Annotated in this window: 104 protein-coding genes, 4 tRNA genes and 2 pseudogenes (2 of these 110 only partly in view); 43 read left to right on the forward strand and 67 right to left on the reverse strand. The window is 43.7% G+C overall.

Features of this window, described 5'->3' with window-relative positions:
- Positions 1-401: the 5' end (the start) of a GTP 3',8-cyclase MoaA gene (moaA, locus tag AV939_RS08465; protein ID WP_057792837.1), read on the reverse strand. It extends 568 nt beyond the left edge of the window; the window shows 401 of its 969 coding nt (coding positions 1-401); its start codon is at positions 399-401; its stop codon lies beyond the left edge, outside the window.
- A 299-nt stretch (positions 402-700) separates the two neighbouring features.
- On the opposite strand from moaA, the gene AV939_RS08470 reads away from it, so the two are divergent.
- The 3 genes from AV939_RS08470 to AV939_RS08480 all read left to right on the forward strand — a co-directional run bounded on the left by AV939_RS08470 (position 701) and on the right by AV939_RS08480 (position 3,100).
- The gene (locus AV939_RS08470) at positions 701-2,494 is read left to right on the forward strand and encodes an ABCB family ABC transporter ATP-binding protein/permease (RefSeq protein WP_057792839.1); all 1,794 of its coding nucleotides are present in this window, start codon (positions 701-703) and stop codon (positions 2,492-2,494) included.
- A 64-nt stretch (positions 2,495-2,558) separates the two neighbouring features.
- Positions 2,559-2,774, forward strand: a complete 216-nt coding sequence (locus tag AV939_RS08475; protein WP_057792841.1) for a DUF3820 family protein — start codon at positions 2,559-2,561, stop codon at positions 2,772-2,774.
- Positions 2,775-2,776: 2 nt separating this feature from the next.
- Positions 2,777-3,100: a hypothetical protein gene (locus AV939_RS08480; RefSeq protein WP_057792842.1), complete on the forward strand. Its 324-nt coding sequence runs from the start codon at positions 2,777-2,779 to the stop codon at positions 3,098-3,100.
- 98 nt (positions 3,101-3,198) lie between these two features.
- Here AV939_RS08480 and AV939_RS08485 read toward each other — a convergent pair whose 3' ends face one another.
- The 4 genes from AV939_RS08485 to AV939_RS08500 all read right to left on the reverse strand — a co-directional run bounded on the left by AV939_RS08485 (position 3,199) and on the right by AV939_RS08500 (position 6,881).
- On the reverse strand, positions 3,199-4,542 hold the full coding sequence (locus tag AV939_RS08485; protein ID WP_057792846.1) for a class II 3-deoxy-7-phosphoheptulonate synthase: 1,344 nt from the start codon (positions 4,540-4,542) through the stop codon (positions 3,199-3,201).
- A 99-nt stretch (positions 4,543-4,641) separates the two neighbouring features.
- The gene (locus AV939_RS08490) at positions 4,642-5,415 is read right to left on the reverse strand and encodes an ATP-binding cassette domain-containing protein (RefSeq protein ID WP_061997536.1); all 774 of its coding nucleotides are present in this window, start codon (positions 5,413-5,415) and stop codon (positions 4,642-4,644) included.
- Entirely contained in the window at positions 5,412-6,410 is a 999-nt protein-coding gene (locus tag AV939_RS08495; RefSeq protein ID WP_057792850.1) for a FecCD family ABC transporter permease, read from the reverse strand. Before AV939_RS08495 ends, AV939_RS08490 begins: the two co-directional genes overlap by 4 nt.
- A 3-nt stretch (positions 6,411-6,413) precedes the next feature.
- The gene (locus AV939_RS08500) at positions 6,414-6,881 is read right to left on the reverse strand and encodes a low molecular weight protein-tyrosine-phosphatase (protein WP_057792852.1); all 468 of its coding nucleotides are present in this window, start codon (positions 6,879-6,881) and stop codon (positions 6,414-6,416) included.
- Positions 6,882-6,993: 112 nt separating this feature from the next.
- On the opposite strand from AV939_RS08500, the pseudogene pepE reads away from it, so the two are divergent.
- Positions 6,994-7,635 (forward strand): annotated as a pseudogene (gene pepE, locus AV939_RS08505) (dipeptidase PepE); the annotation flags it as partial.
- On the opposite strand, the gene AV939_RS20490 reads toward pepE, so the two are convergent.
- The 5 genes and pseudogenes from AV939_RS20490 to bioB form a co-directional block, all read right to left on the reverse strand.
- Positions 7,584-7,784, reverse strand: a complete 201-nt coding sequence (locus tag AV939_RS20490) for a hypothetical protein (protein ID WP_439711309.1) — start codon at positions 7,782-7,784, stop codon at positions 7,584-7,586. The pseudogene pepE and the gene AV939_RS20490 overlap by 52 nt on opposite strands.
- Positions 7,726-8,340, reverse strand: a pseudogene (bioD, locus tag AV939_RS08510) (dethiobiotin synthase); the annotation flags it as partial. The pseudogene bioD and the gene AV939_RS20490, both read right to left, overlap by 59 nt.
- The gene (locus AV939_RS08515; protein WP_061997542.1) at positions 8,337-9,260 is read right to left on the reverse strand and encodes a methyltransferase domain-containing protein; all 924 of its coding nucleotides are present in this window, start codon (positions 9,258-9,260) and stop codon (positions 8,337-8,339) included. The gene AV939_RS08515 and the pseudogene bioD, both read right to left, overlap by 4 nt.
- Positions 9,257-10,525, reverse strand: coding sequence for an aminotransferase class I/II-fold pyridoxal phosphate-dependent enzyme (locus AV939_RS08520; RefSeq protein WP_061997547.1), 1,269 nt, complete (start codon positions 10,523-10,525; stop codon positions 9,257-9,259). Before AV939_RS08520 ends, AV939_RS08515 begins: the two co-directional genes overlap by 4 nt.
- Entirely contained in the window at positions 10,525-11,643 is a 1,119-nt protein-coding gene (gene bioB, locus AV939_RS08525; RefSeq protein WP_061997549.1) for a biotin synthase BioB, read from the reverse strand. Before bioB ends, AV939_RS08520 begins: the two co-directional genes overlap by 1 nt.
- A 98-nt stretch (positions 11,644-11,741) precedes the next feature.
- Here bioB and bioA point away from each other — a divergent pair, with 98 nt between their 5' ends.
- From bioA to AV939_RS08540, 3 genes are all read left to right on the forward strand, one after another.
- Positions 11,742-13,019 carry an adenosylmethionine--8-amino-7-oxononanoate transaminase gene (bioA, locus tag AV939_RS08530; protein ID WP_061997551.1) on the forward strand — a complete coding sequence of 426 codons (1,278 nt, stop codon included), beginning with the start codon at positions 11,742-11,744 and terminating at the stop codon, positions 13,017-13,019.
- Positions 13,020-13,148: 129 nt separating this feature from the next.
- Positions 13,149-13,670, forward strand: a complete 522-nt coding sequence (locus AV939_RS08535; RefSeq protein WP_061997552.1) for a DUF2937 family protein — start codon at positions 13,149-13,151, stop codon at positions 13,668-13,670.
- Positions 13,671-13,854: 184 nt separating this feature from the next.
- Positions 13,855-14,136 (forward strand): hypothetical protein, encoded by a 282-nt coding sequence (locus tag AV939_RS08540; RefSeq protein ID WP_061997554.1) that lies wholly within the window; start codon positions 13,855-13,857, stop codon positions 14,134-14,136.
- 197 nt (positions 14,137-14,333) lie between these two features.
- On the opposite strand, the gene AV939_RS08545 is transcribed toward AV939_RS08540, so the two are convergent.
- Together AV939_RS08545 and AV939_RS08550 are read right to left on the reverse strand one after the other, a co-directional pair.
- Positions 14,334-15,545, reverse strand: coding sequence for a GNAT family N-acetyltransferase/peptidase C39 family protein (locus AV939_RS08545; RefSeq protein ID WP_061997556.1), 1,212 nt, complete (start codon positions 15,543-15,545; stop codon positions 14,334-14,336).
- A 2-nt stretch (positions 15,546-15,547) separates the two neighbouring features.
- Entirely contained in the window at positions 15,548-17,047 is a 1,500-nt protein-coding gene (locus AV939_RS08550; RefSeq protein ID WP_057792872.1) for a RimK family protein, read from the reverse strand.
- 338 nt (positions 17,048-17,385) lie between these two features.
- Here AV939_RS08550 and AV939_RS08555 point away from each other — a divergent pair, with 338 nt between their 5' ends.
- Entirely contained in the window at positions 17,386-18,354 is a 969-nt protein-coding gene (locus tag AV939_RS08555) for a calcium/sodium antiporter (RefSeq protein ID WP_057792874.1), read from the forward strand.
- Here the strand turns inward: AV939_RS08555 and AV939_RS08560 are convergent.
- A complete protein-coding gene (locus AV939_RS08560) occupies positions 18,347-18,742 on the reverse strand; it encodes a hypothetical protein (protein WP_057792875.1) in 396 nt (131 codons plus the stop codon). The two genes, AV939_RS08555 and AV939_RS08560, sit on opposite strands and share 8 nt — an antisense overlap.
- Positions 18,743-19,035: 293 nt before the next feature.
- Here AV939_RS08560 and asnS point away from each other — a divergent pair, with 293 nt between their 5' ends.
- A complete protein-coding gene (gene asnS / locus AV939_RS08565) occupies positions 19,036-20,433 on the forward strand; it encodes an asparagine--tRNA ligase (RefSeq protein WP_057792877.1) in 1,398 nt (465 codons plus the stop codon).
- Positions 20,434-20,533: 100 nt separating this feature from the next.
- Here the strand turns inward: asnS and AV939_RS08570 are convergent, their stop codons facing one another.
- Positions 20,534-21,676 (reverse strand): hypothetical protein, encoded by a 1,143-nt coding sequence (locus tag AV939_RS08570; RefSeq protein WP_057792879.1) that lies wholly within the window; start codon positions 21,674-21,676, stop codon positions 20,534-20,536.
- 349 nt (positions 21,677-22,025) lie between these two features.
- Here AV939_RS08570 and AV939_RS08575 point away from each other — a divergent pair, with 349 nt between their 5' ends.
- The 6 genes from AV939_RS08575 (at position 22,026) to AV939_RS08600 (ending at position 30,991) form a co-directional block, all read left to right on the forward strand.
- Positions 22,026-23,021, forward strand: coding sequence for a paraquat-inducible protein A (locus AV939_RS08575; RefSeq protein ID WP_231701302.1), 996 nt, complete (start codon positions 22,026-22,028; stop codon positions 23,019-23,021).
- On the forward strand, positions 23,018-24,652 hold the full coding sequence (gene pqiB / locus AV939_RS08580) for an intermembrane transport protein PqiB (protein WP_057792880.1): 1,635 nt from the start codon (positions 23,018-23,020) through the stop codon (positions 24,650-24,652). Before AV939_RS08575 ends, pqiB begins: the two co-directional genes overlap by 4 nt.
- 113 nt (positions 24,653-24,765) lie before the next feature.
- On the forward strand, positions 24,766-25,386 hold the full coding sequence (locus AV939_RS08585; protein WP_061997558.1) for a PqiC family protein: 621 nt from the start codon (positions 24,766-24,768) through the stop codon (positions 25,384-25,386).
- Positions 25,387-25,478: 92 nt separating this feature from the next.
- Positions 25,479-26,501, forward strand: a complete 1,023-nt coding sequence (locus tag AV939_RS08590) for a GGDEF domain-containing protein (protein WP_231701303.1) — start codon at positions 25,479-25,481, stop codon at positions 26,499-26,501.
- 168 nt (positions 26,502-26,669) lie between these two features.
- Positions 26,670-27,824: an efflux RND transporter periplasmic adaptor subunit gene (locus AV939_RS08595; protein WP_061997565.1), complete on the forward strand. Its 1,155-nt coding sequence runs from the start codon at positions 26,670-26,672 to the stop codon at positions 27,822-27,824.
- Positions 27,825-27,835: 11 nt separating this feature from the next.
- A complete protein-coding gene (locus AV939_RS08600) occupies positions 27,836-30,991 on the forward strand; it encodes an efflux RND transporter permease subunit (protein WP_061997567.1) in 3,156 nt (1,051 codons plus the stop codon).
- Between the two features lie 322 nt (positions 30,992-31,313).
- On the opposite strand, the gene AV939_RS08605 is transcribed toward AV939_RS08600, so the two are convergent.
- On the reverse strand, positions 31,314-31,679 hold the full coding sequence (locus tag AV939_RS08605; RefSeq protein WP_057792890.1) for a DoxX family protein: 366 nt from the start codon (positions 31,677-31,679) through the stop codon (positions 31,314-31,316).
- A gap of 128 nt (positions 31,680-31,807) precedes the next feature.
- Between AV939_RS08605 and AV939_RS08610 the strand changes: the two genes are divergently transcribed.
- Positions 31,808-32,710 carry a LysR family transcriptional regulator gene (locus AV939_RS08610; protein WP_057792892.1) on the forward strand — a complete coding sequence of 301 codons (903 nt, stop codon included), beginning with the start codon at positions 31,808-31,810 and terminating at the stop codon, positions 32,708-32,710.
- Between the two features lie 45 nt (positions 32,711-32,755).
- Here the strand turns inward: AV939_RS08610 and AV939_RS08615 are convergent, their stop codons facing one another.
- A complete protein-coding gene (locus AV939_RS08615) occupies positions 32,756-33,385 on the reverse strand; it encodes a TetR/AcrR family transcriptional regulator (protein WP_057792894.1) in 630 nt (209 codons plus the stop codon).
- Between the two features lie 155 nt (positions 33,386-33,540).
- On the opposite strand from AV939_RS08615, the gene AV939_RS08620 reads away from it, so the two are divergent.
- Both AV939_RS08620 and AV939_RS08625 read left to right on the forward strand, forming a co-directional pair.
- Complete coding sequence (locus AV939_RS08620; protein ID WP_171008962.1) at positions 33,541-34,614, forward strand: efflux RND transporter periplasmic adaptor subunit; 1,074 nt, start codon at positions 33,541-33,543, stop codon at positions 34,612-34,614.
- Positions 34,615-34,617: 3 nt separating this feature from the next.
- Positions 34,618-37,662: an efflux RND transporter permease subunit gene (locus AV939_RS08625; protein ID WP_061997569.1), complete on the forward strand. Its 3,045-nt coding sequence runs from the start codon at positions 34,618-34,620 to the stop codon at positions 37,660-37,662.
- Between the two features lie 111 nt (positions 37,663-37,773).
- On the opposite strand, the gene AV939_RS08630 is transcribed toward AV939_RS08625, so the two are convergent.
- From AV939_RS08630 to AV939_RS08640, 3 genes are all read right to left on the reverse strand, one after another.
- Positions 37,774-38,196 carry a CBS domain-containing protein gene (locus AV939_RS08630; RefSeq protein WP_061997571.1) on the reverse strand — a complete coding sequence of 141 codons (423 nt, stop codon included), beginning with the start codon at positions 38,194-38,196 and terminating at the stop codon, positions 37,774-37,776.
- 91 nt (positions 38,197-38,287) lie between these two features.
- Complete coding sequence (locus AV939_RS08635) at positions 38,288-39,298, reverse strand: zinc-dependent alcohol dehydrogenase family protein (RefSeq protein WP_061997573.1); 1,011 nt, start codon at positions 39,296-39,298, stop codon at positions 38,288-38,290.
- Positions 39,299-39,678: 380 nt separating this feature from the next.
- Positions 39,679-40,674, reverse strand: coding sequence for a zinc-dependent alcohol dehydrogenase family protein (locus tag AV939_RS08640; protein WP_057792900.1), 996 nt, complete (start codon positions 40,672-40,674; stop codon positions 39,679-39,681).
- 110 nt (positions 40,675-40,784) lie between these two features.
- On the opposite strand from AV939_RS08640, the gene AV939_RS08645 reads away from it, so the two are divergent.
- On the forward strand, positions 40,785-41,702 hold the full coding sequence (locus AV939_RS08645; protein WP_061997574.1) for a LysR family transcriptional regulator: 918 nt from the start codon (positions 40,785-40,787) through the stop codon (positions 41,700-41,702).
- Between the two features lie 114 nt (positions 41,703-41,816).
- Here the strand turns inward: AV939_RS08645 and AV939_RS08650 are convergent, their stop codons facing one another.
- From AV939_RS08650 to AV939_RS08660, 3 genes are all read right to left on the reverse strand, one after another.
- Entirely contained in the window at positions 41,817-42,377 is a 561-nt protein-coding gene (locus tag AV939_RS08650; RefSeq protein ID WP_061997575.1) for a cytochrome b, read from the reverse strand.
- 228 nt (positions 42,378-42,605) lie between these two features.
- Positions 42,606-43,412 (reverse strand): SDR family NAD(P)-dependent oxidoreductase, encoded by an 807-nt coding sequence (locus AV939_RS08655; RefSeq protein ID WP_061997576.1) that lies wholly within the window; start codon positions 43,410-43,412, stop codon positions 42,606-42,608.
- Positions 43,409-44,425, reverse strand: a complete 1,017-nt coding sequence (locus AV939_RS08660) for an LLM class oxidoreductase (RefSeq protein WP_061997577.1) — start codon at positions 44,423-44,425, stop codon at positions 43,409-43,411. The genes AV939_RS08655 and AV939_RS08660 overlap by 4 nt, the downstream gene beginning before the upstream one ends.
- 292 nt (positions 44,426-44,717) lie before the next feature.
- Here AV939_RS08660 and asd point away from each other — a divergent pair, with 292 nt between their 5' ends.
- Positions 44,718-45,842 carry an aspartate-semialdehyde dehydrogenase gene (asd, locus tag AV939_RS08665; protein WP_061997578.1) on the forward strand — a complete coding sequence of 375 codons (1,125 nt, stop codon included), beginning with the start codon at positions 44,718-44,720 and terminating at the stop codon, positions 45,840-45,842.
- 180 nt (positions 45,843-46,022) lie between these two features.
- Here the strand turns inward: asd and AV939_RS08670 are convergent, their stop codons facing one another.
- Positions 46,023-46,379: a VOC family protein gene (locus tag AV939_RS08670; protein ID WP_057792911.1), complete on the reverse strand. Its 357-nt coding sequence runs from the start codon at positions 46,377-46,379 to the stop codon at positions 46,023-46,025.
- Between the two features lie 124 nt (positions 46,380-46,503).
- On the opposite strand from AV939_RS08670, the gene AV939_RS08675 reads away from it, so the two are divergent.
- Complete coding sequence (locus AV939_RS08675; RefSeq protein ID WP_061997579.1) at positions 46,504-48,276, forward strand: hypothetical protein; 1,773 nt, start codon at positions 46,504-46,506, stop codon at positions 48,274-48,276.
- 49 nt (positions 48,277-48,325) lie between these two features.
- On the forward strand, positions 48,326-49,171 hold the full coding sequence (locus AV939_RS08680) for a DUF6279 family lipoprotein (RefSeq protein WP_057792915.1): 846 nt from the start codon (positions 48,326-48,328) through the stop codon (positions 49,169-49,171).
- Positions 49,172-49,181: 10 nt separating this feature from the next.
- Here AV939_RS08680 and AV939_RS08685 read toward each other — a convergent pair whose 3' ends face one another.
- Together AV939_RS08685 and glpT are read right to left on the reverse strand one after the other, a co-directional pair.
- Positions 49,182-50,237 (reverse strand): 2-dehydropantoate 2-reductase, encoded by a 1,056-nt coding sequence (locus AV939_RS08685; protein ID WP_061997580.1) that lies wholly within the window; start codon positions 50,235-50,237, stop codon positions 49,182-49,184.
- A gap of 69 nt (positions 50,238-50,306) precedes the next feature.
- Positions 50,307-51,665 (reverse strand): glycerol-3-phosphate transporter, encoded by a 1,359-nt coding sequence (glpT, locus tag AV939_RS08690; protein WP_061997581.1) that lies wholly within the window; start codon positions 51,663-51,665, stop codon positions 50,307-50,309.
- Between the two features lie 400 nt (positions 51,666-52,065).
- Between glpT and AV939_RS08695 the strand changes: the two genes are divergently transcribed.
- Complete coding sequence (locus AV939_RS08695; RefSeq protein WP_231751181.1) at positions 52,066-54,594, forward strand: hybrid sensor histidine kinase/response regulator; 2,529 nt, start codon at positions 52,066-52,068, stop codon at positions 54,592-54,594.
- Positions 54,595-54,664: 70 nt separating this feature from the next.
- Here the strand turns inward: AV939_RS08695 and AV939_RS08700 are convergent, their stop codons facing one another.
- Positions 54,665-55,447 carry a CmcJ/NvfI family oxidoreductase gene (locus AV939_RS08700; protein WP_057792921.1) on the reverse strand — a complete coding sequence of 261 codons (783 nt, stop codon included), beginning with the start codon at positions 55,445-55,447 and terminating at the stop codon, positions 54,665-54,667.
- 360 nt (positions 55,448-55,807) lie between these two features.
- On the opposite strand from AV939_RS08700, the gene AV939_RS08705 reads away from it, so the two are divergent.
- From AV939_RS08705 to map, 7 genes are all read left to right on the forward strand, one after another.
- On the forward strand, positions 55,808-57,556 hold the full coding sequence (locus AV939_RS08705; RefSeq protein WP_057792923.1) for a DUF6152 family protein: 1,749 nt from the start codon (positions 55,808-55,810) through the stop codon (positions 57,554-57,556).
- A gap of 11 nt (positions 57,557-57,567) precedes the next feature.
- Positions 57,568-58,086 carry a hypothetical protein gene (locus tag AV939_RS08710; protein WP_057792925.1) on the forward strand — a complete coding sequence of 173 codons (519 nt, stop codon included), beginning with the start codon at positions 57,568-57,570 and terminating at the stop codon, positions 58,084-58,086.
- A 12-nt stretch (positions 58,087-58,098) separates the two neighbouring features.
- Complete coding sequence (locus AV939_RS08715) at positions 58,099-58,785, forward strand: HupE/UreJ family protein (protein WP_057792927.1); 687 nt, start codon at positions 58,099-58,101, stop codon at positions 58,783-58,785.
- 168 nt (positions 58,786-58,953) lie between these two features.
- Positions 58,954-59,631: a hypothetical protein gene (locus AV939_RS08720; RefSeq protein ID WP_057792929.1), complete on the forward strand. Its 678-nt coding sequence runs from the start codon at positions 58,954-58,956 to the stop codon at positions 59,629-59,631.
- A 60-nt stretch (positions 59,632-59,691) separates the two neighbouring features.
- A complete protein-coding gene (locus tag AV939_RS08725) occupies positions 59,692-59,925 on the forward strand; it encodes a hypothetical protein (protein WP_057792931.1) in 234 nt (77 codons plus the stop codon).
- Positions 59,926-60,080: 155 nt separating this feature from the next.
- Complete coding sequence (locus AV939_RS08730; protein WP_057792933.1) at positions 60,081-60,287, forward strand: ParD-like family protein; 207 nt, start codon at positions 60,081-60,083, stop codon at positions 60,285-60,287.
- On the forward strand, positions 60,280-61,047 hold the full coding sequence (gene map, locus AV939_RS08735) for a type I methionyl aminopeptidase (protein WP_057792935.1): 768 nt from the start codon (positions 60,280-60,282) through the stop codon (positions 61,045-61,047). Before AV939_RS08730 ends, map begins: the two co-directional genes overlap by 8 nt.
- Before the next feature lie 7 nt (positions 61,048-61,054).
- On the opposite strand, the gene AV939_RS08740 is transcribed toward map, so the two are convergent.
- The gene (locus AV939_RS08740) at positions 61,055-61,411 is read right to left on the reverse strand and encodes a HopJ type III effector protein (RefSeq protein ID WP_057792937.1); all 357 of its coding nucleotides are present in this window, start codon (positions 61,409-61,411) and stop codon (positions 61,055-61,057) included.
- A 46-nt stretch (positions 61,412-61,457) separates the two neighbouring features.
- Positions 61,458-62,969, reverse strand: coding sequence for a GGDEF domain-containing protein (locus tag AV939_RS08745; RefSeq protein ID WP_057792939.1), 1,512 nt, complete (start codon positions 62,967-62,969; stop codon positions 61,458-61,460).
- A gap of 281 nt (positions 62,970-63,250) precedes the next feature.
- On the opposite strand from AV939_RS08745, the gene AV939_RS08750 reads away from it, so the two are divergent.
- Positions 63,251-64,954 (forward strand): protein adenylyltransferase SelO, encoded by a 1,704-nt coding sequence (locus tag AV939_RS08750; RefSeq protein WP_057792941.1) that lies wholly within the window; start codon positions 63,251-63,253, stop codon positions 64,952-64,954.
- A 60-nt stretch (positions 64,955-65,014) separates the two neighbouring features.
- Here the strand turns inward: AV939_RS08750 and AV939_RS08755 are convergent, their stop codons facing one another.
- The gene (locus tag AV939_RS08755; protein ID WP_057792943.1) at positions 65,015-65,395 is read right to left on the reverse strand and encodes a glutaredoxin domain-containing protein; all 381 of its coding nucleotides are present in this window, start codon (positions 65,393-65,395) and stop codon (positions 65,015-65,017) included.
- A gap of 273 nt (positions 65,396-65,668) precedes the next feature.
- Here AV939_RS08755 and AV939_RS08760 point away from each other — a divergent pair, with 273 nt between their 5' ends.
- Positions 65,669-66,103, forward strand: a complete 435-nt coding sequence (locus tag AV939_RS08760) for a DUF1499 domain-containing protein (RefSeq protein WP_057792945.1) — start codon at positions 65,669-65,671, stop codon at positions 66,101-66,103.
- Positions 66,104-66,242: 139 nt separating this feature from the next.
- On the opposite strand, the gene AV939_RS08765 is transcribed toward AV939_RS08760, so the two are convergent.
- From AV939_RS08765 to aspS, 17 genes are all read right to left on the reverse strand, one after another.
- A tRNA-Ser gene (locus tag AV939_RS08765) sits at positions 66,243-66,332 on the reverse strand.
- A 182-nt stretch (positions 66,333-66,514) separates the two neighbouring features.
- The gene (gene nadA / locus AV939_RS08770) at positions 66,515-67,570 is read right to left on the reverse strand and encodes a quinolinate synthase NadA (protein ID WP_057792947.1); all 1,056 of its coding nucleotides are present in this window, start codon (positions 67,568-67,570) and stop codon (positions 66,515-66,517) included.
- A 376-nt stretch (positions 67,571-67,946) separates the two neighbouring features.
- A tRNA-Lys gene (locus tag AV939_RS08775) sits at positions 67,947-68,022 on the reverse strand.
- A 95-nt stretch (positions 68,023-68,117) separates the two neighbouring features.
- Positions 68,118-68,193: transfer RNA gene (locus AV939_RS08780), tRNA-Lys, on the reverse strand.
- 24 nt (positions 68,194-68,217) lie between these two features.
- Positions 68,218-68,293: transfer RNA gene (locus tag AV939_RS08785), tRNA-Lys, on the reverse strand.
- 335 nt (positions 68,294-68,628) lie between these two features.
- Complete coding sequence (ybgF, locus tag AV939_RS08790) at positions 68,629-69,417, reverse strand: tol-pal system protein YbgF (protein WP_057792949.1); 789 nt, start codon at positions 69,415-69,417, stop codon at positions 68,629-68,631.
- Complete coding sequence (gene pal, locus AV939_RS08795) at positions 69,417-69,983, reverse strand: peptidoglycan-associated lipoprotein Pal (protein ID WP_057792951.1); 567 nt, start codon at positions 69,981-69,983, stop codon at positions 69,417-69,419. Before pal ends, ybgF begins: the two co-directional genes overlap by 1 nt.
- A 40-nt stretch (positions 69,984-70,023) precedes the next feature.
- The gene (tolB, locus tag AV939_RS08800; RefSeq protein WP_057792953.1) at positions 70,024-71,379 is read right to left on the reverse strand and encodes a Tol-Pal system beta propeller repeat protein TolB; all 1,356 of its coding nucleotides are present in this window, start codon (positions 71,377-71,379) and stop codon (positions 70,024-70,026) included.
- 4 nt (positions 71,380-71,383) lie between these two features.
- Positions 71,384-72,163, reverse strand: a complete 780-nt coding sequence (gene tolA / locus AV939_RS08805; protein WP_057792956.1) for a cell envelope integrity protein TolA — start codon at positions 72,161-72,163, stop codon at positions 71,384-71,386.
- Positions 72,164-72,171: 8 nt separating this feature from the next.
- Entirely contained in the window at positions 72,172-72,597 is a 426-nt protein-coding gene (tolR, locus tag AV939_RS08810) for a protein TolR (protein ID WP_057792958.1), read from the reverse strand.
- 48 nt (positions 72,598-72,645) lie between these two features.
- A complete protein-coding gene (gene tolQ / locus AV939_RS08815) occupies positions 72,646-73,338 on the reverse strand; it encodes a protein TolQ (RefSeq protein WP_057792960.1) in 693 nt (230 codons plus the stop codon).
- On the reverse strand, positions 73,328-73,726 hold the full coding sequence (gene ybgC, locus AV939_RS08820; protein ID WP_057792962.1) for a tol-pal system-associated acyl-CoA thioesterase: 399 nt from the start codon (positions 73,724-73,726) through the stop codon (positions 73,328-73,330). Before ybgC ends, tolQ begins: the two co-directional genes overlap by 11 nt.
- A 452-nt stretch (positions 73,727-74,178) precedes the next feature.
- Positions 74,179-75,183, reverse strand: coding sequence for a Holliday junction branch migration DNA helicase RuvB (gene ruvB, locus AV939_RS08825; protein WP_057792964.1), 1,005 nt, complete (start codon positions 75,181-75,183; stop codon positions 74,179-74,181).
- An 86-nt stretch (positions 75,184-75,269) separates the two neighbouring features.
- Complete coding sequence (gene ruvA / locus AV939_RS08830; RefSeq protein WP_057792966.1) at positions 75,270-75,890, reverse strand: Holliday junction branch migration protein RuvA; 621 nt, start codon at positions 75,888-75,890, stop codon at positions 75,270-75,272.
- Positions 75,891-76,019: 129 nt separating this feature from the next.
- A complete protein-coding gene (gene ruvC, locus AV939_RS08835; RefSeq protein WP_013784876.1) occupies positions 76,020-76,538 on the reverse strand; it encodes a crossover junction endodeoxyribonuclease RuvC in 519 nt (172 codons plus the stop codon).
- Complete coding sequence (gene nudB, locus AV939_RS08840; RefSeq protein WP_013784877.1) at positions 76,538-76,978, reverse strand: dihydroneopterin triphosphate diphosphatase; 441 nt, start codon at positions 76,976-76,978, stop codon at positions 76,538-76,540. The genes ruvC and nudB overlap by 1 nt, the downstream gene beginning before the upstream one ends.
- Positions 76,979-76,981: 3 nt before the next feature.
- Positions 76,982-78,742, reverse strand: a complete 1,761-nt coding sequence (gene aspS, locus AV939_RS08845; RefSeq protein WP_057792968.1) for an aspartate--tRNA ligase — start codon at positions 78,740-78,742, stop codon at positions 76,982-76,984.
- 162 nt (positions 78,743-78,904) lie between these two features.
- On the opposite strand from aspS, the gene AV939_RS08850 reads away from it, so the two are divergent.
- Together AV939_RS08850 and AV939_RS08855 are read left to right on the forward strand one after the other, a co-directional pair.
- On the forward strand, positions 78,905-79,828 hold the full coding sequence (locus tag AV939_RS08850) for a DUF72 domain-containing protein (protein WP_063457190.1): 924 nt from the start codon (positions 78,905-78,907) through the stop codon (positions 79,826-79,828).
- Between the two features lie 175 nt (positions 79,829-80,003).
- Complete coding sequence (locus AV939_RS08855; RefSeq protein ID WP_057792970.1) at positions 80,004-80,492, forward strand: GAF domain-containing protein; 489 nt, start codon at positions 80,004-80,006, stop codon at positions 80,490-80,492.
- A gap of 120 nt (positions 80,493-80,612) precedes the next feature.
- Here the strand turns inward: AV939_RS08855 and AV939_RS08860 are convergent, their stop codons facing one another.
- The 8 genes from AV939_RS08860 to AV939_RS08895 all read right to left on the reverse strand — a co-directional run bounded on the left by AV939_RS08860 (position 80,613) and on the right by AV939_RS08895 (position 89,429).
- Entirely contained in the window at positions 80,613-81,953 is a 1,341-nt protein-coding gene (locus tag AV939_RS08860) for a sigma 54-interacting transcriptional regulator (RefSeq protein ID WP_057792972.1), read from the reverse strand.
- A 2-nt stretch (positions 81,954-81,955) separates the two neighbouring features.
- Entirely contained in the window at positions 81,956-82,540 is a 585-nt protein-coding gene (locus tag AV939_RS08865; RefSeq protein ID WP_057792974.1) for a hypothetical protein, read from the reverse strand.
- A 1-nt stretch (position 82,541) separates the two neighbouring features.
- Entirely contained in the window at positions 82,542-83,939 is a 1,398-nt protein-coding gene (locus AV939_RS08870) for a sensor histidine kinase (RefSeq protein ID WP_057792976.1), read from the reverse strand.
- A gap of 103 nt (positions 83,940-84,042) precedes the next feature.
- The gene (locus tag AV939_RS08875; RefSeq protein ID WP_231518523.1) at positions 84,043-84,324 is read right to left on the reverse strand and encodes a calcium-binding protein; all 282 of its coding nucleotides are present in this window, start codon (positions 84,322-84,324) and stop codon (positions 84,043-84,045) included.
- Between the two features lie 286 nt (positions 84,325-84,610).
- Entirely contained in the window at positions 84,611-86,695 is a 2,085-nt protein-coding gene (locus tag AV939_RS08880) for an EAL domain-containing protein (protein ID WP_057792980.1), read from the reverse strand.
- 197 nt (positions 86,696-86,892) lie between these two features.
- A complete protein-coding gene (locus tag AV939_RS08885; protein WP_057792982.1) occupies positions 86,893-87,333 on the reverse strand; it encodes a TerB family tellurite resistance protein in 441 nt (146 codons plus the stop codon).
- A gap of 99 nt (positions 87,334-87,432) precedes the next feature.
- Positions 87,433-89,085: an ATP-binding SpoIIE family protein phosphatase gene (locus tag AV939_RS08890; protein ID WP_057792984.1), complete on the reverse strand. Its 1,653-nt coding sequence runs from the start codon at positions 89,083-89,085 to the stop codon at positions 87,433-87,435.
- Positions 89,086-89,123: 38 nt separating this feature from the next.
- Positions 89,124-89,429 (reverse strand): STAS domain-containing protein, encoded by a 306-nt coding sequence (locus tag AV939_RS08895; protein ID WP_057792986.1) that lies wholly within the window; start codon positions 89,427-89,429, stop codon positions 89,124-89,126.
- A 179-nt stretch (positions 89,430-89,608) separates the two neighbouring features.
- On the opposite strand from AV939_RS08895, the gene yciH reads away from it, so the two are divergent.
- The 3 genes from yciH to pheA all read left to right on the forward strand — a co-directional run bounded on the left by yciH (position 89,609) and on the right by pheA (position 92,299).
- Positions 89,609-89,941, forward strand: a complete 333-nt coding sequence (gene yciH, locus AV939_RS08900) for a stress response translation initiation inhibitor YciH (protein ID WP_057792988.1) — start codon at positions 89,609-89,611, stop codon at positions 89,939-89,941.
- 43 nt (positions 89,942-89,984) lie between these two features.
- Positions 89,985-90,785 carry a response regulator gene (locus tag AV939_RS08905; protein WP_057792990.1) on the forward strand — a complete coding sequence of 267 codons (801 nt, stop codon included), beginning with the start codon at positions 89,985-89,987 and terminating at the stop codon, positions 90,783-90,785.
- A 332-nt stretch (positions 90,786-91,117) separates the two neighbouring features.
- Positions 91,118-92,299, forward strand: coding sequence for a prephenate dehydratase (pheA, locus tag AV939_RS08910; RefSeq protein ID WP_057792992.1), 1,182 nt, complete (start codon positions 91,118-91,120; stop codon positions 92,297-92,299).
- 94 nt (positions 92,300-92,393) lie between these two features.
- Here the strand turns inward: pheA and AV939_RS08915 are convergent, their stop codons facing one another.
- The 4 genes from AV939_RS08915 to AV939_RS08930 all read right to left on the reverse strand — a co-directional run bounded on the left by AV939_RS08915 (position 92,394) and on the right by AV939_RS08930 (position 98,069).
- Positions 92,394-94,718, reverse strand: a complete 2,325-nt coding sequence (locus AV939_RS08915; protein ID WP_057792994.1) for a methyl-accepting chemotaxis protein — start codon at positions 94,716-94,718, stop codon at positions 92,394-92,396.
- Positions 94,719-94,909: 191 nt separating this feature from the next.
- Positions 94,910-96,055: a bifunctional chorismate mutase/prephenate dehydrogenase gene (tyrA, locus tag AV939_RS08920; RefSeq protein WP_057792996.1), complete on the reverse strand. Its 1,146-nt coding sequence runs from the start codon at positions 96,053-96,055 to the stop codon at positions 94,910-94,912.
- Positions 96,056-96,098: 43 nt separating this feature from the next.
- Positions 96,099-97,190, reverse strand: coding sequence for a 3-deoxy-7-phosphoheptulonate synthase (locus AV939_RS08925; RefSeq protein WP_061997582.1), 1,092 nt, complete (start codon positions 97,188-97,190; stop codon positions 96,099-96,101).
- A 249-nt stretch (positions 97,191-97,439) separates the two neighbouring features.
- Positions 97,440-98,069: a trimeric intracellular cation channel family protein gene (locus AV939_RS08930; RefSeq protein WP_057793000.1), complete on the reverse strand. Its 630-nt coding sequence runs from the start codon at positions 98,067-98,069 to the stop codon at positions 97,440-97,442.
- A 118-nt stretch (positions 98,070-98,187) separates the two neighbouring features.
- Between AV939_RS08930 and AV939_RS08935 the strand changes: the two genes are divergently transcribed.
- Entirely contained in the window at positions 98,188-98,868 is a 681-nt protein-coding gene (locus AV939_RS08935; RefSeq protein WP_057793002.1) for an alpha/beta hydrolase, read from the forward strand.
- Positions 98,869-98,890: 22 nt separating this feature from the next.
- On the opposite strand, the gene AV939_RS08940 is transcribed toward AV939_RS08935, so the two are convergent.
- From AV939_RS08940 to AV939_RS08970, 7 genes are all read right to left on the reverse strand, one after another.
- Entirely contained in the window at positions 98,891-99,730 is an 840-nt protein-coding gene (locus AV939_RS08940) for an alpha/beta hydrolase (RefSeq protein WP_057796263.1), read from the reverse strand.
- Positions 99,731-100,325: 595 nt separating this feature from the next.
- Complete coding sequence (gene rplS / locus AV939_RS08945) at positions 100,326-100,685, reverse strand: 50S ribosomal protein L19 (protein WP_013784897.1); 360 nt, start codon at positions 100,683-100,685, stop codon at positions 100,326-100,328.
- 18 nt (positions 100,686-100,703) lie between these two features.
- Positions 100,704-101,465, reverse strand: a complete 762-nt coding sequence (trmD, locus tag AV939_RS08950; RefSeq protein ID WP_082604946.1) for a tRNA (guanosine(37)-N1)-methyltransferase TrmD — start codon at positions 101,463-101,465, stop codon at positions 100,704-100,706.
- Complete coding sequence (gene rimM / locus AV939_RS08955; RefSeq protein WP_013784899.1) at positions 101,466-101,987, reverse strand: ribosome maturation factor RimM; 522 nt, start codon at positions 101,985-101,987, stop codon at positions 101,466-101,468.
- Positions 101,988-102,011: 24 nt separating this feature from the next.
- Positions 102,012-102,263, reverse strand: coding sequence for a 30S ribosomal protein S16 (rpsP, locus tag AV939_RS08960; RefSeq protein WP_013784900.1), 252 nt, complete (start codon positions 102,261-102,263; stop codon positions 102,012-102,014).
- A gap of 201 nt (positions 102,264-102,464) precedes the next feature.
- Positions 102,465-103,775, reverse strand: coding sequence for a M20/M25/M40 family metallo-hydrolase (locus AV939_RS08965; RefSeq protein WP_057793004.1), 1,311 nt, complete (start codon positions 103,773-103,775; stop codon positions 102,465-102,467).
- 208 nt (positions 103,776-103,983) lie between these two features.
- Entirely contained in the window at positions 103,984-104,643 is a 660-nt protein-coding gene (locus tag AV939_RS08970) for a DsbA family protein (RefSeq protein WP_082604947.1), read from the reverse strand.
- Positions 104,644-104,791: 148 nt separating this feature from the next.
- Between AV939_RS08970 and AV939_RS08975 the strand changes: the two genes are divergently transcribed.
- The 5 genes from AV939_RS08975 to nhaD all read left to right on the forward strand — a co-directional run bounded on the left by AV939_RS08975 (position 104,792) and on the right by nhaD (position 114,114).
- Positions 104,792-106,069 carry an O-acetylhomoserine aminocarboxypropyltransferase/cysteine synthase family protein gene (locus AV939_RS08975; RefSeq protein WP_057793006.1) on the forward strand — a complete coding sequence of 426 codons (1,278 nt, stop codon included), beginning with the start codon at positions 104,792-104,794 and terminating at the stop codon, positions 106,067-106,069.
- A gap of 450 nt (positions 106,070-106,519) precedes the next feature.
- Entirely contained in the window at positions 106,520-108,280 is a 1,761-nt protein-coding gene (locus AV939_RS08980; protein WP_057793007.1) for an ABC transporter transmembrane domain-containing protein, read from the forward strand.
- A 131-nt stretch (positions 108,281-108,411) separates the two neighbouring features.
- The gene (locus AV939_RS08985; protein WP_372620357.1) at positions 108,412-109,458 is read left to right on the forward strand and encodes an efflux RND transporter periplasmic adaptor subunit; all 1,047 of its coding nucleotides are present in this window, start codon (positions 108,412-108,414) and stop codon (positions 109,456-109,458) included.
- On the forward strand, positions 109,451-112,570 hold the full coding sequence (locus tag AV939_RS08990) for an efflux RND transporter permease subunit (protein WP_057793009.1): 3,120 nt from the start codon (positions 109,451-109,453) through the stop codon (positions 112,568-112,570). The genes AV939_RS08985 and AV939_RS08990 overlap by 8 nt, the downstream gene beginning before the upstream one ends.
- Positions 112,571-112,869: 299 nt before the next feature.
- Positions 112,870-114,114 (forward strand): sodium:proton antiporter NhaD, encoded by a 1,245-nt coding sequence (gene nhaD, locus AV939_RS08995; protein WP_057793011.1) that lies wholly within the window; start codon positions 112,870-112,872, stop codon positions 114,112-114,114.
- Positions 114,115-114,230: 116 nt separating this feature from the next.
- On the opposite strand, the gene AV939_RS09000 is transcribed toward nhaD, so the two are convergent.
- Both AV939_RS09000 and AV939_RS09005 read right to left on the reverse strand, forming a co-directional pair.
- Positions 114,231-114,650: a TerB family tellurite resistance protein gene (locus tag AV939_RS09000; protein WP_013784908.1), complete on the reverse strand. Its 420-nt coding sequence runs from the start codon at positions 114,648-114,650 to the stop codon at positions 114,231-114,233.
- A 274-nt stretch (positions 114,651-114,924) separates the two neighbouring features.
- Positions 114,925-115,343, reverse strand: partial view of a hypothetical protein gene (locus AV939_RS09005; protein WP_013784909.1) — the 3' portion only. Its footprint extends 802 nt past the window's final position; 419 of the gene's 1,221 nt are visible here — the last part of the coding sequence; the start codon falls outside the window, past its right edge — the gene reads right to left on this strand; its stop codon occupies positions 114,925-114,927.

Here is a 115,343-nt window from a genome sequence, read left to right on the forward strand (position 1 = left end):
TCTTGCCCAGTAATTGCTGCAAACTGCCTTGGATCTAAGCTATCTATGCTGACATTCACTTGGTGTAAACCTGCCTGCTTCCACGATGCAGCATGTTCAGCCATACGACCACCATGAGTGGTCATGGCCACTCGCTTAATTCCGGGAGTATTTGCCGTTGCACTTAAAATATCGAGGAAGTCGCGGCGAAGTGTTGGCTCGCCGCCAGTAAGACGAACTTTGGATGTACCCAATCCTGAAAACGCGCTCAACAGCGTATTGATTTCGCCTAAGGAAAGAAAATGCTCACTAGAAGGACCTTGATAACCGTCAGGCAAACAATACTGACAGCGAAAATTACACGCCTCCGTTACCGATAAACGCAAATAATGGAATTGTCGTCCAAAGCTATCTTCTAACAAATTTTCTCCCTTAATGGGTACGTAAAACAAATAGTGTGATTAAATAGACTATGATGTCTTTGCGCCAGTTTACGCGGCCGCAAATAAGAATGAAATGCTTGATAACGCATAAATTAGAACGTTTTATCGTACCGTTACCCTATTTATCTTAAATAAATATAACGGTTCACCGTAAACGATTTAGTTTAAGGTTCGTTAATCTACCATAATTCATCTTAGTAAAGGAGTTTTCACTCCTACCTTCCGCTAGCGTCATCGCGTTGCAACGTCCCAACCATGCAGTGAGAACATAAGTACACATGCGAAAAAATCGATTTCCGTTAAACGAAAATGAGCCTATTAAATGGCAGGTGCTCAAACAGTTATGGCCATACCTTCTAGAATTTAAAGGTCGGGTGGCATTAGCGTTAATGTGCTTAGTTGCAGCAAAACTTGCCAGCATTGGCCTACCATATGTACTTAAATACACGGTAGATAGTTTAAACGGTGATGTACAAGCGTTGGCCATTGCGGTACCTATCAGCTTAATTATTGCGTACGGTGCACTTAGGCTCACTAATGTTTTACTTGGCGAAGTACGCGACACCTTATTCGGACGTGTTACTGAACGCGCCATGCGCAGGCTGGGTTTAAAGGTATTTAATCACCTACACAATCTAGATTTGGGCTTTCATTTAAACCGAAGAACAGGCGGCTTATCTAGAGATATTGAACGTGGCACAAACGGCGTAAGTTTCTTAATGCGGTTTATGGTGTTCAATATTGTGCCTACCCTCTTAGAGATTGGCTTAGTCGTGATATTGCTATTGATTCAGTTTGGCTGGTCTTTTGCAATGATCATTGTGGTCAGTGTCATCAGCTATGTCTTGTTCTCGATGAAAGCAACCGATTGGCGCACCAGATTTGTACAACAAATGAATGAAGCCGACTCCACGACTAATTCACGTGCGGTAGACAGCTTACTTAACTTTGAAACCGTAAAATACTTCAATAATGAGCGCTTCGAAGCAAGCCGATACGATACAGACTTAGCTGGCTGGGAAAAAGCGAGACGTAAAAATCGGTTATCCCTTTTTGCCTTAAATGGCGGCCAGGCCAGTATTATTGCGCTGGCGATGACAGCCATGATGGCGAATGCAGCTTATGGTGTAATGGAAGGCGAGATGACCATTGGTGACTTCGTGCTAATTAACGCCTTCACTATGCAAATATTTATGCCCCTCAACTTCTTGGGTTTTGTGTATCGGGAAATACGTGGCTCGCTAGCGAACATTCAAAACCTATTTTCCCTACTGGCGCAAAAGCCAGCGATTGAAGATAAACCCAATGCAGCTCATCTCTCAGCAAACCAAGCGAGTATACGTTTTAGTAACGTGCAATTTCACTATCAGCAAGCACGGCCTATTTTAAAAGGTATTAGCTTCGACGTGCCATCAGGCGCCAAAGTTGCTGTAGTTGGCGAAAGTGGTGCTGGTAAATCTACTATCATGAAGTTGCTGTTTCGTTTTTACGAACCCAGCGAGGGTGGTATTTTCATAAACGGGCAGGATATTCGCGACCTTAGCCAGCATAGTTTACGAAGCCATATTGGTATTGTTCCGCAAGATACGGTGTTATTTAATACATCCTTGGTTGAAAATATTCGTTACGGGAATCCAGATGCTAGCGATGATGAGGTTAATCATGCGATTAAACTGGCACATTTAACCCAGTTTGTTGAAAGCTTGCCGGATGGACTAGACACTACAGTAGGCGAACGTGGGCTGAAACTCTCAGGCGGTGAAAAACAGCGTGTTGCCATCGCTCGGGCGCTATTAAAAGGTGCGCCAATTATGATATTTGACGAGGCGACATCTTCGTTAGACAGTCAATCAGAGCAAGCGATATTGGGTGCCCTTCGAGACGCCGCAAAGGGACATACTAGCTTGGTCATTGCCCATAGGCTGTCTACTATTGTGGATGCCGACTCCATCTTAGTGTTAAGCAAGGGCATGATTGCCGAACATGGCACCCATGAAACGCTTCTAGCACAACAAGGTATTTATAATCGACTGTGGGCGACTCAGCAACGAGAATCAAACGATGAAGCATGAAACCAAACCCACGCATTTGCAGTCTCGCTACAACGTAAACGAAATTAAAGAATAGTTGAGTAATATGGATCCAGAAGCAATAAAAAGTGCAATCAACCAAACCATGCCATTTGGTAAGTATGCGGGACGTCGGTTATTCCACCTGCCAGAGCCCTATTTAGTATGGTTTAACACACAAGGCTTTCCCGAAGGAAAGCTGGGGCAGCAACTCGCGCTCATGTACGAAATTAAACTTAACGGGCTCGAGTCAGTAGTAGAACCCCTGCTGCATGACGACTAGCCATGTTCGCTCGTCCCCGCAAGCAAAAGCGTGAGGCTATCGATCAGCGTATATTGCGTCTGCACACAGGCATTGCTAAAAAAATAATAGCACAACCTTCACTCATTAATGACGTTCAAGCAACGTTAGAGGCTCGTTATGAAAGTGGAATGATGCGTTACGGCAGCTATATATTATGGCAAGGGATTGTAGAAACGCTTCATACTCCTGAGGTATTCACAGCACTGTTACTCGCCGAAGATGTACGCACGGCAAGCCTTAGACGGGAAACCATATTTACGGGTATTTTAACCGAAGCTGAGCGAGCAGAAATTCTGGAAGACTAAGTAAACATACGAAACATTAAAAAAGGGTAAATCGATAGTCGATTTACCCTTTTTAGTATGAAGCCTTAGCACAATATCGATAAAGTTTAATTCAACGACTAGGCGTTACGTAAATGGTCTGCTACTAAGAACGCCATTTCAAGTACTTGGTCTGCATTTAAACGCGGATCGCACTGGGTTTTATACGCCTGCGCTAAATCTTCATCACTAATTTCGTACGCACCACCCGTACACTCAGTCACGTGTTGGCCTGTCATTTCAAGGTGAATACCACCTGCATGAGTGCCTTCATCGTTGTGAGCTTGGAAAAACTGTTTAATTTCACGCAAAATAGCATCAAAATTACGGGTTTTGTAACCACTAGATGCTGAGAAGGTGTTGCCGTGCATGGGGTCAGAACTCCATACTACGTGTCTGCCTTCTGCTTTAACGCGGCGTAATAAACGAGGCAAATTGTCAGCCAAGTTATCAGCCCCCATACGTGTAATAAGGGTTAATCTACCAGGGTCGTTATTTGGGTTAAGGGCATCAATCAAACGAATAAGTTCGTCTTCTTCCATGCTAGGCCCAACTTTCACACCAATAGGGTTATGAATGCCGCGGAAGAACTCAATATGAGCATGATCAAGCTGACGGGTACGCTCACCAATCCAAATCATGTGCGCTGAGCAATCGTAAGGCTTACCCGTTAGCGTATCAATTCGAGTTAGGGCTTGTTCGTAGTTCAGCAATAATGCTTCATGCGAGGTAAACAATGAGGTTTCATGCAATGTGGGGCTAGATTGGGAATTAATACCAATCACATCCATGAATGACAAGGTATCTTGAATACGCACAGCCATATCGTGGTAGCGTTCTTTAAGCGGGTTGTTTTCAACAAACGCCATATTCCAACGGTTTACTTCGTGAAGGTCGGCCAAGCCACCTTGGGAAAAAGCGCGAAGTAAATTAAGGGTAGATGCACTGCGGTGATACGCTTCAATTAAACGGTTAGGATCAGGGCGTCGAGCAGCTTCGTTAAACTCGAAACTATTGATGATATCGCCGCGGTAGCTTGGCAATGTAACGCCATTGCGGGTTTCAAAGTTCGATGAACGAGGCTTAGCATACTGGCCAGCCATGCGAGCCACTTTGGTTACTGGGCATCGACCTGCGAAGGTTAAAACAATCGCCATCTGAAGCAATACTTTAAAGGTATCGCGAATTTTTGGCGCATTAAATTCGTCAAACGATTCGGCGCAGTCACCGCCTTGAAGCAGAAAGCCTTTACCTAAACTAACCTCACCAAGTTGACGGCGAAGATCACGGGCTTCAGCGGCAAAAACCAGCGGTGGATATGTACTTAGCGTGTGCTCTACTTGTTTAAGTTGTGCCGCATCATCGTACTCTGGTTGTTGAAGGATAGGTTTTTGCCTCCAACTGTCTACTTGCCAATTACTCAAGGGGTTCTCCTGATTTAAATGTTTTTACGTTTAGGCAAACGTTAATCTCGTTGTGTAAGCGCTTATCTGCATGCGCGCTACGATTTATTGCGCGCTACTTTACCACATTTGATCTAATACAATAGGTGCGCAAACTTGAATATCTAGAAAGTCGTCGCGCTTATTTACTGCAAAATGACAATCGAAGGTCTGTTCTAGGTTTTTGACCGACAATACCGACTCAGTCAAACCGAAACTTACGCTAGTACCCAATTTCATTAGCAGTACTTTATAACTATAGTTTGCGCTTAATGAAATGTCATGACTGCTTAGCACTAAGGTATTCCCTTTAGTGCATAAGGTTTGAAACAGCGCCATTAACGCATACTGATGTCGAATATCTACCCCTTGCAAGGGCTCATCTAACAACAAAAGCGCTTCGCCTCGCTTAATGGCAGGCCAAACTTGCAGCAACGCACGGCAAATTTCAACGCGCTGTCGTTCTCCGCCTGAAAGTCGGTTTAAAGGCGTTTGCAAAAAGCCCGTTACTTCCAATGTGGCTTCTAACAAACTGGGAAGTTCAAACGTAGGCTCACTTGAAAAAAACGAAAGATATTCTTTTACCGATACCGCAAATACGGCCTCACTTTGCTGTGCTAACAAAGTTCTAAATGCTGCTAATGCACTTAAAGGCCATTGTTGAAGAGACTGTTCCAACAGCGAAGCTTCTCCGTGTTCTGTTTCCAACACCCCAGCCATTATCGACAACAAGGTAGACTTTCCAGCGCCGTTAGGGCCAAGAATATGAACGCAATCGCCTTTATTGATATCAAGGGTGATATTGGCTAAACGCTTATTCACACTAATATCCCGCAAAGTTATAACCGAGCTCATCGAAGCTGACCTTTTAATAGCGCCCAAATGAGCAAAGGGCCTCCTAAGGTGGCAGTGATCATAGACACAGGTAGGGTAATCGCACGGGTAAGTTCAGACATCAGCACCACAATAAGCAATAAACTGGCGCCACATAGCGCGCTTGCTGGTAACAGCAACCTATTATCATGACCCAGAATAAGCCGAAGGATGTGAGGCACTAACAGCCCAACAAAGGCAATAGCTCCCGCAATAGACACTGCCGCTCCTACCCCCACGGCGGTAGCAATAAGGCTACGCTCGGTAAGTTGTTGTACATGCACACCACTGCTTAACGCTGCTAAATCACCGGCATACAACCTATTAAACTTGGCAGATTGACCCATTTGATACCATAAACTACCAATAATAAGTGGGCCGCTTACCCACAAAATAGGCCAAGTGGTTTGATACACGCTTCCCATCAGCCAAAACGTTAAATTACGTAGTGATTGAGCATCACTAAACATGTACAACCAAGCAATAACAGCCCCACTCAAAGTAGAGATGGCAATACCCGATAGAATGACAGCAACCGCTGAGCCCAGCAGCTTTCGAGCTAGGCGATAGATAATAAACGTGGTTATTAACGCACCAATAAAGCAGCCCAAAGGAAGTATGTAATGAAGATAAGGCTGTGCCCACAAAGGTGTAAGCAATAACAGGGTTGCAGCCACTAAACTGGCGCCGCTGGTGATACCTATTATACCTGGGTCTGCCAACGGATTACGCAGTACTATTTGAAGCGTGGCGCCACTTACGGCCAATACACTACCTACTAAAATGGCGGTAATGATCAGCGGAATTTGAAGCTGTAATGTGATGTGTTGCTTTAATGCAGTGGGTGAATCGGTTAGCCATACTGTGGCTAAGACTCCTACAATGAGCAGAAAGGTAATACTGCAAAGTAGGAAGATGGCCGCGCTTCCTTTTCCAGCACCGTCCTTGACCGCCGAGCCCCTTGAAACCGTGTGCATAGCTTAGCTCTGTTGAATATGTGCAATCAGCCCATCAGAGGCCTCTTCTATTAAGTCTAACACTAATTCAAAACCCCGTTTTCCGCCATAATATGGGTCTGGAACTTCTTTATCTTCACTGTTAGCGAAGTCTAGAAACAAGTGGATTTTTTCGTGGTGTTCCGGCGCGGACATTTCACGTAGATTGTCTAAATTGCTGTTATCCATTGCCAGAATATAGTCGTACTTTTCGAAATCTTTGTCATCGACTCGTCGGCACTTTAAGCCTTTAAAGCTATAACCTCGCTCTACGCCAACCGCTTGCGAGCGTTTATCTGGTTGTTTACCAATGTGATATCCATGGGTTCCGGCAGAGTCTATGTCTAGTTTTAACCCTGCATCAGCCGCTTTGCGAATAAACACAGCTTCGGCCGTAGGTGAACGGCAAATGTTACCCAAGCACACGAATAACACCGATGTGTTCTGACCCATATAAAAATTCCTTTAAAACCAATAACGGCACTAAGCTAAACTTTATGTTAACTTTTACGTAAATAACGCCGTTTAAAAAAATTGTGGAGCAGTAATGACCGCACATGTATTAATGTTAAGTAGTTCTCGTCAGGGCGACGAAGCGTACCTTGAACATGCGAGAAGCCTTATTCTTGCACACTTAGGTAGCATTCGCGACCTACTATTTATTCCTTACGCAGCAGTGACACAAAGCTACGACAACTATGTGTCGGCAGTCGCTTCAGCCTTGCCAGAATGTAATGTGACAGGGCTTCATACTTTTGATAACCCTATACAGGCTATCAATAATGCAAAGGTAAACAATCAAGCTATAGTAGTAGGCGGCGGAAATACCTTCCATCTGATGCATACTATATACCAACAAAACTTGTTGGTATCACTTCAACACGCTATTTCAGAAGGTACACCCTATATTGGCTGGAGTGCAGGCTCTAACATTTGCGGGCAAAGCATTCGAACAACCAATGATATGCCAATTGTTGAGCCGAAAAGCTTTAATGCGCTGAATGTAGTGCCTTTTCAGTTGAATCCGCACTACAGCGATTATCATCCGCCTGGTCACAATGGCGAAACGCGAGACCAACGACTCGCCGAGTTTACAGTGTTAAATCCCAGCACACCTGTTGTGGCCATTCGTGAAGGAACCGCCCTTTCTTTGTCTCAGCAGAAGTTAACGCTAGTGGGTGAAAAAGGCGGGTTTATCTTTTTAGGTGATGAAAAGCGCCTAATCGCGCCTAATGATGATTTAACAGAGCTTCTGAATAGCAGTTTGTAGTGCTTCTGAACTTGGCGCGCTTGAAAAAGGCACTTCCAGCAATAACGGTGCTGGCATAGCATTTTTAAGCGTAGCCAAATTGTCATCGTATCGAGACATACTACCGGTGATATCGTTAGCTACCCAACCTACAATATTTAGCCCGTCGTTTTGAATAGCTTGCGCGGTGAGCAGTGCATGGTTTAAGCAGCCTAGCTTCATACCCACTACTAAAATAACATCCATTTTTAGCTCGCTCACTACATCTGACAGAAACAGCGTATCGGTTAACGGTAATCGCCAGCCTCCTGCTCCTTCCATTAATAGAAGATCTGGTGTTTCTTGTTGCAGGCGAACCAGTCCTTCAATCACTGCATTACTCGTTAATTCAACCCCCGCCTCTTTTGCGGCTATGTGCGGTGCAATGGGTGGTAAAAAAGCAATAGGATTGATGGTACTGATAGGAAGCTTAATGCTGCTTGCTTGTTGAATTTCTGATGCATCTTCGTTTATCCAGTCGTTGCCCACTTTTTCACAGCCTGCCGAAATAGGTTTGTAACCCAAACTTGTTTTTTCAAAGCTTTCAGCGGCTTTTAGTAGGTGACAGGTAACGTAGGTTTTACCTACTTCGGTATCGGTTCCGGTAATGAAATACTGCTTCATGGTTTCTCTAATCTGAAATGACACACTTTGTAAGTAAGCGGTAGCACGCCATCGACAGCACTAATATTTTTATAGGCTAACGATAACTTCTTAATATCACTACGTGACAGCGATTGCTGCTTAGCTCCTGTAGCTCCTGCCCCTACGTTTTTGATTGAACGAAGCAAGGAAAGTACATCTTGGTGCTCATCAACATAATCTCTATTGATAAGGCGGCTAACCCGCAGCCCTGCCCCAAGGAACGAATTAAGCCACAACTGTGCTTCGGGCAAACTTGTTACCGCAGCAGGTAATTGAGCAATACTTCTCGCTTTATGAAGTTCAGCAAAAGAACCACTAACCATTATGGCAATTTCTGCCATACCTGAAGGCTTAAGTACGCGGTAAATTTCGCTGGCTACTGTTTGTGGGCTGTTACACCACTGCAATGCCATAGAAGAAAAAACAGAACTGAAGCTACTACTTTCGAACGGTAACGACTGTGCTGAACCTTGTTTGAAATCAACATCAGGGAAGCGAGCTTGTGCTATATGCACCATACCTGGCGCAATATCTAACCCCATAACGTTTGCGCCACGTTGCTGTAACGTGTGGCTATGAGTTCCCGTAGCACAGCCAATATCAAGTAGTTCGCCGTGCAGGGCGTTAGGTAAATTGTTTAACCCTGCCTGCGCAATTTCGCGCTGAATATGTGCTTCGTTATCGTACTTATTTGCGGCTTTTGAAAATTGCTTCGCAACAACCGCTTCACTTATTCCGCTTTCTGATTGAAGGGCTAATTCAAGATTGGAATGGGCATCTAAATGGACTGCAACAGCGCCTTGGTGGCAAAGCTGCTGTGTTAGCTCTTGAATGGGCTCTTGCATGAGCTCTTGGGAAAGCTGCTTAGGCACTTGTTTAGCGAAAAATTGCGGACTCATGCTATCGACTCCATCGCAAGGGCAATAGCATCAACAAGTACATCTATGTCTTGCTGGGTATGGGTAGCGCTTAGGGTAATACGCAATCGGTCCTCCCCTTTCGGTACTGTAGGATAGCGAATAGCAGGTATCCATATGCCACGCGCTTTAAGGGCATCACTTAATGCTAACGCGCGTTTAGGGCTGCCTACAATAATGGGCTGTATTGCGCTATTTGAATTCGCAAGTTGTAAATCGCCATTTCGATCATCCCCAATTTGGGCGCTAAAGCGTTCGCGAAAATACGCAACATTGTAATTCAACGCGTCTGTCCGACTGCTATCTGCAGCAATGTGCGTCAGTGAATACAAGGTTGCTACTGCCTGGGCTGGCGGCATGGCCGTGGAGTACACGTAATGCTTGGCAAAATTTACTAGGTAATCAATTAGCGCTTGGCTTCCAGCAATAAACGCGCCTGCGGTTCCTACGGCTTTACCAAAGGTGCCCATCACTATGGGTGCATCTGATTGAGATAACGCTTGCGCTTCAATGCTACCTAATCCGTTTTCACCTAATACGCCCATGCCGTGTGCATCGTCTACCATCAGCCATGCGTTGTGTTGCTTCGCTATACCCGCCATATCACGAAGGGGGGCGCTGTCGCCGTCCATACTGAATACCCCCTCAGTGACGACCAACTTGTCACTGTTACTGTTGGTATCAACCTTTTCTAATAAATTGGATAGGTGAGCTAAATCGTTGTGCCTAAAGCGACGCAGCTTGGCTTTGGTTGCCATAGCACCTTCAAGGAAGGAGGCATGCATAAGCCGGTCTGCAAAAATTTCACCGGAATGTTTAATGCTGGCCGCGGCACTTGGGGGTTGATTACTAGCACTTTGATTATTAGCGCCTTGATTATGAGCACCACTAAATAGCGCCATGCATAATGCCTGGTTAGCCGCGAACCCCGAATTAAACAACAATGCGGCTTCTCGGTTTAGACCGTCGGCAATGTAAGCCTCTAGCGCTAAATGCGCTTGGGTATGACCGGTGACCAAGGGCGAGGCGCCGCTGCCACCACCAAATTGTGCCAAGCCTTCTACCCAGCTTTGCAATACGCCTTCATGGTGACGCATACCAAGGTAATCATTACTGGCAAAATTTAAATAGTGCTCACCATCAATGCAGATGATGTTGTCTTTTTCGTACTGCTGACATACTCGCTGTCGCAAGTATCCTTGCTGAGCCCGCTCGGCTAAGCGGGCTTCAAGCCAATCGAAGGCCATTATGCCTCCGCGGGCTGCTGTTTTTGTTTACGCGGCGCGCTAGCATCGTAAAATAAATCGCTAGCATCAGAACCTTGTTCTTGTTGCTGCGCAATTTCTTCTTCTAATACTTGCTGATGCGCTTCATCAGAAAAATCGCGAGTACGTTCTGTGTTTATGCCTAACTTTTTAAACAGTATGACGTCTTCGTGGGTATCAGGGTTAGACGTAGTAAGCAGTTTACAACCGTAGAAAATTGAGTTCGCACCGGCCATAAAGCATAGTGCTTGCATCTGTTCATTCATGGCTTCGCGACCTGCCGATAAACGCACGTGAGATTTAGGCATCATGATACGGGCTACCGCAATAGTGCGAATAAACTCGAAGTAATCTAAATCTTCTAAACTGGCTAGAGGCGTACCTTTAACTTTAACCAACATGTTAATAGGTACACTTTGCGGCTGCTCAGGCAAGCTTGCTAATTGGATTAGCAAGCTGGCTCTGTCGCCTGCGGTTTCGCCCATACCTACAATACCGCCAGAACACACATTCATGCCCGCTGCACGTACATTTTCAAGGGTATTTAGTCTGTCTTGATAGGTACGAGTGGTAATAATATCGCCATAGTATTCAGGCGAGGTATCAAGGTTATGGTTGTAATAATCTAGACCAGCCTGCTTGAGGGCTACCGCTTGATCGCGGGTTAACATACCAAGGGTCATGCAGGTTTCAAGGCCAAGTTGTTTAACCTCTTCCACCATTTTTACAATATAAGGCATGTCTCTGTCACGTGGGTTACGCCATGCGGCCCCCATACAAAAACGGGTAGAGCCCACTTGCTTGGCTTCTTTGGCACGCTCAATCACTTTTTCGATTTCAAGCAAACGCTCTTTTTCTAAGCCCGTGTCGTAACGCGCACTTTGTGGACAGTATTTACAGTCTTCCGGGCATGCACCGGTTTTAATCGACAACAAGGTGCTTACTTGTACTTCGTTTGGATTGAAGTGTTGTCTGTGAACCACTTGTGCTTGAAACAGCAAGTCGTTAAATGGCAAGGCATAAAGCGCCTCTACTTCGGCTTGTGACCAATCGTGACGAATTGTATTATTTTGCGCGTCAGGCGCGAAAGCCAGAGTCATTGACTGTCCTTTACTAATTAAGAATGCTGGCTTAGTCTATGCTCCAAACACGAGTTGTCAACTCTGACCATTTCAAAAGCTTTACTAACGGTTGAATTTTGAACAATATAGATTTTGATAAAAAACACATTTGGCACCCCTACACCTCAGCAACGAACCCACTGCCTTGCTATGAAGTGGTTGGCGCTAAAGGGGTTGAGCTTACCCTATCAACCGGCGAGGTATTGGTTGATGGCATGTCAAGCTGGTGGGCGGCTATTCATGGTTACAGCCACCCTGTATTAAACCAAGCGGCGCACAGCCAAATTGACGCTTTTTCTCACGTTATGTTTGGCGGTATTACCCACCAGCCAGCTGTAGATTTATGCCGCACACTATTAGAAATGGTACCTGACGGTCTTGAACGGGTGTTTTTAGCCGACTCTGGTTCGGTTTCAGTAGAAGTGGCGATTAAGATGGCCATTCAGTATTGGGCTTGCCAAGGCCGCCCCGAAAAATCGCGCATTGTAGCGCCTCGCAATGGCTATCATGGCGATACTTTTGCGGCTATGTCGGTTTGTGATCCAGTAAACGGTATGCACAGCTTGTTTGAAAGTGTACTTAGCAAACAGCTTTTTGCCCCTGCTCCGCAAACCCGTTTCGGCCAGACGTTCAGTGAAGACGACATTTTACCTTTAGCCGAACTGTTCGAAAAACATCACCAAGAAATGGCGGCGCTGATACTAGAGCCCGTTGTTCAAGGTGCGGGTGGTATGCGCATTTATCACCCTGAATATTTAAAACGCTGCCGCCAACTTTGCGATAACTACGATGTACTGCTAATTTGCGACGAAATTGCGACTGGATTTGGACGAACGGGCAAGCTATTCGCCTGTGAGCATGCGGGCATTTCACCCGATATCATGTGTTTAGGTAAAGCCATTACCGGCGGATATATGACCTTAGCGGCCACCTTATGTACTGAAGACGTGGCGTTAGGTGTCTGCCAAGGCTCGCCCGGTGTATTCATGCACGGCCCAACGTATATGGGTAACCCTCTAGCTTGTGCTGTGGCTAATGCCAGTTTGTCATTAATAAACGAAAATCACTGGCAGCAACAAATCCCTGCCATTGAGAAACAATTACACACTGAGCTGTCAAAATGTGCCAGTTTACCGACTGTAGCCGATGTTAGAGTGCTAGGTGCAATAGGTGTGGTTGAAACTGTACACCCTGTGAACGTGGCCGATATTCAGCGTCATTTTGTTAAACAAGGCGTGTGGATAAGGCCTTTTGGTAAGCTGGTATATATTATGCCTCCGTACATTATTAGCCCAGACCAGCTGAGCAAACTCACCCACGCTATTTATACCTATCTTAGCCAGGCTTTAAGGTAAGGAAACAAGGTATAAGGGCAAGGCGAAAAACGAGATATAAATGTAGGGTAAAAAGGTATGTTTTGACTGGTCTAACGTAATTTCTACGCCGCTTAATCGCTGAAAAATAACTCTAGGTCAGTCATTTATATGTTTACACGCATTTTTGATAAAGTCGTTTTCGCAACCCTATTTGTTGCAGCACTACAGGTTCCTATTTTAGCCGACCACTATCGCCAGTATTTGAGCGGCTATTACGATGCCACCCGCGAAGAGGTTTCTGCCATGTCGGCGTTAGCAGCGCAACATGGCTACGCATCGGTAGGCGCTATGTTAAATGCGTTAAAGCAAAATAGTGAAGCTGTAGTACGCGCAGATGCAGAACGTAAATCAACGCTTTTCACCAAGCTTAGCCATATAGAACAAGGGATCAAGACTCTTGAGCACGGCCATTATTATGAAAAAGCTTGGTATATGGTTACTCCATCAAATGCGCCTACGCTGCAGAAGGTATTAGGCAATTTCAGCCCTTCGGTGCCACTTACCCCATCATCAATTATTTTCAGCTTTATTACTGCTTTACTGATTAATTTATTATTGTGGAGCCCTTATCTTTGCTATTGCCAAGTTAGGCACTTGAAGCACAAGCCTCAGCACGCTAGCTATCGCTAATGTGCTTGGCTTGTAGCCTGCCCCCTTCCCAGCCCAAAATGCGCTTTGAATAACTTCTATGCAAATTTGGCACTTTCCATGCAATAACCTTAATACGAGTTTTCTTTATTTAGCGTAAAAATATCGCGCCAATTACAAAAAAACGTAAATATTATAGTTAGTTAAATAGTAAGGAAGAATAATCATGCCTACTGACGCACAATTACTTATTGGGAAAGTGTTGCAAATAAAAGACAAAATTAGTGCAAAACGTCATTGCATTCCCACTGAGCTTCAGACCGAGTGGGACGCACTTGACAAGAAAACAGCCTGCTTCGAAAGCACAGCCATTTTTAAATCTGCGGTAAAAGGCCAACATACCAGCAAGCACCTCGCCTACTCTGGTTCAGTTAAAGAACTATCAGGTTTAGTTAGCCGCTTGAACGCGTTGAATGAAGAAGTAACGATTGCACAGGTAAGGCACTAATAAAGGCGCTTCGTTTTCCTAACTCAAGGCTTTTAAACTTAGGCTTTTTAAGTCGACCTTAAGTTTGCGTTCCTTGGCTTTATGAAAAAACCGCGCCTTTTATTGTTAGTACAATCTTGGCTACTCAGTTACTCCTGTATAGTTACAGAGGCTTTAGAAATAAGTTTTCAAGCAGCGATTCTTTAACGAGCAGTTCTCTAGATAGCAGCTTTTGTAGACAGCAGCACCAGTGTGCGGACTTTACGTGTACCGTAACTGGCTAAACGAACAAAGTCGTCTCGTGCCACCGGAATGTGTTGAAATTCAACACGCTGACTCTCGTTTTGACTATCGCCATCGTCAGCATCCGGATCGTGCAAATAAAAACATTGCTCATCGTAACTGGTAATAGCCACCCAATGTGGTGCTTTTTTCTTATCAAATGCATAAGTGCTTATTAGGCACACCACCGCTTTGCCAGCATCTAGCGCTTGCTCAATGGTATCTACTCGCCACTCTTCGGTAGTAATAGCCATTTTACTTTTTTGCGCCTGATGCAAAAAGTCTGCTTCTACTTGCCCAACAATATGTTTTTTATGCTCACTTCTTACGCCATCTACAAATAACGGCAAAGGCTGGTTTATTAACACCTCTGCGGTAAACCCTTCGATTTGCGCCGCCAACGCCAACCCAATAGGGTGGCAGCCACCATGGCCTGACGTCATAAATATTGTGGTCGCTGTACGCCAAATCGCCAATTCTTTTTGCTGGTTCATTTCGCATTTTTTTTGCAATGAACACATGGCCATCATTAATGCCGATGGCCCGCAAGTAAATTCAGTCGTTTGCTGATACCAAGGGTATATAGCATGAGACATGGCTTTCGATGACACCAATACCTTCTGCATACGTAACGCGTTTGAGTGGTCGTCGTAATAATCAACGTACATACCAAACTGTTTAAAACCTAGCCGTTGGTAAAGTGAAATAGCGCCCTTATTGTCCGCAGACACTTCTAGGCGCATAAAGCGCTTTCCCTTGGCTAACGCCTGCTCCCCTAATATTGTTATTAACTTTTCAGCTATTCCCAAACCACGGGCTTCTGGTAACACCGCAATTGAATACAGCCGGGTGAGTTGCGTGCCTCTACGAAGTAACAATAATCCATAACCCGCTAGGGTAATTCCTTGTGCGGTGTGGTGCTCGGCAATATAAAATTCAGCATGTTTAGCCGTAACGTAAAATCGAAAGCGACGAACATTCAGCTTATCGCTTTTAAAACACGTGTTTTCGATGTGCTGTATTTGTTTCACATCCTCTAACGTGGCTTTTCTCAACTGAATGGTTTTAGCTGTATTCATTTCAGCCTCACGATCACCTTTATATTCAGGCGCCAGCCCACTGCTTTCAAACGCAAGTGCACCTTTCATGCTTATCGACCTCGTCGCTCTAGTCTGTCAGCAAACTCCTGCATAATTAACTCATACAAGGCTTTGCCCAAATATTTGTCTTCCACCCCAGCATCGATACTTGGATTATCGTTAACTTCAATCACGTATACCTGATTGCCAGAATGCTTGATGTCTACGCCGTATAAGCCATCACCCACTACTTTTGCTGCTTTAATTGCTGCCTGTAGCACTGGCTTTGGTACTTCAAAGGTTGGCATTGTTGTAAAGCCACCGGATGAAAAACGCTCACCTTGATGGTGATATATTTGCCAATGGTTACGCGCCATAAAATACTGACAGGCATAAATCGGCTTACCGCCTAACATACCAATACGCCAATCAAACTCGGTAAAGATGTATTCTTGAACCAGCACTAAGGCTGATTCAGCCAACATTTCAACCAAGCGTGCTTTTAACACATCACGGTTTTCTGCTTTGTGCACACCACGAGAAAACGAGCTTTCCGGTAACTTCAGTACCAAAGGTAAGCCAAACTCCTCTATAAGCTTATCGCAGGTTTCATCATCAGAATTCGACACAAACATAGCTTTCGGTGCCGGTACTTTTTGATACGTAAAAGCATCTTGTAAAAACACTTTGTTGCAACAGCGCAATATAGACTGGGTATCATCCATCACTATCACCCCTTCTCGCTCAGCCGCTCTGGCTAAACGATAGGTGTGATGGTCTATTGCCGTAGTTTCACGAATAAATAACGCGTCATAGTGTCCCAAATCTTCAGGCGATAAACGTGAAACCACATTGGCTCTAAATCCCACCTTTTCAGCCGCTTTTACAAAGTGGCGAATCGCTTTTTCGTCGCTAGGTGGCGTCGACTCATCAGGATTAACTAAAATAGCCATATCCCAACGAGTGCGTTTACTTGCTTTAGAGGCACGCCATTGTTTCGTGGTGTAGCTTTCTAACTGAGCAATACACAACTGCTGTTGTTTGCTATCTAGCGCAGTAAAAGGCTTAGCCGCAATATCAGCAAAGCCAACTACGTTGTGTTTGCCACTTACTTTTTTACTGATCTTCTTGTTCGCATGGGAATCAGTCGCTGTCAGGGTAAGTAGTAAAATCGGACATGGATACTTTTCAAACGCTTGACGGGCAACTCGCTTAAAACGCTGATCTTTAACTTCACCAAAAAGTACCAATAAAGGCGAAGCAGGAATATCAACTTCATCAACGGGTAACGACAACGCAAAAGGTAGTCTATCTACACTACGTGCTTCTGCTAGTCGAAGGTCGTTAATGGTATTTACGCCGGGTAATACCAAATGATTACGCGCCTGCGCCAACAATGAACAGTAATACCCTTGGCTTAAATAGCGGGTAGTGTCACACAGGTTTATTACCCGTATTTTCGGTTCATTAAGTTTCGGAAACTCCGCCAAGTAATCTTGAAAGGTAAGTACCGTTAACGCTGTTTCGCTAAATGGCGTAACATCGTCAGCCACAATCAACGTATTGTGCATGTAATTCGCTTCTAAATAATATTAAGTAAGTTACAATTCGAGAAGTGCGGCATTAAGAATAATGCTCACCACTACTCAAGTAAGAATGGCGCTAAGTTTACGCCGAAAGTGAAAATTGCAAAGTGAATTGAGCACGGCTTTTTTTCATCGTTAAGACAACGAAAACTAATCTATCTCGCAGGGTTATTTATGGCGAAGCGCAGTCGCTCGCTAAAAGCGCTAGACGGTGATTGAAGCTCAGCTAAAACAAGGAAACAGCCTAAGAATACTGTTGTTTTTACTTAACTTTTTATAATTTATACTGCGAGTAGATTTCAGAGAAACAAGTAGGAGATTGTATGTTATTAGCCAGTTTAGCCATTCTTATTGGGCTGCCGGTTTTGCTATGGAGTGCAGGGAAATTTGTGGGTGGCGCGGCATCCGTTGCCAATCACTTTGGCGTGTCCCCGCTTCTTATTGGTATGCTGATTATTGGTTTTGGAACATCAGCCCCTGAAATCATTGTCTCTATCTTCGCTGCCATTCAAGGTAATTCAGGTATTGCTTTAGGTAATGCCTACGGCTCGAACATTGCTAACATACTGCTTATTTTAGGATTAACCGCACTTATCAGCCCTATAGCGGTTAAATCGAACATTATTAAAAAGGAAATTCCTGTATTACTGGGTATTACCTTTTTCGCTTCTTGGCAGGTGCTAGACCAATCGGTATCAAAGGATGATGCTTTCTCATTACTTGGCCTGTTTGTACTGCTTATTTCATGGAGTATTTGGCATGGGATGCAAGGCAGTAAAGACAAACTAGCCGATGAATACAGTGAGGAAATAAATGCATCTGAAGGTACAATCAAAACCCATATAGTATGGCTTCTTACGGGCCTACTCTTGCTAGTAGCCAGCTCTCGTATGTTAGTGTGGGGTGCTGTTGAAGTAGCCACCTTCTTTGGCGTTAGCGATACTATTATTGGCTTAACGGTTATTGCAATTGGTACGTCGTTGCCTGAACTTGCTTCATCGCTTATCGCAGTGAAAAAAGGTGAGCACGATTTGGCCTTGGGAAATGTTATTGGCTCGAATATGTTCAACACCCTCGCCGTGGTAGGTATTGCAGGTACTATTCAGCCTATGTCGGTAAGTGCTGACTTCTTATATCGCGATGTTGTCGTAATGTTGGCAGCTACAATAGCACTGTTTGTATTTTGCATTGGCTACAAGCGTCAAGGGCGCTTAAACCGAGTAGAAGGAGGGGCATTTGTGGCAGCTTACGCCATTTACACTTATTGGCTCATTAGCATCGCCTTTATGTAGCGGCTCCCATGGTAGTGGCCAGCGTAATAAGGCTAATAACAGCTATGCTGGCCAATACGAATAAATTAAAACCAAACTGATCGCCCTGCCGCCTGCTGCGGCGGGCGCGCATTACAATACTAACCAAACTTACCAACAAACATACTTGCAGCATGATTTGCATGGCTTTTACATATTCAGCCGACCACCCTGTGTCGCCTTCAATGCCCCAGTATTCTTGAACACCGCTGATAAAGTCGGGGCGAGCAAAATGAAATAGAACCAAGGTTACTACTAGTGCCAACCAACCTATTACATTGAGAGCCAGCATCACGCGAAAGAAATTTGTTTCGGTTCTAGGCCTTGAACGTCGCTCTTCAACACCGTACGGATTATATTTATTTCCCATTTGTCACTCTGTTCTCTGGCATCCCGCTTTAGGTTGAGTATACTAGCGTGCTATTGGATTATGCGTGATTAGCGGTATTTATTTTTAGTCTTTTTGTAAACGCCATTCTCGCGTTTTTGAAATGACTAGGTGCTATCTCGCTTTTTCAGGATGAAAATTCTAAAACATGCTGAATTATCGGCAGAAAATCCAAAAGATTGACGTAAAAACCATTATTAGTGCAAATGCACATTGTTGTTGCTTGTGGAACAATGACACAAAACAGCATAAATCAGTGAGACGGAGAAATTAACATGACGCATGCGCCCGTTGTCGACGTACTTAAAGGTAAGTACGCAGTTGGCGAATCGGTAACCGTTAAAGGTTGGGTAAGAACACGCCGCGACTCTAAGGCTGGGTTATCTTTTATAGCACTACACGATGGTAGTTGCTTTGACCCTATTCAAGTGGTAGCACTGAGTTCTCTGTCAAATTACGCTGACGTACAGCGTTTAACAGCAAGCTGCTCACTATCGGTAACTGGTGTAGTAAAAGCCTCTCAGGGCCAAGGCCAATCGGTAGAAATTGAAGCAACTGAGGTTGAGGTATTAGGCTGGGTAGAAAATCCAGATACTTACCCAATGTCAGCGAAGCGACACAGTATCGAGTACTTAAGAGAATACGCTCACCTGCGCCCTCGTACTAATGTAATTGGTGCGGTAACGCGTGTGCGTAACTGTCTATCACAAGCCATTCATCGCTTCTTCCATGAGCGCGGCCATTTTTGGGTATCTACCCCAATTTTAACGGCAAGTGACACAGAAGGCGCTGGTGAAATGTTCCGCGTATCTACATTAGATATGATGAACCTGCCATTAGACGACAAAGGTAACGTTGATTACTCAGAAGATTTCTTCGGTAAAGAAACCTACCTTACCGTTTCGGGTCAGTTAAACGTTGAAACCTATTGTACAGCCATGTCTAAGGTTTATACCTTTGGGCCTACTTTCCGCGCAGAAAACTCAAACACCTCTCGCCACTTGGCTGAGTTCTGGATGATTGAGCCGGAAGTTGCCTTTGCTGATTTGAGCGATATTGCTCAGTTAGCTGAAGACATGCTGAAATATGTGTGTAAAGCCGTGCTTGATGAACTGCCAGATGACATGAACTTCTTTGCTCAACGTATTAAAAAAGATGCTGTTGAACGCTTAGAAAAGTTAGTGAGTTCTGACTTTGTTCGCATGGACTACACAGACGCAATCGACATTTTACAAAACTGCGGCAAAACCTTTGAATTTCCTGTTGAGTGGGGAATTGATTTGTCTTCAGAGCATGAGCGCTATTTAGCCGAAGAACACGTTGGTGCACCTATCATTATGCAAAACTATCCTAAGGATATTAAAGCATTCTATATGCGTATTAACGACGACGGCAAAACCGTTGCCGCTATGGACGTACTTGCACCAGGTATTGGTGAGATTATTGGTGGTTCGCAGCGTGAAGAACGCCTTGATGTTTTTGACGCCCGTTTGGAAGAAATGGAATTGTCGAAAGAAGACTATGCATGGTATCGCGACCTTCGCCGTTATGGCACCGTACCGCACTCTGGCTTCGGACTAGGTTTCGAGCGCTTAGTCGCTTATGTTACTGGTATGCAAAACGTGCGTGATGTTATTCCATTCCCACGCACACCAGGTAACGCTAGCTTCTAAATTGCGGTTAATCTTGTGTATGTAAAGCCAGCACCTTGTGCTGGCTTTTTTGTTACCTTCATTTAGCGTTTCTTACTGCGCATTGTTTCAAGCTAATCTATTATGGCGTAACGTCATTACCAATGGCCGCTGAGCGGCATGGTATTACGGTATAGGTGTAGCCAATATCATCGTTTTTCAAAGGACGAATTGTTAAAATTTCATAATCGTTCAATTCCACTACCCGCGTACCTTCGGGGTTAGCACAGCGAGAAAATTCATCAGCTTCATAATTAAAGATAAACTCAGCGAGCAACTGCTTTTGCATAAGTCGAAACGCTGCTCCTTGGGCTGAAAGGTCAAAGCCAACCACTCGCTCTTCTTCGGTTGTGGTTTCAGAAGCGTTTCCCGATAGGGATTCTGGTAAAGTGTTTAAATCGGCTTCAAGCGCAGTAGCAGGTTTAAATTCATCTTCTAACTCCGCCTTTATCTGTGCTTTTATACTGTTAGCAGCCTCTGCCAACGTTACTGGCTTTGTTGGGTTACCGATTTGAGCAGCAATCACCCCCTTATCCTTTACTTTTGAACTAGTTGATACGAGCTTTGAAGGGGTATCTGAGAAAAAACTAACAATACCAGACTCCATCGACACCTCTACCACTTTAACCAATACCAATAGCATCCATCCATAACGAATCAAAGCGGTGGTAAACACGAATCTATATTCTGGCGCATGCCACAATCCATGAACGCCAAAAGGCTTGAGCAAAAGTAGTACGAGCAAATACAGTGGCATGAGTAATTGGACTAGAACCAGAGCTAACAGAGTGGTTATAAAAAACCAACTTGGAAGCATCAGGATAATGGCAAAATTATGACTGTAGGGCAGAGACGCGGCACTTACACCCGAAACACTATTCACTAACCCACTTGCCGAAGCCAATGCAAAATTAGCAATTACGGCATAAATAAACAGGATAAAGGCTCTACCTGGTAAGCTATTCCAGACCAGCATGAACCTAGGCCAGAATTCGTAAAGTATGGCAATAGTGACCAATACACCTATTACGACTTTATAAAAGCTACCTTGAAGGCCGAAGAACAGTGCGCTAAAAAACACCAAGGTTGCGGCAGCATAACAACGCTGTGCTAAATTTAGGCTTTGCCAAAACCTGACTACCCCTGATGTTCGTCTCAGCAATCTTCGACTAACTATACGCTTGAACACCCCTAGGCGGCGCTGGATTTGAATTATTATGCTCATGTAATGTCTTATATTGTGATTATTTTTAGTTGTACTTATCAGCGAAGCTTCCCGCTAACCGTGGAATACGCTATTCTGTTAACAATTACATTTCAACGGTTTAACCGTCGTTTTTATAGTTTGGGTTTACAATCCGGCGCTAAAGCTTGGTTCTACAGTTCAATGTTTCCATTTAGAATAAGGCGTTTGTTTTTTTACTCCTATGGCTGAAGGTACTAGGTTAACCCTCGTTTGCGAACAATGCCATCATCGCGTTGTTTTGCCAGAGTTAAATCATCGGGAACGAGCAATATGTCCTCGATGTCATCATACCTTGCTCACATTCAAGAGAAATGCGAGCGAGCGGCTTTTGGCATTTTCAATAAGTGCGTTTGTTTTTCTAGCCCTATCCCTACCTTTTAACTTTTTGACTTTTAAATCAAGTGGTCAGAAGCACAGTATCGATCTTCCCGGTGGTCTTTCCGTGTTAATGGAAAACGACTATTTATCCTTGGCTATTATTACCGGCTTAGCGACATTAATTTTACCCGGCATGGTGCTTTTAGGTTTTATTACCCTTGGGTTAGCACATTTAAACAATGCGAGAACGCCGTTTATTAAGCGGATGTTTTATTGGGTGAGAGCCCTGCTACCGTGGAGTATGGCCGAAATATTCTTAGTGGGAACATTAGTAAGCTTAATAAAAGTCACCGAACTAGCCGATGTGGCTATTGGTATGTCTTTTTATGCGTTTATTGGCTTTACCGCATTTATGGCCCTATCAATGTCGAACTTCGACAGTACAGGGTTTGCATTGTGGCTACACGAAGGCGAGTTACCACCGCCAAAACCTTTAGAAGAAAAACAAGCCAGTAGCAGTATACAACGCACTTGGGCGCTGCTGCTTACCGCAACTATTTTGTATATCCCCGCGAACGTATTGCCCATTATGCGAACTGAGTTTTTTGGTCAAGAAACCCCAAATACCATTATTGGTGGCGTGATTACTCTGTGGGAGGGGGGCTCATACCCCATCGCCATTATTATTTTAGTGGCAAGCGTAGTAGTGCCAGTAGCCAAAATTATCATTCTTTGTTGGTTGAATTTAAGTGTTCAACTTGGCAGAACGGGCTCTACACAATTACGCATTCGCTATTACCGCATAACAGAAGCTATTGGTCGTTGGTCAATGATTGACGTTTTTGTGGTCGCGGTATTAGTTGCACTAATTCAGATGGGTAATACACTTTCTATTTTTCCTGGCCCCGCAGCGCTTGCGTTTTGTGCGGTGGTCTTCACTACGATGATAGCCGCTATGACATTTGATTCACGGCTTATTTGGCAGCACTGGAAACAACTACCATGACAGAAGAGGCAAAAATCACGTCTACAAAATCAATCTCTCGCATATGGATTATTCCCATATTGGTGGTAGTGGTTGGTGGCTGGATGGTTTATCAGCAATGGAAAAATCAGGGGCCTCTCATTACCATTGAGTTACAATCTGCTACCGGTATTGAAGTTAACAAAACCCCTATCAAAGTGCGGGATTTGGATGTGGGCCAAGTAAAAAAAATCACGCTTAAGCCCGACTTAGATGGTGTATTAGTGACTGCGCGTATAGATGCTAATGCCTCACATCTCCTTACCGATAAAAGTGATTTTTGGGTGGTCGCCCCGCGGATCAGTTTTTCAGAAGTATCAGGCCTAAACACCTTACTTTCTGGCAGCTATATCGCCATGGCAGCGAATGACAGTGGCAAAGAACAGCTTAATTTTATCGCCCTAGAGCGCCCTCCGGTAACACCAGCCGGCACGCCGGGGTTGCACGTAATCTTGCAAAGCGATGATGAGTTTGCTTATAAACCGGGTGATCCCATCATTTATAAGGGCTTCAAAGTGGGTGAGTTTGAAGATGCGGTGTTTAATATTGAAGAGCGTGTGGTCTACTACGATGCATTTATTGAAGCGCCGTATCATAAACTTATTACCGAGAACACCCGATTTTGGGATGTGAGCGGCGTTAAGCTTAAGCTTGAATCTAGCGGTGTAAAAATGGAAACCGGCAGTTTAGAAACCCTATTAGCCAACGGTATTACCTTCGGTGTTCCTGAAGGTGTTCAGATTGGTGAACGTGTTGTTGAAAATGCCTCTTTTACTATTTACGGCGATGTTACTACTGCGTCAAATGCCCGCTACAAACTTGCCGCTGAATATGTGCTTTTAGTTGATGAAAGTGTACGTGGACTTACCGTAGGCGCCCCCGTTGAATATCGAGGAATAGAGATTGGTAACGTGATGGCTATTAACTCGTTTCCCGCCGTAGAAGGCAATATCCTTGAACGGGACTACCCCATCCCCGTCATTATTAACATCTACCCAGGAAAAGTTAGACAACCAGATACGGAAGAAGGTCTCAATGCCATCAAGCAAACCATGCGCAATTGGCTTCGAAAAGATTTAAGGGCTACCCTTCGAATGGGTAATGTACTCACAGGCGGCCTTTTTGTAGACTTACAACACGTTTCAAAGCCCGATGATAGTAACGAAATAGCGATGCTGAACGGTTACGAAGTTATTCCAACCGTGTCTAACGAGTTTACGCAGATTACCCAAAAAGCAGATGCTATTTTAGACAAGATTAATCAATTGCCATTGGGTGATATGGTATCGAATGTGCTGTTGGCCGTAGAAGACATGAAACTGGCGGCTCAATCCGTTGAAACGGCAAGTGATGACTTTGATGTGCTGATTGCAAATGTAGATACGGAGCTACTCAATACTAACTTAAATCAAGTATTGCTAAGCTTAGACAGCTTGTTAAAAAATTACAGTGAAGGCGGCTTGAGCCAATCTGAAATTAAAGAAACGGTAGATACGATGCAAGATACTATGCGCAATCTTCAGCCTTTGTTATTAAAGCTGAATCAGTCACCGAATAGTTTAATTTTTACTGATAGCAATAGCTCCGGTATTGAACCAAAAGCAAAAAATTAGCGAATTAGAAACTTTACCAACCAAACACGAAAATACGCAAAAGCACTGTGGGTTTCATCAACAAAGGTGTACGCACGAGGGTAAGCTTCTGAGCAAGTAGTAAAAGGATAACAATGAAAATTTTTATTAATTATTGGAACGCACTTGTTTGCAGCATGAGTAAAGCAAGGCTAGGGTTCGCTTTGCTTGCTGGCGCTTCGTTAATAGGCTGCGCATCATCTGGCAGCGCGTTGCAATATTACTTGCTTCATTCAACAACATCGCCTTCTGCGACCCAGTATGCATCTGCCCCACATCGTTTATTAATAAACAAAATTGTCCTACCCGATTATTTAAAACAACGAGGCCTTGTTTATCAGACAAGCTCTACGAGTTTACATATCGCGACAGAGCACCTCTGGGCTGAGCCCCTTGATGAAGGTATCACAAAGTCATTGAAAGCAGCCTTGCGTACACAAGGTGTAATGTTAGTTACCCATAATGTGAATGCTAAAGATATCAATGACTATTTAACCCTACAGATAGATGACTTTATTGCTACATGGCAAGGCGATATCATTCTGCGCGGGCAATACATTATAAAGCATACCAATGACTCACAGTCTGCTAACGATTTTGAGTATATACTTCCTCTCTCAACCGATGGTTTCCCTGCCAGCATTGAAGTTATGCGAGAAGCTATTAATGCCCTAGCAACAGATATAGCTAACAATATTAGTTCGGTACAAAAGTAACACTTATGCTTAACCCGATAAGAAAGTTTATAGAATTTGGAACACATAACTCGTTATCTGATGACGTAAATCGTCGGATCAGAGTAGTAAATATGTTTTCAGCCGTAGGTATGGGGTTAACTTTTTTCTTGGGATTAAGAGCGTTATTTGCACAAGATACTCTGCTCGCTTGTGTGTTGTTGTCGGCCAGTATTCTTTTTGCTATTTCACATAAAATGCAATCGATGATAGGCGCCAAGCAAGGCAGTATTATTTCTGCCATGGTAATTATTGTATGCCTGATGTCTCTGATGCTCATACTTGTTATCACTGGCGGCAATGCGGGTACTGGGCCCCTATGGATTTTTACAGTGCCTCCAGTGACCATGTTTTTTACTGGCTTTCGCCGTGGACTCTTTGCTCTGACGGGGTTTATCACTTTAGTTATTGTTATATTATTCACCCCTGATAACGCGTTGCTAGCTACTGAATACTCTTACGAGTTTAAGACCCGACTCATTTATTCATTTATCACTATCTCTTTTCTGTCTGCTTTTTACGAATACAGCCGCCAACGCAGTTATTCTACCGCATTATATTTGAGCGAACAGTTCGAACGACAAGCCCGTTATGACCCCCTAACAACCATTCTAAATCGACGAGGCGGGCAACAGCAGCTCGAACAAGAAATCAGTAGAATGCAGCGAAATAAAAAGCCTTTTTCTATCGCACTCGCTGATATTGATAGATTTAAATCGATTAATGACACCTTTGGGCATGACGCCGGTGATGAGGTATTAAAACAGGTTGCGGAAGTTTTTAGCCGTCGACTACGAACACAGGATGGGCTCTCACGATGGGGCGGTGAAGAATTTTTATTTATTTTTCCAGAAACTAATGAGAAGGATGCTAAATTAGTTACCGAACAAATAAGAGAAAATCTGAGTGCGAAAGCGATTTCAGTGGATGGGAAACCTCATCGCGTCACATCAAGTTTTGGAGTGTGTGAAATAACGTCGTCAATATCTCTTACAACCGCATTAAATTTAGCCGATCAAGCCTTATATCGAGCAAAACGTGACGGCAGAAATAAAGTATGTGCCGCATCTGAGCTAACCAGTAAAAGCAATCTATAATATACATCGACGCTTGGCGATGCTTCTCATATACACTTTTAATTTCTGATAATACTTGTTCTTGGGCTTTCACTTTGTTGGCTCACGTTTAGTTACAATTGATGAATAAATTAGAAACAGTTTGGCGTTACACTACCCTCAGCTAATTTTTTCAACAAAGACTCGTTTATGAAATGGATGAAATTCATACTTCCTGTTGCTATTCTGGCAATAAGTTATTTTATAATGAAAGGCATTGAGGCATCGGCTTCAGATTCAGCTATAACAGAAGCGGTAGACACTCGTCCCACCGTCACTATCGAGCAGATAGATGCCGAAAGCTCTGTTATTACATTATCTTCTTACGGTGAAGTACAGCCGCTCGAGAGTACTAACCTAGCAGCCCAGGTTTCTGGCGAAGTTGAGTCTTGGAATCCCAAATTTGTGAGTGGCGGTTTAATCCGTCGAGGTGAATTGTTGTTCTCGGTAGAAAAAGATGCCTACGAGGCCGCGTTATTACTCGCGCAAGCTAATCTTTCCAGTGCTCAAGCTCAATTAATACAAGAACAAGCACAAGCAGATGTAGCGGCACAAGAAGCCAAGTCTATGCCTGATGCTAGAGTCACCGACTTGTACCTTAGAAAACCACAGGTCATGAGCGCACAAGCATCAGTTAAATCAGCAGAAGCTCAACTCAAAATTGCTAAGCGCGATTTAGATAACTGCGAAGTGACTGCACCTTATGATGCCCTAATTATTTCTAGAGATATCAGTACTGGTGATTACGTTACCCAAGGGATGACCGCAGCGGTTATCTATAATATTGAACAGGCAGAAATCACCTTCCCTATCGCTGGCTTCGACCGTGCATTCTTAGATGAAAACACCTTAGGTACCAAGGCGATACTTACCCTAGATGATTTAAGCAAAACACAGGTTACCGCCACTATCCATCGCGACACTGGGGTTATCGATAGTGCCACGCGAATGACACATTTTGTTGCAAGAATTGAAGACCCCTACGCCTTAAATCAAAATAAACCTATTGTTAAATTCGGTACATACACCACGATTAGCTTTAAGGGTAAAAGGTTAGAGGATGTATACCGTATTCCTCAGGAATTGGTTACCAACCGTACGCTTTGGACGATTGATGAGAAAAATAAGTTGGTCTCGCAAAAAATTGAGGTTATTCGTGAAGATGGTAGCGACTTTCTTATTCAAGGTGATTTCAATCCTAAAAAAGTGGTGATGTCATTACCTGAGTACCCGCAAAATGGCATGGAAGTAAAGGTCATCGATAATAGCGCTGATTTTGTGGCGAACAGCACCACCGCTAAATAGGAGCGCCGCCAATGAATAAAACGAATTCAGAAACCGGCATCATCGCGTGGTTTGCCAATAATGCAGTGGCCGCTAACCTTTTAATGATATTTATCATTTTGATGGGTTTGGCCAGTTACTTTACTATTCAGCGCCAAATGTTCCCTAACATCGAAATAAACTACATTACGGTGTCGGCACAATATCCTGGTGCTTCTCCTCAAGAAATAGAAGAAAGTATTCTTATTAAAGTAGAGGAATCGTTAAAAGACGTCACCGAAATTAAAAAAACGGTAGCCCGTGCTTTTCGTGATTCAGGAACAGTAACTCTAGAAATTGATACCGATGAAGAACTGACGGATGTTCTTGATAAAGTAAAATTAAGAGTTGACGGTATCGCCACCTTCCCTGCTGGCATGGAACCGGTAAATATCTCTCAAATTGAGTTCCAACAAGACGTTATTGAAATGCCTTTAGTAGGCGACTTACCCCTTCCCGAACTTAAAGTTATTGCCAAAGATATTGAAGACGAGTTACTTCAACTAGGTAATGTTTCCTTAGTAGAAATATCGACACCTGACGATGAAATAGCAATAGAAATAAAACCGGAAATGCTGCGCAAATACAGCCTTAGCATTGCCGATGTTAGCCAAGCGATAAGTAACTATTCAACGAATATATCAGCTGGGCAGCTGCGTACCAACGCCGGAATCATTTCTGTTCGAGTAGAAAACCAGTATTACAGCGGGGCTGAGTTTGCTCAAATCCCGGTGAAAATAGGCGCAGCGGGTGCCAAAGTCACTTTAGGTGACATTGCGACAATAAAAGATGGCTTCACCGAGGGTGAACGCTATTTTAAATATAACGGTAAAAACGCCATTTATATGTCGGTAAGTGCAACTAAATCTCAAAATACAATTCCTGTTGCTAACACCGTAAAAGCCTATATTGAGCAACGAAATAAAACTCTTCCAGATGGGGTGAGCTTAGAAATACTGGTCGATATGACCTACTACTTAAATGCTCGCTTAGACATGATGCTAAAAAACCTGTTTCAAGGCTCAATTCTAGTCGCCTTGATGCTAACCCTCTTTTTGCGCTTTAAACTAGCGTTATGGGTAATGGTAGGCTTACCCGTGTGCTTCTTAGGCGCCGTAATGCTGATGCCTATTTTTGGCATTAGCATTAATATTCTTTCGCTGTTTGCCTTCATAATGGTGCTAGGTATTGTAGTCGATGATGCCATCGTTATAGGGGAAAGTGCCTATACCGAAATAGAAAGTAAAGGTGGAGGTATCGACAACGTAGTACGTGGTGCCAAGCGTGTTGCAACACCAGCTACATTTGGTGTTTTGACGACCATTGCCGTATTCGCGCCCTTTACCTTAAGTAGTGGCCCTGAAGGTGCTTTCTTTTACAATATCGCTATTGTGGTTATATTCTGTTTAGCATTCAGCTTAGTTGAATCAAAGTTGATATTGCCTGCGCATATTGCCCATACCCATTTTACACCCATCAAAAAAGGCAGCTGGCGGGATAAATTTAACACGCGATTCTACGGCTTTGTAAACGGCCCTTATAAGCGCACGGTGGAAAGCGCATTGAAGTGGCGTTGGGCGGTGTTTTTCCTTTTCTTTGGTATTTTGATGATTAGCATTGGGCTAATCAACGCAAACTATGTGCGCATGGTACCTAATCCAAAAGTTCCTCATGACTTTCCTAGCGTTCGCATTGAAATGAATGAAAACGTGTCGGATGCAACCACCATAAACGCGTTAAAGACTATAGAACAAACTATTTTAGATGTTGAAGAACAGGTTATTGACGAGTTTGGCACAGGCATGATCCGAGACAGGCTCGCCTTCAACGATGAACGTACCCAAGGGCAAATTCTGACTCCTTTAGTGCACGAAGACGAACGCCCTATTGATACTTTCGAATTAGCAAGGCGCTGGCGTGAAGCCATACCTGAAATTCCCGGCATGAAGTCATTTACCGTGATTGATGATGTTAATGGTGGTGGCGAAGATGGCGAATTTGGCTATCTTTTATTTGGCTCGGATATCAATACATTGAACGCTGCAGGATTAAAGTTTATTGAAATGCTGCAACAACAAGATGGCCTATTCGATGTTAGTTCAACCATAGATCCAGCCAGCAAAGAAGTGCAATTAGTAATGTTGCCCGTAGCCTATGATTTAGGTTTAACCCTTTCTGACATTGCCTCTCAAGTCGGAGCCAGCTTCTATGGCGGCGAAGCCCAACGGGTTATTCGTAATGGCGAAGAAGTGAAGGTAATGGTGCGCTACCCTGAACTTACCCGGGAACGTTTTGCTGATTTGAAATATACCGTTATCAAAACACCCCAAGGCCGTGATGTATTGCTTGGCGACGTAGTCTTGCTGGAAGAAAAACCAGGCATTAGCTACATTCGCCGTGAAGGTGGTTATCGCAGCGTTTACGTATGGGGCAATATTGATGAAGAGGCGGTAGAGCCAAACGAAGTAGTAGAAGAAATTCGCGAGAAACTACTTCCGCAACTTCAAGAAGAATTCCCATCGGTGATGACTGAATTGGGCGGCGATATTGAAGAACAGCAAGCGCAGCAAAGTGAGCAATTATTGTTTTTCTTAGCCGCAATGATTATGGTTTACATCCTTTTGGCCGTGCCGCTTAAAAGTTATGGTCAACCACTTATCATTATGTCGGTCATTCCCTTTAGCTTCACGGGTGCTATTTGGGGTCATTTCTTGCTCGATCTAGATTTAAGCATGATGTCCACCTTTGGCCTAATAGCCGCAGCGGGTGTGGTGATAAATGATTCATTGGTAATGACGGATTTTGTCAATCAACGCCGAGCCCAAGGTTACAGCGTAAAAGAAGCAGTAACAGAAGCAGGAAGCGCTCGCTTTAGGGCTATTACACTGACCTCGATTACAACCTTTGCGGGTGTACTGCCCATTATGTTTGAAAGTAGCCTACAGGCTGCATTCGTGGTGCCTATGGCGGCCGCTCTTGGTTTTGCCGTGCTGTACGCCACCTTGGTCACGCTTATATTAGTGCCTTGCTTGTACTTAATCTTGCTAGACTTAGCGGTACCGTTTTCGTGGATAAAAAGTCGAATTTTCAGACGGAAACCGTCTTTAGATATTAATGTTAATACTGAAATGGAAATGGAAAATAGATAGTGCTGCCGCTAACTTTGTAGTACGTGGACTGCGCGGTTGATACCTATCAACCGCGCTCGTTAAAGTCGTCAATTCGTCACATGGTAAAAGATTATGGCAGGAATAGTTCAGGAAATTAACGTTCTATTGTAGGACAAGGTCTCTACTTCGGCGCGTGACATCCATACTCTTGCCACAAATAAACCGAAATTCGGGGGTTGAATAGCAACTCCGTAAATATTTTTTGGCTGGCCAATTTTGGCTATAGGCGGTTCCCCAAAAGTGACATAGACCCAGCGCCATGTGGACTATATACCACAGGCATTAAGCCTTCACTGCAGATTTAGCTTTCGCTGGCCTGAGACTCGCCTTTGCGAACCACAAAAATATAACTCATCAGTATCGCTAATACTAAGGCCGGTATTGCATTGGCGACAGCATCATAAACAACATGAAAATAAATAGCGCCAAGCATAATAATAAACAAACCGATACACGCATAAATGCTGGTTCGGCGTAACCATACCCCCACGGCACCGGCAACTTCACATGCCCCAATAAAATAGCCGAACCACGCCGGCAACCCCATTGCCGCAAACGACATGTGCATTTGTTCTACACCCGCTAACTTTGCTAAACCAGCAGCTGCAAACGCCACACTTGCTAAGCCTAAACTCATCCACATTCCTGCTTTCTTTACTTTGCTCATGGTCTTCTCCATTAAAATTCATAGCCAATTACTATTAACTTGCATAAAGTTTAAGCAAACAAAACAATAAAAAATATTGAATGTATTTTAATAACTAATAAACTTAAAGTTTATATCTTGGAGTCAGTATGAAACTTGAGCAATTAATTATGTTTCAATCTGTAGCTGAACTAGGCTCGCTGAGTAAAGCCAGTACCAGACTAAATAAAACACAGCCAGCAATTAGTCAGAGTATTAAGCAATTGGAAACCACGTTGAGGGTTACTTTGTTTAATCGGTCAGCCTATCGGCTAACCTTAACTGACGAGGGGAAAGTGTTATATCAACAAACATTGCGGGTTTTAGATGAAGCAAACTCATTGCGTAATATCGCTAGTAATATCGCTTCAGGTAACGAAACCAGTATTACCCTAACAACCGAGGCAACTTACAATTTGAAGGGCATTGTTCCATTACTCGCCACGGTACAAAAACAATTCCCAGATACACAATTTATCCTTAAACAGGAATATTTAACCGGTGCACTTGAAGCCCTACTCCAGCAAAATGCCACTTTTTGTTTATCTCCGTTAACGCCAGATCTCCTGCAAAATAGTCAAATAGATAGGCACATGTTGAATTCAGGCCAACTAGTTAATGTGGCATCGCCGCAACTCATTGCTAGGCATCCTGGGCTATATGCGAGTACTGAATTAATAAACGAGTACCAAATCGTGGTGCAAGATTCAGGGAGAGGTTCACTTAATAAGAGTTGGGGTGTACAGGATGGACAACGATGTTGGTATGTTAATGACTTCGCAACAAAAAAAATGCTTATTGAAAGCGGTATGGGCTGGGGTAAATTACCTGGTCACCACATTGAGAAAAGTATAGAAAATGGCAAGTTGGTAAAATTACAACTGAGCGATATCGAGAATACGATAACCTTCGATTATTACATCATCAAAAATAAAAAACAGTACTTGGGCCCGGTTGCGCAAGCCTTATGGGAGCAATTTAAAACTTATACTTTTAACACCTCGGTTCAATAACACGCCATCAAAATAGCTTACGTGATACGCAATAATGGAGAAGGGTTAAGCAGATTGTTCCGAGCTAACCTCGTATCGACACAAAATAAGTGCCGCAGTACTCTTAGCAATCTCTAACTTTCGGACTTCGGTTAAAGGGTCTTCTAATTTGAACAATTGAGGCCAGAAACACTGCCCTTTTACAAGGCTATCCAACTCTTCAACCACTTGGTCAATGTCATCAAAATCCATACGGTTGTCTTTTTTTGCGGCTTTTAACCACCTATGCATGGCTTTTTCTTGGGCTTGAAGTTGAGCAACTTCGTCTTTTAAACGATTAGGTTCGTAAAAAAAATGGCCAATAGCTACACGAGCCAACTCTAAGTGCTCATCACCGCTCATAAAGTTTATGTCGGCCATAATAAGATCGGTAAGTTGGTCGGCCAACAACGCCTTAGGATTGTAAGGCGCACCTATATCAACAAGGGCAGATTGCCACTGCTCTTTAATGAGATGCATAACCAGCTCTTCTTTCGCTGAGAAATGGTTGTACACTGTTCTTTTAGACACGTTTGCTAGCTCAGCCAATTTATCCATGCTGGTTCCATTTACGCCAAACTCCTGAAATGCGTGCTTTGCCGCTTGAATAATGGCATCTCGCTTAACATCACTTCGGGTACGTGTAGTGCTAGTCATAATTTTGCTGTCTAAAAATATTATGTGGCCATTTTACACTGCACAGTTTACTTTTCAATGGATGATCTTTAAAATGCACCGCACAGTTTACTTTAATTATAGTGAATATAGTCGTCTATACTGTGTTCACCACAAATACGGATCGAAAAATTCTTATGCCCATTTCGCGAATTCGTCACCTTGTTGCGTTTACTGCCTTGTCTGTTCTTACCCTTGCTGGCTGTACATCAGAGGATGACATACAAAATAAAACGGTAGCCCCCCGCTATGTGAAACTTGCCGAGGTGAGCACGGTTCCTGCATTTGATGAATTTACCTTTCCGGCAGTGGTTTCTGCAGTGAAAACGGTAGATCTTAGTTTTGAAGTGTCAGGTCGGTTAGTACAAACCGATTTAACCACTGGTAATGACATTGAAGAAGGAAAGCTGTTAGCTACGATTGACCGACAGCCTTTCGAGCGCCGTGTTGATGAACAACGTACTCGCTTGGAACAGTCTAAACGCGAATTAGATCGTATTGAAAAAATGTATGCGCAGAAACTGGTTGCGCAGAGTACTCTTGATACGGCAAAGACCACCTACGAATTAGCTGAAATAGAACTAAAAACGGCAAAGCAGGATTTAAGTTACACCCAATTATATGCCCCTTTCGATGCCAAGGTGTCTCAGCGTCTTGTTGAAAATAATAGTTTTGTAGCCGCGGGAACCCCTATTGCTCGCCTACAAGATGTGTCTAAAATTTACTTCAATATTAATGTGCCAGAAAGGCTACTCACCGCGAACCTTAACCGTGGTATCAAACAAGCTAGTGCGTCGTTAACGACTGAAGAAACGCAGTGGTACCCAGTTAATTATGTAGAGCATAATACTCAGCCCGACCCAGTATCACAAACTTACGAAGTTGTTTTTGCCATGGAACCTCGTGCAGATTTACCCCTTACTCCGGGCGCACGTGCAGTCGTAAAAGTAAGTTTGCAAGGCTCGCCATTCCCTGATGGCGTTGTGGTTCCAATTCAATCGCTAGTAGGTGACAAAGCCTCAGGTTTTGCCGTTTGGGTTTACGATGAAAGTAGCCAATTGGTGAACAAAGTTAGCGTGACCGTCGAACATATTCACGAAGATTTTGCGGTACTAAGTGGCTCGTTAGCACTGGGTCAGAAAGTTGTTGCCGCTGGCGCAACCAAAATGCGAGCCGACATGAAAGTTCTCCCTTACGAGGGAGAAAAGTAAGTTATGGATATCGCTCGTTATTCAATTGATAAACCCGTAAATGTATGGCTTATGGTGGTGATACTGCTACTAGGCGGTATTATTGCAATGACCAATATTGGTCGTTTGGAAGACCCCGAATTCACCATTAAGCAAGTGAAGGTTTATACCAGCTACTCCGGCGCTGGTGCAGAAAAGGTGGAGCGGGAAATTACCGAACCTCTTGAAATTGCTATCCAGCAAATGCCACAACTTAAAAAGCTGACATCAATCTCTTCGCCCGCTTTATCTGAAATTACCGTTGAAGTGAAAAGTAACTACGACAGTAATGAGCTTCCCCAAATTTGGGATGAACTCAGAAAGCGCTTACGAGATGCAGCTACCTCCTTGCCGACCGGTGCGCAAGACCCTGTGGTTTTCGATGACTTTGGTGATGTTTACGGGCTTTATTACGCGCTGAGTGCGCCTGATTTCACTACCAGCGAATTGCGGGAATTTGCGCGCTTAATTCGAAGAGATTTATTAACCACTGAGGGCGTAGCGAAAGTCACTGTTAGCGGTGTGCAAACCGAACAGATAGTTGCTTATGTTAACCCTTACCAGCTTGCTGGGTTAGGTATTTCATTTCCTGATTTAACCTCGCTATTTGAAGAAAATTTGCGCCCTTTTAATGGCGGAAGAGTCTTGGTAGACGAAAAGAACGTACGCTTAATCGTAGAGCGGGCTCCAGATAAAATTAAAGAAATATCAAACCTTTCGTTAGTTATGCCTGGCACAAATCGCTCTATTCGGGTTTCCGACGTGGCCACACTTAAGTTAGAGCCTGCCGATATCCAGTCTCAGCTTATTCGTTACAACGGAGAAGAAGCATTAACAGTTTCGGTTTCAGCGTTATCTAACGTGAACATTGTTGATGTAGGCACCCGCGTAAATGCCAAAGTAGATCATTTACTTAATACCCTTCCACTAGGCATTACCCTTACCCCCATTTACGACCAAGCAGCGGTAGTTGACGAGTCGGTCGATGGCTTTATTGCTAACCTTGTGATGTCAGTAGTCGTAGTTACCCTTACATTGTGCTTATTCATGGGCTGGCGTTCAGGTGTGGTGGTAGGCATGGTGCTGTTAGTCACTGTGCTAGGTACAATTCTTATCATGTGGCTAATGGACATTCAGCTTCAGCGTATATCCCTTGGCGCGATGGTTATTGCCATGGGAATGTTGGTAGACAACGCTATTGTAGTGGCCGAAGGCATGATGCTTCGAATGGCTACCGGCGCCTCTGCCAAAGATGCAGCAAGCTTTATTGTAAAACGAACGCAGTGGCCTTTATTAGGCGCAACAGTAATAGGTATCGCGGCATTCTCAGGGATTGGATTATCTGATGATGCTACCGGTGAGTTCTTGTATTCCTTATTTGCCGTCGTATTAGTATCTTTGATGATGAGTTGGGTACTTGCTGTAACCTTAGTACCCGTGCTTGGCGAGCTAGTGTTTCGTAAAGGCGTAAAGCAAACGGATGGTGATGAACCAACCTTACTGCAGCGCTGGTTCACCAAAACCCTCACTGGGGCTTTAAAATTACGATGGGTGACCATGGCCGTGTTGTTTGTGATTACCGTGGTAGCCTACGGCAGTTTCGGGATGGTTAAACAAGGCTTTTTCCCACCCTCCAACGCACCGCTGTTCTTTGTGCATTATTGGGGCCCTCAAGACCGTGATATTCGGGCTACCGAAAAAATCATTAAAGAGGCTGAAGAACGTATTTTAGCCCAAGAAAATGTAACGGCTGTAACCACCATTATAGGTCAAGGTGCTGACCGCTTTACGCTGACTTACGCGCCAAAAAGTGCCAATGAAAACTATGGATTTTTCATGGTTCGCGTTAATGAATTAGAGAATATTCCCGCCGTTCAAGAAAAGCTTTCCGGTTTGCTCGACAACATCGATCTTGATGCCAACTTCTACCAAGAACGTATGCAATTTGGGCCAGGTTCTGGCGCTAAACTTGAAGCACGCTTCTCAGGCCCTGATGCAGAAGTTTTACGCACCCTTGCCGAAGAAGCGAAAGGCATGATGTTAGCCGATGGTAATATTAAAGATATTCGCCATAATTGGCGTGAAAAAGGCGTAGCCATAAACACCCAGTACGATAATTACAATGCCGGTATTGCTGGTGTTTCTCACTCTGACTTTAGTCAAACCGTGCAATATGCCAGTAGCGGATTGCGTCTAGGCAGCGTGCAAGATGGAGACTATGCCTACAGTATTGTGGCAAAAATGGGGCATCCTGATGATACCGCCATTCAATCGGTGCGAGAAAGCCAAGTATGGTCGTCACAGCAACGTCAATACGTGCCTTTTACGCAAGTATCTAGCGGTTTAGATATTGTGACAGAAGAGCTGCGCATTCACCGAAAAGACAGATTACGTACTATCACAGTAGAAGCTGAGCCTAGCGATAATGAAACTGCCGCGAAAGCATTTGCCCGTATTCGCCCTCAAATTGAAGCAATGGACATTCCTGCTGGGTATGCCCTTGAATGGGGTGGTGAGTTTGAAAGCTCTAGCGATGCACAAGCGGCGCTTGGTGCAGGTTTACCTGTGGGTTTCTTAGTGATGTTCATTATTTCTGTACTTCTATTTGGACACGCTCGTCAGCCGCTGATCATTTGGTTAGTGGTGCCTATGGCGATAGTTGGTGTAGTGACAGGGCTTCTGTCTACCAATATGCCATTTGGCTTTATGTCACTTCTTGGGTTCTTAAGTTTATTCGGCATGTTGATTAAAAATGCCATCGTACTTATTGAAGAGATAGATTTACAAATTGAAGAAGGGCTAGAAATTAAAAAGGCAATAGTAGAAGCAACGCTAAGCCGTTTGCGTCCTGTAACGTTGGCTGCATTAACCACTATTTTAGGTATGGCGCCACTGTTATTCGATGCCTTCTTTGCAGATATGGCAGTGACGATTATGGGCGGACTAACCTTTGCCACCATTCTAACGCTTATTGCAGTGCCTGTTCTCTATAGCATTTTGTTCAAAGTAAGCTATCGAAAAGCCAGTTAGTTTGTTTACTGTAAACTAGGAAAGAATCAAAAAAGGTGCGTTTATACGCACCTTTTTTATTGATGTTAGCATCGCTGATTATATGGTTTTCACAACTTCTACCAATAGACTCTAACCTTTCTTAGCATTCACCCTCGCTTCCATAAATCGCATAACATCTCGCCAAGAGACAATGCCAACCGGGCATCGCTTCTCATCAATGATGGGAATGCAGGAAATCTTGTTTTCATTGAACAAAGAAATTGCGCTAACAATTGAATCGCTTGCAGAAAGGGTTAACACATTTCGTGTCATAATTTGGTGCGCTTTTTTTTCTAGTGTCGCTTTGTCACGAAAACGCTCATTAACCGTATTTGCAAAAGGGCTTGTCGCCTTTAACACGTCGCGGTCTGAAATGATGCCTTGCAGTTGATTCTGATGCACGACTACCAAATGATGAAACCCCGTTTCAGCGAACAAGGTTTGTATCAACTCTAGACTATCATCCATGTGCACACTGACCACACGAGTAGACATAATATGGGACAAACTCATGGTATTCCTTTTACTTTTACGTTAACCCTAGCGATTCCTGCTTTGCTAAATAAGGGGGCAGCGTGCGATGTTGCTGCCTACAATGCCTAGCTTAAATGCTCACGCAAATTTTGCCAAAGTGTTTACCCGATTCCTCAAAAGCAAACGCATCCGACAGCCTTTCAAGGGCAAATGTAGTATCAACCACAGGCTTAAAGTTCATGCATTCCAAGGCACTGACAAAGTCCCACTGGTCTTTGTTGCTCCCCACAATTACGCCAGTTAACCTAATTTGTTTTCGCATAAGGGTAGCCGTTGGAATATCACCCTTAATACCGGTTAATACACCAATAAGTATAATGCTGCCCCCTACTCTACACGCATGAATAGATTGCCCTAATGTGGCGGGCCCACCAACTTCAACCACGTGATCGACACCTTTTCCACCAGTCCATTTGGCAACGGTTTTGCCCCACTTTTCGTCTGTATTATAGTTAACCGTGAAATCTGCACCCAAGGCTTTTGCTTTCTCTAACTTTTCATCAGAGCTTGAGGTTATTGCCACTTTCGCCCCCATTGCTTTGGCAATTTGAAGCGCATAGATAGAAACACCACCAGTGCCTAACAACAGAACTGTGTCGCCTGCCTTCAAGCCACCTTCAACAACTAAAGCCCGCCACGCAGTTAGTCCTGCTGTAGTGATAGTAGCCGCTTCTTCGTGAGACCACCCTGAAGGTGCTTTAGTAAACCATTGCTGCGGCTTTACCACGACCTCCCGGGCGTAACCGTCAATACCATCTCCGGGGGTGCGACTAAAATCACCTACTGTAGGTGCGCCGCTTAACCAGTCAGGAAAAAAGGTAGAAACCACATGGTCGCCTGGAACAAACTGTGTAACGCCTTCCCCTACTTCTACAACGACGCCCGCGCCGTCAGACATAGGGATGCGGTCATCCTCTGTGGGAATAGCGCCTGTCGCCACGCTGTAATCGTGATAATTTAGAGAGCTAGCGTGAACCCTTACTTTAATTTCGTCATTGCCGACGACGGTGGGTTCTGTTTCGTCTGCGCAGTAGAGCGACGCTAAGCCTTCACTGTTGTCTTTCAAACGCATTACTTTCATAAGATTTCCTTCCTGATTAGCAAGTGACGATAGTTTAGTGGAGGTTTACAGTTGCGGGCGCAAAATATCGACAGTGCAAAAAACACGCAACGCAACAAACGAACATAAGTAAATATGACCTCTTGATTAATACAAAGATGAGGCTTATGGAGATTAATTAAAGGCGAGAGAAAAAATAAAAGCCCCTTGGCGAGCATAACTGCAAACGCCAAGGGTAAAAGTGCGCAAAAGGGAAGGCACTTAAGAGAGCCCTTAGGGAAAGTAAAAGGAATAAATTTAAAAGTTAATACGAAAACTTATATTAGAGCTAATGCGAGTGCTTATAAATAAACTCGTGAAAGTTCTCGTAGAAGAGCTAGGTCAAAGTCAGTCACAAGTGCTTAAGAGGCTACATCAATAACGATTTTGCCCATAGCCTTGCCGCTTGCTAGGCGCGCATGTGCATCACCTGCTTGCTCAAGGGTAAACGTCTCGCTATCTAATACTGGAGTTAACGCGCCTGCATCAACAATATCTGTAATAGTGCGTAATATCGCGCCGTGATTTTCACGTTTGTAGTTGTGGATCATAGGGATAAGCATGAACACAACGTGTAAGCTTAGCCCTTTAAAGTGAACGGGACTCAAATCAGTTTCGACCAATGATACCGTCGTTGAAACTTGGCCACATAATTTTGCTGCTTCAAAAGAGTTAGGCAAGTTACCGCCACCAACAGAATCATAAATCACATCGAAACCAGCACCATCAGTATGCTTAGCAACATAATCAGCCACTTTTTCAGAACGGTAATCAATATAAGTTGCACCAAGCTTCTCAATAAGTGCAGCTTGCTCATCCGAGCCGCCAGTAGCAAACACAGTAGCGCCCATATGACGTGCCATTTGAACCGCTAAATGGCCAACGCCACCTGCTCCACCATGCACTAGTACGGTTTGATCTTTTGCTGTTTGCGCGCGAGTTAAGCCCTCATACGCAGTAATGCCAACCAAAGGTAAAGCAGCCGCTTCACGCATCGACAATGATTTAGGCTTAGGTGCAATAAGACGAACATCGGCTAACATTAATTCAGCTAAGGCACCTTGCAAGTCGGCTAAACCACCCGCGCAACCATAAACTTCATCACCTACGCTAAAGTTATCTACGCCTTCTCCAACGGCTTCAACTGTACCGGCGAAATCCATACCCAATACACCGCCTGGTAACTTAGGAGAAAATGGTAGGTCTTGCCCCATTTCACGTATCATGGTGTCTACTGTGTTCACGCTGGTTGCTGCTATACGCACAATAACGTGACCCGCTTTAATTTGTGGCGCGTCTATGTCAGCCGCGGTAAATACTTCAGGACCACCAAATTCATTAATAACCATTGCTTTCATGTGAGTTCGCCTCGTTGCGTTAAGTTCGAGACTAATAATAGACACTAGCCAGGCATATGATAATTGGGTTATAAACACATACAGTTTTTAGATTTTATTGATAATCAATTATGAACATCGATCACCTTAAGCTTTTTGTACGTATTGCCAACACCAACAATATCAGTGTAGCTGGTCGTGAACTGAATGTTTCCCCTGCCGTGGCCAGTGCCCATATCAATAAATTGGAAGAGAATTTAGGGGTACGGCTTATTCATCGAACCACACGAAAAGTGTCTTTAACCGATGAGGGAAAATTATTTTTACCTCATGCCGAAGAAGTGTTATCAAGTATTGAAACCGCACAGGCTGCTGTTGGGGTTGGCTCGCAAACGCCTCAGGGCACACTGCGAGTAACCGCGCCAGCTTCTTTTGGTCGCTTACACTTAGTACCTGCAATGGAAGAATTTTTAGCGTCTTACCCACAGCTCAATATCGATTTTCGTTTCAGTGATAGTATTTTAGACTTGATAGAAGGCGGGTTCGATATAGCAATTCGAGATGCGGTATTAAAAGACTCTAATCTACACGCCAGAAAACTGGCTGATGACAAGCGAATTATTGTAGCGTCACCGGACTATATCAAGAAGTATGGCGAGCCGAAAACCCCGCAAGAAATAACTGAACATGCTGCTGTGAATCTTATAGGGTTGGAAACATGGGAGTTTAACACCCCACAAGGCGTAGTATCGATAAAGCCTAAAACCCGAATTCGTATGGATAACGGTGAAGCGGTGCGCGATGCAGCTATTGGTGGCAATGGCTTAACACTTACCGCCACCTGGTGCAGCTACCCATATCTTCAAAGCGGACAACTGGTTCAAGTATTAAACGATTACCCATTAACGGCGCAGTGTGCACTGTGGGCAGTATATCCAAGCAACCGTTTATTGGCCCCCAAAGTGCGCGCCTTTATCGACTTTTTAAAAGAAAGGTACAGTGGCGAACCCTACTGGGATAAAGCGCTACGAGAAGCGGGGCTCTCATAAAAAATAACCAGAAAATAAAAAACCACAGTATCTACACTGTGGTTTTTTTAAACACGATGGAAGTGTTTCTAGCCTTTGTAAATAGCGAAGGGCTTAAAGCTTAGACGTTAACGACTAGATGCTTTTGCCTACCATGCGTCTTAGTGTGCCATCTTTGTCCATAATATGGTGCTTTAACGCGCCGGCCACGTGGAGTACAACGGCTCCAATCAATACATACCCTAAATAATGGTGCACTGTGCCGCCAAGTTTTGAAAGCTCGTAGTTAATGGGTAATGTTTTTTCGGGGTCTTCTACACTGAAATTCTGTGCGAACACTTCTAATCCAAAAACAGATAATCCATGACCACCGAGTACCGATGTCATTAATCCAGAAATAGGCATTAACAACGTGCTAAGAATAAGAACCCAGTGAATTACTTTTGCCACCCCGTGAACTAACGCAGAGTAGTCTCCTGCCGAAGTGGGCCAACCATTCTTTAAACGCCACGCCGCCCTTGCTAATGCAAGAAATAGCACGATAAACCCGAAGGCTTTATGCCAACTGAAAACCCAGTAAGCGTTCTCTTCTACCATATAGACGCCAGAAGCCAGCATGCCAATAATCATTAACCCAACAAGCCAATGTAGAAATATGGTTGTAGGTGAAAACTTTTGATGTGAATCGTACTGCATAGAGCCCTCTTTACGCTTGGTCTTGTAATATTTATTTAATCAGCATGCATTTTGCTCACAACATTAATTATGGAACAAACCAAATAACTGCATAAAAACTGAGAGTAGGTTCATATTAACCGAAAAAAATAAATTAGCACGTGAGAGTAGGCATAAAATGGGTGTATACGCCTACTTCACGGCTCCACCGCCCATTTTTAACTTACGATGCAAACCAATTTAGAAGAGTTAACTAGTGTGACTAGCTACAATAGATTCAATCACGTTAACTAATTGCTCTCTATTTGATGAGTTTTCACCAAATGGATGTGCAGGCGCAAACTGATTGTTGTCATTATCGAAATATTCACCTTTCACGTTAGCAAACCTATCACTAAGCGCAGCTTCCACAAATATCTTCGCACCAATTGCTAAATCGCCACCGGCTACCCCATAGGCTTCCTTCACCATTTTACTTCCAAGCAACGATTTAGGGTTAACAGATACAAACAATGGCCCTGTTGCCTCATATTTTTCGGCAAAAAAGCGTGTCCACATGGTAATAGCAAGCTTACTTTGTGCGTATGCCATGCCATCACTCATAGAAGGACCTTGACTTAGCAGGTCAAAATTAACGGGAGCTTGGGCTGCAGATGACACGTTTACTACTCGCCCATCACTTGGCATAAGTGGCAACAAACGTTTGGTAATGATGAACGGCGCAATCGTATTTACCATGAAACGTACGTCTAAGCCTGCGTTTGTTACAATTGCGGGAGAATGAAACACTCCAGCATTATTAATGATGACGTCTATAGCTGAAAAAGCCTCTACCACTCGATTGACAAAATTATCTACTGCTTTAAAGTCGCTCAAATCTGCCACGAACCCAGTAACCTGTACTGCAGGATAATCGGCACCTAGCATTTGCTCTACATGCTTTAATTTGTCGGCGCTTCTTCCGTGAATGATCAAATTGTGCCCTTCGTGCGCTAATAATTTAACGGTTTCAAGACCAATGCCGTCGGTCGCGCCTGTTACTAATATTGTTTTCATCCGTTCATTCCCTCTTTGTTCAAAATAGTTTGATGACTAAAGTCGTCAAAATGGAAATGCGGTAAGACCATTTCCGACAGTTTCTGTAACGTTTCTTCAACGGGGCTGCGATTAAATCTAAGGTTTAGCGCTACGTGGTTAACGCCACTATCTCGCAAGACTAAAAGGTAATCTAATAAACTGTTTACCCCGCAGCGAACACCTAAATGTATTGGTGATACCGGTGAATTATCGTTTGCGTCTATATCTATATAAAGCGGTTGCATTACCGGCTTGCTTCGTTTGGTAAAGGTATTCACACGTGAGCGATAACTATCGACCACGTGAGCTTGAATTTTTGGGCTTCTGGGGTAAGTAATTAACCCGTCTAGATGCTCTGCTCCCCAATTAGGCGATTGTTGAGAGCCCCCTGTGATCATCATAGGAAAGCGATCTTTGTGTGGCTTGGGCAGTAAATCCAAGGTGCCATTTACATGACCAAAGCTATTGTTGATTTGACCGTACCCCTGCATCATTCGTTTAATATATTCCACACTCTCGCGAAAGCGTTCGCCCCTGTCATCAAACCCTCGGTTAATGGCAGGGTATTCTTCAGGTCTGTCTCCTGAGGCCACACCTAACACTAAACGGCCGCCGCTGAGTACATCGATACTTGCCGCAGCCTTAGCAACCTGTGCGGCATGGCGCTGGGGAAGTACTAAGGATGCTACACCCAGCGTAATTGTTTTAGTTAACCCTGCAAGCACGCCAAGATACACAAATGGGTCGTATACCTGCCCTGCATCGCCAAAGTTTGGTACATTAAATAAAACATCTCTTATCCACACGGCCTTGAAGCCTAAGTCTTCTGCAAGTTTCACTCTTTCTATATGATCTTGCATAGTGGGAACAGGCCCATATGGGTAAGACTCGATTGGCACAACTAAACCTATCGACATACGGCCATTGTTAAAGACATTGCGAAAACCGTTATTAATGTTCGCAAAATTAAGCTCGTTTGACTCGGTACTCATATAGGCTGCTAGGGTCTGAAAAACTGTTAGGAGGAGACTACCTTCCTACAGCATGAATGATAATTAAGCATTTTAAGAATTAGTTTCAACAAAACATTGATAATGTGCTTACCAAATGTGATTCACTTATATCTATAACGTAATATTTCTAAAAACTCTCTAGCCAGCGTTTTAAATTGTTTATAGACTGCAGGCATAATAATGAAAATGCGACAGGTATAGGGTTGGCAGGGTGATATCACCGTTAGTTCAACATGAATACACAGTTTAGTTTTATAGGGTTCTCAAGTTAATGTCTCAACAAAAAGTAGGTTTAGTGGGCTGGCGCGGTATGGTTGGCTCAGTGTTAATGCAGCGCATGCAAGAAGAGCAAGATTTTGCGCACATTGAACCCACATTTTTTACCACTTCTCAAAAAGGCCTTCCTGCGCCAGACTTTGCAGGTGCTAACGCAGGTGTACTAGAAGACGCCTTCGATATTCAAGCGTTAGCTAAGCAAGATATTATTATTACCTGCCAAGGCGGTGACTACACCAAAGAAGTGTACGCTTCACTGCGCGATACGGGCTGGAATGGATACTGGATAGACGCAGCGTCTGCGCTTCGAATGAAAGACGATGCGGTCATTATTTTAGACCCTGTAAACCGAAAAGAAATTGATGCTGGCGTAGAAAATGGCATTCGCACTTTCGTAGGTGGAAATTGCACGGTATCGCTAATGTTGTTAGCACTAGGCGGCTTGTTCGAGAAAGACTTGGTTGAATGGGCTTCACCCATGACTTACCAAGCTGCTTCGGGTTCAGGTGCTAAGCATATGCGTGAACTTATTAGCCAGATGGGCGCCATCCACGCAAATGTTAAAGCAAATTTAGACAATCCAGCATCTGCTATTTTAGACATCGACAAGCAAGTTGCTGAATTTATCAGAAGTGATGATTACCCTTCTGAGCAATTCGGAGTGCCTTTAGCGGGAAGTCTAATTCCTTACATTGATTCGCAGTTGCCATCTGGGCAAAGCCGTGAAGAATGGAAAGCACAAGCTGAAGCCAACAAAATTATGGGCTTGTCTGACCAACCTATTCCAATTGACGGAATTTGCGTGCGTGTAGGCGCTATGCGTTGTCACAGCCAGGCTATCACAATCAAGTTAAAACAAGACTTGCCAGTTGAAGAGATTGAGCAAATTCTTGCGCAGCACAACGAATGGGTGAAAGTGGTGCCTAACGACCGTGATGCCACCATGCAAGAACTCACGCCAGCGAAGGTGACGGGGACATTGTCTATTCCTGTAGGTCGAATTCGTAAATTGACGATGGGGCCTGAGTATATTTCAGCCTTCACCGTTGGCGATCAATTACTATGGGGTGCTGCAGAGCCGCTTCGTAGAATGTTGCGTATTGTTCTTGGTAAGGCTTAATCAGCCAGAGCTGAAATTCCAACGATTTAAACGCCGCAATAGATAACTATCAGAGCCCAGCTTTTCTAAGCTGGGCTTTTTTATGCAGGGCGCTTGTTCAGTTATATTATTGAGTTTTTGTTCAGGGGCTTTCTATACCAGCCAAATTATGTACCCGTGCTTCAATTTCTTTTAAGATCGCTATTCCTTTTCAGACCACACGGCGAACTCATTACCGCCAGGTTCAATGAAGTGAAACCGGCAGCCCCCTGGAAACTCAAAAATAGGCTTATTCACGTCGCCACCAGCGCCCTCTACCTTGCTCAACGTTTGCTTAATATCAGCACTGTAAAAAACTAATAACGCGCCGCCATTTTCTGTAATGCTAGCATGCTCAGCTTTAAAAAAGCCCCCGTCCAATCCTTGGTTAGCAAACGCCGTGTACTCAGGCCCGTAATCGGTAAATACCCAACCAAATACGGTTTCAAAAAAGCGTTTAGTACTGCTGATATCCAATGTACCAAACTCAACATAGTTTAGCTTTTCATGTGTTGCCATGGTTTTTCCTCATCTATTCAGGTAGATATGGTGAATACTGTAGTGTTAGCAGCTAATATTCCGTATTATTAATGCGTCAATGTATATCATCTCCAATAATATAAAAGCTACATGGAAGTATTTAATGCAAGCTCCTGATTATTCGAACTACAGCCTTGCCGAACTTGAAGATGTGTTAGCCAACATCGACAAAGAGCAATATCCCGATAGAGTGTCAGCCGTGCTCAAGGAAATAGCCTTGAGACAACCCTTAACAAGTAAAACCGAAACGTCTCAGCATCAAGATAGTTCCCACCTTCAAAATACTGCCACTCACAGCCCAGCATTCGTGAAAAATAAATACGATGACGAAGCATTGCATGCAAATTGGCTAATTCGTTTTTGGAAAGGCCAAGTATCGTTACCTATCAGTTATTGGGTGGTTGGCATTTTAATAACACTTGGTGCACTTGCGCTAAGCTCATTTGTTGAACTTAAAATAGAAAGTGCATCATCGCGAGCTGAGCTTGGTGTATACATGATGCTTTTGTACGTGGTGTTAACACCCGTGGTTATCTGGCAATCGATTGGCGTAATTCGCTCTGCCATCCGTCACCCTCATCGCGGTGGCTCTGCTGGTTGGGCAACAATGGCGATAATAATGACAGTAATAGGAATGATAAATTTCACTGTAGATTTCTATCGGTCAGGGGTACCCATCATTACTGAAAGTGTCTCTTTAATTGGCGCTGAATCCACTTATCCACCAACCAAGTTTAGGGTTTTAAATAAGGGCACCGAGCTAGAACTTTATGGCGGTATAGAAATTGGCTCCGAACTACTGCTGCTAGATGTACTGAAACAGAATGAAAACATAACAACAATACACTTACACAGCATTGGCGGAAGACTTATTGGCGCGACTCGTCTTGCTGCTTTAGTCAAAGAATATGGACTTAACACATTTGTGAAAACCTCTTGTTCTTCGGCATGCACTATTGTGTATTTAGCGGGAAAAGAAAGGCTATTGGGTGAAGACGGCGTGTTGGAGTTTCACGCTCCCGCATTAGGCGGCAAGTCTATGCATGACAACACAGAGTTAAGTTCCGCCTTTGACCAAGCGTATAAAGATGCCGATGTTCCGAATTGGTTTGCGAAAAAAATCCGAAATACGCCGAATACTGAACTTTGGGCTCCTTCTCACAAAGAACTTTTACGAGCAGGTATTGTCAGTAAAGTAGTGGACAGTAGCGCCTACGGGTTCAGTGGCTATGAAGACGAAAGCGAAATAAACACGCAAGCAGTAGAATCTGGTTTATTGACTCATGCCTACTTGGTTGCCATGAAAGAAAAAGATCCAGATACCTACTATCGAATTGTCGCTATAAATGAAGAGGGTTTACGGGAAGGCGCTTCTATTAATGCTATTGCAACCCGAGCACGAGCGGTGTTTGAAGCAAGAATTACTCATTATATCGCCCATGGTAGTGATGCCGACATCGTTGATTATTGGCATGTGATGATAAAACAAATGCAAGAACTTCAAGGGCAATATCCCCTTGCCTGCGCCGCATTTGTGTATCCCGATGAGGTGCCACTAGAACACCATGCCGGAAATGAAGCTCAGCTATCGAGCGAAGTAAAGGCACTTGAGCTTGAGGTTTTGGCAAAGCTTATTGCTCATCAGCAGCTAAGCCCCTCTTTGTATTCTGATGAGGAAAGTGATGACATGATCACGAATTTAGTTAAAGACATGAAGGATAGCAGTAAGGCACATTTTGAGGTGGTAGCAGCGCCTGAAGATTTTCTTGAATCTCCAGATATCATGTGTGGCGCTGCCATAGAAATTCAGCAGCGATTCATCGATTTTGAAATCCAAAAGGCCGCTAAATTACTAAGAACAATTAGTGCTCGGTAATTAATTTATATATCAGTAGCTAATAGCTACATCTACAACGGATTAAAAGATGAAAAAGTTATGGCTTGTTCTTGGCTTCTTAGTACTCACAGGGTGCTCGTCTAAGCTTGCATACAATAACCTCGATTGGCTTATTTATTGGTACATGGACGATTATGTAGAGCTTAACGATTCACAAGAAGCTATTTTCGATATTAAGCTTGAAGGGTGGATTGATTGGCACAGAGAAGAACAGTTGGCTTTATATTTGGCCCAACTAGAGCAGATTACCGAAGAGATAAAACAAGATAAGTTAAACAAAGCTGTCATTGCCAATCATCTAAATCAGGCTAATGAACACGTAATGACCTTACGTTCAAAACTAGCGCCTGAGTTAGCAGAACTCGCTTCCCGCTTAAGCGACGACCAAGTTATTTATTTGTTTGCTGCCATCCAAAAAGAAAATGACGAAGAGCAAGAAGAGCTTCATGAGTACGACTCAATGTCTGAAAGTGAAAGGCTTGAAAAGTTAATTGAGAATTTTGAGGAAGGTTTTGAAGAAAATTTGGGTGATTTGACTGATGAGCAAAAAGCCATGGTGGCGAACGCCGCTCCTCACTTTGCCCGTACCCGTGGAAACTGGCTTGAATACCGAATAACCATGCAGGATGAAGCCCGCCGACTATTTGCAAGCAAGCAAAACACAGAAGCATTTCAGCAGAAGCTGACCCATCTACTGACTCACCCCGATGACTACCGCACCGAAGAATACTTAGCGCGCAGAAAGGCAAACCGAGAAGCTTATTTGTCTTTGGCCGATGAATTGGTTAAAACAATGACCGCTAAACAAAAGTCACACTTGTTGAAAAGGCTTAACAAGATTATTGACGACATTAAGGATCTTCAAGACGATTAATAACGATAGGCTAGTTAACTGCTATCGCGTGTTGTAATGCGGCTGCACTTAACATAGGCGACCCATCATTTGCACTTTCAGCCGCTTTAATAAGTTTTAAAATTGCGGTGTTGGCGGGGGTGCTCACGTGATGGGCTTCACCTAACGCAACAATTTCGCCATTGAGATAATCAACCTCTGTTTTTCTATTCAGCGCTAAATCTTCATACATAGATGAGCGTGCCTGAGGGTCAATTTTTAACGTGGCAGCAGCCACTTTTTCAAACAAGAAGTTAGGCAATGACATAATGTAAGGCATAAGCTTAGGGATGACCTTCCCTGTTTTAGCCGGCTCAATACCAGCCGCTTTCATTGTCGCTAATGCCTCTTTTAAGACTACCGCCATCACCTTTCGATAGGCACTGTCATTCAACTGCTCAAGCAACGGACTACCAGAAAGTGCATTAACGGCGTTATTCAAGTTCATAAGCAGCTTGCCCCACTGCACGCTGGTTAAATCCTTAAACACCTTCACCGGTAAATTAGCCATTTCGAGCAGGCCCACTAGGTCTTTCGCTTGTCCTGATTTATCCTCAATACACAAATCGCCTTCCGTGCCACAATGAAAATGCCCGTCGCCCTGCCCCAGCACGTTAAATGGAACCATGCCTTTCATGACCGTATAATTCGGTAAGCATTCTGATAGCACTCGTCCGTTTCTTACGCCGTTTTGAAAGCTGATGACAACCGGATTATCCTTCAACGGATCGCTAATTTCATATTGCGCAATAAGCGAAGCGGCCTCTTGAGTATCACCACTTTTTACGCACACTAAAATGTAATCAGCGCGCGCCATTACCTCGGCACTTTCAGTAAAATTAACGTCGGCCGGTTTAATTTTTGTATTCCTGCCGCGCCAATCGGTTAACGTTAAGCCGTCATTCGCAATTTGATCTTTAAGCCTTGCACGGCCAATTAAGGTGACATTCGCGCCAATAGACAGCAAACAACCTCCTAAATAACATCCGATACTCCCAGCGCCCAATATGACGATATTCGCTTTGTTTGCTGTTTCTATCTTGCTCATGATTAACCTGCTGCCAGATTTAAATACAACTAAATACTACAATATCACGCGATAGATAAACGTTATCACCTAGCTTACTGAAGACGTTTCTTTACTTTTTAAATGCGCAATCTCATGTTTAACCGTAAAGCCGATTAGCACAATGGCACAAATACACCCACCAGTAAGAAGTATAAACCCGCCATTCCAACCAAAATAATCGACGGTAAAACCTAAGGCAATGTTGGCGATAACAGCACCACCAAGGTACCCAAACAGCCCTGTTAACCCGGCTGCCGTACCTGCGGCTTTCTTCGGTACTAACTCTAACGCGTATAACCCTATTAACATAACGGGCCCATAGATTAAAAAGCCAATAGCCATTAGTGCAGCCATATCTACAGAGGGATTTCCGGCAGGATTAAACCAATACACAAGTACTGCAATCAGCACTAACACCATGTACAAAATTGCTGCTGGCGAACGACGCCCTTTAAACCATTTGTCGCTGATGTAACCGCATAACAGCGTACCTGGAATGCCCGCCCACTCATACAGAAAGTACGCCCATGAACTATGTTCGAAGGAAAAGTCTTTTACCTCTGACAAATAAGTCGGCGCCCAATCTAAAACGCCATACCGAATGAGATAGACAAACGCATTTGCAATAGCGATAAACCACAAGAGTTTGTTGTTTAATACGTAGGTAACAAAAATTTCTTTAGCACTGAGTTCTTGCTCATGCTTTTCTTCATAATCGAGGGGATAGTCATTGCGATGTTCTTCAATGGGCGGCAAACCGCAGCTTTGCGGTGTATCTCGTAAAGTTACAAATACAAAACCAGCAATTAATGCGGCGAAAGTTGCGGGTACATAAAAAGCGCTGTGCCAATCATTAAACCACGCCATTCCCAAAATAAATAAGGGGCCAATGAGTCCGCCGCCAACGTTATGCGCTATATTCCAAACTGAAACAACTTGCCCACGCTCATTTCCAGAGTACCAATGCACTATGGTTCGACCGCAAGCGGGCCACCCCATGCCTTGCACCCAGCCGTTAACGAATAACAGCAGAAAAATAATCGCGATGCTTTGCGTTGCCCATGGAACAAAACCAAAAATAAACATGACCAAGGAAGACAGTAGTAACCCTGTCATTAGAAAGTATCTAGGATTGCTTCTATCAGAAACATTTCCCATTAAAAATTTACTTAACCCGTAAGCAATAGAAACCGCAGACAGTGCAAAACCCAACTCGCCTTTTGTGAAGCCTTGTTCTTCAATTAAATAAGGCATGGCCAGTGAGAAGTTCTTTCTTACCAGGTAGTAACCCGCATAGCCCACAAAGATACTTAGGAATATTTGCCATCTAAGCTTTTTGTAAACTGGATCTATATCTTGCTCGGGCAACCGAGTTTTATGTACTGCAGGTTTAAAAAATCCAATCATAAAAGCTTCCAACTATCTGGCGAATCAACTATTTTTTTGTGGCTGTATTCTGCTTTTAGAAAGTTAATAAAACAAGCATATATCTGAATTAATCATTGAGGGGTCGGAAAGTCGCTACTACATAACATTCGTTCGGTAATAAGATTAAATTTCAATCATGATTTTCATGTTGTAGGTTTATCAGCCATGGAAGGGCAGATTGCAAAGCAATGCATCAGCGAAACAGAGAACAACCAAGTTAAATTTATTAGACTAAAGTCTGAATTTTGAATGCGCCGGCGGTTAATTCCGCTAAATTCAAGACATGGCGTTTTATCTTTGCTAATTTGCGAGGAGTGAATTTAGTTCGTTGGTGTTAGCTCAATCCTAGCAGTCACCTAACAAGACGTAAGATAATACTGTGCTATCCATTACCCAATTTTTTCTTAGAGTTTTAGCAATCGTAAGCCTTTCTGCCTTTAGCTATATGGCGTGTGCCGATGTACTGGCCGAACTTGAATCGTTAGATTCAAGGGTTAATACCGAAATCCCTATGCCCATTGGCGAAGTAATATCGAAGCTAGAAACACGATTACTCAACTCCAACTTTACGTCGCTTGAAAAAACTAAAATCGCGGCCAGATACGTTCAACTAAAACTCAAATTACATCACACTGCCCCCGATGATGTGATGACTATTCTTGAATCTTTGGTCTCTGAAACGAGCGATGGGTTAATAATAAAGTTGGGGCTGGCCAGAATGGTTGGCATTAATGCCAATTATGACCGGTCTTATCAGATGTTCGGTGAAGTCATTCAATCTCCCGCTGCCAGCCCGACTGTTAAGGCTATGGCGATTGCGTATCTCATCCTTTCATATAATGAAGGGCAAGTTTTTGCTTCAAGCGTTAATTTATTAAACACCCTAAACGAACTGGTTCATGAGAATAACCTTGCCTATGCTAAAGCTCTTTATCACTATATGGCCGCAGATTATTACCACTCAGTAAAGTCGTTCGATATAGCCTTTGAGTACTACGAGAAATCCTTAGCAGAGGCAAAATCGTTAAAAGAATGGCCGCTTGTTAGTGACAACCTTTATGCCATTGGTATTTTGTTTAGAAATATGGGCAACTACGACAAAGCAATTACCTATTTTGAACAGACCATAGAATCCGACACTAAGATAGACATTAATTATGCCGAATACATTGCTCTATATGGCATGGCGTCTACCTATTTTCGCACTGACAATATTGAAGAAGCGTTGAAACTGGCTGACACAGTCACCTCTCACCCACTTACTACTTCTTTTTACGATAGCGAAATTTACAGATTAAAAGCGAAGGCGTTGATGGAACGCGGACGTTTAAGCGAGGCAAGAGTGGCGCTTGATCAGTCTCGCAGCACCTATGATGATTACCGCGTAGGTGAAAAAACCACATGGCGGGCCGAACTTGAAAAGCTCGCATCACAAATTACCGCTAAAGAAGGTGATTTTGAAACGGCGTACAAAGAATACCAAACCTACCATAACGAATATCTTGAAGCTAAAAAATACGAAGATTTAGAGCTGATAGAAAGTGCAAATTTGGTTTATGAAATACAGCAACAAAAAGAAAAAACGACGTTACTAGAAAAAGAAAATCTTGTCATTTCAGAGCTACTTAAGGCTAAAGAAGACACCCAGCAAACGCAAAAACTCTTCACTCGATGGCTGGTGATTTTTATTGTATTAGCACTTGTTACATTGGTTATTATTTTAATTTTGCTAAAAAAGGCGCGCAAGACTAATGCCCTCTACATATCAGCGAAGGAAAAAGCCGAACTTCATAGCAGGCTTAAAACAGAGTTTATTTCAAACATAAGTCACGAAATCAGAACCCCGTTGAACGCCATCATTGGTTTTGGGCAAGTGCTAACAGACAAGTTAGAAGATAGACAAACTAAAAAGCTAACAAGCCAAATTGTTAACTCATCTGAAATGCTTCTGCAGCTTATTAATGACTTGCTCGATTTCTCTAAAATTGAAGCAGGCAAGCTAGCCCTAGATTACGGCCCTTATAACTTACGTCAAAGCATACGAAAGCTACTTGATATATTCCACGCGCAGGCAAGCAATAAGGGGTTAACCATTAAGCTAAATATCGACAAAAATCTTCCAAAAGAAATGATTTTTGATGAACTTAGGCTCAAACAAGTGCTTGCCAACCTAATTAGCAATGCGATCAAATTTTCAAGCGCAGGGGATATAGAAATAGGCATAAAAGTTAAACAGAAAGACGACACCCACTGCCTATTCGACGTATGGGTACAGGACAACGGTATTGGTATTAGCAAGTCTCAACAAGAAAACTTGTTTCAGCCATTCATTCAAGCTGAAAGCTCAACCGCACGAAAGTATGGTGGTTCAGGGCTAGGTTTGAACATTTGCAACAAACTATTAGAGCAAATGAATTCTAAACTTCATGTGGATAGCGACATGGGCAAAGGTGCCCGCTTTTACTTTACGTTAGAATTGAGTCATTCAATCGGTGACGAATACATCCACAATCAAGAAGCCACGCAGTTAATTACACAGTTCCAAAAAACACGGGTGCTTTTGGCCGAAGACAATGACATAAACGTTGAAGTTATAACCGCAATGCTAAATTCCACAAACCTACAAATACTTCGTGTTGCCAACGGAAACGATGCTATTCACAAGTTATCTCAACAGTCGTTTGATGCTATTTTAATGGATATTCAAATGCCAGAGATGGATGGATACGAGGCCACTCGGGTTATACGCCATCAAATGAATGGCACCTTGCCTATTATCGCCTTAACAGCGAACGCTATGCAGCAGGACATAGATGCTTGTTTAAATGCAGGCATGGACGACCATGTTAGCAAGCCAATAAGAAAAGAAAAGTTGCTTGAAGTGTTAGATAAATACCTCAACGCTTAAAAACGCAGTTATCTCGTCTTATACATCACCACTTTTTTGCTGTCCGCTTACGTGCCATGCCACAAGTAATCTAATAACGCACAAGGGTTCTGGTTTCAATACTCTTACGAGGTTTGGTTACAGCAGTATCGCCTTCCATATCTAGCGCACTATGTGCCAAGTGAGGCCTTCCACGATTATCGTAAATATTAAAGATAATCGCTTCTTCGGGTGTCATTTCTGATTGATAGAACCACTCGTGCCCTTTGTTTTCTGCCACCCCTAAAATTTGCCCTTTACGGTCGGGGTATTCTAACTCTATGTTCATCCAATCGTCTGCTTCCATCGAACGAGGGCAAATAAACCCTAAGGGAGAAGAAGGAATTTTATATTCCACTGGGCGCCAAACATTTACAAAGCCAAAATGCTCTTGCTGAAATTCTTGCGCCCTTTGCACACCCAAAATATCAACCAAACGCTTTCCCACCCCACCTTCACTGTAATCATTGTGAACATTGCGGGCGGGTCTTCGCGTAGCAATTGGGTCGTCAATTCGTACTGTGTGGTCGAAAACAATCACTTCTTTTGCTTTTATCTGCTGCTGCAGAATGGCTGTAAGCTCACTTTCATAATCGCTCGCCCACGCTCTAGATTCATCAAACGCATGTACCTTGGTTGGTGCGTTTATGAAAGTGATCCCATCTTCATCGAAATTCACTGAACACGTTTTTTTTCGTATATCAGTAACAGGCACTTTGGCTGAAATTAACTCTGGCGAAATCAAATTCCCAACAATGCCATCCACATCGAAATGAAATGCCTGAACTTCGTTAGTTTTGACATGATAGTGCACTGTGGCTGTGGCTGTGGTCATATAAAAGCACTCCTTAAAAACGGAAAACAGCTGAGATTTCCCCGATGCGAGGGAATATAGTTTTTTAAGGGCGATAGATAAATGGGATGCAGGTATAAACAGAATTCTGAAAATATAGATAATAATCAATCACAGTGGCTGATAAACCACTTGATCTCAACCATGACTGATGACAGTGACCGCTTTAAGGCAGCGCTTTTGGAAGGATTTAACTAGTCTTTACATTTCCTCAATGGCGAGCGTTGCGAGTTTACTTTATGATCTTTACATTACTAGCATGTCTGCTTTTTTCATCGATATTCAGTCAGCGAGAAGCTGCTCGCATGACGATTTTTTTTTAAGTGGGAAGGATCAACATCAATGTGGAATCTACGATGCCTATGTGTACTTGTAGCGCTTATTATACCGAGTGTGGCCTTTGCCCATCATGGAAGTAGTGGGCAATTCGAAACTAATAAAACAATTGAGTTGTCTGGCGACATTACTCGGGTACGGTTAGTAAACCCTCATGCCTATGTCTATTTCGATGTTACGAACGACGATGGCAGTATGACTAATATGCGTTGTGAACTGCAATCTGGCTCATTACTTAAACGTAGAGGTTGGAACACTGAACAATTCAAAATTGGTAGTGCTATTACCCTATTAGGCTCTCCAGACAGGAACGACCCGACTACCTGTTATATGCAGCAAATTACTTTTGAAAATGGAATAACAGCCACCCGCAATAGTGTATTTAACGATGATGGTAGTTTGGTGGTCAGTGATGACGATAACGCTTCATCACAAACTCAAAGTGAAATTGTTGAACAACGCCCTATTATTCGCACAGACGGTACACCTAACATTGAAGGAAACTGGGCAATGGTGCGAAGAGAAGGCAGCAGGCCTGGCGGTGGCGGCTCTTTTGCACAGTTAACCGAAGCTGGTGCTTTGGCGGTTGAAGGGGCTACTCAAGATGAAAATCCAAGATACCAATGTAAACCCACGAATATCATCATGGATTGGTGGTTTGATCTTATGGTTAATAAGATTGAGCAATCAAGCACCCAAATAAACTTAACTTACGGCTTTATGAGCCTTGAGCGCACGATTTACCTAGATGGCACCGTAATGCCCTCAAATTACGAAGCTAATCGCGCAGGGTTTTCAACCGGTGTGTGGGAAGGAAATACATTAGTGGTAACCACTACGGGGTTTGATGAAGGATGGTTGATGGCCCCCATGGGTGGCATCCCTGGAGGCAACGCCCGCCCTCCTCGTCCTGAAGGCGCGCCCGATGGAAAAAGTGGCCCACCAGGAGGCCCTAGGGGCAATGGTGGCCCACCCTCACCGGCTAAAAACAGCAGTGAGCTCGTGATTGTGGAACGCTTCTCTCTAAACGAAGACGGTACGGTATTAAAGCGTGAATATACCATTACCGACCCGCTTTATCTTAAAGCACCGATGACAGGTTCAGATGAAGTAACCTTTACACAAGACAGCTATCAGCCCTATGACTGTGACGACCTTACTGCCGAACGAGGCTCAGGCAATCTTGACCCCAGCGCCACAACACCTGACAACGAAGCTACAGGTAACGGAGTTTCGGGTGATGGCGTTTCAAAAAGCGGAGATTTAAAAAGCGGCAACGTAATCAGTCAATCTGTAATGAGCACGCTTTACAAGCTTGAAGATTCAAAGGTAGGTCAAACCATATCAAGTACACAGTGGGGCTACCCTATTGTGCTGTCCTTACACGCAATAGGCATGGCTACCATGGTGGGCATAGCGTTAATGTTAACCCTTCGCGTGCTAGGCTTCGCTTCAGTCATTCCGGTTACTGCAATGGCAAGCTACTGGAATGTTGCTTTAGTTGGGTTTGGCATCAATTTAGTTTCAGGGATGGCGCTATTTTGTGGAAATGCATCAGAGCTTTATTTCAACTGGGCATTTCGCATTAAAATTCTATTGGTTATTGCTGGCCTTGTACTTACTTGGCGGTTAGTCGCCATTTGTATTAAACAGGCTGATATTGTGTCGACTAAGCACAAAAAGCTTTCCGCTATTGCCATGGTCAGTTGGGTGGCCGCTATAATTGCTGGCCGTTTAATTGGCTATATGTCTTAAGGAGGTTACCTATGAATTCATTACTTTCGTGGGTTATCGACACCCTTAATGCTAGCCCTGTCAGCGGTTTTGTTATGGACAATGCCGTCGTGTTCCCAGTCTTAGAAATGGCACATTTTTTAGGGCTATGTTTACTTTTTGGTTCGCTGCTTGTAGTTGATTTACGAATGGTGGGCTTTGCTAAGGCAGTGCCTATCAAGCAGGTAGACGTGTTTTTACGTTGGGCGTTAATCGGTTTCGCTATCAATATGATTTCGGGTTTGCTTTTTGTTATAGGCGACTCTGACAGATACCTTGTGAATATTGCGTTTGGGGCAAAAATGGCCTGCATTGTATTGGCGGGCATTAACACCTTGTACTTTATAAAATGTATTAAACCGCAAATGGCTAGTATGCCCTTGTCTGCTCGTGCCTTAAATACACCAGCTCAATTAGGTAAAAATGCCTATGTGGTAGCCTGGTTGTCACTGTTATTGTGGACCTGCGTTATTATTTTAGGGCGCTTCATCCCTTATGTGGAAACTCCCTAATTGACGAGGTTGATGTGTGCACGGGCTCTGTCAGCTTTTCTTTTAGCTGGGCTTTTAGCTGGACTGTTAGCTTCGCCGGGGGTATTCGCCCATGGTGTAGCACAACAAGATCAAGGCTTTATAGCCAATGCCTTCGGTGTTCACGTTTGGCCTTTTATGTATTTGGGCGCCAAACATATGGTAACTGGCTACGACCACCTGCTTTATCTTGTGGGGGTCATTTTCTTCTTATCGAAATTTCGCGATATAGCCATATTTGTCAGCCTTTTTGCTTTAGGGCACTCCATAACACTGCTGGTTGGCGTGCTGTCTGGCCTTCACGTAAACCCCTATCTTATTGATGCCATCATTGGTTTGTCTATTTGTTATAAAGCTCTAGAAAACCTAAGCGAGTTTCGCTTTTTAAACCCTAAAATAGCCGTATTTGGTTTTGGGTTAGCCCATGGTTTTGGGCTTTCAAGTAAATTACAAGACTTAACGCTGTCAGCGAACGGACTATTACCTAACATGCTGGCATTTAACTTGGGTGTCGAAATTGGCCAATTGTTGGCTCTTGTAATTTTGCTTAGTAGCTTATCTTGGTTACGTAAGCAGCCTCACTACCTAGCTATTTCAAACACTGTAAATATAGGGCTATTTGGAGCTGGGCTTGTATTGTTCGGCATGCACATTCCGGCTATTTGTTGCGCTGACATGTAAGAGACATGCTTGAGATATTTATTGGGTAACGCATTTAAGTAATGCATTTGGGGAAAGCCAATAGCATAAAAGATGCCCTGAAAAATGCTTAAAAAACAGTACAGATAACGACAAAAGAAAGCATTAATAGTACGGCGAGAAAAAAACGCAGTGAAGGAAAAATAAATAATGACATTGTTGAACAAAATAATACTCACCACCGTCGCCGCTGGCGCTATTTTAGTGGTGGCTATTTTGCCCGCAGAATATGGCATCGACCCTACAGGTTTAGGCAGTACACTCGGCCTTGTGAACATCGCTAAAAATGATGCGACAGAAACTGAGCTTTCACAAGAAAAAAACACTAATCGTTTTGATGCACAAGACTTAACGTTGTCATTTAACATTGGCGAATACGATCCCACCCCCGAGCGCATAAACGAGTCGGTACAGGGGCTTATTCACCTTGAAGATACACCGTTTAAATCAGAAACCTTTGATATTGAAATTGAAGACTACGGCGAAATAGAACATAAATTCATTATGCCCGCTGATAGTACATTCGTGTATAGCTGGGAAGTACTCAATCCTAGTGGCGAAGGCGTGTATTACGATTTTCATGGCCACCCCTCAAGCCAAGACGCTACGAACTACCCTGAAGGGTTTGAAATGGCCTACGCCAGAGGTGAAGGTACTACCCAAAGCGGCGCTTTCACAACGCCTTTTGCAGGCTATCATGGCTTTTACTTTATGAATATTGAACAAGGGCCTATTACCGTTAGGGTTACGGTAAGCGGCTACTGGAAAGAACATAAAGAAATGTTTCGTGCGGTAGATGGCAAAGTGATAACCAAAGTCCCTTTTTAGATAGTGCCTTTTAGATAGTGCGTTTTAGATTCAGTGCTCCTGCCCTTCGCCACGAAAACCATGCTAACCATGCTAACCAGCACAGGTTACATCAATGTAGATATCAACGATTTTAGCCACATTCTATCACTTGAAGGTGATACCGCCCTTGGCGTTGGCGTGGCTCAAAGTGATGAAACGCTTTGTGATGCGTTAATTCATGCTTTGAAAAATCCATTAGTGCAAACCAACCACATTAGAGGCACACAAGGCGTACTAATTTTCGCTGAAATGCGCTCAAAGTCATCGACCTAATATTGGAATCGCTTTTCAGCATAAATAACACATGCGACAAAAAGTGTCGCACTAGATTACATCTGTGTGCTTCAAAGAGATACACAAACCTAGCAGTAGACAATATACGCATAGTATTACATTATGTAGCATTACATATACTCTATGGATTAATTATGGGAATAGTTAAAATATCTGATGCTTTGCACGAAGAGGTGCGTAAAACCAGCGCGGTTATGGAACGCTCTATTAATTCGCAAGCAGAATTTTGGATGAAAGTCGGTAGGTTAGCAGAGCAAAACCCAAAATTATCTTACGAACAGATCATTGATTTGGAGATGCGTTCTCAAAATGTATTTTCAGTAAGGTTAGTCAGTGAATAACCTTGTAAAATCGCCAAGTGAAATTTCACTCATGCGTGAATCTGGCAAATTACTGGCAAAGGTTTTCAGCGAACTCGATAGTTTTATTGCCCCGGGTATTACCACGCTTGAAATTGATAGCTTTGTAGAGCGGTACATTGTTGATTGCCTTAATGCGAGACCCGCAAGTAAAGGGCAATACGGGTATCAATTTGTGCTTAATAGCTCTGTGAATGACGTAGTTTGTCATGGCGTTCCTTCTGCTGCCAAAAAGCTCAAGAATGGCGATATCGTCAACATAGATATTACCCTTGAAAAAAATGGTTACATTGCGGATAGCAGCAAGATGTACGCTATCGGCACTGTTTCACCCATAGCGAGTAAATTAGTTGATGTAACGTATGAAGCAATGTGGAAAGGCATAAACACCGTTAAGCACGGCTCGACAATTGGTGATATTGGCTTTGCTATTCAACAGCATGCGCAGAAACATGGTTATAGTGTTGTTCGCGATTATTGTGGCCACGGCATTGGAAAGGAAATGCATGAAGAGCCTCAAATTCTCCATGTAGGTAGCGCGGGAACTGGGCTGAAATTGGAAGCAGGCATGACATTCACAATAGAGCCCATGATTAATCAAGGAACTTATAAAACGAAGCTCAAAAAAGACGGTTGGACCGTTGTGACAAGAGATAAGAAGCTATCTGCTCAATGGGAACACACGGTCTTGGTAACAGCGACAGGCGCAGAAGTACTAACGTTAAGGGCTTCTGAACGCTAATAAATAGCTAGCCTTTAATGAATAGCGGAAATGTCTTAAAACTCACGCCTTCATGGCCCGACTTCATAAAATTACGAATATTCGCGTGATCATCACCATCAGGATTCTTTAAAACGTCATCGCGATAGAAGCCACCAAACAACGCTAACGTTTGCCCTTGGGTAAGCTGAAGATACTGTCCTAACGCAAGTAACTTGCACGAACCATTGTTTTGGTTAGCATCGTTGCTTACTTCGCCATTGATAAAAGCCGTTGGCGTGAAAGTAAAGGCATTATCGATAAGCGCAATAACATCAGCAAACTCAACGCTTTCAGGAGAGTCATTAAGGTGCTTTGTTAGTGCATGAACATCGTTGTATTTCATAAGAAAATTCCGTATCTGAACTGAAAAAAGAGAGTTAAAATCGCATTTATAGGGTTGAGTTAGTCTGATCGCCACCGAACACTACTTGATTACGGCCATTCTCTTTGGCTTGTAGCAGCGCTTTATCGGCTCTATCGATAATAGATTCCGCTTTGCTGTCGGTCGACGCTAAGGTAGCGACACCTAAACTAACGGTAACTTGGAGCACCTGTGATGTGTTATCCAAGACAATCTCCAGCTTACTCACTGCCGCTCTTACCCGCTCGGCAATGATCTGTGCTTGTTGGCATGAAGTACTGGGCAAAATAGCAATAAACTCCTCGCCGCCAAAACGACCCAGGGTGTCATAATCCCGCAAGGTAACTTGAATGGTGTCGGCAATCGCTTTGATAACCGTATCTCCCACTAAGTGGCCATAGGTGTCATTGACTCGCTTAAATTTATCAACATCGACCATAATGATGCTGAGTGTGCCTTGTGACCGCAACGAACGGTTGTATTCACATTCCAGTTGCTCGAATACTTTACGCCTATTATATAAACCGGATAACGGATCTAAACTAACTAGGTTGATCAGTTGCTTGTTCTTCTCTGACAGTTTTTGATTGACACCTTTTATTGTGTCATACCAGGAAATCATAGCTCGGTAACCTAAATAAGATAGCGCCAATATCACCGCGAGTAAGATGAAAAGCGGATATGACAAACTATCTACGGTGTTTTGTGCTTGCATTAAACTCATAGTTTGGCCGCTTGCCCAGTCGATAGAGGCCATTTGTTGCAGGCTGATATAGCGTCCAGCACCAACAAAGCACAGTACTACGATAATAAAGCCACTTATCATCGCAATAATGGAGCCTTTGGCATTGTTCAACTTGAGACTACTGTTTTTAACCTCGGCTAACTGCCGCTGCACCGCAGGACCAAAAAAGTACAAAATTGGGGCGACTATCAGGCAGCTTTGCAGCCAGCCGCCAAACCACCAGCCTAACCATACAGGGTAAGCGACATTTAACCCTACATTATTGGTTAAAGCCCAGATAAATGCGCCGATAGAGCCGGCCAATGACGCCACCAAGGCAATCATGAAAAAGCCCACCAAAGACTCTAGGTTATTCAAATCTTTGCTTATCGGAGTTGTCCGGTAAAACATGGCGTACATCGCCAGACCAATTGGATTAGCGAATGCAAAAACAACAATCCACTCTATCGGCATACCGCCAAAAAGCGCTACGCAAAATGTGGAGAAATAAGCGGGTATGGCAGCCCACAAAAAGCCAAACCACATTACTAAGGGTACACAAAACAACATAGGAATATAAATGGTAAGGTAAATAGAGGTCGTACCTAGGTCGACCGCAATACCTGTCCATTCAAAGACTCTGGTTAAGATACCAGAGGGTATGATAATTACACATAGCGCTAACCACAGCAGCAGCACTGCTCGTGGCTTTGAACCGGCCCGCCACATGGTAAGAGGTGAGAACCTGATAAAAGTATTACCAAGTGGGAGATTAATGCGTGAACTTTCATCACTAATATCGGGGGTTTCCAACAATGGGATCGCCTTAAGAATACTTTACGAAGAGACCTTACCCCATCTGCTGACGTTGCGGATACACCAGCCAACTAGATGCGCTTGCTAAGCTCTTTAACATAACCCGAAATCAATAAAAATACCACCTGCGACATCTTTCAAAAAATGATTAATTGAGCCTTAGCGTACAGCCACGCCCAACTGCAATGCAGCTGCAACGTCAAATACTCATCGCAGTTTAAAGCAACGATATTTATATGTAGTACAATGCCGTTTAAATCAAACGTTTTAAAGAGTCGCCAATGATAGATGATCAAGAAAGTAAAACTGAACAGCTAATTCACACTATTAGCGACCTTGCAAAATACGTTGATTATTCATTTCTTAACAGCCTAGTGGCAGACCCACAAGCACAAGATGATGGCAATGAGCATAACCCAAGGCAGGTATTCTCTGGGCATTATGTACCGGTAACACCAACCCCCATAGGAAACCCCACGTATGTTGCTCATAGCCACACTTTATTTGAAGAATTAGGGTTTGATAATAGCCTTGCCCACACCCCTGAATTTATGCGCTTGTTTTCGGGCGACATGTCTTCCCTCCCTTCTGAAATAAAGCCCTATGGATGGGCTACTGGCTATGCACTGTCTATTTATGGCACTGAATATATTCAGCAGTGTCCATTTTCAACGGGAAATGGCTATGGAGATGGTCGAGCCCTTTCTGTGCTGGAAACAGTTACCAATGGAAGGCGCTTTGAAATGCAGTTGAAAGGCGCAGGAAGAACACCATACTGCCGAGGTGCAGACGGCAGAGCGGTATTGCGCTCCAGCGTGCGAGAGTTCTTAGTACAAGAACATATGCACGCACTGGGTATTCCTACTTCTCGTTCTCTTAGTTTATTTATGTCTCAGTCGGAAACTGTCGACAGGCCTTGGTATTTAGAAGGCTCAAACTCCCAAGACCCAGAAGTTATGGTGCCAAACCTTGTGGCCATTTCAACCCGCGTCGCCCCTTCATTTATTCGCGTGGGTCAGCTAGAGCTTTTTGGAAGACGGGCAAGAAGCATCGAACATCCAACGGCTTTAAAAGAGCTGCAGGTTTTGACAGCGCACTTGATTGAACGCGAATATAAAAACGACATCGATACAACACAACCCTTTGAAAGCCAGCTTGCTGTCCTTGCCGCTGCGTTTCAAGACAGGCTTACGTCGCTTGTCGCCCATTGGATTCGAGTAGGTTACTGCCAAGGAAATTTCAATAGCGACAACTGCGCGGCGGGAGGATATACATTAGATTATGGGCCGTTCGGATTCTGTGAGTTATTCGACCCTGCTTACCAACCATGGACTGGCGGAGGTCGTCACTTCTCGTTTCTTAACCAACCTGTAGCAGCAGAAAAGAACTTTGCTATGTTTTGTCGCGCCATTGAGCCATTGCTTGCCGATGCACCAGAGGAACTAGAAGCATTGCGCGATGTGAACAGCAACTTTGCCACGGTCATGCAAGAAAAAATGGATAACATGTGGGCCGCAAAACTCGGGCTTGCGGTTTACGACAATGACCTTTTGCTGCAACTGTTGCACTTAATGATGCGTACCGGTGTGGACTATAACCATTTTTTCAGAGAGTTATCTAACCTTCCTACGACTGTTGATGCGCTGAAAACGAGTTTTTATGCTCCGTTAAAAGAAGACATGATTTCCCAGTGGAATGGGTGGCTGCAAGATTGGCGAGCTCAACTTGAAAAGTCGGGGGATATTAACGAAGTCGCGACAAAAATGAAGCTTACCAACCCGAAATTTACCTGGCGTGAATGGTTAGTTGTGCCGGCATATAAAGAGGCGGAAGTGGGTACTTTCAATCGTATTCACGCACTACAAGAAGTGCTTACCAAGCCTTACGAAGAACAATCAGCGCAAACAGAAAGTGATTATTACCGTTTGCGCCCTCGAGAATATTTTGGTGCTGGCGGTATTTCTCACTATAGCTGTTCTTCGTAGAGAGTTAGCCCTTTAAGTAGGGCCAGCAGTTACAGTGAAGTTAGATACTACTGCGAGCGGTTACTTTGCCTCAACAAAGCGCGCTTCTAAGTAGCCGATAATCGCTTTAGAATCATATAGCCACTCAACGCCATCGTTACTTTCAATTCGAAGACATGGCGTTTGAATTTTTCCGCCGCCCTGTAACAACTCTTCTCTATAAGGCGAACCCTCTGATACATTCCGCTTTTGAATAGGCACATTGTATTTGTACATTGCCCGGCGAGTTTTAATACAGAAAGGACAACCAAAGAACTGATATAAAGCCAATTTTTGGCTTTCTTCAGCAACCTGTACTTGTTTTTCTGGCGAACGTTTTAGCTTAGTGCCACGGGTAATTACATCGACAAAAGCAATGATAGCCCCAAGTAAGTTACGAATAAGGGTTATAAAGAATTTCATTTTACGGCTCTACTAACGAATGATGAAATAAAAACGCGATTGTACTACTTGGTGCCGCCCTTTAATAATTAAGATGCTATTAATTTTAGTGTTTCGATAACCTGAGTTTGAAACATACTATGCAAGCACGACTTACACCTTTAGAACTTTCGCCGTTACAACTAACGAGCTAAACACCAAACAACACGCAGACAGGTGAATAGCAAAGCAGGAGAAAACATATGTTAATCTTTCATTGTAAAATAAAGTGATGTTCAAACAAAAAGAGAAATTATGAAAAAGCGGTATTTGCTAATTTGTTCATTACCCCTTGTAGGCTGCTCTGTTACCCCAACTAAATTAGGTGTAAATGGCGAAGCCCTTAACGACTGCCCTATTACTCCTAACTGCTTCCGAAGTAAGAATAACGAGTCTCAAGATACGACACCTATCCTATTTAAGGGCTCAAGGGCGGCAGCGAGAGAAAAAATAGTTAGCATTGTTAACTCTCTACCTCGAACCACAATAGTTGAGGAGCGAGATAACTACATAAGAGTAGAATTCAGATCGCAATTAATTGGTTTTGTAGATGATGTAGAATTTTTGTTTTCACAGAAGCCTGGTGATGGAACGCAGATTGACTTTAGGTCGGCTTCGCGGCTGGGAGTTTCTGATCTTGGCGTAAACAAAGCGCGAATGAAAAATATTAAAGCGTTGTTCGCTCAGTGACACTGAAAACTTTAAAACCCAAATAACTAAAAGATTTATGTTTAAAAGATTGTATTTTTAATTCTATAGTGTTTACAAAACATAGAATTACAAACACAAAAAAGCCCCGCTCTTGGCAAAGAAACGGGGCTTTTTTATTTGGCGGAGAGAGAGGGATTCGAACCCTCGTTAGGTTTAACCCTAAACACACTTTCCAGGCGTGCGCCTTCAGCCACTCAGCCACCTCTCCAAATTTTTGTGCTATTTGCGGTGAACGCAAACGGCGAAATATTGCCAAGGCGTTTGCCTGAAGCGCGCGTACAATTTATCTTGAGCGGGCGTATACTAGGTAAAGCGAGCGTCTTAATCAAGACGTTGCGCGAAAAAACACGCTAACTGCTGAATTATTACTCGCCTTTACCTTAATAAGCGTTATAGCCCGCCTTTTGCTTTTAATTCTTCCGAGAAGTTAAGCATTCGGTCAAGTGGGATTAAAGCGCCCTCACGCAGGCTGTCGTCAACGAAGATCTCATGGCCTTCATAAGTTACCCCTAACGAGGCTTTTATCGCCTCAAGGCCGTTCATGGCCATCCACGGGCAGTGAGCACAGCTCTTACAGGTTGCGCCGTTTCCACCAGTAGGTGCTTCGATAAATGTTTTATTTGGCGTGAGTTGCTGCATTTTATAGAAAATGCCCTTATCGGTAGCCACAATGAAGGTGTCATTATCCATGGTTTGCGATGCTTTGATCAGTTGGCTGGTTGAGCCTACTGCGTCGGCCATATCTACCACGCTGGCGGGTGATTCAGGGTGAACCAATACTGCCGCGTTAGGGTACAGCGCTTTCATGTCAGCAAGCTTTTGTGCTGAGAACTCATCATGAACAATACATTCGCCCTGCCACATCAACATTTCTGCGCCAGTTTGTTTGGCAATGTACGAACCTAAATGACGATCAGGGCCCCAAATAATCTTTTTGCCTTGGCTATCTAGGTGCTCAACAATCTCTAGCGCAATACTAGAGGTTACCACCCAGTCGGCACGGGCTTTAACCGCGGCAGAGGTATTGGCATATACCACAACAGTATGATCAGGATGTGCATCACAAAACGCACTGAATTCTTCTATAGGGCAACCAATGTCTAGTGAACAGGTTGCTTCCAATGTTGGCATTAGCACCGTTTTTTCTGGGCTAAGAATTTTTGCGGTTTCGCCCATGAAGCGAACGCCTGCCACGATAAGGGTTTGTTCTTCTGCGTCACGACCAAAGCGCGCCATTTCTAATGAGTCAGCTACACAACCACCAGTTTCTTCCGCTAGTGCCTGAATTTCAGGATCGGTATAGTAATGCGCAACCAGTACGGCGTTTCGCTGTTTAAGCAAAGATTTAATCTCAGCTTTAAGCGCCGCTCTACGGGCATCTGATAATGGCTGTGGTTTAGCGGGAAAAGGATACTCAACCTGTTCCACTCGAAAGGCTACTGACATTGACCTACATCTCGGTTGTGACAAGGGCGTGGATTATACCCGACTGTCATAAAAAATACATACTACTTAGTTAAGGACAATTGACTAATTTTCAACCATGCCATCCTAAAAAACTGAATCACAGATAAAAGAATTTGCCGTAAAGCGTTTACGCGAATTGATATGAATTGGTATTTAGTCTTTTGGAATTTTATTAAAGTTGATATTTAATTTTTTAAGATTTAGTTAGTAGTCGCAAGTTTGTAAAAGCAGAAGAATTTAACTTGTATATTTTCGCGCTGTAGCGGGCTTAACTTAGCTAAGTATCGGTAGAAGGTATTCGTGAAGATAACGATTTTCGAATTTGAGGCTTGGTAGAAAGCACATTTGGAGTTGATGGTGGGTCGTGCTGGATTCGAACCAGCGACCAATTGATTAAAAGTCAACTGCTCTACCAGCTGAGCTAACGACCCATCAAATAACACATTTACTACTCACACATTCACAAATGAAGCGGTGAGAAAACAAGCTATTGGTATTAGCTTGATTGTATTTCGCTTTCAAATGATGGTGGGTCGTGCTGGATTCGAACCAGCGACCAATTGATTAAAAGTCAACTGCTCTACCAGCTGAGCTAACGACCCGTCATTTGGAGCCAGGAGAAGAATTGGTGGGTCGTGCTGGATTCGAACCAGCGACCAATTGATTAAAAGTCAACTGCTCTACCAGCTGAGCTAACGACCCAATCTTTCCTGATGTTGCCTGTGTCTTGGCAACGGCGGCATATAATACTCAGATTTTTTTCTGACGCAACCCAAAAGGCGTTTTTATTTTGATTTTTGTAGTAAAAAGCATTCAACCGCTCAAAATCAACACAAATCGCGCATAATTCCTACCACAAAACCTGCATTAAACTTTTTTTGACCGAAAAATTACTACCGAATTAAGCCTAAAAAAATGCGTGTTTTTTGGAATTTCTTTGAAAATATACTCATAAATATTGTGACTGGTTCAGTACAAGTGAGGTATAAAATTTCAAAAGGGAGAAAAAAAACCTCTCGTTACGAGAGGTTTTTTCATTATAGATTATTTAATCTAGATTCCGCTAACCGCTTTGCAGAAGAATTAGGGTATTCACTTATTACTTGCTGAAAGAAATTTCGTGCCCCGCTACTGTCGCCGGTACGTTCGGCAATGACACCTAACTTCAATAATGCATCTGGACGTTTCACTGAATCAGAGAAACGGTTAGATACGATATTAAATTGTTCGATAGCGTCATCCCATTGCTGTTTGTTAAACAACAGCTGACCAAGCCAGTAGTGCGCATTTGGCGCATATTCACTATTCGGAAACCGTTGTATGAACGACTGAAAAGCGGGAATTGCTTTATCGTACTCACGAGATTTCAGAATAAGATTAACAGCACTGTCATACGCTTCGTCCTCACCCTCTTGTGGGGATGATGAGCCTGTAGAGGGGGTAACCCCTGCAGAATTACTTAGCGAGGCGCCAGCGCCACCAGCGTTAGCTAAACCGCCTTGTTTAAGTGCCTCAACACGCTTATCTATCTCAAGATACAATTCACGTTGACGTTCTAGCACCTTTTCCAGCTCGTTGGTATTAACTTCAACAGACCCTCGCAATTGGTCAACTTCACTTTGCATGTTGTCCAATTGGGTTTGTAAACGGTGCTGCATTTCAGTTCGGCTTTTAACAATGCGCTCTAAAACAGCAATTCGCTGTTCAAGATTGCTGCCGCCATTGGCATCTACCACTGGCGCCTGTGCAAAGGCCGAACTTGAAATAGCAAAGGCGGCACACAAGGTGACGCCTGCTTTAATAGATTTAATTGCTGTAAAAGCCATTATCGGTAAACAACCACTCCGCGACGATTTTGCGCGAATGCGTATTCAGTTGAACCCATTACCGCAGATTTTTCCTCACCGTATGAAACAACCATAATTTGGCTGCTGCTTACACCAGCGTTCATTAGGTAAGTTTCAACAGACTGTGCACGGCGCTCACCAAGAGCAATGTTATACTCTGGCGTACCACGGCTATCAGTGTGACCTTCAATAGTCACCTTCATGCTTGGGTTTTTCACCAAAAATGCCGCGTGTTTATCAAGTAAACGTTGGAATTCTGGTTTGATGCTAGCGCGGTCAAAATCGAAGTAAACGGTTTGTTCGTTTTTCAACGCTTCCATTTCTTGTTGAACCATTTCTTCTGAACGCTTCATGCGTTGAGCCGCTTCTGCTTCTACGCGCTGAGCTTCAGCTTGACGAGCATCTTGCTCTGCTTGTGCTTGTTCTTGTGCAAGACGGTTACGTTCAGCGGCTAGCTCTTCTTCGCTAGGGCCAGACGAACAGGCCATCATGGTCACCACTGGCAAGGCGATAATGAAGCTCTTCATTAATTTATTCATTTGCATCCTACTAATCCTTAAATGTTATTGTTTGATATTTCAATTGTTAGAACAAAAATGGTGACCAACTTGGCGATTTCACTTGCCCATCGGCTGCCGGCAATCTGGCTTTAAAGCGCCCATCAAGTGAAACAAGTGAAAGTACTTGTGTCCCTTCATGAAGGGTACTATAAATAATCATACTACCGTTAGGCGCTACACTAGGAGACTCGTCCAGAAAGGTTCTTGTTAGAACCTGAGGAGAGCCGCCGTCTAATGCCTGTTTAGCAATATGGTAGTTTCCATTGGTTTGATTAACCACTACCATCTGCTTACCGTCGGGCGTTAATGTTGCACCCAAGTTCTGTTCGCCTACAAAAGTAACGCGTCTTACCTTTCTAGAATTTAAATTTACGCTATATATCTGGGGTTTACCACCCCGTTCAGAGCTAAAAATTAAACCACTACCGTCAGGTAGCCATGAAGGCTCTGTATCGATGGCGCGATTGCGCGTTACTCTAGTCAAATTTTTCGTCGCAAGATCCATAACATAGATCTCTGGGTTCCCATCTTTCGACAAAACCATTGCAAGTTGCTTGCCATCTGGTGAAAACGCAGGGCTTCCGTTAATTCCAGGGAAATCGGTAACTGTTGTACGTTTACTCGTATAAATATCTTGTATAAATATTTGAGGTCTACGGTTTTCAAAACTTACATACGCTAACTTTTCACCGTCTGGTGACCAAACCGGAGACATCAATGGCTCTGGTGAAGACAACAAACGCGTTTCGTTCTCTCCATCATAGTCAGCAATTACTAGCTGGTAAGGTTTTTCGTACGCATCTCTGTCACGTACAATAACATAAGCAATACGTGTTAAGAATGCACCGCGTACGCCTGTCAATTTCTCGTACACTACATCACTAATGCGATGTGCATATTGTCTGAAATCTCTAGGGCTAATAATAGACTGTCGCGCCGCAATAACGTGTTCGTTACTTACGACTAACTCACCATTTTTCAATACCTGAGACTGGCCACCGTCTAGCTGACCTTTTAGTACATCGACCAATTGGTAAGATACTAAATATTTATCGGCCCCTTCAGGTTCAATACTACCTACCAACACAGTATCAACGCCAAGTGACGCCCACGCCGAGTAGTTAACCTCATCAGCGGTTTCAGGCATTTGTGGCATTTTACTTGTTGCTACCGGGCTAAATTTACCACTACGCATCAGGTCTGCCATGATGACTTCAGAAATATCGCTAGGCAATGTGCCTGCACCTTTCCACTTAAACGGCACTACGCCAATAGGTCGAGCGCTGTTTATGCCTTCAGTGATCACGATTTCTAACGTCGCGAACACCTTGGCACTAAATACCATCGCGATGGCGGCTATCCATAAACCTGTTTTTTTCATTGCACTACAGTTCCACTTTTAAGTTAATATCTTTTAATTGCTCATAGACGTCGGCCGCATCCGATACTGGCAGTTCTTCTGCGCGGCGTACGGCACTTTCCGCCGCTCTGCACAAGGCATCGTGCCCGCCTAAGATACGTATGCTAGTCACATAACCTGTGGTAGCCAACTTGATATTCAATCTACATACCTTACCTTTGAAGCTGTCATCGTCGTACAAGTTCCGTTTTATCGTTTGCTGAATTAACGCGGTATAACGCTCTACTTCAGTCAGAACTTGTGCATGTCTTCGTTGTTGCTGAGCCGCCTGCTCTTTCGCAAGTTGCTCTTGCATAATTCTCTCCATCTCAGCATTTTCTGCGGCTTCTTTTTTCTTACGCTCTGCATCTGCTTTCGCCTTAGCTTCACGCTCCTTACGTTCTTGTTCCTTTTGCGCGGCTAACTGCTCTAGCTCTTTTTGACGTTTGAATTCTGCTTCTTCAGCTTGTTTCTTCTCTCTAGCTTGCTTAGCCTCTGCTGCCCTTTTACGCTTTGCTGCAGCTGCCTGAGCTTCCTTCTTCTTTCTTTGCGCTTCTACCTCTCGTGCTTGCGCTTCTGCTTGCGCTTGTTCTCGCTTGGTATCAGCGATGGCTTGAGCATCAATAAAGGTAGCTTCAATAACCGGCGCATTTGTGGCCATTGTGGGCAAGGGAGAAGGTGAAAAGCTGACGCTAATTAGCAACACTGCAGCTACACCTAGGTGCAGTGCGATAGATTTATAAATGCCAACAGAACTTGCAGTCATCAATAAACCTACTCTGGCTCAACAGGATCTGTCATTAAACCTACAGAAGGCACACCTGCGCCTTGCAATAACACCATAAGTTGAATGACTTCATTATAAGCAACTTGCCCATCTCCTTTTACTACCACTGGCGTATTAGGATCTTTTTGTAGCTGAGCTTGTACTAAGGCTGCTAAGTCTTCTTGCGCCAGAGGCGACTCTTGGTCGTCTCCTACGTTAAGAAAGTAGCGGCCTTTAACGTCTACTGACGCTATAATAGGTGGATTATCTTCTTGTTCAATAGGGTTCGCACTCGCTTTAGGTAAATCAACTTTCACCCCTTGCGAAATAAGCGGAGCCGTAACCATAAAGATAATTAGTAGCACCAACATCACATCGATGTAGGGCACTACGTTAATTTCAGAAACCGGCCTACGGCGTTTTCTTACATACATAATTATTCCTCTCTCACCAGTGAGCTAAGCTCGCTTCTATGTTCGCGTTTACGCTTGCGGTTGCTGAGCTTGACCAGATACCGCCTGACGGTGAAGAATGGCAGAAAACTCTTCCATGAAGTTACCGTAGCTGTTTTCCAGTTTTTCAACTTGGTGACTAAAACGGTTATACGCAATAACCGCAGGAATGGCCGCAAATAAGCCAATTGCCGTTGCAATAAGGGCTTCAGCAATACCTGGTGCAACCATAGCTAGCGTAGCTTGTTGTACTTCACCTAATGCGATAAAGGCGTTCATGATCCCCCAAACCGTACCAAATAGGCCGATATACGGGCTAATAGAACCAGCAGTAGCTAAAAACGGAAGACGACTTTCTAATTCTTCCACTTGGCGAGACATAGTTACGCGCATTGAACGGTAAGTACCGTCTACAATAGCATTGGTACCGGTACTTGATTTGCGTAAGCGGACAAATTCTTTGAAGCCAGCACAAAAAATAGTGCCAATACCTGATAAGTTAGGGCGAGCAGAAAGCTCTTGATAAAGTCGATTTAAATCAGCGCCCGACCAAAACTTGTCTTCAAACTGACGCATCTCTTCTCGTGCACTTGAAAGCGCTTTACTACGCTGGAAGATAAATGTCCACGACGCGACTGATACGCCTAGCAACAGCAACATAACAAGTTGAACAATAAAGCTGGCCTGCAAAAATAGGCCGATAAAAGTAAGATCAGATGACACGCGTTATTTCCCCTAACAGTGTACGTGGTAGTCGTCTAGGCTTCATACTATCTAGACTGACACAAGCAACTTGAATATCAGCAGATACTAAAGTTACATCTTGTTTATTTTTAATGGTTTGTTGAAACGTCATACTCGCTCCTTTCAATTCTACAACCTGCGTTTCAATACTCAACAGGTCATTGAATCGAGCAGGCGCATAGTTATGCATTTCAACGCGTTTGACGACAAAAGCCACCGATTGTTCCATTAATATATCTTGTTCGAAGCCAAGGGCTCTAAGCCACTCGGTTCTAGCCCTCTCCATAAACTTAAGGTAGTTGGCATAATAGACAATGCCCCCTGCGTCGGTATCTTCGTAATACACTCTTACTTGGTGTAAATGCATAAATATTCTTTCACCGTCAATAAAATTAATCTATCGTTGAGATAACTGGCAGCATATCATTAACTCAACTTACCGTAACCACCCCTCTCAACATCAGCTACGTAGAGTGTTTAGCTGTGTTTAATGATAAAATAATAAACCATTAACACCCTCGCAACACATTAGTTTTTCTAAGGCTAAAAAACAATTTTACTCAATTGTAAGAATTTAAACTAAGCCTATAATACGCAGCATCAGTCCTACAGAGCGTAATGGTGTATCACACGGTTATGCAAGAGTTTTTCTCCTGTTAGACATGAGTTCCCTGGATTTATTTCCTTTAACACTTGTTGTTTTGGCCCGTTCATTGAGCGGGCTTTTTTTTGCCTGAAGAAAAGTGAAGGAAAGTAGTAAATAAAAGAAACTAAGCATGAGCGTACATAGGCTTGCTCATGCAAAAAAACACTTAGTTTCTAAACTGAAGGGGTAAAGCCAAAATGAAGATAGGCACGTTGCGAGACGATACGTCCACGCGGAGTGCGCTGTAAGAAACCTTGCTGAATAAGAAAGGGTTCAATCACATCTTCAATGGTTTCTTTCTCTTCACCAATTGCTGCTGCTAAGTTGTCTAGCCCTACTGGACCACCATCAAATTTCTCTATGATGGCACAAAGCAATTTCCGATCCATATAATCGAAGCCTTCTTTATCTACATCTAGCATATCCAATGCCTTTGCAGCGGTTTCAACGCCAACCGTACCATCAGATTTAATTTCAGCGTAATCTCGAACTCTTCTTAATAGCCTGTTGGCAATACGCGGTGTACCTCTAGAGCGACGTGCAATTTCTTGTGCCCCTTCTGGGCTCATATCTAAATTCAAGTAACTCGCACTGCGAGCAACAATGGTAGTGAGATCTTTAACCGAATAAAACTCTAGGCGTTGAACTATGCCAAAACGGTCTCGCAATGGCGATGTAAGCGAACCTGCACGGGTTGTAGCCCCGACTAAGGTGAAAGGTGGCAAGTCTAGCTTAATAGAACGAGCGGCTGGCCCTTCGCCTATCATGATATCTAATTGATAGTCTTCCATGGCCGGATACAGAATTTCTTCTACAACAGGGCTTAAGCGATGAATTTCATCAATAAAAAGAACATCGTTGCGCTCAAGGTTAGTAAGCAGTGCGGCTAGGTCTCCGGCTTTTTCAAGTACCGGCCCCGAGGTGGTTTTTATACTTACATCCATCTCGTTCGCCACGATATTTGCTAGGGTAGTTTTACCCAAGCCAGGCGGACCAAATATAAGTAAATGATCGAGGGCATCGTCACGCTTTCTAGCAGCCTGAATGAAGATTTCCATCTGCTCACACACGTGGGGCTGGCCTGTATAATCATCAAGCATTTTGGGGCGAATAGCACGGTCGATAACTTCATCTTCGGTACTCGCATCGGGCGTAATCAGTCTATCAGCTTCTATCATCAGGGCTCTGCTTTAAGGTAAATCGGCAACGTAGGTCTATCGTTTTTGGCATACTTTGGCTTATTTTGACCTGCAATAAATAAGATTCAAATAGCGGCTTTTAGGGCTTCACGAATAAGCGACTCGCTTTCCATGCCTTCTTTATACACGCTATCGATAAGTTTGCTTGCCTGAGCTGGCTTATAACCTAGTGCCACCAGCGCACTCTGGGCATCTTCTCGTGTGTCGTTTACTTCCACCAGGGTATTGTTATTAAGTAAGTCGCCACTTGGCGGTGGAATAGCAATACTTTGTACTTTGCCGAACTTCGCTAATCTGTCTTTTAACTCAACGACTAACCTTTCTGCGGTTTTCTTGCCAATGCCCGGCAAGCTCACTAATGCAGAAACGTCCGCATTTTGAACCGCAGACAAAAACTGACCTGCTGACATGCCCGATAATATAGTTAGGCCTAGTTTAGGACCAACCCCATTGGCTTTTATTAGTTCTCGGAACAAGCCTCGCTCCATTTTATCAGCAAAGCCGAACAGTAATTGCGCGTCTTCTCGCACTACGAAATGGGTATAAACAACGACTTCTTCACCCACAGCTGGTAGTTGATAGAAACTGGTCATAGGCATATGAATTTCATAGCCTACCCCGTTTGCATCTACCAAAATTTCTGGGGGCTGCTTTTCGGCCAATATACCGCGAATACGTCCAATCATGACTGCTCTCTTACATGGTATTTTCCCAATGTAGGGAAATAAAACGAATAGGAAGGTTCTATTGTTTACAAACAGTGTTTACAAAAAGTGATTACAAAAACGCATGCTTTTTATAGGCGAGCAAAGCAATTAGCGTAAACGGCCTCGCACTGTTTTACGTGCTTGCCCTGCCATATTTATTAGGCTTTGCTCGGTATGAGCATGACATAGCGCCACAGCTAGAGCGTCAGCAGCATCAGCTTGCGGTGTACCGCTTAAACTCAATAAATGCTTCACCATGTGCTGCACTTGCGTTTTATCTGCACTACCCTTGCCTACGACAGCCTGTTTTATCTGCCTAGCCGAGTATTCTGCTACTGGCAATTCACCTTGAGTGGCTGCCACAATAGCGGCGCCGCGGGCTTGCCCTAACTTTAATGCAGAATCAGGGTTTTTTGCCATAAACACTTGCTCAATAGCAAATTGCGCAGGGTTGTACTGACGAATAATATCGCTAATACCGGTATAGATATTAGCAAGTCTCGACGGCAAATCTGCCGTTCCTACGCGAATACAACCACTCGCCACATACACAAGTTTACCCTGCTTACGCTCAATAACGCCGTAGCCTGTAACCCTAGAACCTGGATCTATACCCAGTATAACCATTAAGGTACGTTTGGTACAAACATTGATACCGCCTCTTTGTTTGAAGGCGACCAAAGTCGCGCTAATGCTTGTGCTTTATCTACCCACTCATACTGCAAATGTTCAGTAAGCACCAACGGCAAGGTACTGTCTACTTGAAGAGAAAAAACGTGTTCGGTGTTAAACCGTGTTCCGGGGGGATATCGATGCAGCCAACGGCTGCGAATTTCGTATTGGTTTTGTCTATTGTGATTAAACATTTCAATAGACAACTGTTTGGCGTCAATCCCTGTTTCTTCCGCCACTTCTCGGTACGCGGTTTCAATGGGTAATTCACCGTCTTCCATTGCGCCGGTGACCGACTGCCAAAATTCAGGGTCGTCATTGCGTTGTAGCAAAAGTACCTTGTGGTGCTGATCGTACAGCACCACAAGGACTGACTCGGGCTTTTTATAAGCCATCGTTTACGACGGCTTTTTTACCGTTGCAATCGCCAACTCTTCCAACTGCTTTGGATTCGCAGGGCTTGGCGCAGACGTTAATGGGCATGCCGCTGTGGTGGTTTTAGGGAATGCCATGACATCGCGAATTGACGTCGCACCAGTCATTAGCATCACTAAGCGGTCTAAACCAAACGCAAGACCTGCGTGAGGCGGTGCACCAAAGCGTAAGGCTTCAAGTAAGAAGCCAAACTTGTTCTTCGCTTCTTCTTCATCTATACCCAAAATGTCAAATACGGCAGATTGCATTTCTTCATTGTGAATACGTACTGAACCACCACCAAGCTCGCAACCGTTTAATACCATGTCGTAGGCATCAGACAATGCGCCGACAGGGTTGGCTTTAAGCTCTTCTGCAGTTAAGCCACGAGGCGCAGTAAACGGATGGTGTATAGCATGCAGCTGTCCATCGAACTCTTCGAACATTGGGAAGTCGACAACCCACAACGGCTTCCACTCGCCTTCTAATAACTCAAAGTCTTCACCTAGTTTAAGGCGAAGTGCGCCCATGGCTTCGGTAACTACCGTGTTAGTGTCGGCACCAAATAACAAGATGTCGCCAGCTTGAGCGCCAGTGCGCTGCAAAATACCGTCGGTAATATCTTCACTTAGGAACTTAAGAATAGGTGATTGTAAACCTTCTTGGCCTGGTGCCATTTCGTTTACTTTCATCCACGCTAAGCCTTTCGCGCCGTAAATGCCTACGAACTTAGTGTACTCGTCAATTTGCTTACGAGACATGCTCGCACCGCCTGGTACACGAATAGCCGCAACACGACCTTTAGGATCGTTAGCAGGGCCACTGAATACTTTAAACTCAACGGTTTCCAGTAAGTCAGCAATATCGGTAAGCTCTAGCGGGTTGCGTAAATCGGGCTTGTCGCTACCAAAACGTTTCATTGCTTCGGCGTAAGTCATACGCGGGAAATCGCCCAAATCTACATTCAACATGGTGTTGAATAAGTCGCGGATCATGCTTTCAGTAATGGCCATAACACCATCGGCATCTAAAAACGTAGTTTCGATATCGATTTGGGTAAATTCTGGTTGGCGATCGGCACGTAAATCTTCGTCACGGAAGCATTTAACGATTTGATAGTATCTGTCCATGCCAGACATCATCAGCAATTGCTTAAACAATTGAGGCGATTGCGGCAGTGCAAAGAATTCACCTTTATGGGTACGGCTAGGTACTAAGTAATCACGAGCACCTTCAGGTGTCGCTTTGGTCAAAATAGGAGTTTCAATGTCTAGAAAGCCTTCGCCTTCTAAGAAACGACGTACTGCACCGGTTACTTTAGCGCGAAACTGTAAGCGCTGGCTCATAACAGGGCGACGTAAATCAAGGTAACGGTAGCGTAAACGCTGCTCTTCAGAGTTCTCTTGGTTCCAATCAAGTGGTAGCGCATCAGAGCGATTGATGATTTCTAGACCTGTGCCTAAAATCTCAATTTCGCCGGTACGCATATCTTTGTTGATTTGGCCTTCAGGGCGAGCACGCACTTTACCGGTAAGCTTCACGCAGAATTCACCGCGAAGTTTATTCGCTACGCTTAATACCTCTGGTAAATCAGGGTCGAATACCACTTGAACGATACCTTCGCGGTCTCGTAAGTCGATGAAGATTACGCCACCTAAGTCACGGCGTTTGTTTACCCAACCACACAGGGTGATTTCTTGCCCAATGTATGATGAATCGATGTTCCCACAGTAATCTGTGCGCATGGTCGTTGACCCCTGATATTCTTATCTTGCGTTACACGATGGTAGGCAAACTCTTGAACCTGCTTGCCATTACTCTACAATGTGGCGCTCGCGCCCCTTGCCATCATGCACTATGTGTTAAATTAAGGTCGCATAGTATAAACAAATGCGCAGTAAAGCCCAATGACAAATACAAACAATCCTGCAGTAACTAAATTATCAACTTCTTCGGCGCTACCCAAGGTATTTATTGGCTTGCCGCAGTGGCAGCATAGTCATTGGCCCAAAACCTGGTTTGCTAATTACCCAAAAAGTGACAATCAACTGATTCATTACGCCAAGGAGTGCAATACGGTTGAGGGGAATACGACCTTTTATTCTCTTCCCCATTCTGATGCCGTATCACGCTGGGAACAATCAGTAGGTAGCGATTTTTCATTTACCTTTAAATTCAACCAACAAATTACCCATGTTCATCAATTACTGCATTGCGAAGATGAAGTGAATGAGCAATTACAAATACTTGCGCCGCTTGAGCATAAATTAGGCGTGATGCTGCTTCAACTACCTGCAAGCTTTGGCCCTGAAAAGCTAGAACGATTGGCGGCGTTTTTGCATCTTATACCTCGCCATATTACCGTTGCGGTTGAAGTCAGGCATTTAGCATTCTTCGGCAAAGGCGATGAAGAAAAACAGTTAAATCAGTTATTAATAGAGTACAACGCCAACCGTATTATTATGGACACCCGCGCGTTATTTACCGGTGCTGATACAAACTCTAGCGACAGTGCGCTTTTACGTGAGGTGCGGAACAAAAAACCTAGAGTGCCCGTGAATGTGATTGCCACCGCAAACAACCCTGTGGTTCGTTTTGTAGGAAATGATAATGATGAAGATAATATTGCGTGCTTAACGCCTTGGGTGAATAAGATTCATCAATGGCGACTTGAGGGGAAAAGCCCGTATTTCTTTTGTCATCGACCTGATAACAAAGATGCTCCCTGGTTGGCGCAGCAGTTTATTGACTTATACAATAGTAAGTACAGTGATGCGACAATTCCTAATCTGGCAATTAAAGAACAGCCTAGCCAAGATAGCTTGTTTTAACGTACATTCGTATGCGAATAAATTTCGCATAAAATGTTGCTGTTACGCCTAGCCAAAAGAACGAAAGCCTGACCATACGTCAAGAATATTAACTAGTGCTTATTCTTTCCTTCCTATAAACTGACGACTATTGAGACAATCTCAATAGTAACTCTATATTTAAGTGAAATAATTAATGGAATCACCAAAGCTTGATCGCGAAACATTGCGATTAAAAGCCCTAGAAAATTTAAACATTCTAGACACCAAACCCGACGCACAGTTAGATGCCGTTACCAAAGCAACCCAAGAATATTTCAAATGCAAAATCTGCTTGGTGAGTTTAATTGCTGAAGACAGACAATGGTTTAAATCTCGCCAATGTTTAGATGTGTCAGAAACACCACGCAATATTTCTTTTTGCACTTACGCGATAGCGGAAGAAGAATATTTAATTGTTACCGACGCCACAAAGGACAGCCGTTTTGCTGGCGGGCCATTGGTGAAAGGCGAACCTCATATCCGGGCTTATGCAGGCGCTATTCTTCGTTCAAATGATGGGTACGAGCTTGGCACCTTATGTGTCATTCATGATGAACCAAGAAAATTCTCTGCTGAAGAAATTCGCGTGTTGCAAGAAATGGCTAAGAAAGCAGAAACCATTATCAATGAGAATAAATGGTAAGTTAGCAATCGCTGACAAGGCTGGTAAAACCCGCTCTTCTAATCTAAATAAAAAAAGCTGCCACATTCGGTGGCAGCTTTTACCTAATAAGCTTTAAAGACGCTTTCAGTGCTGCTCTTACTAACGAAAATCTCCCGCATCTAAATCATGCTTTTTCATTAACTTGTGCATATCGGTACGATTACGTCCGGCGAGTTCCGCCGCACGTGTTACGTTGCCATCTGTCATTTTCAAAAGCTTGTTCAAATACTGTTGTTCAAAAGCATCTCTGGCTTCGGTTAACGTTGGCCAACTTTGCTTAGTGGCTGACAGCGCTTGCTCTACAAGGTGCAGTGGCACTACTGGTGTTTGTGTTAAAGCAACACATTGCTCTACCACGTTTACCAATTGACGCACATTTCCTGGCCAAGATGACTTCACTAACAACTGCATTGCATCATCTGAAAACTGACTAACGTTAACACCATGGCGCTGAGCACTTTGTTGCAACAGTGAACGAGCAAGCAATGGAATATCTTCACTTCGCGCTTTCAACGATGGAAGCTTTAAGTTCACTACATTTAGGCGGTAGTATAAGTCTTCCCTGAAAGTGCCCTCTTCCATTTCTTTGAGTAAGTCTTTGTGAGTAGCCGAGATGATACGAACATCAATATCAACATGCTTACTACTGCCTACAGGCCTGATTTGGCGTTCTTGTAATGCTCGTAATAATTTAACTTGTAATGTCATTGGCATATCGCCAATTTCATCTAAGAATAACGTACCGCCATCGGCTTCACGAAACAAACCTGGATGAGCGGCTACTGCACCGGTGAAAGCTCCTTTAGCATGTCCGAACAATTCTGACTCAAGTAAGTTTTCGGGTAGTGCGCCACAGTTAATAGCGACAAAAGGCTTATCGCGTCGGTCACTTGCCTGATGCATCGCGTTAGCTAATAGTTCTTTACCTGTGCCACTTGCGCCGCTAATTAGTACACTGACTTCTCGTTGCGCAATTCTGTATGCTTGATCAAGGACGTTAAGCATATCTTGAGAGCGGGTAACAATACTTTTCGCCCATTCACCGGGCTGAGCCGCTTGTGACTGACTTAATGCTTTTTGTAACAAAGTACGCAGCTCATCATGGTCGACTGGCTTCGGTAGGAAACCAAAAACACCACGCTGAGTGGCCGCCACCGCGTCCGAGATTGTGCCGTGAGCGGTCATCAAAATTACGGGAATATCTTTTCGAATGCCCATGATTTCTTCAAATAAACTTAACCCGTCAAGTCCAGGCATACGCAAATCACTGAGTACTACGTCAAAAGCATCATTTTGAAGCTTTCTTAACGCAGCATTGCCATCTTCAACCGCAGTAACTTGATAACCCTCACCTTCTAAGCGAATAGTTAAGAGGCGAAGTAAACTTTTATCATCATCAACCAACAATAAATGGGGTTTGTTCTTGCTACTTTCATTCATTGTTAGTTGTTCCTGTTTTTATCCATAAGTGTTGCTTCAATTTGGAGTAGTTCTTCTAGTTTTTTCTGCTGAGCCTTAAGCTCGGCATACAGCTTTTGTAATTCTTGACCTCGAAGAGTATTTTCTTTACTTAATACACTCAACGCAGACTCAAGTTCCATTAATTGTTTGTTTGGGTTACTTACCACAACTTCAATGACCAACGCAGCGGCGTCGGTAAATTCAGGCATTAAGTCATCTATTGAAAGTTGGGCACGTAGCCTATCTTGATACGGGGTATCGCTGGATAAGGATAAAAGGTAAGCGTGAATTTTGTCTTTTTTTGATTGACCAAGCGCTGCTAACTGCGCTTTGCGTTCAATCCAAGGCGTGGCATCAGCTTCAAGCCAAACTTCCAACCAGTAAGCCATGTCGCAATTGTAATCAAAATTTTCAGGTTCTGAAATGAACAGGCAAATATCGTCGTCTACAGCCACTTCAATCATCTGGGGTGGTAAAACTTCAATTTTCTGTTCGATTGGCTGCTTAGACAACACACTGCAACCCGACATCATCGTCAGGGCCAGTATCATACAACTTATTCTCATTTTATTTTTCCTGTTGAGGAATCGTCACCCTAAAGCACACATCAGCATAATCAACATCGACAACTTGTACGTCGCCATGCATCAGTCGCGCGCAATCCGCAACAATCGATAAGCCTAGCCCTGTGCCTATAACATTATCATTTCTCGGCTCTGCGCCACGGGTGAAAGGTTCAAACAGTGTTGCAACCGACTCTTTGGCAATCCGCTTGCCTCGATTTGCAACGTCCAATATAGCAAAGTTATTATCTAAATATATATGTACATTAATGGGTCGACCAACAGCACCATGCGCTACTGCGTTAGACACCAAATTGTCGAGTATTCGCCTGAATAACTCTTCGTCAGCCCAAATATGCTTACAATCAACCGACACTGTCACTTCGCGTTCTTGTAACGCTAGGGCGTAATCACCTAAACATGCATCAACCAACTTCTTCGCATCAGTATTAACAATGTCGGGCTGAGCTTGCTGTAACAACAAGTTATAATCGAGTAATTTTTCGATTAGTGTGTTTAGTCTTTGCGTACTTGCGCTAAGTAGCGACAATACTTCACGTTGAGGGTCATTTAAATCGCCCACAACATTTTCCGACAATAAACTACATCCTTCTTTAATACTGGCTAACGGTGTTTTCAACTCGTGAGCAGCATGGCGCAATAAGGCTGTGCGAATATGCTCTAATTGACCAAGGCGATCGTACAGCCAATGCAGATCTTTCTCCACATCTATTAACTCTCGCGGTGCTTGGCGAGACAAAGGGGGAAGATCACCTTGCTGATGAGCCACTATACGAATTATCTGCTTTAATTTATTGACTGGATTAACAATTAGTTGGCTTCCCAAAAGGATAAGCAACAAGGAAACACTTACCAACATCGCCGTAGACCACGCTTGCTTTGCTTGCATCGCGTTTAAGTCATCTTGCTGCACTTTGACCCGCTCGGAAATCGCAAGTTCCACGTCATCTCGAAGTTGTGAAACACTTCGTGCTACGTTAGCAAGGTACGCATTAAGTAGGAGTTGGTCTTCAATCAAGCGGTAATCAGACAGGTCGCCCAATTGTTCTGACAACCTTTCGCAGGTTTCCTGAACAGATAAGGCTTGGCAAAGATTATCAGCGGCCACCGCGAACTGATCGAGTGCATTATCGGATAAGGTGGCAACTTTCTCGGTTCGAATAACCGCGTATTGGCGAATACTTCGCTCTAAGTCAACAACAGCACCATCTAAGCGCTGCATATCGCCCACAACATCAACCACGTATCGGGTTTCCAATGTGGTCATTTGCCCCACTTTGGCTAAGTCACTTTGACTTTGCCACAACAGCGCAATCAATGGGATCAACGCCAGCACGAAGCTACCTAGCGTTAGTTGACGTAATGAGCCTAGCTGAACCAGCCGTTCACCAAATGAAAATTTCTCAATCAGAGTGGTATTCCTTCAAACAAGTACCGGCAGGCGCATCTGCTAGACTATTATATATATTGTTCGCTAACGACAGCTATTCACTGACCGCAGATTTTGCATTTCCTGGTGTCAGTTTACTTTTTGCTAATTCGGCTTCGGTTAATTTGCCATCTTCATTGTCGTCAATTAACCCAAAATTACGCAATAGTTCGGTGTGACGAACCGCTTCTTTCAGTGATATCAAACCGTCTTTATTGGTATCTAACTGCTGCATTAACGTTTTTGCAGGTGACGCGTGCGCTTCAACTACCGAAATAGCTTGTATCGCCGCGATGGTAAGTAAAATCAGAAAAACCTTCTCTAGTCGTTTCATCATGAATCCTCCGCATTACTGCTTGTTTATAAATCCCTTAAACTAACTTCGATAACTCTGTTAACTCTGATTGGATAAGCTAAAATTGAGCCAAAAATACAATAAACTTAAATATCATGTGCTTACAATAAATAAATCGACTCTCCCCCTGTACATTGTATCTAGAAACAGACACAGTTACACGAAGTCCTGTAATTGTGTCTAATAGACTAATAACGCTTTAAAATAGTTTGTTGATAAAGCCTGTTATAACTGCGCAACAAATAGCCCAGTGCATAAGCTATGCTACCTATCCTTTACTACTATTAGTTTTACCAATGATAAACTGTTTTGGTGACAGAATAAGCTCATCCATGGGAATGGGTTTGCTAAACATAAATCCTTGAATATAATCACAACCGTGTTCTATCAAATAATGCCACTGGGTTTCATTCTCTATACCTTCGGCACATACGCTAAGTGAAAGGCGTTTGGCCAAATCGATAATAGCGCCGGTCACTAAGCGGCTCCTTTCTGACGTTTCTAGCTCATGTACAAACTGCTTATCAATTTTTAAGGTATCGATACTTATTTGTGTTAAATAGCTTAGTGAAGAGTAGCCCGTACCAAAATCATCTAGGGCAATTGCGCATCCCATGTTGCTCATGCGTTTAAAGAATTTATTTGATGACGCAAAATTCTCTAAGTAAGCAGACTCGGTTACCTCGAATTCTACGTATTCTGGATTTACATTGTGGCGCGTGAAAATCTCATAGATATTGTCAAACAGGTTGCTATCACGAAGGTCGTGACCTGATAGATTCACTGACACACGAAAACGATGGGGAAGCCACTCCCTTAATTTGGGTAGGTCAATACAGACTTTTTCAATTACCCAACGTGTAATGGCTGATATTTTACCGCCTTGTTCCGCGATAGGAATAAATTCATTCGGCATGACCAAACCATATTCGGGGTGTTGCCACCTAAGCAGTCCCTCTAAGCCGATAACCTTCCCTTCGTGATCGACTTTAACTTGGTAATACACCATAAACTCATCGTTCTTTAAACCTTGCTCTATGGCATTAGCTAAATGGAATTTACGCTTGTGTGACTCCACCATATCAGGTGTAAATATGGTAAAGCTTCCACGTCCTCTGGCTTTAGAGCGGTACATAGCAAGGTCTGCATTGCTCATAAGCTCGCTTAAATCATAGTCGGCGTCTACGGCTCGCGCGACGCCAACACTAACGCCAACAGACAGTGACAGCCCACGCAATTCAAAAGGACTGGTGAAGGCATCAATTAATCGACCGGCCATATTCTCAAGGCTGGTATCTCGCGTTTCCCGATCGGGTAACACTAAAAATTCATCGCCCCCTAATCGGGCTACCAAGTCCCCTTCTCGTAACAGAGCGCTCACCCTATCTGCCACTTCTATCAATATCAGGTCGCCGGTCTCATGACCGAGTGAATCATTAATGCCTTTAAACCCATCTAAGTCGAAAAACAAAAGAGCAAGATCATCATCATTTCTTCGCGCTCGGGCTAGCTCTAACCGCAAGTTATCAAGCACAAATTGCCTATTGGGTAACCCAGTTAGGCTGTCATAGTTAGCCAAGCGAATCATGGTTTCTTGTTGGTCGACCAAGGTCTGATTTTGTTCATGATTGATAAGTAGTTCAACCTCTATCATTTCTAATAAAAGGTTGATGTTTTCTCCTAACTCCCCAATTTCATCTCTTGAAGTAAGGTTTTGTCGCAAGGCGTAATCTTTTGTGTCTGTGACTTGTTTGGTGAAAAAACTTAACTCACTTAAGGGGCGAAATACACGACTAATGAAAAACAATGTGCCAATAATGCTTATTACCCACAGCACAAAGATAATAGGCACTACATTCAGTAGTAAGCCTTTAACACTTCCCGAGAGCGGTGCTTTAGCATCCACGAACAGTACCAAGAAACCATCTGGCTTTTGCGATGAGCCTATTACTCGTCGTGCAGTAATGACGTCATTTTCAAAGGATACCCCTTCAGTTAAAACAAATGGGTCAAGCGCATTGAAAAAGGGCTCATTCAATCGATTAGCAGATGGGCCTTCTTCTTCTAATAAAAGGGTAAAGTTACTGTCATAGATTCTTGCTGAAATAACATGCTCATGCTCCTTTAATAGGATCAAAACACTTGAGAGAGAGGAAGCATTTTGGGCATTTAACAACATCGCTGGCGCTACATTTTTTACCACGCCATTAGCAAGAGAAACCGTATGAGAATGTGCCAAATTGAGATATAGCGCTTTATGTTCTATTACTGCAAACCACAACACCGCGGCAGCCATTACAGACATAGACAAGGTAACGACAATACTAATTGGGGCCTTTATAGACTTAAACACACCCACTTCCTCTAACACCACCCGCGTAATAGATTGTAATCATGTTTTAAATAAATCTTATGTAGTCATCATAATCTCAAATGTGCCTGAGACCATGGAAATGCATGATTTATTTATAGCATTATTTTTTACTAATTACCTGTGTAACAAGTAGTTTTTTTCGATATCAATAGCGCGAGTGAGTGTTAAGTATTGCTTTAGTTTTCTGGCGAAACACGCAGTTTGGCTTTAATAAAATGGGAATGCGGCACATGCAATAAATCTGATATGCGCCGAATTGTATGCTCTTCAATAGGGGCAAGTTGATTATCTGCATAGGCAATAGCCCATAAGCCCTCAAGAATGTCCCGCTTTTGTTCTTCTTCACAGGTTTGATTAATTATCTTGGTAAATTGTACTAAATCGACGGCATCTTCTGCTGATGTACGGCCTTCTTCCATGAGTAATTTTAGTTCATCATCAGAAAGCGCAAACTGCTTATACAAGTGCGTTTTATAAGCGTTAAGCTCACTGTCTGTGACATTATCGTCAGCCCTCATTATTTCACTTAACAACGCAGCGGTGGCAAGTTCGACTGTATGTTTCTGCTGCACTTCTGATTCTTTCGTTTCGAAAAGCTGTAACAAAGATTTAAGCATTAGGCGCTCCAAATAAACAACGAATCTATGGCATAACACATCCACCGCTTCAAAGTGGAAATATACGGCAAATCGTTGGCATTTTTAGTTTAGTGGTAGTTATTCAACGGCTGTATTGAGCAAACAGTTTATTTTTCTTCCGCCTTTTTCAAACCACACTTTACTACTTAACGCTCTAATGAGGCCTAATCCTCTTCCGAATGTGTCATTACTTTCAGGGCTGGCTTTCTGCGCCCACTCAAAACCGTTTCCGCTGTCTTCTATAGAAAGAAAGACGGTTTCTTTCGCTGGATCGGACTCGATATTAATAATAATCGTCCCTTCATCTAAGGCACTCAGTAGCCTTTCTCGCTGCTCATAATATAATTGGAAGCCTTCTGGCGAATGCTTTAGACGTGAGTCCATGTTCAAAATACCGTGTTCTAAGGCGTTGCTGAACATTTCGGAAACCACGGTAAAGAGCACCGAGCGAACATGTTCAATGCCGCTACATTGAGACGTTTGATGGAGCATACGGGTTTGAATGTCGGGTTGCTTTAAATGTTTGGCACTTAAGGTGATGGTGATATTTAACGGAATGTCGTCGGTAGCTCGATAAGGCTGAACCCCTTCTAACGACTGACTTTTGAAAATAACTACTGACACATCGTCTTCAAAACTAGGTGTAGCCGAAAATGCTTTAGCGTGATTAAAAATTCCTTCGGCAGTGATATCAGTGGCATCAGCACACCATTGTTTTATACCCTCTTCGGTTAACATATTTCCCTCTGCATCAACCGCTTCTGTTAACCCATCGGAATAGACAATTAATTTGTCATTCCCCAACATCTCAAAAATTTCGCACTCACTGTCAAATTCATGTTGCTCGAGGATACCTAACGCCATATGGGGGGAAGAAATAGCTTTAACAAATTTCCGCTTGTCTGACACCACCAACATCTGTGGCATGCCACCTTGCCAAAGGGTAATACGAGAACCATCAGAGCCAACTTCACCGATAACCGCAGCCATAAACATATCGCTAGGTAAAAATCGCAGAAGTATTTTATTAAACTCTGTCGCCATTTCATTTATCGATAACCCTTTTAAAGACATTTCTTGAAATGCGCGCGTTACCGGTAGTGCACCTATGGCTGATGCCAGTCCATGCCCGGTAAAATCTCCTACTAAAAAATATAAACCACCACTAGGGCTGGCTTCACATACAAATACGTCACCATTAAATGTTTCTGCTGGCGTTAATGCGTGATCAAAATATTTAAGAACGTGGCTTTTATTAACAATGGCATGGCTGAAAATATGCTCAACAATGGCATGCTCTCTTGCTACGCGTTGCTGATAAAACCTAAGCTCTTCATTTTGCTGTTCTATATGGGCACTTAGGTTGCGAATTTTTTCATGCGCGCGAATTTTGGCGGTAAGAATATGTTTGTCGAAAGGTTTGGTGGCAAAGTCATTACCCCCAACTTCTAAACACTTCACTAAGCTTTCTTTGTCATCCAATGCTGTGATAAATAAAATTGGTAAGTATCGGCCGCCGGCTAAAGTTCTAATTTTCGGTGCAACCTCGAAACCGCTCATACCCGGCATTACCACATCTAGTAGCACTAAATCGGGTATCGCATGCTCTACTATCGCTAACGCATCGTTGCCACTCGAAGCCTCAACGCAATCGGTGAACCCAGCTTCGCTTAACATGCTAACTAACATAGTGCGGTTAATTGGCTCATCATCAACGATAAGAATTTTCATTTAAATATAGCGCCCTGTGGCTTGCTTGCTAGTGCGTCTCAACGAATAATAAATTTTTTGTCAAAGCGCGATATTTTTAGTATTCGCTCTACGGGTGGTCGGCTATTCTCAATACTAAATGTCAGCGGCCGTTGTGATAAAACTTTCTGCATATTTAGCAACATACCTAACGCTGAACTGTCCATGTATTCTGTTTTAGCCAAGTCTACGGTGATGTGTTTCACGTCAGAGTCTAAATCTTGATAGGCTGAGCGAAAGGCTTCCACTTTGCTAAAATCAAACTTTTCCCCCATCTCTATAATTAAAGTCTGTTGTTCATTAACTTTATCCGTTGATACATTCATTTAATGACTCCTTCTGCGTTGACTACACTGGTTGCTTTATTTTCTAGTGACAAACGCAGCGTATAATTAGGCATTACTAAATTTAGTCTAGCGCAGATATTTCAGCCTGCCATGCTACAATTGTAGACAAGCCTAAATAAGGCTCGTTTAACGTACAAGAAAGATGCTCAGAGGATAAAATGCAAGATTGGCAAGATGCACTGCTGGTATACAGTACCGATACAGGTAAAGTTAAACCTTCGCCTAAAGAAGCAAAGCGTTCCACTTCCGACGATGGTATTGTTCGCATACATAGAGAAACAAAAGGCCGCAAAGGGAAAGGCGTGTCTATAATTAAAGGGCTTGATTTAGCTCCCGATGCGTTAAAAAAACTTGGCACTGAATTAAAAAAGAAGTGTGGCTGCGGTGGCGCGGTTAAAGATGGACAAATTGAAGTTCAAACGGATGACCGCGAGAAGTTAAAAGCTTTGCTGCAGGATAAGGGCTTTAGCGCTAAAATTGCTGGGGGTTAATTTACCCCCTTACTTTCCTTGAAAATACCAAAAAGAGAACGGAATGGAAAAGCTGTCAATTTCTGATTTACATATCATATTAGTTGAACCCTCTGATACGCAGAGGAAGATTATTACTACTCTATTGTTGAAAGAAAAGGTAAAGGAAATTGATCCTGTTAGTACCCTTTCTGAAGCTATTTCGGCGGTTAAAGCGCACGGTGCAGACCTTATTGTTAGCGCGATGTATTTCGAAGACGGCACAGCATTAGATTTGATCAAGTTCATTAAAGAAAGTGACGCTTTTAAATCTATTCCATTCATGTTGGTCTCAAGTGAGAACAGAATAAGCAAGTTGGAAGAATTTAAACAAGCCGGTGTTTCAGCCATTCTTCCTAAGCCTTTCGAGCCTCTTCATTTGTCTCGCGCGCTTAATGCTAGCCTTGATTTAATTAATCACGACGAACTTGAACTCGAGCTATTCGATATACACGATGTGAGGGTACTGCTTGTTGACGACAGTAAATTAGCGCGTAATCACATTCGTCGTGTACTTGAGGGTATGGGACTACAGCGAATTAAAGAAGCTGAAAATGGCGCGATGGCACTTACCTTTATAAAAGATGAAGCCTTTGATTTAGTGGTTACCGATTACAACATGCCTGAAATGGATGGCCGAGAGCTGTCTGAGTTTATCCGTTTCAACCCAGAAACTACGCATATTCCTATCATCATGGTAACGTCTGAAGCAGCCGACAGCGCTCATATGGCCAATATTCAACAGACCGGCGTGAACGCGTTATGTGACAAGCCATTCGAACCTACAGAAGTTCGACAAATGCTTGCAGCCTTATTAGGTAACTAAGGCAGCAAGTTATTAAGAAACACCCCATATTGCCTAAAGCAGTAAGCTCATACTATGTCAGTGACTTGCTGCTTTAGGCTGAACTCACAATTCGCCTACCCCTTCTACCAACATCTATCAAGCCCTCCCCCCTATAAATATTAGAAGCAATGTAAAAACAGGTTGACACTGAAAGGCTGTACGCATAAAGTCAGGCGTATGAAACAGAATAATATACATGCAGTAGCTATCTTTTTTGCGTTTATGCTCTTTAAATAGGGAGGCGCAGCTACATGCATAAAAACCTCCCTCAAGGGAGGTTTTTTTTTAGCTAATACGATAAGTGGAAAACTATGTCTGATAACGCCTTAGATGCTGTAAGAGAGCGCATAACATCTTTAGATAGCGAACTTCTAACCTTGTTGGCCGAGCGCCGTGTGCTTACCAATGAAGTCGCTGAAACTAAAATTAAGCACCATATTCCAGTTCGGGATCAGAAACGTGAAGAGCAACTGCTTGTTCGCCTAATTAAAGAAGGTAAGGACGCAGGTCTTGACCCTCACTACGTTACCCAGATATTTCACGTCATCATTGAAGATTCAGTGTTAAACCAACAAGCAATGCTTGCTGAACGTGCCAATCCAGGTAGTACGCTTCCTCTTAATCGTGTGGCTTTCTTGGGCGATAAGGGCTCTTATTCGTACCTTGCTACCCAGAAGTACTTTTCTAGACGCCCAGGTGAACTGCTTGAAATAGGTTGTCAGAGCTTTAGCGAAATTATTCAGAAAGTAGAGAACGCAGAAGCCGACTACGCTGTGCTGCCTATTGAAAATACAACGTCAGGCAGTATTAATGAAGTGTATGACCAACTTCAACATACTCACTTAAGCATTATTGGCGAACTTACTCACCCTATTCGTCATACCTTGCTTGTTGGTGCTGACACGACGGTAGATAAAATAAAAACCGTGTACGCGCATCCACAAGTATTCACACAATGCAGCCACTTCCTAGCTGAGCTTGGCAACATTGAAGTGAAAACCATGGACAGCACGTCATCGGCTATGTTGACCGTGAGTGAGTTACAGCGAGATGATATTGCAGCTATTGGCAGTGAGGCTGGTGGAAACCTTTATGGCCTTACTGCAATAAAGAGTAACTTGGCCAACCAAAAAGAAAACCATAGCCGTTTCATTGTGGTTGCACGTAAAGCGGTAGTGGTACCACTTCAAGTTCCGGCTAAGACTACATTGGTAATGTCTACGGTTCAAAAGCCTGGCGCGTTAGTTGAAGCGCTTTTGGTGCTAAGTGAAAACAATATTAATATGACGAAGTTAGAGTCTCGTCCTATTCCTGGTAACCCTTGGGAAGAAATGTTTTACATTGATGTGAAAGGCAATGTGGAAGACGGACCTGTGCAAAATGCCATTGAAGCCCTTCGAAACATCACTCGCTATATTAAAATATTGGGCTGCTATCCTAGCGAAGAAATCAGCCCTACAAAAGTAGCGGCAGCAAGTGCATTAGCGGAGTAACGCGGCACTCGTATTCAACTTAACACCACGCACCTCATGACTTTTTTGTTTGATGGTGCGTGCCTCTTTTTTCTCTATCCTGTACTCGTTATCGCTACACTTTATATCTATCGACTTGAGACTGCATTGCCTGAGCAACTTCAGACAAGAATTGCGTCCTTTTTGAAATAAAATCGACTTCGTGCTCTATCTTCTCAGACATAGTAGAAATTTCGAGAATATTTTGATTCACACTTTCGGTCACGGTCGCTTGCTCTTGTGTTGCTGCGGCTACCGTATCTGCCATGCCTTGCACTTGTTCAATCACCTGCATAAGCTCCTTCATTGCAGTGGCAAGTAAATCAAACAAATGTATTCCACCATCCGCCGTTGTTTTAGCTTTTTCCATTTCAAGCACTGAGAGTTCAGACGACTTAATCATACTGTTTACAATGCCGCCGATTTTGTCAGTACTTGATTGCGAGCGAGTAGCTAGCGCTCTCACCTCGTCGGCCACTACGGAAAAGCCCCGCCCAGCTTCGCCAGCTCTCGCCGCCTCTATCGCAGCATTTAGAGCAAGTAAGTTAGTTTGATCGGCTATAGAAGTAATATCGCCTAATAAGTCATTGATGCTGCCAACTTCAGTATTGAGTGCGTTAATAACTTCACTAGAGCGTGAAAGCAAATCTACCATTAGCTGAACATTGTTAGAGGCTAAATCAGCACGTTCTATATTTTCTTTAAGCCCACTCATGGCCATCTCACCTTGGTCGCGTGTACCCACTGTAGTTCTAGCAACGTCTGAAACCGATACCGAAAGCTCCTCTACAGAGGATGCAACACTACTACTTTGCTCTCTTTGGGAATGGACAGCAGTCAGACTTTCACTAACCGTCTCAGTAAATTCCACCGTGGTTTGTGTGAGTACTCTCGCATCAGCCTTAAACTGTTTCACCAATGCATGTATCTGGTCAATGAACGCATTGAAAGGAGAGATAACATCGTTAATTTCAGCAATTGGCGATGCTTCTAGTCTAATAGTCAGGTCACCAGAACCATTAGCTAAATCATCACATGCAGATTTTAATTTCGTAAGGGGAGAAACCAACACATTTGCAAGTCGAAGGGCAACGGCTATTGAAACGACAATTAACACACACGCTATGCCTAAAACCGTAAGTAGTAGGGTGCGTTGGAGCTTGGTTAACGGTAAGAGGGCTTCTTCCACATCAATTTCAGCTAACAGTGCGTAGGTATAACTACCTAATTTTATAGGGCTATAATAGGAATACACTTCAACACCACGATAGTCTTCAACAGTGGTAAAGCCAGTTTTAGATTCAAATGCCTTTTTCACTGAGGGGGACTCAACTTTTTGAATGCCAACACTTGTCCCTGCCCTTTGAGCATTGGTCGCTACAGACGGGTAGCGTTGTTTGATAGCATCACTATACCCCTCTGGGTCTTCAACAAAAAAACGGCTTTCTGTCACTAAAAGAGATTCAGGTGAAACCAGATAAGTTTCCCCTGAATCGCCAAATCCTCTCGCCTTCCAATCAGAGTCATGGGTAAGAATATTGCTAACAACATCCAACGGAATTTGAAAAATGAGTATGCCTAATAGATTGCCGTTAGTATCTACAATTTGGGAGCCAAAGAAACCCGCCATTGCGTTATAAGAAGGCAAATAACTGGTTAACTCACTAATGACGACTTCATCGGAGGCAGGACTTTGCATAGCCAAGCTGAACGCTTCGCCAATACCCGTATCAGCGTAAGGCCCTGACTTGAGGCTTGTAGCAAAGTCGAGCTCTTTAAACACGCTGTACACGATATTGCCAGAATCTGGATCGACAATAAAAATATCGTAATAGTTGAAGGTTTGTAAAAAACTGCGAATTTCTTCATGGTACTGCTCATGAATGTCAGCGTATGTCGTACCGTTATTCAAACTAACTAAGGTGTCTTTTTCACCAATGTTATAGGTTGAGCCTGCAATAAAGTCGTACTGTAGCTTCTTCGTAACTAAGGGTAAACTTTGATATAAATTTTCTACGTTGAGTAAAGGCTGGTTATTACGTTGTTCATATAAATCTGCGAAAGCAACAGAGTAATAATTGCTTAACTTCTCACTTTGCCCACTACTATAAGCATCTAATTCCGCATTATATTGATTGAAAGCCTGTTTAAATCTTGGTGTGGATTGGGTGATAATCGATGATTCAGAAAAATTGCTTATCTGCTTGCTCACGAAATCAACGTAATCTATAAACGCTTCTTTAGTCTGCACATTCTGCAACACTAACTTATCTTCTGCGGCTTGTTCTAATGCGCTTTTCGAAAGGTTGTTTGCTGTCCAATAAGTAGCAAACGCAAGTATTATTATGACCCCTATAGTAAGCATAGTTGTCGATAAAAGAAGGCGGAATTTTAGAGACATTGACTAATCCGTTAACGTTTTGGGAGGTGTCGCGACAAATTTAAAGACTAAACATAGAAGAAAAATATCAATTCATCCTCTCAACTATAGTCTAGATTTTTGCTTACCAGTAACGTTCTCGCTTAAATCAAAATATCCCTTTTAAAAATGACTCCACCTTCTAATCAACTACTTTTAAACGTTTTCGCGAATCAAGGCTTTCTTAGTAATTTGCCATCGTCAGCTTTCAATAACAGTTGTTTACTATCGACTAGGCATGTTTTTGCATAGCTGCCAAACCAGTTCCCTATGGTGAGAAACTGTTTAATGAACGCTTTTTTATCACCCTTTTCCAACACGTTTAAGGCTAGACCGAAACGGTCATAGAAACGTCGGAGCAAGGCAAAGTTTTCGGGGTTATTGAAAATAATATCGGCATACAACTCGGGGGCTTGTGCGAACAATCGCCCAACCATAGCTAACTCTAACCGATAGATAGGCGAGCTAAACATGGTGAGGGATTCAAGATCTGGATCTTCTCCACGCAAATGCTCACCATACACGAAGGTGTTGAAGTGGCGCATTACCTGAATATAAGCCATAGATTTATCGTGCTCTTCGGCGGTACTGTTGTGAATAGTTGCCCCCCAAATTCGCATTTGATCAATAAGCCAGCCATAAGCGCTCTCATTACGCCCCTCACACACCACCACAACTTGCTTGATCATACCTGGTGCATCAGGACCAAACATAGGGTGCAAGCCAACGACGGGCCCCTTGTGCACTGCCATCATGGCTTCAATCGGCTTAACCTTAATACTCGTGATATCAGCGAGAATACAGCTTTCGGGTAACATAGAGAGCTGACCTATCACCTGTTCAGTAAGGTTAATAGGCACCGCTACCACAGCTAATGCCGCGGTTGAAAGCACGGCCGCTGCGTGGCCACTTTCCCAGTCTTCTCTCTCTACTACAGAAACAGAGTAACCGCTTCGCTCGAACAAGCTTACGAATATTTTACCCAGTGCACCTGCTCCACCAATTACCACAATGGTACCAGCGTCAGCATTAACCCCTAGGTATCGATTATTTTGCGTATGATATGACTCGCGCATGATGCGACGAAGTAAATCTTCTGTAAGATCAGGAGAAACGCCTACGGCTTCGGCCTGCGCTCGTCGTGAAGCAATGAGTTCTTTTTCTCTGGAAGGTACATATACAGGCATGCCAGCTTCGGCTTTTACCTGACCCACTTTTGTAGTGAGTGCATTACGTTTAGCGAGAAGTTCAACGAGCTGGGTATCCAGCTCGTCTATTCCTTCACGCAGCGTATCTAATTGCTGCGAAAAATCGGCCATTTAGTATGTCCCTCAAATCAAATGGCACTGGCTACCTTACCCGTTAGGCAACATCGGTGCGCTTATTTTGACGTAATGGTAGCACAGTTATTAATTTATCTCTGGTTTGGGCAATAAGCGATTCTGTTGTTTCCCAGTCAATACAACCGTCGGTTATAGACACACCGTATTCCATTTCGCTTAGTTTTTTGCCATCAGACTTTTGGTTACCGGCTTTTAAGTGGCTTTCTAACATCACGCCAATAATAGACTGATTACCTTCTAGTATTTGATTTACTACATTTTGTGCAACCAATGGCTGACGACGGTAATCTTTTGAGGAGTTAGCATGGCTACAATCGACCACTAAGCCTGCTGTTAGCCCTGCTTCTTGCATTTCAACTTCACACTCAGATACACACACCGAATCGTAGTTAGGTTGTTTGCCGCCACGTAAAATAATATGGCCATCTGGGTTACCACTTGTCGCGATAACACTTACTTGACCTTGCTTATTAATACCCATGAAGCGATGACCTGATGCTGCTGACTTAAGCGCATTTAGGGCTATATCTAAGCTGCCATCAGTACCATTTTTAAAACCTACAGGCATTGAAAGACCACTGGCCATTTCACGGTGAGTTTGTGATTCAGAAGTACGAGCACCAATTGCAGACCAGCTGAATAACTCTGCTAAGTACTGAGGACTAATTGGATCTAGCGCTTCAGTCGCTACCGGAAGTTCGAGTTCGGCCAACCAAATCAATAATTCACGGGCTTTACGCAGGCCAGCTTCAATATCGAATGTGTCGTTAATATGAGGATCGTTAATTAATCCTTTCCAACCCGTTGTGGTGCGTGGCTTTTCAAAGTAAACACGCATCACTATGAATAAAGTATCTTTGCATGATTCATGCAGTTCTTTTAACTTAAGCGCGTATTCTTTAGCTGCTTCCACATCGTGAATAGAACATGGCCCACATACTACCAACAAACGATGGTCACGGCGGTGAATGATATCAGAAACAATTTTGCGAGAATCTGAAATGGCAGCAAGTGCTTTTTCTGAGGCAGGCAACTCAGCACTTAATGCTTCTGGCGTAATAAGTACATCTTCTGCACTTACGTGGATATTATTTACAGTGTCCTTGATCATGGGGCTCTCTTAACTACTAAAAAACGGAAAAAATGAAACGTCAAAAGAGTTATATTTTCGCGTGTAAACTTAAATGTACAACAGGCATTTTCTAATTTTCTTTAACGTCATTGACTTTTTAACAACAAACGAATAGGCAAGCAAGCATTAACGTATAATACTTTGCTTTAAGTTAAAGAAAAACGCTTTTCATATGACGATCGGTCAAGTTCACACCTGTTTAGTTCACTTTTCAACCAAAGGTGAGTATTAGCTTTTCGGCGTGTAGCCCTTCTTAAATATGTTAGGTTTCCAGCCCCAATGTAGGGAACCTAGACGAATAAACACGGTTGTTAGTAGTGAACCTAAAATACACCATGCATAGGGCGCATCTAACGTAAACAAGGCGGCATACGCCAAACCTCCAGAAAGACACGCTGTAGCATATAGGTCGCCACGCATAACCAATGGAACCTCTCGACAAATGACATCCCTTAGTAGACCGCCAAATATGCCTGTGGTCATGCCCATGGTTAGTGCCACTATCATACCAGTGCCTTCTATCAGCGCTTTTTCCATGCCCATGATGTTAAAGATGGCTAGCCCTGCTGCATCCATCAAAATAAAGTAATAGTTAGATAGTGGCGGTAAATAGCGGATGGATAAAACGGTGAGTATGACTGCGCCATAGGCAGAATATAAATAAGAAGGCGTTTCCACCCAAAAAATAGGTTGGGTAAGCAATAAGTCTCTAATGGTTCCCCCGCCTAAGGCAGTCACACTTGCCACTACAACCACGCCAAAACCATTGATACTTTTTTCATGCCCCATTAGTGCGCCCGATACCGCAAAGAACGCCACACCAAATAAACCTAAAAATAGAAAGTAATCCGCTGTCATCCCTGTCTCATTTGCGTATTTGTCATAGGTTTTATTCTGAAAATAGTCGAGTACAGATCGTTAATTTACAAATTTCGTGTCAGTATTATTGTTTCAAACATGCAAACCTATCTTTTACATGAAATTTATACTCATTTTATTATCAATTGTTACCGGTGTTACCGCCTGCGCCGCGCAACGCGACTATGCTTTCCCCAATAACATAAACACTGCCGAACACTACGTTTTCTATTCCCATGGTTTCATTGTAGAGGGTGATGACCCAACACCCATTCACCCTCGGTGGGGTGTATATGATTTCCCGAGTATTCAAAAAGCACTTGATGACGATAGCTATACTTTAATAGCACACCACAGACCAAAGGGCGTAAGCCCAATCGACTATGCGAAACGCCTTGCCGGAGAAGTTCAACAACTTATCACTTTAGGTGTTCCCCCAGAAAACATTACCCTTACCGGCTTTTCCCGCGGCGGCGCTATTACTATATTGGCAGCAAACGAGTTAAAAAACGCTAAGGTCAATGTTGTGATTTTAGCGGGCTGTGCAGGGTTAATTAATCGAAAGCGCGATATTCAGTTATACGGCCGCGTGCTTTCAATTTATGAAACTTCTGACGATGTTGGCTCGTGCAACCTGTTAGAAGCACGCAGCCCTATGCTTAGAGAATTTAAAGAGATAGCCATTTCAACCGGTAAAGAACATGGCGCGTTTTATCGCCCAATCGATGAATGGCTTGTACCGCTAAAACGCTGGATTAACGATTCAGTTAGCAAGCCTGAGATTAACAAGAATGAATAACGGTTAGGCGACAATAGCTGTCTTACTTTTTCTGACGACTTCCGTAGAGCCAATCTAACCCCTGAATAGCGGTGGTGGGAAATGTCGTAGCGTGGGTGGCCTCATCAATCAGTTTGAACTTGAGATTTATCTGCTGCTCACTCTGCTGCATTATTTTTTGAGCCAGCTTTTGTGCACCTTCAACCATATCTTGCCTTTCACCATATTCAGGGCGCTCTAACGCCCCCACGGCTAGATAAACATTTACAGGTGTTTTGGCGGGTACGACTGCTTCAGACAAAATGGCATTGTCGCAAAACCACACCGATGGGCTACCAATAATGTAACTACTAAACATATTTGGGCGAGTAAAAAGCACATAGGCACTAAATAGCCCGCCTAAGGAATTTCCAACTAACGTTCTAGGCATCCCCTCCACGCGATAGTTATTTGAAATATAGGTGAATACTGTGTCATTGATAAAGTCAGCATGATGCGCTGCTTTGCCCGTTTCCAGCTTCCAGTCTTCAGCATGGTAAGGGGTATAGTCGCGAACACGACTTGCGGCGCCCTTAGACCCTTTCGAGTAGGATATGGCCACTATAATAGCCTGCTCCATTACACTACTGTTCATGGGAAACCGTGTTACCCCTGACACGACCTGAAATGCATAAGAACCGTCCAACAAATAAATCACTGGGTAAGATGCTTTAGGGTTCGCTCGGTAGCTTTTTGGCAACTTGATAAAAATGGGGTAAGTTCGGTGAGATTTATGGTCTTGAAGCTCGACAACAGTACTTCTAGGTATTGTGAATTCAGTGTCTGCACTAGGCATCGTACTAGGCATGGTACTAGGCATGACACTAGACACGGCACTAGGCATGGCACTAGACACAGCACTGAAAGCTAACACTATTAATACCCAGAAAAAACGCGATAGCATATGGCCACTCATTGTTTTAATTAACTATTTTCAACATATTATCTCGCAAAGGTGCATTGAGCAATTGTGCTATCGTCAAGATATGGGGTGTGGGTGTCGGTGAAGGTGCCAATGACCTTCCTGCGCATGGATGCGCTGGCAGAGCCCCCATAGATGGGTTTACGGCTTGTCATCGGCACTATTCTTCAACTCACCTAACATGGCTATAAAGTGCGACCGGAGGGATGCGGTGTTGGGCTCTCTGACCTTCCAGCGCAGGATGCGCTGGCAGAGCCCCCATAGATGGGTTTACGGCTTGTCATCGGCACTATTATTCAACTCACCTAATATGGCTATAAAGTGCGACCGGAGCGATACGGTGTAGGTGCTGATGACCTTCCTGCGCATGGATGCGCTGGCAGAGCCCCCATGGATGGGTTTACGGCGAGTCATCGGCACCTACACCGCATTTCTCCCCGCTTTTATTACAGGCACAAAAAAGCCCGCTAATAAGCGGGCTCTTTCGAAGTTAACAATAACGCAAGGATTAGTAATCTTAGTTAAGCTTTTCTTTGATACGTGCAGATTTACCTGAACGTTCACGAAGATAGTAAAGCTTAGCACGACGAACCGCACCGCGGCGTTTAACTTCAATTGAAGAGATAGCCGGGCTGTGTGTTTGGAACACACGCTCAACGCCTTCGCCGCTAGAAATCTTACGTACGGTAAAAGACGAGTGCAGACCACGGTTACGCTTAGCGATAACAACACCTTCATAAGCCTGAAGACGCTCTTTGTCACCTTCGGTAACGCGAACTTTAACAACTACTGTGTCACCCGGGCCGAACCCTGGAACATCAGATTTAAGCTGTGCTTGCTCAATTTTCTTGATGATATCTTGACTGACTTTGCTCATCATATCCTCTCGTCCTAGTTAACTGTCATCTCGCTGCAACTGCGTTTGGAATATTTCCAATAACCGCTGCTGCTCCTCAGTCAGAGCTAGGTGATTTAACAAATCAGGGCGACGCAGTAAGGTTCTACCCAAAGACTGCATTAATCGCCACTGCCTAATTTTTTCATGATCACCACTTAACAACACTTCAGGCACCGATTGACCATCTAGTACTTCTGGCCGCGTATAATGCGGACAATCCAGAAGACCATCGGTAAAGGAATCTTCAACTGCTGAAGCTTTATGCCCCAACACGCCGGGAACTAATCTAGCAACTGCGTCCATTAAGACCATTGCCGGCAGTTCACCGCCACTTAGAACGTAATCACCAATGGAGACTTCTTCATCTACATGGCTTTCGATTACGCGCTCATCAATTCCTTCATATCGACCACAGATTAAAATCGTACGGTCAATTCCAGCAAGACGTTGAACGCCTGCTTGGTCAAGGGGTTTCCCTTGGGGTGATAAGTAGATCACGCTACTGTTTTCGCCACCAACTTTCTTGGCAGCTTGTATTGCGTCGGTAAGCGGTTTAACCATCATCAGCATGCCGGGTCCGCCACCATAGGGGCGATCGTCAACTGTGCGATGGCGGTCATGGGTAAAGTCGCGGGGGTTAAAGGTATCAACCGATAATTTTCCAGACTTAACAGCCCTGCCGATTACACCCTGTTGGGTAAATGGCGCGAACATATCTGGAAACAGGCTAACCACCCCGAACCATTTTTCCGGTGTCACTTAAAACCCCGGGTCCCAGTCAACTTTAATGACCTTCGCTTCCCGATCAACCTCTTGTACAACGTCGTCGAACACAAAAGGTATTAATCTTTCTTTTTGACCAAAAGCATCGCCTACATTAGCTTTAACGTGAACCACGTCATTGGCACCTGTATTAAATACTTCTTTCACCACACCTAAGTCGTAACCTTGCGTAGTTACCACTTTCATGCCAGTGAGCTCGCGCCAATAAATGCCATCGTCCCCTAAATCGGGAAGTTGCGAAGCGCTAATGTTTATATCCAAGTTTTTAATGCGTTCTGCATCATCTCGGTTATCCACACCAACAATCTTTGCTACCAGGCCTTTACCATGCGTTCGCCATTGGTCAATTTGGTATTCGTTTTCTTCGCCAAGAAACCAAGGCAAGTACTCAAAAATACCTTCTGGTGTTTGTGTATAGCTGTTGATTTTGACCCAACCTTTTACACCGTAAGGTGCACCGATTTTGCCAACAACCACAATGTCAGACGCTAAACTCATCTATACTCACCAGTTAATTGCAACTTACGCTGCAGATTTTTTAGCTTCTTTTACCAAGCTAGTTACGCGCTCAGATAAGCTCGCGCCAACACCAACCCAGTAATCAACACGTTCTAGGTCAACGCGTAAACGCTCTGCTTGACCTTGTGCTGTTGGGTTGAAGAAACCAACGTTTTCAATAAAACGACCGTTTCTTGCACGACGGCTATCAGCCACCACTAGTTGATAAAATGGACGCTTTTTCGCGCCACCACGCTGTAAACGAATAGTAACCATAAATGCCTCAAACTCGTTGTAGCGTTACCGTTAACTTAATCCTTCTTTAGACGCTTATAAATTGAGCGCCTAAGAGAAGGCCGCCGAATTATACGGATATGGGCTGTGAATGCAAGTATAAATGCGGGTTAAATAGGGATTATGCATCCCTATTTATTATTTATTGGCTATTAGTGTGGAAGGAGTAAAAATTTCGCTTGCTTATAAGGCCTTAGCTTCCCCTAAACGATAGAGTAAAATAGCCGCTTTATGCATGTTTTGCGCAAAGGTGGACATGTCGGCCACTTCATCCTTTGTATGTCCGCCATCGCCCATCAAGCCTAGGCCATCAATTGCCATGTCTACATGATCTGCTGCAAATGAAATATCAGCGGCACCTGCGTTTCTTGGGTTAACCGGCGCTACAGGGCCATAACCTAAAGATTCACTCACATCGCTATACATCTTTAACAGTGCATAGTTTTGGTCGGTAGGTGCCATTGGCGGATAACCATCGGCAAAGGTTAATGTCGCAGAGGTATGCGCTAGGTTGTTCGAAGCCACTTCCTGCATAACCTTTTTAGCTTTTGCCAACTCGTCGGCGGTTAATGTGCGAATGCCGCCTTTCACGGTAACTTCTTTTGCCACCACATTGGTTTTACCAAAGCCTTGTACGATAGAATTCTCGGGTTGTACTTCAACTTCAGTACCACCCGCTATTAACCCAGGGTTAAAGGTAATATTACCAACGCCCGCTAACTGTTCGCGAAAACTATTTAAAATACGAGCCGTTTCAAATATTGCACCATAGCCCACATTGTCGGTGAATATTTGTGATGAATGCGCAGGCTTGCCTGCAACATCTAACTGCCACCCTATTGAGCCGCGACGTGCAACCACCGCCGTTTTAATATCGCCATCGGCATCTTCAAACCCTAGCGCGATATCTGCCCATATTGCTGCATCAACTAAAGCTTTCTTAGATAGTGAAAGTGGGCGGCCACTACTTTCTTCATCGCCTGTCATCACTACTTTAATACTGATTTTATCAAGTAAATCTAAGGCTTTCAGCGCTTGCAGTGCCGCAATAATAATCACATCGCCGCCTTTCATATCGGTGATGCCAGGCCCTGCAATATGGGTGTCATCAACGACACTGTAGTGCTGAAATGCATCATCTTTAGCAAATACTGTATCTAAATGGCCTATCATCAGAATCTTTGGCCCCGAATTGCCATAGCTGGCCACTAAGTGCCCAGCCCGATTAAATTCACTTCCATCAACCCACTGGGTATCAAACCCCATTGCATCGAACTCGGCTTGATAAATAGCCCCTACTTTTTTGACTCCGTCGAAATTCATGGTGCCACTATTGATATTCACCGTTTTTTCTAACAGCGCTTGGGATTGGGTGAGGTTATCATTAATATGCTTTGTAATTTTCTGCTCGGTGGCAGTATTAGCCATACTGGTTTGGCTAAACATGAATAGCATGCCAACGAACAAGGTGTTGAATTTGATTCTTTTGATCATGAATTTTCTCTTATTTATTATCATTTAAGGCTTGAATAGAAACAGGAAGAATAATGAGAGTAAAACGGGCGTTCTGTAATGTCTAGTGCGACGAAAAAAGGGAATGTTAGTGAATAATGTTTAATTAGAAGCCGCTAAAAATGCGTAAACAGTTTTGCGACATGGGCCCAAGTTGACCCATGTCATATGAGAGTTTTATAGCTGTAGTTTATAAACCTAACTGAGCCAACGTTACATTCGCATCGTTATAATCAAGGGCAATAAATCGATAACCTGATTCATTTTTTAAAATTAAGCTGGGAAAGCCCTGGGCGCCAATAGCTTGCCCCATGTTTATTTCTTCTATTAATGTTCGTTGAGTTTCTGCGCTGTTTAAGTCTTCTTCGAATTGCTCTGGGTTTAATCCTAACTCGCTGGCCAGTTCAATCAACGTACTGTCATTGGACGGATTCATGGCGCGAAGATAGTACCCTTGTTGAATAGCATTTATCATCGATTCTTCTTTACTGGCATCTTGATTTCTTGCAGCAATTACCGCACGGCATGACGGATAAGTTGAGCGTCGTGGCTCGCATTTTTCCCAAAAATCAAAGTTGAATGTGGTACCCGGCACCCGCTGCATAATGGTTTTCCAATATCCGCTGATGGCAGCTTGCATAGCACTTGGCATGGGTTCGTTAGAATCGGGCGCTAGCCCGCCTAATACATATCGCACCTCTATGTGATCTGGCAGGTTTTGTTTTATGGTGTTCCATACTGGTACAAACGCCCAGCACCAACTGCACATGGGGTCGTGCACGTAGTAGAGAATAGATTTACTACCTTGCTGTGTTACTTGTTGTCTGGGCTGATGCACTGGCTTTTCCAAAACACTCTCCTACATTTAATTAACAAATAAATTTTTAATACTTCACAAGTAAAGATTTTTGGATTACCTTGATCAAAAGCTTTATAGACGTCTAACCATCTAAACATCTAAACGCACAAAATATGAATTAACTTTTAAGGTATGTTCAATGAAACCAGAAACCATTGCATTACACGCAGGCTATACTAGCGAAGAAACTACAAAAGCAGCAACTACTCCTATTTATCAAACCACATCGTTTACGTTTGATAATACGCAACATGGTGCTGATTTGTTCGACCTTAAAGTGCCAGGTTATATCTACAGCCGCATAATGAACCCCACCAATGCTGTGTTAGAGCAACGTTTAACTGAATTAGAAGGTGGTGTTGGGGCATTAGCGGTAGCCTCTGGCATGGCCGCTATTCGCTACGCCATAGAAGCTATCGCAGAAGTCGGTAGCAATATTGTAAGTGTTGGACAGTTATACGGCGGCACCTACAACCTTTTTGCCCATACTTTTCCTCGCCAAGGTATTCAAACTACCTTCGTACAAGCAAATGACTTCGACGGCCTTGCTGCTGCTATTGATGAAAATACCAAAGCGGTATTTTGCGAGTCTATTGGTAACCCTGCAGGAAACGTTGTTGATATTAAACGTTGGGCCGATATTGCACATGCCGCAGGCGTGCCGTTAATTGTTGATAACACCGTTGCCACCCCTATTCTTTGCAAGGTGTTCGATCACGGTGCAGATATAGCCATTCACTCCCTAACCAAATATATTGGCGGTCACGGCACTACCGTGGGCGGCATTATTGTTGATTCAGGTAACTTTGACTGGGCTGCCCAGCCAGAACGATTCAGTATGCTGACTACACCCGATCCTAGCTACCATGGCGTTACTTACACAGAAGCACTTGGCCCAGCTGCTTATATTGGCCGTTGCCGCGTAGTGCCTCTGCGTAATACAGGGGCTGCACTTTCAGCACAAAGTGCGTTTAATATTATGCAAGGTTTAGAAACCTTATCGTTACGGATGGAGCGCCACTGCGAAAACGCAGAAAAAGTGGCTGCGCTTCTTGAAAAGCACCCTTCAGTGAATTGGGTTAACTATGCGGCTCTGCCTGATAGTGAGCACTTCGACACCTGCCAACGCATTTGTGGCGGTAAAGCGGCCGGTATTATTAGCTTTGGGATTCAAGGTGGATTGCCAGCAGGCGCTAAGTTTATCGACGCCCTACAGCTAATTCTACGCTTAGTTAATATTGGTGATGCAAAGTCTTTAGCCTGTCACCCTGCTAGCACTACACACCGTCAATTAAATGCTGATGAGCTTGCATCGGCCGGCGTTAGTGAAGATATGGTTCGTATTTCGGTAGGTATTGAACATATTGACGATATTATAGCTGACATCGAGCAAGCCCTCATTGCTAGCCAAAGCTGAGCGCTTGAAGCTGCTAAGCTAAGCGCTAAAAGCTTTTAAGCTTTTAAGCTTTGCACTTCAAAGTGCTTGATTACATATAGGTACGTCGGGGTTCCAAATTATAAATGGAACCTCAGACTTTTGTTTTTACTTTGAACCCAGCCGTTTTCTACTCTTGTTTTTTCTTTTCTAAAATCTTTTCTTTTTTAGCTATTTCTTTGCGACTTCCGGCTTCTCTTACAAATTTTTAACCCGGCCCGCGTAAGTCAGGCCCAAGTCAGGGCAAGCCAGGTTCCACCCACCTGATTTACTGCAACTGTAGTCGCATGAATAAATCAACTTTTCCTAATTCAGCGTATAGTCATAACAATTAATCGTTCTCGGCTTCTGTTCGAACGCATCAATAGCGCAAATTAGATACGGTTTTCCGTAGCATCGCTTTATCCTGTTGAAAATTTAAAAGAGGTTATTTTGGCAACACCGTTAAATGAAGTGTCAACAAAACAAGTACTGCAGTGGATAGGTTCACACTTAAGCCAATACAAAAAACGTGTCGCTGGGGCCATTGCCGCCTTGTTTACTGCCGCTATAGCATGGTTAATGTTAGGACAAGGCATTAAATACGCTATCGATAGCGGCTTTGTAGAAAGCGCTTCTGAAACCTTAAACCAAGCCACGGTTATTGTATTGGCAATAACGCTGATTGCGTGCATTGCGACCTATGCCCGCTTTTACTTGATGACATGGTTGGGCGAGAGAGTCAGTGCCGATATTAGAAATCAGGTTTACTCTCATTTGCTCTCACTTCCTCCTTCATTTTTCGCAGAGCTTAGAACCGGTGAGGTTATTTCTCGCTTCACTAGCGACACTACGGTAATTCAAACCGTGGTAGGTATGAGCCTCTCTATGACACTTCGCTCGGTAGTAACATTTATTGGCGCGTTAGTGTTGATGGGTATATCTAGTCCCCTACTTACTTTTTGCGTCATCATCGCTGTACCTGCTGTACTAGTACCCATAAAAGTTTTAGCACCACAAGTACGCAAGTTCGCTAAAATCAGCCAAGATAAGGTGGCAGATTTAGGCTCTCACATTGATGAAAGCCTGCATGAAATTATGACGGTTCAAGCGTACACCGCAGAAGACAAAGAACGCGCTCACTTTTCTTCACGAGTAGAGTCGGCGATGAATGCAGCTAAACATCGTATCCATTATCGGTCTTTATTAATTGGCTGCATTATGTGCTTAAGCATGACAGCGATAATATTTATTGCGTGGGTAGGCGCACGCCAAGTTTTAGAAGGCAAAATGACCGTTGGGGAATTGTCCGCCTTTCTATTTTATGCGGTGATGGCAGGTGGCAGTATCGCTACTGTGAGTGAAGTGATTGGTGAAGTACAACGAGGCGTAGGTGCAAGTGAACGCCTTTATCAGCTACTGAATGCAACATCAGAAGTGACCTCGCTGTCTGAACACTCCGCTTCATCGCAAGTACCTCAGGTAGCGCCTGCTATTGCGTTTAAAGATATGAGCTTTGGCTACCCTGGTACTAAGCCATTATTTGACAATCTAAACTTAAATATTAAAGCCGGTGAGAAACTTGCGTTGGTAGGGGCGAGTGGCGCTGGAAAGTCATCGCTATTCCAATTACTTATGCGTTTTTACGACCCCACTAACGGTGAAATTACGTTCGATGACACGCCCATTATAGGCATGCCGCTAAGCTGCTTGCGCCAGCATATCGCCATTGTTACCCAAGAGCCTGTGGTATTCGCCAGTAGCGTAATGGAAAACATTCGCTACGGTAGCCCCAAGGCAAGTGACGATGAAGTAATGAGTGCAGCCAAAAAAGCCTTTGCTCATGAATTTATCGATAACCTAGAAAACCGCTATCACACTCAGTTAGGTGAGCGTGGCATCAAGCTTTCTGGCGGGCAGAAACAGCGTGTCGCCATAGCCCGTGCAATATTAGCAAATCGCCCTATCTTACTTTTAGATGAAGCAACAAGTGCGCTAGATGCCATGAGTGAACGTATGGTTCAACAGGCAATGAATCGTTTAATGGAAGGCAAGACCAGTATTGTTATCGCACATCGCCTTGCCACCGTTCAGCATGCAGATCGCATTGTGGTAATGGATAAAGGCAAAATTGTCAGTATCGGAACGCATGCACAATTAATGAAAAGCGATACCCTGTACAGGGAATACGCTGAACTGCAATTGCTTAGCTAAGCTGCCTATGGTGCTATAACACTAGAATTTTGCTTGGGTTAAGTGGCAAAAAAAGAACGCGAAAACAGCCACTAATTATCGTTATTAGAAAAAATATAAAACTAAAAGATTTCGGAAAAAAAATGACAAATATGATCTCCCGATACGCGAGGGTATCGGCGTGCTGTGTAGTATTGGCACTCACAAGTGTACCGGCTTACAGCCAATTTATGGGTGACAAACAGGCTAAGTTAGTCGTGACTGAGCCTGTCTCTTTTATGTATGAAACCCGAAAAGTGGAGGCTGTGGGTAGTGCCGAGGCGCTTCGCTCCATTGCACTTTACCCCGCCGTTGCCGATGAAGTCATCGAAGTCAATTTTGTTCCTGGCCAACTTGTTGAAGCTGGGAAAGTATTAATAAAGCTAGATAATCGTCGCCAGAAGAATGCCGTTAAGCGTGCTGAGCTAACATTAAAGGATGCACAGCGTACGCTTGATAGACTTATCACCAGCCATGCCCAAGGCGCAGTGCCTATCAGTGAACTTGACCTTGCCCGCACTCAGCGTGACTTAGCCGAAGTGGCTTTGGAAGAGGCTATTGTCGACTTAGATGACCGTTTTATAAAAGCACCTTTTGACGGCGTTGTCGGCATTACTGACATTGAAGTAGGCGACCGAATTAACGAGCAAACGTTAATCACTACGCTTGACCACAGAAGCAAGCTTTACATTAATTTCAAAGCCCCAGAAGCGGCATTACCTGTGCTGATGAACGCGCCCGATGTGACATTGGAACCTTGGAGTGACCGTGAAGTGTCCATTAAAGCCGAGATTGCACAAATTGACTCGCGCATTAACGAAGCAGATCGTACCTTGCGAGCCCGCGCACTGTTAGACAACTCAGCAGACAAATTTCGCCCTGGCATGAGCTTTCGGGTGAATTTAAGCATTAAAGGCGACCGTTATGCAGCCATTCCAGAAGCCGCATTACTATGGGGTGCCACTGGCGCATACATTTGGCTTGCAGAATCTGGAAAAGCGAAACGGGTTGATGTGAATGTTCATCAACGTTTGCGTGGCGCGATTTTAGTGTCTGGCGCCATTAGCGAAGGCGACACGTTAATTGCTGAAGGTGTACAACGCCTTCGAAATGGACAAGCGATTACGACGGAATTGGTTGGGGGCCCCGCCAATGAGTAACGCGCCGGTAACCAATGACCTTCCCTCTTTATCAATTCGACGACCGGTACTCATTGTTGTTCTTAACTTACTTATTGCAATTGCTGGTTTATCGGCACTAAGTGCACTAGAAGTTCGAGAACTTCCCGATGTAGATACGCCAAGAATTACGGTTACCGCCACTTACCCTGGTGCATCACCGGAAACCGTAGATGCAGAGGTTACCAGTCGCCTAGAAGGCGCGGTAGCTCGTGTTAGCGGCGTAAAAAATATTTCCGCACAAAGCGAAGAAAATTCAGCACGTATAAGGGTAGAGTTTCGCGCTGGCGTTAACTTAGAAGATGCCGCTAACGAAACCCGAGAGTCGGTGAGCCGCGTTCAGCGACAGCTACCGGATGATGTCGAAGAGCTTGCGATTATTCGCGCAGACAGTGATGCGCAAGCGGTGGTAAGCCTTGCGATTTCAAGCGACACCTTAGACATGGAAACCTTAACTGAGCGTGTTGACACCGATGTGGCTCCGCTTTTTTTGAGCATTCCTGGGGTGGCCGATGTCAGTATGAGTGGCGACAGAGAACGTGTACTTAGGGTATCCGTTGACCCACTTCGTTTAACCAGCTTTGGGTTATCGATGGCTGAAATTGCCAGCGCACTAGCGCTAGCCCCTTTTGATGTGCCCGCAGGGAGTATTCAATCTTCCGACCAAGCCTTAATTGTGCGCGCCGACGCTACATCAGTTAGTGCTGAAGATGTAGGTAATATTGTTGTTTCAGGTGATATACGAATCGGCGACGTAGCCAGTGTGTATTTTGGTCCTGCCGATTCCAGCAGTATGGTTCGCCTTGATGGCCGCCCGGTTATTGGTTTAGGCGTTATCCGCCAAGCCAGTTCAAACACCATTGAAATTTCAGATGAAGTGCTTTCTATGGTGAAAGACTTAGACAAACGCTTTACGGATATGAAGATTGTAGTGACATCTGACGACGCTGAATTTATTCGAGACTCGGTAAAAGAAGTGGTGGTATCGCTGAGTCTTACCGTGGCGTTAGTTGTTCTCACTTTACTCGTGTTTATTGGCTCTTGGCGAGCCACTATTGTGCCAGCCCTGAGTATTCCTGTCTCACTGGCCGGCGCGCTAGGTATTATTTGGGCCATGGGCTTTTCAGTTAACATTCTAACCTTATTGGCGTTGGTACTTGCCACAGGCATGATTGTTGATGACGCCATTGTGGTATCTGAAAACATTCAGCGCAGAAGAGCCATGGGGCTTGGTCCTCGGGCAGCAGCGGTTATTGGTACTCGTGAAGTATTCTTTGCGGTTATTGCTACCACGGCAGTATTAGCCTCGGTGTTTATACCCATTGCATTCCTGCCATCTACCGCAGGACGCTTATTTAGAGAATTCGGCGGCGTGCTAGCTGGGGCAGTTATCATATCTTCGTTTGTTGCTTTATCGTTAGTACCCGCGCTTACCGCTAGGCTTTCGAAAAAGCAATCTACGAAGTCGGGCTTTTTCGATGCCACCTTTGGCCGCTTCGGTCACGCCTGTTTACGTTTGTATCAAAAGTCACTGGTGTTTGCGCTAAAATACGCATGGGCGGTAGGCATAGTAAGCTTATTGGCTGGCGGTGGTGCGTACTTGCTGGCAAAGAATATCGATAATGAATTAATGCCAAGTGAAGATAGAGGCACAATTCGTATATTTGCTCGCGGGCCTGATGGTGCAGGCTTGAACTTCATGGACCGACAGGCCGAGAAGATGGAAGAAATGCTATTCCCTTATGTAGAAAACGGCACCATCGACTCAATTTATACGGTGGTGGGGCAATGGGATCCTAATATTGTATTTATTACGGTTCCGCTTAAGCATTGGGATGATCGCGACAAGTCGTTACAAGATATCGTGGGTGAAATTCGCCCTGGCTTGCAAGCCATTCCAGGAGCGCCGGGCAATGCCTTTGGCGGAAACAGCCTTAATTTACGGGGTCAAGGTGGTGGTTTAGAACTGGCACTTACTGGTGATACCTATGAAAATATTCATAAAGCGGCGTTAGCGTTTGCTATCGAGATAGAAAATGCGTTACCTGAAGTGGGTAGACCGCAAATTAGCTACGACCCTACTCAGCCTCAAATGCGAGTTAATATTGACAGACGTCGTGCAGAGGAATTAGGTGTACCACTGCCTGATATTGCCAGCGCCCTTCGCGCTGCGGTAAATGGTGATGATATTGCTGATTTAAACGTGGGTGACCAAGCCATTCCCATCATGCTACAAACCAATAATAGAAATTCTATTAACCCCTCAGACCTTACTAATCTGTATGTGAAAAGCAGTACTGGCAACCTGGTGCCATTATCCAGTGTCGCATTTATTACTGAAGAAGGTGTGGCCGCTGAACTTGAACGCCAAGCGCAGCGCCGTGCAATTAATATCGAGATGGATTTGCCGGAAGACTTAGCGTTAAGTGATGTAGTAGACAGCATTCGCGAACTTGGTAACGAAACGCTACCCGATGGCATGGGATTAGTATTCTTAGGTGAAGCACAAACCTATGAAGAAACGTCTAAGCAAGTCGCCCTAACCTACGTACTCGCATTTATTATTGTACTGCTAGTGTTGGCAGCGCAGTTTGAAAGTGTGAATTCTGCCGTTGTGGTAATGTTAACGGTGCCCTTCGGTATTGCTGCGGCTATTTATGCCCTGTACCTAACCAGCACAAGCATTAACATTTACTCGCAAATTGGCTTGGTAATGCTAATAGGACTATTGGCGAAAAATGCCATCTTACTTATTGAGTTTGCCGATCAGTTACGGGATAAAGGCTATAGCGTTTACGATGCCATTATAGAAGCGGGTCGCGTTCGTCTTCGCCCAATCATGATGACATTGGTGTCCACTATATTAGGCGGCTTGCCTCTGATACTTTCAACAGGCGCAGGTGCCGAAGCGCGAAATGCGATTGGTTGGGTTGTCTTTGGTGGACTAGGTATTGCGGTGGTCTTTACCTTATACCTAACGCCAGTGCTATATCTTGCATTAGCAAGATTTACTAAACCTCGCGCCGATGAAAGTCAGCGGTTGGAGGGAGAGATGCGAGACGCTGAACTGCGCGAAGAAGCTAGTGTAAGTTAAGGCCTACTTAGAAGGCGTAAATACCCGCTTACTCCTTTCTGCTTCTAATATTCCTTTAAAGCCTCGTTTTTAACGAGGCTTTTTTATACTTCAGTAGCTGATACACGCAGCGCTATTTTGTTGGCATCATCATTATAACTATCATCAACCTTGCACTTTCTTCACTGATAGCAAAAAGTTATCACCCTGATAGTTAAAATATCGCATAAAATAGTTCATTCATGCCCATCTCACTGTTTATTTCATTTCCTAGCTCTTACAATCCGCGCGAATAAAAATTGCTGTTAGGAACTGACACCATGTTAGACGTGGCACTCATTGTCATCGCCATTCTTGCACTACTGTGCGTTATCTTTGAAGACCTCATTCATGTAGACAAAGCCAAGACCACCCTTTTGCTAGGGACTATTTCTTGGTTACTACTATTTATATTTTCCTCTTCTATTTCTCAGACTGAGCACATCAACAACGCGTTAATGAGTAACCTTACCGAAATTTCCACATTGTGGTTGTTTTTGGTGGCAGCGATGACCTTCGTGGCGTATTTAAACCGGAAAGGTTTAATTGAAAATGTAATGAATATTGTGATGCCCGAGAAAATTAGTTTGAAAGCATTACTGTTTTTCACTGCTATTTTCAGTTTTTGCTTCTCCTCATTAGCCGATAACATTACGGCAACTCTGGTATCAATTGCGTTAGTGCTATCTTTGGGCTTGCCATTAAAACAGACTATCCGTTTTTCCGTTCTGGTGGTGTTTGCTGTCAATTCAGGTGGGGTCTCATTGATTACCGGCGATGTCACAACCTTGATGATTTTCCTGCAACACAAAGTGTCTATTACCGAACTTCTCATGCTGATTGGCCCATCGTTTGTCACCGTGATGTTGCTAGCTGCATTACTGAGTATTGGTATTACTGGGGAAGTAAGAATTAAAAAGCAGCGAAATGATATTGCATCGGTGGATTACATCATTGCCGCCATATTTCTTGCTACCATACTATTTACATTGGCCGCCAACGTCATATTTTCCATTCCGCCGGTTCTTAGCTTTTTAACCGGTATGGCAGTCATGTTTATGGTGGCAACGCTCTACGGGAAACATAACGACAACGACCCCATACTCGACTACATTCGGTACATTGAATTCGATACCCTGCTGTTTTTCTTAGGTGTGCTGCTCCTTGTAGGCATGTTGGAACATATTCACGCCCTTAATGGCTTTATGTATTTATACGATTCACTGCCTGTGAGTGTAGCCAATTACCTAATGGGGATAGTGTCTTCCATGATAGATAACGTACCGTTAACCGCAGCGTTATTAAAAGCTGATATCGCAATGACGACACCCGAGTGGTTATCGTTCACTTATGCGGTGGGTGTGGGAGGCTCTTTATTAGTAATAGGATCTGCAGCGGGTATTGTGGCCATGAGTAAGGTGGAAGGGCTAACGTTTGCAACCTTCTTACGTTACTCTGGCCTATTACTACTTGCTTATAGTGTTGGCTACGCCATGGTATTACTGTTAGCGAATGCGCTGTACTAGCAAAGACAAGTATTGAGATCACTATTTATTGACCGCACGCTTTGCTAGCTATGTTTAGAAACTTGTGTTGCCGAACATCTAGCGAAGATCTAGGCGTTTGCCCAAGCTCTAGGCAGCTAGTGCGGCGCTTGGTTGTTAAGCTGATTAGACAGCGTACTGCTGCCTGCTATCAATGCCTTGGCCAATAGTTTGTGGGTAAGTACCGATAACAGCTCTGTTTCTGCTTCACTTCGCTCTCCATCAACGCCAGTGATTGCCATGGCAACCTCTAGGGTTTTTTCCGCGTTAAAAGATAGGTCATCTTTTAACGCGCGCATGAACTCAAGTTCATCGCCAGTATCAATAGCTTGTCTGGTCTGGTAAATCGTATCGTTTAAAAAAGCTTCCCGGCAGATTGGACTCTGCCAATCTAGTTCTTCAACCATGGAATTGAGATAATCTTGTTCAGATAACGTCACCATACCGTCTACTTGGTATAACAATACTGACAATTTGATAAGTGCTTGGTTAAAGGTTTGTTGCTGTGAAAGTTGCATAGTTTCATCCTCTTCGTGCCATACGCATTGGCACCACTACTTGCCCGCATCCTGCTAGGCAGTTTATTGTTTTTCACGAGAGTATTAATGTTGCTCCTGCTCGTTGACAGCTATATTACGCCACCATGAACAATTAAGTTCAATGTGTGAATTAAATGTAAAATAACTGTTGCTATTATAGTCTTTTCTTTGCGAGATCCAAGTAAACTTGCGTATAAGAAGCCCGAAATAAGTGTAAAGACAAATGTAAAAACCAATATAATAAATAGAGCCGCTAGCGCAGCCCTAGGGTGATATCGTTAATGTAGAAGTTGCCTGTAAACGTTTTGTCATTTTCACCATGAGGATCGAGGGCAAAAAATTGCTTTTCTTGATCGGCAAGCGCTTGATAGCCTCCAATCACTTGATACATCCATACCTCACGATCAAACGCTAACGCTTTTTCTTCATAATAGGTTAACGCTGTTTTCGGTTGGCCCGAATCAATAACCTCACAGAAGAAGTCTTCTATGGCTAACTGTAATTCATCCTTTTCAAGAGATACCGTAGATTGTTCGGTTACATCGATATCTTGCTGTGGTTCAGCATCATCATGTTTAGTAGCACGTTGATGAATATGCGTAAGCGAGGACACAATCTCTTGGTAATCGTTTTCGTGCTCAACATTATTCACATCTGGCGCAGCGGCACTCA

Source organism: Alteromonas sp. Mac1, assembly GCF_001562125.1.
GTDB classification, from domain to species: Bacteria; Pseudomonadota; Gammaproteobacteria; order Enterobacterales; family Alteromonadaceae; genus Alteromonas; species Alteromonas stellipolaris.

Coding starts and splice junctions, on each gene's coding strand:
- ruvA (WP_057792966.1), bottom strand. CDS start 75,890: ATGATTGGACGTATTCGCGGTATATTGGCCGAAAAGCAGCCCCCAGAA.
- AV939_RS08720 (WP_057792929.1), top strand. CDS start 58,954: ATGACATTGTTGAACAAAATAATACTCACCACCGTCGCCGCTGGCGCT.
- AV939_RS08705 (WP_057792923.1), top strand. CDS start 55,808: ATGTGGAATCTACGATGCCTATGTGTACTTGTAGCGCTTATTATACCG.
- AV939_RS08625 (WP_061997569.1), top strand. CDS start 34,618: ATGGATATCGCTCGTTATTCAATTGATAAACCCGTAAATGTATGGCTT.
- AV939_RS08740 (WP_057792937.1), bottom strand. CDS start 61,411: ATGAAATACAACGATGTTCATGCACTAACAAAGCACCTTAATGACTCT.
- bioB (WP_061997549.1), bottom strand. CDS start 11,643: ATGACTCTGGCTTTCGCGCCTGACGCGCAAAATAATACAATTCGTCAC.
- AV939_RS08915 (WP_057792994.1), bottom strand. CDS start 94,718: ATGTCTCTAAAATTCCGCCTTCTTTTATCGACAACTATGCTTACTATA.
- AV939_RS08605 (WP_057792890.1), bottom strand. CDS start 31,679: ATGAGCAAAGTAAAGAAAGCAGGAATGTGGATGAGTTTAGGCTTAGCA.
- AV939_RS08650 (WP_061997575.1), bottom strand. CDS start 42,377: ATGCAGTACGATTCACATCAAAAGTTTTCACCTACAACCATATTTCTA.
- ybgC (WP_057792962.1), bottom strand. CDS start 73,726: ATGCATTTACACCAAGTAAGAGTGTATTACGAAGATACCGACGCAGGG.
- AV939_RS08590 (WP_231701303.1), top strand. CDS start 25,479: ATGTTTTCAGCCGTAGGTATGGGGTTAACTTTTTTCTTGGGATTAAGA.
- AV939_RS08755 (WP_057792943.1), bottom strand. CDS start 65,395: ATGAAATTCTTTATAACCCTTATTCGTAACTTACTTGGGGCTATCATT.
- AV939_RS08480 (WP_057792842.1), top strand. CDS start 2,777: ATGTTCGCTCGTCCCCGCAAGCAAAAGCGTGAGGCTATCGATCAGCGT.
- AV939_RS08660 (WP_061997577.1), bottom strand. CDS start 44,425: ATGAGTACCGAGTCAAACGAGCTTAATTTTGCGAACATTAATAACGGT.
- tolR (WP_057792958.1), bottom strand. CDS start 72,597: ATGTATGTAAGAAAACGCCGTAGGCCGGTTTCTGAAATTAACGTAGTG.
- nadA (WP_057792947.1), bottom strand. CDS start 67,570: ATGTCAGTAGCCTTTCGAGTGGAACAGGTTGAGTATCCTTTTCCCGCT.
- nhaD (WP_057793011.1), top strand. CDS start 112,870: ATGTTAGACGTGGCACTCATTGTCATCGCCATTCTTGCACTACTGTGC.
- AV939_RS08990 (WP_057793009.1), top strand. CDS start 109,451: ATGAGTAACGCGCCGGTAACCAATGACCTTCCCTCTTTATCAATTCGA.
- AV939_RS08610 (WP_057792892.1), top strand. CDS start 31,808: ATGAAACTTGAGCAATTAATTATGTTTCAATCTGTAGCTGAACTAGGC.
- AV939_RS08490 (WP_061997536.1), bottom strand. CDS start 5,415: ATGAGCTCGGTTATAACTTTGCGGGATATTAGTGTGAATAAGCGTTTA.
- pal (WP_057792951.1), bottom strand. CDS start 69,983: ATGCAAATGAATAAATTAATGAAGAGCTTCATTATCGCCTTGCCAGTG.
- AV939_RS08895 (WP_057792986.1), bottom strand. CDS start 89,429: ATGAATGTATCAACGGATAAAGTTAATGAACAACAGACTTTAATTATA.
- AV939_RS08630 (WP_061997571.1), bottom strand. CDS start 38,196: ATGAGTTTGTCCCATATTATGTCTACTCGTGTGGTCAGTGTGCACATG.
- AV939_RS08670 (WP_057792911.1), bottom strand. CDS start 46,379: ATGGCAACACATGAAAAGCTAAACTATGTTGAGTTTGGTACATTGGAT.
- aspS (WP_057792968.1), bottom strand. CDS start 78,742: ATGCGCACAGATTACTGTGGGAACATCGATTCATCATACATTGGGCAA.
- AV939_RS08940 (WP_057796263.1), bottom strand. CDS start 99,730: ATGCCTAGTGCCGTGTCTAGTGTCATGCCTAGTACCATGCCTAGTACG.
- AV939_RS08550 (WP_057792872.1), bottom strand. CDS start 17,047: ATGCACAATACGTTGATTGTGGCTGACGATGTTACGCCATTTAGCGAA.
- AV939_RS08515 (WP_061997542.1), bottom strand. CDS start 9,260: ATGAGTCCGCAATTTTTCGCTAAACAAGTGCCTAAGCAGCTTTCCCAA.
- AV939_RS08750 (WP_057792941.1), top strand. CDS start 63,251: ATGATAGATGATCAAGAAAGTAAAACTGAACAGCTAATTCACACTATT.
- ruvB (WP_057792964.1), bottom strand. CDS start 75,183: ATGATAGAAGCTGATAGACTGATTACGCCCGATGCGAGTACCGAAGAT.
- AV939_RS08470 (WP_057792839.1), top strand. CDS start 701: ATGCGAAAAAATCGATTTCCGTTAAACGAAAATGAGCCTATTAAATGG.
- AV939_RS08570 (WP_057792879.1), bottom strand. CDS start 21,676: ATGAGCATAATAATTCAAATCCAGCGCCGCCTAGGGGTGTTCAAGCGT.
- AV939_RS08700 (WP_057792921.1), bottom strand. CDS start 55,447: ATGACCACAGCCACAGCCACAGTGCACTATCATGTCAAAACTAACGAA.
- AV939_RS08540 (WP_061997554.1), top strand. CDS start 13,855: ATGCCTACTGACGCACAATTACTTATTGGGAAAGTGTTGCAAATAAAA.
- AV939_RS08615 (WP_057792894.1), bottom strand. CDS start 33,385: ATGACTAGCACTACACGTACCCGAAGTGATGTTAAGCGAGATGCCATT.
- AV939_RS08555 (WP_057792874.1), top strand. CDS start 17,386: ATGTTATTAGCCAGTTTAGCCATTCTTATTGGGCTGCCGGTTTTGCTA.
- AV939_RS08495 (WP_057792850.1), bottom strand. CDS start 6,410: ATGCACACGGTTTCAAGGGGCTCGGCGGTCAAGGACGGTGCTGGAAAA.
- glpT (WP_061997581.1), bottom strand. CDS start 51,665: ATGATTGGATTTTTTAAACCTGCAGTACATAAAACTCGGTTGCCCGAG.
- AV939_RS08715 (WP_057792927.1), top strand. CDS start 58,099: ATGTGTGCACGGGCTCTGTCAGCTTTTCTTTTAGCTGGGCTTTTAGCT.
- tyrA (WP_057792996.1), bottom strand. CDS start 96,055: ATGGCCGATTTTTCGCAGCAATTAGATACGCTGCGTGAAGGAATAGAC.
- AV939_RS08885 (WP_057792982.1), bottom strand. CDS start 87,333: ATGCTTAAATCTTTGTTACAGCTTTTCGAAACGAAAGAATCAGAAGTG.
- AV939_RS08535 (WP_061997552.1), top strand. CDS start 13,149: ATGTTTACACGCATTTTTGATAAAGTCGTTTTCGCAACCCTATTTGTT.
- AV939_RS08595 (WP_061997565.1), top strand. CDS start 26,670: ATGAAATGGATGAAATTCATACTTCCTGTTGCTATTCTGGCAATAAGT.
- AV939_RS08860 (WP_057792972.1), bottom strand. CDS start 81,953: ATGAATGAAAGTAGCAAGAACAAACCCCATTTATTGTTGGTTGATGAT.
- AV939_RS08925 (WP_061997582.1), bottom strand. CDS start 97,190: ATGATCAAGGACACTGTAAATAATATCCACGTAAGTGCAGAAGATGTA.
- rplS (WP_013784897.1), bottom strand. CDS start 100,685: ATGAGCAAAGTCAGTCAAGATATCATCAAGAAAATTGAGCAAGCACAG.
- ybgF (WP_057792949.1), bottom strand. CDS start 69,417: ATGGCTTTTACAGCAATTAAATCTATTAAAGCAGGCGTCACCTTGTGT.
- AV939_RS08905 (WP_057792990.1), top strand. CDS start 89,985: ATGGAAAAGCTGTCAATTTCTGATTTACATATCATATTAGTTGAACCC.
- AV939_RS08620 (WP_171008962.1), top strand. CDS start 33,541: ATGCCCATTTCGCGAATTCGTCACCTTGTTGCGTTTACTGCCTTGTCT.
- AV939_RS08635 (WP_061997573.1), bottom strand. CDS start 39,298: ATGAAAGTAATGCGTTTGAAAGACAACAGTGAAGGCTTAGCGTCGCTC.
- asd (WP_061997578.1), top strand. CDS start 44,718: ATGTCTCAACAAAAAGTAGGTTTAGTGGGCTGGCGCGGTATGGTTGGC.
- rpsP (WP_013784900.1), bottom strand. CDS start 102,263: ATGGTTACTATTCGTTTACAGCGTGGTGGCGCGAAAAAGCGTCCATTT.
- nudB (WP_013784877.1), bottom strand. CDS start 76,978: ATGGCTTATAAAAAGCCCGAGTCAGTCCTTGTGGTGCTGTACGATCAG.
- yciH (WP_057792988.1), top strand. CDS start 89,609: ATGCAAGATTGGCAAGATGCACTGCTGGTATACAGTACCGATACAGGT.
- AV939_RS09000 (WP_013784908.1), bottom strand. CDS start 114,650: ATGCAACTTTCACAGCAACAAACCTTTAACCAAGCACTTATCAAATTG.
- AV939_RS08685 (WP_061997580.1), bottom strand. CDS start 50,237: ATGAGCAAGATAGAAACAGCAAACAAAGCGAATATCGTCATATTGGGC.
- AV939_RS08875 (WP_231518523.1), bottom strand. CDS start 84,324: ATGATGAAACGACTAGAGAAGGTTTTTCTGATTTTACTTACCATCGCG.
- AV939_RS08640 (WP_057792900.1), bottom strand. CDS start 40,674: ATGAAAGCAATGGTTATTAATGAATTTGGTGGTCCTGAAGTATTTACC.
- AV939_RS08560 (WP_057792875.1), bottom strand. CDS start 18,742: ATGGGAAATAAATATAATCCGTACGGTGTTGAAGAGCGACGTTCAAGG.
- AV939_RS08850 (WP_063457190.1), top strand. CDS start 78,905: ATGACAAATACAAACAATCCTGCAGTAACTAAATTATCAACTTCTTCG.
- AV939_RS08760 (WP_057792945.1), top strand. CDS start 65,669: ATGAAAAAGCGGTATTTGCTAATTTGTTCATTACCCCTTGTAGGCTGC.
- tolB (WP_057792953.1), bottom strand. CDS start 71,379: ATGAAAAAAACAGGTTTATGGATAGCCGCCATCGCGATGGTATTTAGT.
- asnS (WP_057792877.1), top strand. CDS start 19,036: ATGACGCATGCGCCCGTTGTCGACGTACTTAAAGGTAAGTACGCAGTT.
- AV939_RS08600 (WP_061997567.1), top strand. CDS start 27,836: ATGAATAAAACGAATTCAGAAACCGGCATCATCGCGTGGTTTGCCAAT.
- AV939_RS08935 (WP_057793002.1), top strand. CDS start 98,188: ATGAAATTTATACTCATTTTATTATCAATTGTTACCGGTGTTACCGCC.
- AV939_RS08725 (WP_057792931.1), top strand. CDS start 59,692: ATGCTAACCATGCTAACCAGCACAGGTTACATCAATGTAGATATCAAC.
- AV939_RS08520 (WP_061997547.1), bottom strand. CDS start 10,525: ATGGCCTTCGATTGGCTTGAAGCCCGCTTAGCCGAGCGGGCTCAGCAA.
- AV939_RS08965 (WP_057793004.1), bottom strand. CDS start 103,775: ATGATCAAAAGAATCAAATTCAACACCTTGTTCGTTGGCATGCTATTC.
- AV939_RS08975 (WP_057793006.1), top strand. CDS start 104,792: ATGAAACCAGAAACCATTGCATTACACGCAGGCTATACTAGCGAAGAA.
- AV939_RS08675 (WP_061997579.1), top strand. CDS start 46,504: ATGCAAGCTCCTGATTATTCGAACTACAGCCTTGCCGAACTTGAAGAT.
- tolA (WP_057792956.1), bottom strand. CDS start 72,163: ATGACTGCAAGTTCTGTTGGCATTTATAAATCTATCGCACTGCACCTA.
- AV939_RS08890 (WP_057792984.1), bottom strand. CDS start 89,085: ATGAAAATTCTTATCGTTGATGATGAGCCAATTAACCGCACTATGTTA.
- AV939_RS08655 (WP_061997576.1), bottom strand. CDS start 43,412: ATGAAAACAATATTAGTAACAGGCGCGACCGACGGCATTGGTCTTGAA.
- AV939_RS08855 (WP_057792970.1), top strand. CDS start 80,004: ATGGAATCACCAAAGCTTGATCGCGAAACATTGCGATTAAAAGCCCTA.
- AV939_RS08475 (WP_057792841.1), top strand. CDS start 2,559: ATGGATCCAGAAGCAATAAAAAGTGCAATCAACCAAACCATGCCATTT.
- AV939_RS08730 (WP_057792933.1), top strand. CDS start 60,081: ATGGGAATAGTTAAAATATCTGATGCTTTGCACGAAGAGGTGCGTAAA.
- AV939_RS08985 (WP_372620357.1), top strand. CDS start 108,412: ATGATCTCCCGATACGCGAGGGTATCGGCGTGCTGTGTAGTATTGGCA.
- AV939_RS08865 (WP_057792974.1), bottom strand. CDS start 82,540: ATGAGAATAAGTTGTATGATACTGGCCCTGACGATGATGTCGGGTTGC.
- AV939_RS08710 (WP_057792925.1), top strand. CDS start 57,568: ATGAATTCATTACTTTCGTGGGTTATCGACACCCTTAATGCTAGCCCT.
- AV939_RS08930 (WP_057793000.1), bottom strand. CDS start 98,069: ATGACAGCGGATTACTTTCTATTTTTAGGTTTATTTGGTGTGGCGTTC.
- AV939_RS08645 (WP_061997574.1), top strand. CDS start 40,785: ATGAACATCGATCACCTTAAGCTTTTTGTACGTATTGCCAACACCAAC.
- pqiB (WP_057792880.1), top strand. CDS start 23,018: ATGACAGAAGAGGCAAAAATCACGTCTACAAAATCAATCTCTCGCATA.
- AV939_RS08545 (WP_061997556.1), bottom strand. CDS start 15,545: ATGAAAGGTGCACTTGCGTTTGAAAGCAGTGGGCTGGCGCCTGAATAT.
- AV939_RS08585 (WP_061997558.1), top strand. CDS start 24,766: ATGAAAATTTTTATTAATTATTGGAACGCACTTGTTTGCAGCATGAGT.
- rimM (WP_013784899.1), bottom strand. CDS start 101,987: ATGAGTTTAGCGTCTGACATTGTGGTTGTTGGCAAAATCGGTGCACCT.
- AV939_RS08500 (WP_057792852.1), bottom strand. CDS start 6,881: ATGGGTCAGAACACATCGGTGTTATTCGTGTGCTTGGGTAACATTTGC.
- AV939_RS20490 (WP_439711309.1), bottom strand. CDS start 7,784: ATGACAATTTGGCTACGCTTAAAAATGCTATGCCAGCACCGTTATTGC.
- pheA (WP_057792992.1), top strand. CDS start 91,118: ATGTCTGATAACGCCTTAGATGCTGTAAGAGAGCGCATAACATCTTTA.
- AV939_RS08680 (WP_057792915.1), top strand. CDS start 48,326: ATGAAAAAGTTATGGCTTGTTCTTGGCTTCTTAGTACTCACAGGGTGC.
- ruvC (WP_013784876.1), bottom strand. CDS start 76,538: ATGGTTATACTGGGTATAGATCCAGGTTCTAGGGTTACAGGCTACGGC.